This is a genomic window from Quadrisphaera sp. GCM10027208, assembly GCF_042658805.1.
Classification (GTDB): domain Bacteria; phylum Actinomycetota; class Actinomycetes; order Actinomycetales; family SCSIO-59966; genus SCSIO-59966.
This window is the reverse complement of the sequence record NZ_JBHSRC010000002.1, coordinates 283,600-395,573: the sequence shown is the minus strand read 5'-3', so window position 1 is coordinate 395,573 and position 111,974 is coordinate 283,600. Positions and strand designations below refer to the sequence as shown.

Annotated in this window: 113 protein-coding genes, 1 tRNA gene and 2 pseudogenes (2 of these 116 only partly in view); 46 read left to right on the top strand and 70 right to left on the bottom strand. The window is 73.2% G+C overall.

Going from position 1 to position 111,974, the window contains the following annotated elements; genetic code table 11:
* Positions 1–211: the 5' portion of a ferritin-like fold-containing protein gene (locus ACFP6A_RS04950; RefSeq protein ID WP_379602173.1), read on the bottom strand. The gene continues 536 nt to the left of window position 1, outside the view; 211 of the gene's 747 nt are visible here — the first part of the coding sequence; its start codon is at positions 209–211; its stop codon lies beyond the left edge, outside the window.
* A 257-nt stretch (positions 212–468) separates the two neighbouring features.
* On the opposite strand from ACFP6A_RS04950, the gene ACFP6A_RS04945 reads away from it, so the two are divergent.
* Entirely contained in the window at positions 469–2,136 is a 1,668-nt protein-coding gene (locus ACFP6A_RS04945) for a DEAD/DEAH box helicase (protein ID WP_379602171.1), read from the top strand.
* Positions 2,137–2,161: 25 nt separating this feature from the next.
* Here ACFP6A_RS04945 and ACFP6A_RS04940 read toward each other — a convergent pair whose 3' ends face one another.
* Entirely contained in the window at positions 2,162–2,956 is a 795-nt protein-coding gene (locus ACFP6A_RS04940) for a ParA family protein (protein ID WP_379602170.1), read from the bottom strand.
* A 104-nt stretch (positions 2,957–3,060) separates the two neighbouring features.
* Here ACFP6A_RS04940 and ACFP6A_RS04935 point away from each other — a divergent pair, with 104 nt between their 5' ends.
* Together ACFP6A_RS04935 and ACFP6A_RS04930 are read left to right on the top strand one after the other, a co-directional pair.
* A complete protein-coding gene (locus ACFP6A_RS04935) occupies positions 3,061–3,432 on the top strand; it encodes an ATP-binding protein (protein WP_379601998.1) in 372 nt (123 codons plus the stop codon).
* Positions 3,433–3,519: 87 nt separating this feature from the next.
* A complete protein-coding gene (locus ACFP6A_RS04930; protein ID WP_379601996.1) occupies positions 3,520–4,374 on the top strand; it encodes an oxygenase MpaB family protein in 855 nt (284 codons plus the stop codon).
* Here the strand turns inward: ACFP6A_RS04930 and ACFP6A_RS04925 are convergent.
* Together ACFP6A_RS04925 and ACFP6A_RS04920 are read right to left on the bottom strand one after the other, a co-directional pair.
* The gene (locus tag ACFP6A_RS04925; protein ID WP_379601995.1) at positions 4,298–5,155 is read right to left on the bottom strand and encodes a PHP domain-containing protein; all 858 of its coding nucleotides are present in this window, start codon (positions 5,153–5,155) and stop codon (positions 4,298–4,300) included. The two genes, ACFP6A_RS04930 and ACFP6A_RS04925, sit on opposite strands and share 77 nt — an antisense overlap.
* 45 nt (positions 5,156–5,200) lie before the next feature.
* Complete coding sequence (locus tag ACFP6A_RS04920) at positions 5,201–5,848, bottom strand: DUF6758 family protein (protein WP_379601994.1); 648 nt, start codon at positions 5,846–5,848, stop codon at positions 5,201–5,203.
* 113 nt (positions 5,849–5,961) lie between these two features.
* On the opposite strand from ACFP6A_RS04920, the gene ACFP6A_RS04915 reads away from it, so the two are divergent.
* The gene (locus tag ACFP6A_RS04915) at positions 5,962–6,384 is read left to right on the top strand and encodes an NUDIX hydrolase (protein ID WP_379601992.1); all 423 of its coding nucleotides are present in this window, start codon (positions 5,962–5,964) and stop codon (positions 6,382–6,384) included.
* Between the two features lie 13 nt (positions 6,385–6,397).
* Here the strand turns inward: ACFP6A_RS04915 and ACFP6A_RS04910 are convergent, their stop codons facing one another.
* Positions 6,398–6,904, bottom strand: a complete 507-nt coding sequence (locus tag ACFP6A_RS04910) for a MaoC family dehydratase (protein WP_379601990.1) — start codon at positions 6,902–6,904, stop codon at positions 6,398–6,400.
* Between the two features lie 99 nt (positions 6,905–7,003).
* Here ACFP6A_RS04910 and ACFP6A_RS04905 point away from each other — a divergent pair, with 99 nt between their 5' ends.
* From ACFP6A_RS04905 to ACFP6A_RS04895, 3 genes are read left to right on the top strand one after another with little or no spacing between them, the layout of a single operon-like run.
* Positions 7,004–7,234, top strand: coding sequence for an AbrB/MazE/SpoVT family DNA-binding domain-containing protein (locus ACFP6A_RS04905; protein ID WP_379601988.1), 231 nt, complete (start codon positions 7,004–7,006; stop codon positions 7,232–7,234).
* Positions 7,231–7,638, top strand: a complete 408-nt coding sequence (locus tag ACFP6A_RS04900; protein WP_379601986.1) for a PIN domain-containing protein — start codon at positions 7,231–7,233, stop codon at positions 7,636–7,638. Before ACFP6A_RS04905 ends, ACFP6A_RS04900 begins: the two co-directional genes overlap by 4 nt.
* Positions 7,638–9,200 (top strand): aminopeptidase P family protein, encoded by a 1,563-nt coding sequence (locus ACFP6A_RS04895; protein WP_379601985.1) that lies wholly within the window; start codon positions 7,638–7,640, stop codon positions 9,198–9,200. The genes ACFP6A_RS04900 and ACFP6A_RS04895 overlap by 1 nt, the downstream gene beginning before the upstream one ends.
* Before the next feature lie 14 nt (positions 9,201–9,214).
* On the opposite strand, the gene ACFP6A_RS04890 is transcribed toward ACFP6A_RS04895, so the two are convergent.
* The 5 genes from ACFP6A_RS04890 to ACFP6A_RS04870 form a co-directional block, all read right to left on the bottom strand.
* The gene (locus ACFP6A_RS04890) at positions 9,215–10,180 is read right to left on the bottom strand and encodes a serine/threonine dehydratase (RefSeq protein ID WP_379601983.1); all 966 of its coding nucleotides are present in this window, start codon (positions 10,178–10,180) and stop codon (positions 9,215–9,217) included.
* Complete coding sequence (locus ACFP6A_RS04885; RefSeq protein WP_379601981.1) at positions 10,177–10,698, bottom strand: general stress protein; 522 nt, start codon at positions 10,696–10,698, stop codon at positions 10,177–10,179. Before ACFP6A_RS04885 ends, ACFP6A_RS04890 begins: the two co-directional genes overlap by 4 nt.
* A 7-nt stretch (positions 10,699–10,705) precedes the next feature.
* Positions 10,706–11,905 (bottom strand): acyl-CoA dehydrogenase family protein, encoded by a 1,200-nt coding sequence (locus ACFP6A_RS04880; protein ID WP_379601979.1) that lies wholly within the window; start codon positions 11,903–11,905, stop codon positions 10,706–10,708.
* A 127-nt stretch (positions 11,906–12,032) separates the two neighbouring features.
* Positions 12,033–12,611 carry a Dps family protein gene (locus ACFP6A_RS04875; RefSeq protein ID WP_379601978.1) on the bottom strand — a complete coding sequence of 193 codons (579 nt, stop codon included), beginning with the start codon at positions 12,609–12,611 and terminating at the stop codon, positions 12,033–12,035.
* 69 nt (positions 12,612–12,680) lie between these two features.
* Entirely contained in the window at positions 12,681–13,655 is a 975-nt protein-coding gene (locus ACFP6A_RS04870; protein ID WP_379601977.1) for an HpcH/HpaI aldolase/citrate lyase family protein, read from the bottom strand.
* A 73-nt stretch (positions 13,656–13,728) separates the two neighbouring features.
* Between ACFP6A_RS04870 and ACFP6A_RS04865 the strand changes: the two genes are divergently transcribed.
* Complete coding sequence (locus ACFP6A_RS04865) at positions 13,729–14,232, top strand: hypothetical protein (protein ID WP_379601976.1); 504 nt, start codon at positions 13,729–13,731, stop codon at positions 14,230–14,232.
* On the opposite strand, the gene ACFP6A_RS04860 is transcribed toward ACFP6A_RS04865, so the two are convergent.
* A complete protein-coding gene (locus ACFP6A_RS04860; protein ID WP_379601975.1) occupies positions 14,183–15,133 on the bottom strand; it encodes a PhzF family phenazine biosynthesis protein in 951 nt (316 codons plus the stop codon). The genes ACFP6A_RS04865 and ACFP6A_RS04860 overlap by 50 nt on opposite strands.
* Positions 15,134–15,169: 36 nt before the next feature.
* On the opposite strand from ACFP6A_RS04860, the gene ACFP6A_RS04855 reads away from it, so the two are divergent.
* From ACFP6A_RS04855 to ACFP6A_RS04840, 4 genes are all read left to right on the top strand, one after another.
* The gene (locus ACFP6A_RS04855; protein ID WP_379601973.1) at positions 15,170–16,504 is read left to right on the top strand and encodes a magnesium transporter MgtE N-terminal domain-containing protein; all 1,335 of its coding nucleotides are present in this window, start codon (positions 15,170–15,172) and stop codon (positions 16,502–16,504) included.
* Positions 16,497–17,069 carry a DUF1003 domain-containing protein gene (locus ACFP6A_RS04850; RefSeq protein WP_379601972.1) on the top strand — a complete coding sequence of 191 codons (573 nt, stop codon included), beginning with the start codon at positions 16,497–16,499 and terminating at the stop codon, positions 17,067–17,069. The genes ACFP6A_RS04855 and ACFP6A_RS04850 overlap by 8 nt, the downstream gene beginning before the upstream one ends.
* Positions 17,066–18,928, top strand: coding sequence for an ATPase, T2SS/T4P/T4SS family (locus ACFP6A_RS04845; protein ID WP_379601971.1), 1,863 nt, complete (start codon positions 17,066–17,068; stop codon positions 18,926–18,928). The genes ACFP6A_RS04850 and ACFP6A_RS04845 overlap by 4 nt, the downstream gene beginning before the upstream one ends.
* 86 nt (positions 18,929–19,014) lie before the next feature.
* Positions 19,015–20,148, top strand: coding sequence for an Mrp/NBP35 family ATP-binding protein (locus ACFP6A_RS04840; RefSeq protein ID WP_379601970.1), 1,134 nt, complete (start codon positions 19,015–19,017; stop codon positions 20,146–20,148).
* A gap of 88 nt (positions 20,149–20,236) precedes the next feature.
* On the opposite strand, the gene ACFP6A_RS04835 is transcribed toward ACFP6A_RS04840, so the two are convergent.
* The 4 genes from ACFP6A_RS04835 to sigE are packed head-to-tail and all read right to left on the bottom strand — an operon-like array spanning position 20,237 to position 23,475.
* Positions 20,237–20,635 (bottom strand): twin-arginine translocase TatA/TatE family subunit, encoded by a 399-nt coding sequence (locus ACFP6A_RS04835; RefSeq protein WP_379601968.1) that lies wholly within the window; start codon positions 20,633–20,635, stop codon positions 20,237–20,239.
* 23 nt (positions 20,636–20,658) lie between these two features.
* Positions 20,659–21,888, bottom strand: coding sequence for a S1C family serine protease (locus ACFP6A_RS04830; protein WP_379601967.1), 1,230 nt, complete (start codon positions 21,886–21,888; stop codon positions 20,659–20,661).
* Between the two features lie 46 nt (positions 21,889–21,934).
* On the bottom strand, positions 21,935–22,900 hold the full coding sequence (locus ACFP6A_RS04825) for a zf-HC2 domain-containing protein (protein ID WP_379601966.1): 966 nt from the start codon (positions 22,898–22,900) through the stop codon (positions 21,935–21,937).
* A complete protein-coding gene (gene sigE / locus ACFP6A_RS04820) occupies positions 22,897–23,475 on the bottom strand; it encodes an RNA polymerase sigma factor SigE (protein ID WP_379602169.1) in 579 nt (192 codons plus the stop codon). The genes ACFP6A_RS04825 and sigE overlap by 4 nt, the downstream gene beginning before the upstream one ends.
* A gap of 127 nt (positions 23,476–23,602) precedes the next feature.
* On the opposite strand from sigE, the gene ACFP6A_RS04815 reads away from it, so the two are divergent.
* Positions 23,603–24,241: an O-methyltransferase gene (locus ACFP6A_RS04815; protein ID WP_379602168.1), complete on the top strand. Its 639-nt coding sequence runs from the start codon at positions 23,603–23,605 to the stop codon at positions 24,239–24,241.
* Here the strand turns inward: ACFP6A_RS04815 and ACFP6A_RS04810 are convergent.
* Both ACFP6A_RS04810 and ACFP6A_RS04805 read right to left on the bottom strand, forming a co-directional pair.
* Positions 24,228–25,748: a leucyl aminopeptidase gene (locus ACFP6A_RS04810; protein WP_379601965.1), complete on the bottom strand. Its 1,521-nt coding sequence runs from the start codon at positions 25,746–25,748 to the stop codon at positions 24,228–24,230. The two genes, ACFP6A_RS04815 and ACFP6A_RS04810, sit on opposite strands and share 14 nt — an antisense overlap.
* 14 nt (positions 25,749–25,762) lie before the next feature.
* A complete protein-coding gene (locus ACFP6A_RS04805; RefSeq protein ID WP_379601963.1) occupies positions 25,763–25,930 on the bottom strand; it encodes a DUF3117 domain-containing protein in 168 nt (55 codons plus the stop codon).
* A 156-nt stretch (positions 25,931–26,086) separates the two neighbouring features.
* Between ACFP6A_RS04805 and ACFP6A_RS04800 the strand changes: the two genes are divergently transcribed.
* On the top strand, positions 26,087–26,893 hold the full coding sequence (locus tag ACFP6A_RS04800; protein WP_379601961.1) for an enoyl-CoA hydratase/isomerase family protein: 807 nt from the start codon (positions 26,087–26,089) through the stop codon (positions 26,891–26,893).
* On the opposite strand, the gene ACFP6A_RS04795 is transcribed toward ACFP6A_RS04800, so the two are convergent.
* The 5 genes from ACFP6A_RS04795 to dapE are packed head-to-tail and all read right to left on the bottom strand — an operon-like array spanning position 26,859 to position 30,298.
* Positions 26,859–27,449 (bottom strand): DNA-3-methyladenine glycosylase I, encoded by a 591-nt coding sequence (locus ACFP6A_RS04795; RefSeq protein WP_379601960.1) that lies wholly within the window; start codon positions 27,447–27,449, stop codon positions 26,859–26,861. The two genes, ACFP6A_RS04800 and ACFP6A_RS04795, sit on opposite strands and share 35 nt — an antisense overlap.
* A gap of 4 nt (positions 27,450–27,453) precedes the next feature.
* On the bottom strand, positions 27,454–27,951 hold the full coding sequence (locus ACFP6A_RS04790) for an SRPBCC family protein (RefSeq protein ID WP_379601958.1): 498 nt from the start codon (positions 27,949–27,951) through the stop codon (positions 27,454–27,456).
* Between the two features lie 3 nt (positions 27,952–27,954).
* Entirely contained in the window at positions 27,955–28,275 is a 321-nt protein-coding gene (locus tag ACFP6A_RS04785; RefSeq protein WP_379601956.1) for a DivIVA domain-containing protein, read from the bottom strand.
* Between the two features lie 18 nt (positions 28,276–28,293).
* The gene (locus ACFP6A_RS04780) at positions 28,294–29,151 is read right to left on the bottom strand and encodes a TIGR00730 family Rossman fold protein (protein ID WP_379601954.1); all 858 of its coding nucleotides are present in this window, start codon (positions 29,149–29,151) and stop codon (positions 28,294–28,296) included.
* A 10-nt stretch (positions 29,152–29,161) separates the two neighbouring features.
* Positions 29,162–30,298 carry a succinyl-diaminopimelate desuccinylase gene (gene dapE / locus ACFP6A_RS04775; protein ID WP_379601952.1) on the bottom strand — a complete coding sequence of 379 codons (1,137 nt, stop codon included), beginning with the start codon at positions 30,296–30,298 and terminating at the stop codon, positions 29,162–29,164.
* 36 nt (positions 30,299–30,334) lie between these two features.
* Between dapE and dapD the strand changes: the two genes are divergently transcribed.
* Positions 30,335–31,285, top strand: a complete 951-nt coding sequence (gene dapD / locus ACFP6A_RS04770) for a 2,3,4,5-tetrahydropyridine-2,6-dicarboxylate N-succinyltransferase (protein WP_379601951.1) — start codon at positions 30,335–30,337, stop codon at positions 31,283–31,285.
* A 195-nt stretch (positions 31,286–31,480) separates the two neighbouring features.
* On the opposite strand, the gene ACFP6A_RS04765 is transcribed toward dapD, so the two are convergent.
* The 3 genes from ACFP6A_RS04765 to fdxA form a co-directional block, all read right to left on the bottom strand.
* Positions 31,481–32,767, bottom strand: coding sequence for a citrate synthase (locus tag ACFP6A_RS04765; protein ID WP_379601950.1), 1,287 nt, complete (start codon positions 32,765–32,767; stop codon positions 31,481–31,483).
* Between the two features lie 114 nt (positions 32,768–32,881).
* The gene (gene dapC, locus ACFP6A_RS04760; protein ID WP_379602166.1) at positions 32,882–33,991 is read right to left on the bottom strand and encodes a succinyldiaminopimelate transaminase; all 1,110 of its coding nucleotides are present in this window, start codon (positions 33,989–33,991) and stop codon (positions 32,882–32,884) included.
* A gap of 2 nt (positions 33,992–33,993) precedes the next feature.
* Positions 33,994–34,320 (bottom strand): ferredoxin, encoded by a 327-nt coding sequence (fdxA, locus tag ACFP6A_RS04755; protein WP_379601949.1) that lies wholly within the window; start codon positions 34,318–34,320, stop codon positions 33,994–33,996.
* 238 nt (positions 34,321–34,558) lie between these two features.
* Here fdxA and ACFP6A_RS04750 point away from each other — a divergent pair, with 238 nt between their 5' ends.
* Positions 34,559–35,965, top strand: a complete 1,407-nt coding sequence (locus tag ACFP6A_RS04750; RefSeq protein ID WP_379601948.1) for a short-chain fatty acid transporter — start codon at positions 34,559–34,561, stop codon at positions 35,963–35,965.
* 48 nt (positions 35,966–36,013) lie between these two features.
* On the opposite strand, the gene ACFP6A_RS04745 is transcribed toward ACFP6A_RS04750, so the two are convergent.
* The 18 genes from ACFP6A_RS04745 to ACFP6A_RS04660 form a co-directional block, all read right to left on the bottom strand.
* Positions 36,014–37,726, bottom strand: coding sequence for a VanW family protein (locus ACFP6A_RS04745; RefSeq protein ID WP_379601946.1), 1,713 nt, complete (start codon positions 37,724–37,726; stop codon positions 36,014–36,016).
* Between the two features lie 44 nt (positions 37,727–37,770).
* A complete protein-coding gene (locus ACFP6A_RS04740; protein WP_379601945.1) occupies positions 37,771–38,295 on the bottom strand; it encodes a flavin reductase family protein in 525 nt (174 codons plus the stop codon).
* Positions 38,296–38,318: 23 nt separating this feature from the next.
* Positions 38,319–40,310 carry an AAA family ATPase gene (locus ACFP6A_RS04735; protein ID WP_379601944.1) on the bottom strand — a complete coding sequence of 664 codons (1,992 nt, stop codon included), beginning with the start codon at positions 40,308–40,310 and terminating at the stop codon, positions 38,319–38,321.
* 79 nt (positions 40,311–40,389) lie between these two features.
* The gene (mshB, locus tag ACFP6A_RS04730) at positions 40,390–41,343 is read right to left on the bottom strand and encodes an N-acetyl-1-D-myo-inositol-2-amino-2-deoxy-alpha-D-glucopyranoside deacetylase (protein ID WP_379601942.1); all 954 of its coding nucleotides are present in this window, start codon (positions 41,341–41,343) and stop codon (positions 40,390–40,392) included.
* A 16-nt stretch (positions 41,344–41,359) separates the two neighbouring features.
* Entirely contained in the window at positions 41,360–43,240 is a 1,881-nt protein-coding gene (typA, locus tag ACFP6A_RS04725) for a translational GTPase TypA (protein WP_379601941.1), read from the bottom strand.
* 67 nt (positions 43,241–43,307) lie between these two features.
* Positions 43,308–44,951, bottom strand: coding sequence for a BCCT family transporter (locus ACFP6A_RS04720; protein WP_379601940.1), 1,644 nt, complete (start codon positions 44,949–44,951; stop codon positions 43,308–43,310).
* A 91-nt stretch (positions 44,952–45,042) separates the two neighbouring features.
* Positions 45,043–45,486 carry a (deoxy)nucleoside triphosphate pyrophosphohydrolase gene (locus ACFP6A_RS04715; protein ID WP_379601939.1) on the bottom strand — a complete coding sequence of 148 codons (444 nt, stop codon included), beginning with the start codon at positions 45,484–45,486 and terminating at the stop codon, positions 45,043–45,045.
* Positions 45,487–45,508: 22 nt separating this feature from the next.
* Positions 45,509–46,567: an ABC transporter ATP-binding protein gene (locus ACFP6A_RS04710; protein ID WP_379601938.1), complete on the bottom strand. Its 1,059-nt coding sequence runs from the start codon at positions 46,565–46,567 to the stop codon at positions 45,509–45,511.
* Positions 46,564–47,667 carry an ABC transporter ATP-binding protein gene (locus tag ACFP6A_RS04705; RefSeq protein WP_379601937.1) on the bottom strand — a complete coding sequence of 368 codons (1,104 nt, stop codon included), beginning with the start codon at positions 47,665–47,667 and terminating at the stop codon, positions 46,564–46,566. Before ACFP6A_RS04705 ends, ACFP6A_RS04710 begins: the two co-directional genes overlap by 4 nt.
* Positions 47,667–48,689 carry an ABC transporter permease gene (locus ACFP6A_RS04700; protein ID WP_379601935.1) on the bottom strand — a complete coding sequence of 341 codons (1,023 nt, stop codon included), beginning with the start codon at positions 48,687–48,689 and terminating at the stop codon, positions 47,667–47,669. Before ACFP6A_RS04700 ends, ACFP6A_RS04705 begins: the two co-directional genes overlap by 1 nt.
* A 64-nt stretch (positions 48,690–48,753) precedes the next feature.
* On the bottom strand, positions 48,754–50,289 hold the full coding sequence (locus ACFP6A_RS04695; RefSeq protein ID WP_379601933.1) for an ABC transporter permease: 1,536 nt from the start codon (positions 50,287–50,289) through the stop codon (positions 48,754–48,756).
* 201 nt (positions 50,290–50,490) lie between these two features.
* A complete protein-coding gene (locus ACFP6A_RS04690; RefSeq protein ID WP_379601932.1) occupies positions 50,491–52,263 on the bottom strand; it encodes an ABC transporter family substrate-binding protein in 1,773 nt (590 codons plus the stop codon).
* 325 nt (positions 52,264–52,588) lie between these two features.
* Positions 52,589–53,824 (bottom strand): alkaline phosphatase PhoX, encoded by a 1,236-nt coding sequence (locus tag ACFP6A_RS04685; RefSeq protein WP_379601930.1) that lies wholly within the window; start codon positions 53,822–53,824, stop codon positions 52,589–52,591.
* Positions 53,825–54,027: 203 nt separating this feature from the next.
* Entirely contained in the window at positions 54,028–54,231 is a 204-nt protein-coding gene (locus ACFP6A_RS04680) for a hypothetical protein (RefSeq protein WP_379601928.1), read from the bottom strand.
* A 108-nt stretch (positions 54,232–54,339) separates the two neighbouring features.
* A complete protein-coding gene (locus ACFP6A_RS04675) occupies positions 54,340–54,582 on the bottom strand; it encodes an addiction module protein (RefSeq protein WP_379601927.1) in 243 nt (80 codons plus the stop codon).
* Between the two features lie 132 nt (positions 54,583–54,714).
* The gene (locus ACFP6A_RS04670) at positions 54,715–54,837 is read right to left on the bottom strand and encodes a hypothetical protein (RefSeq protein ID WP_379601926.1); all 123 of its coding nucleotides are present in this window, start codon (positions 54,835–54,837) and stop codon (positions 54,715–54,717) included.
* Between the two features lie 256 nt (positions 54,838–55,093).
* Positions 55,094–56,173, bottom strand: coding sequence for a redox-regulated ATPase YchF (gene ychF, locus ACFP6A_RS04665; protein WP_379601924.1), 1,080 nt, complete (start codon positions 56,171–56,173; stop codon positions 55,094–55,096).
* Positions 56,174–56,203: 30 nt separating this feature from the next.
* On the bottom strand, positions 56,204–57,205 hold the full coding sequence (locus ACFP6A_RS04660; protein WP_379601923.1) for a 4-hydroxy-3-methylbut-2-enyl diphosphate reductase: 1,002 nt from the start codon (positions 57,203–57,205) through the stop codon (positions 56,204–56,206).
* Between ACFP6A_RS04660 and xseA the strand changes: the two genes are divergently transcribed.
* Both xseA and ACFP6A_RS04650 read left to right on the top strand, forming a co-directional pair.
* Positions 57,198–58,469: an exodeoxyribonuclease VII large subunit gene (gene xseA, locus ACFP6A_RS04655; protein ID WP_379601922.1), complete on the top strand. Its 1,272-nt coding sequence runs from the start codon at positions 57,198–57,200 to the stop codon at positions 58,467–58,469. The genes ACFP6A_RS04660 and xseA overlap by 8 nt on opposite strands.
* Before the next feature lie 10 nt (positions 58,470–58,479).
* On the top strand, positions 58,480–58,767 hold the full coding sequence (locus ACFP6A_RS04650) for an exodeoxyribonuclease VII small subunit (protein WP_379601920.1): 288 nt from the start codon (positions 58,480–58,482) through the stop codon (positions 58,765–58,767).
* Between the two features lie 4 nt (positions 58,768–58,771).
* On the opposite strand, the gene ACFP6A_RS04645 is transcribed toward ACFP6A_RS04650, so the two are convergent.
* Positions 58,772–59,344, bottom strand: coding sequence for a DUF4245 domain-containing protein (locus ACFP6A_RS04645; protein WP_379601918.1), 573 nt, complete (start codon positions 59,342–59,344; stop codon positions 58,772–58,774).
* A gap of 115 nt (positions 59,345–59,459) precedes the next feature.
* Between ACFP6A_RS04645 and glpX the strand changes: the two genes are divergently transcribed.
* Positions 59,460–60,491 carry a class II fructose-bisphosphatase gene (gene glpX / locus ACFP6A_RS04640; RefSeq protein ID WP_379601917.1) on the top strand — a complete coding sequence of 344 codons (1,032 nt, stop codon included), beginning with the start codon at positions 59,460–59,462 and terminating at the stop codon, positions 60,489–60,491.
* A 1-nt stretch (position 60,492) separates the two neighbouring features.
* Positions 60,493–61,401: a carbohydrate kinase gene (locus ACFP6A_RS04635; RefSeq protein ID WP_379601915.1), complete on the top strand. Its 909-nt coding sequence runs from the start codon at positions 60,493–60,495 to the stop codon at positions 61,399–61,401.
* Positions 61,402–61,430: 29 nt separating this feature from the next.
* On the opposite strand, the gene ACFP6A_RS04630 is transcribed toward ACFP6A_RS04635, so the two are convergent.
* The 4 genes from ACFP6A_RS04630 to ACFP6A_RS04615 are packed head-to-tail and all read right to left on the bottom strand — an operon-like array spanning position 61,431 to position 65,875.
* Complete coding sequence (locus ACFP6A_RS04630; RefSeq protein WP_379601914.1) at positions 61,431–62,720, bottom strand: ABC transporter ATP-binding protein; 1,290 nt, start codon at positions 62,718–62,720, stop codon at positions 61,431–61,433.
* Positions 62,721–62,765: 45 nt separating this feature from the next.
* Entirely contained in the window at positions 62,766–63,614 is an 849-nt protein-coding gene (locus ACFP6A_RS04625; RefSeq protein ID WP_379601912.1) for a carbohydrate ABC transporter permease, read from the bottom strand.
* Positions 63,615–64,574: a carbohydrate ABC transporter permease gene (locus ACFP6A_RS04620; protein ID WP_379601910.1), complete on the bottom strand. Its 960-nt coding sequence runs from the start codon at positions 64,572–64,574 to the stop codon at positions 63,615–63,617.
* Positions 64,571–65,875: an extracellular solute-binding protein gene (locus tag ACFP6A_RS04615; protein ID WP_379601909.1), complete on the bottom strand. Its 1,305-nt coding sequence runs from the start codon at positions 65,873–65,875 to the stop codon at positions 64,571–64,573. The genes ACFP6A_RS04620 and ACFP6A_RS04615 overlap by 4 nt, the downstream gene beginning before the upstream one ends.
* Positions 65,876–65,985: 110 nt before the next feature.
* Between ACFP6A_RS04615 and ACFP6A_RS04610 the strand changes: the two genes are divergently transcribed.
* The 3 genes from ACFP6A_RS04610 to ACFP6A_RS04600 are packed head-to-tail and all read left to right on the top strand — an operon-like array spanning position 65,986 to position 69,366.
* Positions 65,986–68,043, top strand: a complete 2,058-nt coding sequence (locus ACFP6A_RS04610; protein ID WP_379601907.1) for an alpha-amylase family protein — start codon at positions 65,986–65,988, stop codon at positions 68,041–68,043.
* Positions 68,043–68,660, top strand: coding sequence for a carbonic anhydrase (locus ACFP6A_RS04605; protein ID WP_379602164.1), 618 nt, complete (start codon positions 68,043–68,045; stop codon positions 68,658–68,660). The genes ACFP6A_RS04610 and ACFP6A_RS04605 overlap by 1 nt, the downstream gene beginning before the upstream one ends.
* Positions 68,644–69,366 (top strand): hypothetical protein, encoded by a 723-nt coding sequence (locus ACFP6A_RS04600; protein WP_379601905.1) that lies wholly within the window; start codon positions 68,644–68,646, stop codon positions 69,364–69,366. Before ACFP6A_RS04605 ends, ACFP6A_RS04600 begins: the two co-directional genes overlap by 17 nt.
* Here the strand turns inward: ACFP6A_RS04600 and ACFP6A_RS04595 are convergent.
* Positions 69,321–69,770: a methyltransferase family protein gene (locus ACFP6A_RS04595; protein ID WP_379601904.1), complete on the bottom strand. Its 450-nt coding sequence runs from the start codon at positions 69,768–69,770 to the stop codon at positions 69,321–69,323. The two genes, ACFP6A_RS04600 and ACFP6A_RS04595, sit on opposite strands and share 46 nt — an antisense overlap.
* Before the next feature lie 46 nt (positions 69,771–69,816).
* Here ACFP6A_RS04595 and ACFP6A_RS04590 point away from each other — a divergent pair, with 46 nt between their 5' ends.
* On the top strand, positions 69,817–71,235 hold the full coding sequence (locus ACFP6A_RS04590; RefSeq protein WP_379601903.1) for a class II fumarate hydratase: 1,419 nt from the start codon (positions 69,817–69,819) through the stop codon (positions 71,233–71,235).
* 15 nt (positions 71,236–71,250) lie between these two features.
* Here the strand turns inward: ACFP6A_RS04590 and ACFP6A_RS04585 are convergent, their stop codons facing one another.
* On the bottom strand, positions 71,251–72,486 hold the full coding sequence (locus ACFP6A_RS04585; RefSeq protein WP_379602163.1) for a PhoH family protein: 1,236 nt from the start codon (positions 72,484–72,486) through the stop codon (positions 71,251–71,253).
* Between the two features lie 293 nt (positions 72,487–72,779).
* On the opposite strand from ACFP6A_RS04585, the gene pta reads away from it, so the two are divergent.
* Together pta and ACFP6A_RS04575 are read left to right on the top strand one after the other, a co-directional pair.
* Positions 72,780–74,861, top strand: coding sequence for a phosphate acetyltransferase (pta, locus tag ACFP6A_RS04580; protein ID WP_379601902.1), 2,082 nt, complete (start codon positions 72,780–72,782; stop codon positions 74,859–74,861).
* A complete protein-coding gene (locus ACFP6A_RS04575; RefSeq protein WP_379601901.1) occupies positions 74,858–76,063 on the top strand; it encodes an acetate/propionate family kinase in 1,206 nt (401 codons plus the stop codon). The genes pta and ACFP6A_RS04575 overlap by 4 nt, the downstream gene beginning before the upstream one ends.
* A 395-nt stretch (positions 76,064–76,458) precedes the next feature.
* On the opposite strand, the gene ACFP6A_RS04570 is transcribed toward ACFP6A_RS04575, so the two are convergent.
* Positions 76,459–77,220, bottom strand: a complete 762-nt coding sequence (locus ACFP6A_RS04570; RefSeq protein WP_379601900.1) for an isoprenyl transferase — start codon at positions 77,218–77,220, stop codon at positions 76,459–76,461.
* 128 nt (positions 77,221–77,348) lie between these two features.
* On the opposite strand from ACFP6A_RS04570, the gene ACFP6A_RS04565 reads away from it, so the two are divergent.
* Positions 77,349–78,038, top strand: coding sequence for a hemolysin III family protein (locus ACFP6A_RS04565; RefSeq protein WP_379601898.1), 690 nt, complete (start codon positions 77,349–77,351; stop codon positions 78,036–78,038).
* A 66-nt stretch (positions 78,039–78,104) separates the two neighbouring features.
* Here ACFP6A_RS04565 and ACFP6A_RS04560 read toward each other — a convergent pair whose 3' ends face one another.
* The 5 genes from ACFP6A_RS04560 to mca are packed head-to-tail and all read right to left on the bottom strand — an operon-like array spanning position 78,105 to position 82,415.
* Positions 78,105–78,572, bottom strand: coding sequence for a universal stress protein (locus tag ACFP6A_RS04560; RefSeq protein ID WP_379601897.1), 468 nt, complete (start codon positions 78,570–78,572; stop codon positions 78,105–78,107).
* A gap of 29 nt (positions 78,573–78,601) precedes the next feature.
* A complete protein-coding gene (locus tag ACFP6A_RS04555) occupies positions 78,602–80,686 on the bottom strand; it encodes a thioredoxin domain-containing protein (RefSeq protein WP_379601895.1) in 2,085 nt (694 codons plus the stop codon).
* 44 nt (positions 80,687–80,730) lie between these two features.
* Complete coding sequence (locus ACFP6A_RS04550) at positions 80,731–81,177, bottom strand: rhodanese-like domain-containing protein (protein ID WP_379601894.1); 447 nt, start codon at positions 81,175–81,177, stop codon at positions 80,731–80,733.
* 15 nt (positions 81,178–81,192) lie between these two features.
* On the bottom strand, positions 81,193–81,558 hold the full coding sequence (locus ACFP6A_RS04545; protein ID WP_379602185.1) for a hypothetical protein: 366 nt from the start codon (positions 81,556–81,558) through the stop codon (positions 81,193–81,195).
* Positions 81,555–82,415, bottom strand: coding sequence for a mycothiol conjugate amidase Mca (mca, locus tag ACFP6A_RS04540; protein ID WP_379602162.1), 861 nt, complete (start codon positions 82,413–82,415; stop codon positions 81,555–81,557). The genes ACFP6A_RS04545 and mca overlap by 4 nt, the downstream gene beginning before the upstream one ends.
* A gap of 132 nt (positions 82,416–82,547) precedes the next feature.
* Here mca and ACFP6A_RS04535 point away from each other — a divergent pair, with 132 nt between their 5' ends.
* Both ACFP6A_RS04535 and greA read left to right on the top strand, forming a co-directional pair.
* A complete protein-coding gene (locus ACFP6A_RS04535) occupies positions 82,548–82,940 on the top strand; it encodes a DUF4307 domain-containing protein (protein ID WP_379601892.1) in 393 nt (130 codons plus the stop codon).
* 180 nt (positions 82,941–83,120) lie between these two features.
* Positions 83,121–83,642 (top strand): transcription elongation factor GreA, encoded by a 522-nt coding sequence (gene greA / locus ACFP6A_RS04530; protein ID WP_379601890.1) that lies wholly within the window; start codon positions 83,121–83,123, stop codon positions 83,640–83,642.
* A 6-nt stretch (positions 83,643–83,648) separates the two neighbouring features.
* Here the strand turns inward: greA and ilvA are convergent, their stop codons facing one another.
* The 7 genes from ilvA to ACFP6A_RS04495 all read right to left on the bottom strand — a co-directional run bounded on the left by ilvA (position 83,649) and on the right by ACFP6A_RS04495 (position 90,818).
* Positions 83,649–84,869: a threonine ammonia-lyase gene (gene ilvA, locus ACFP6A_RS04525; RefSeq protein WP_379601888.1), complete on the bottom strand. Its 1,221-nt coding sequence runs from the start codon at positions 84,867–84,869 to the stop codon at positions 83,649–83,651.
* 6 nt (positions 84,870–84,875) lie between these two features.
* Positions 84,876–86,186 carry an AI-2E family transporter gene (locus ACFP6A_RS04520; protein ID WP_379601886.1) on the bottom strand — a complete coding sequence of 437 codons (1,311 nt, stop codon included), beginning with the start codon at positions 86,184–86,186 and terminating at the stop codon, positions 84,876–84,878.
* Positions 86,183–87,559 (bottom strand): glutamate mutase L, encoded by a 1,377-nt coding sequence (locus ACFP6A_RS04515; protein WP_379602160.1) that lies wholly within the window; start codon positions 87,557–87,559, stop codon positions 86,183–86,185. The genes ACFP6A_RS04520 and ACFP6A_RS04515 overlap by 4 nt, the downstream gene beginning before the upstream one ends.
* Before the next feature lie 81 nt (positions 87,560–87,640).
* The gene (locus ACFP6A_RS04510) at positions 87,641–88,900 is read right to left on the bottom strand and encodes a Dyp-type peroxidase (RefSeq protein ID WP_379601884.1); all 1,260 of its coding nucleotides are present in this window, start codon (positions 88,898–88,900) and stop codon (positions 87,641–87,643) included.
* Positions 88,900–89,511, bottom strand: coding sequence for a copper chaperone PCu(A)C (locus tag ACFP6A_RS04505; protein WP_379601882.1), 612 nt, complete (start codon positions 89,509–89,511; stop codon positions 88,900–88,902). The genes ACFP6A_RS04510 and ACFP6A_RS04505 overlap by 1 nt, the downstream gene beginning before the upstream one ends.
* Positions 89,511–90,122, bottom strand: coding sequence for a copper resistance protein CopC (locus tag ACFP6A_RS04500; protein WP_379601880.1), 612 nt, complete (start codon positions 90,120–90,122; stop codon positions 89,511–89,513). The genes ACFP6A_RS04505 and ACFP6A_RS04500 overlap by 1 nt, the downstream gene beginning before the upstream one ends.
* Before the next feature lie 30 nt (positions 90,123–90,152).
* Positions 90,153–90,818: a hypothetical protein gene (locus tag ACFP6A_RS04495; protein WP_379601878.1), complete on the bottom strand. Its 666-nt coding sequence runs from the start codon at positions 90,816–90,818 to the stop codon at positions 90,153–90,155.
* A 203-nt stretch (positions 90,819–91,021) separates the two neighbouring features.
* Between ACFP6A_RS04495 and msrA the strand changes: the two genes are divergently transcribed.
* From msrA to ACFP6A_RS04465, 6 genes are all read left to right on the top strand, one after another.
* Positions 91,022–91,654, top strand: a complete 633-nt coding sequence (gene msrA, locus ACFP6A_RS04490; protein WP_379601876.1) for a peptide-methionine (S)-S-oxide reductase MsrA — start codon at positions 91,022–91,024, stop codon at positions 91,652–91,654.
* Positions 91,655–91,715: 61 nt separating this feature from the next.
* Positions 91,716–92,036, top strand: a complete 321-nt coding sequence (locus ACFP6A_RS04485; protein ID WP_379601875.1) for a hypothetical protein — start codon at positions 91,716–91,718, stop codon at positions 92,034–92,036.
* A 22-nt stretch (positions 92,037–92,058) separates the two neighbouring features.
* Positions 92,059–93,324: a JmjC domain-containing protein gene (locus ACFP6A_RS04480; RefSeq protein WP_379601873.1), complete on the top strand. Its 1,266-nt coding sequence runs from the start codon at positions 92,059–92,061 to the stop codon at positions 93,322–93,324.
* A complete protein-coding gene (locus ACFP6A_RS04475; RefSeq protein ID WP_379601872.1) occupies positions 93,321–94,880 on the top strand; it encodes a sucrase ferredoxin in 1,560 nt (519 codons plus the stop codon). Before ACFP6A_RS04480 ends, ACFP6A_RS04475 begins: the two co-directional genes overlap by 4 nt.
* A gap of 186 nt (positions 94,881–95,066) precedes the next feature.
* Entirely contained in the window at positions 95,067–96,038 is a 972-nt protein-coding gene (locus tag ACFP6A_RS04470; protein WP_379601870.1) for an SGNH/GDSL hydrolase family protein, read from the top strand.
* A 48-nt stretch (positions 96,039–96,086) separates the two neighbouring features.
* Positions 96,087–97,310, top strand: coding sequence for an acetyl-CoA C-acetyltransferase (locus ACFP6A_RS04465; protein ID WP_379601868.1), 1,224 nt, complete (start codon positions 96,087–96,089; stop codon positions 97,308–97,310).
* A gap of 28 nt (positions 97,311–97,338) precedes the next feature.
* Here ACFP6A_RS04465 and ACFP6A_RS04460 read toward each other — a convergent pair whose 3' ends face one another.
* Both ACFP6A_RS04460 and ACFP6A_RS04455 read right to left on the bottom strand, forming a co-directional pair.
* On the bottom strand, positions 97,339–97,665 hold the full coding sequence (locus tag ACFP6A_RS04460) for a hypothetical protein (protein ID WP_379601866.1): 327 nt from the start codon (positions 97,663–97,665) through the stop codon (positions 97,339–97,341).
* Between the two features lie 14 nt (positions 97,666–97,679).
* Entirely contained in the window at positions 97,680–98,510 is an 831-nt protein-coding gene (locus ACFP6A_RS04455; protein ID WP_379601864.1) for a Bax inhibitor-1/YccA family protein, read from the bottom strand.
* A 103-nt stretch (positions 98,511–98,613) separates the two neighbouring features.
* Between ACFP6A_RS04455 and ACFP6A_RS04450 the strand changes: the two genes are divergently transcribed.
* The 5 genes and pseudogenes from ACFP6A_RS04450 to ACFP6A_RS04430 all read left to right on the top strand — a co-directional run bounded on the left by ACFP6A_RS04450 (position 98,614) and on the right by ACFP6A_RS04430 (position 100,347).
* On the top strand, positions 98,614–99,042 hold the full coding sequence (locus ACFP6A_RS04450) for a VOC family protein (protein ID WP_379601862.1): 429 nt from the start codon (positions 98,614–98,616) through the stop codon (positions 99,040–99,042).
* A 65-nt stretch (positions 99,043–99,107) separates the two neighbouring features.
* Entirely contained in the window at positions 99,108–99,494 is a 387-nt protein-coding gene (locus tag ACFP6A_RS04445; protein WP_379601860.1) for a cupin domain-containing protein, read from the top strand.
* A 10-nt stretch (positions 99,495–99,504) separates the two neighbouring features.
* A pseudogene (locus ACFP6A_RS04440) lies at positions 99,505–99,760 on the top strand (cupin domain-containing protein); the annotation flags it as partial.
* Positions 99,750–100,085, top strand: a pseudogene (locus ACFP6A_RS04435) (GNAT family N-acetyltransferase); the annotation flags it as partial. The pseudogenes ACFP6A_RS04440 and ACFP6A_RS04435, both read left to right, overlap by 11 nt.
* A gap of 145 nt (positions 100,086–100,230) precedes the next feature.
* Positions 100,231–100,347: a DUF1697 domain-containing protein gene (locus ACFP6A_RS04430; protein ID WP_379601858.1), complete on the top strand. Its 117-nt coding sequence runs from the start codon at positions 100,231–100,233 to the stop codon at positions 100,345–100,347.
* A 62-nt stretch (positions 100,348–100,409) separates the two neighbouring features.
* Here the strand turns inward: ACFP6A_RS04430 and ACFP6A_RS04425 are convergent, their stop codons facing one another.
* Positions 100,410–100,961 (bottom strand): hypothetical protein, encoded by a 552-nt coding sequence (locus ACFP6A_RS04425; protein ID WP_379601857.1) that lies wholly within the window; start codon positions 100,959–100,961, stop codon positions 100,410–100,412.
* A gap of 35 nt (positions 100,962–100,996) precedes the next feature.
* On the bottom strand, positions 100,997–102,130 hold the full coding sequence (locus ACFP6A_RS04420; RefSeq protein WP_379601856.1) for a S8 family serine peptidase: 1,134 nt from the start codon (positions 102,128–102,130) through the stop codon (positions 100,997–100,999).
* 205 nt (positions 102,131–102,335) lie between these two features.
* On the opposite strand from ACFP6A_RS04420, the gene ACFP6A_RS04415 reads away from it, so the two are divergent.
* From ACFP6A_RS04415 to ACFP6A_RS04395, 5 genes are all read left to right on the top strand, one after another.
* A complete protein-coding gene (locus ACFP6A_RS04415) occupies positions 102,336–103,022 on the top strand; it encodes a response regulator transcription factor (protein WP_379601855.1) in 687 nt (228 codons plus the stop codon).
* Between the two features lie 52 nt (positions 103,023–103,074).
* Positions 103,075–104,376: a sensor histidine kinase gene (locus tag ACFP6A_RS04410; RefSeq protein WP_379601853.1), complete on the top strand. Its 1,302-nt coding sequence runs from the start codon at positions 103,075–103,077 to the stop codon at positions 104,374–104,376.
* 163 nt (positions 104,377–104,539) lie between these two features.
* A complete protein-coding gene (locus ACFP6A_RS04405) occupies positions 104,540–107,269 on the top strand; it encodes an MMPL family transporter (protein ID WP_379601851.1) in 2,730 nt (909 codons plus the stop codon).
* An 11-nt stretch (positions 107,270–107,280) separates the two neighbouring features.
* Positions 107,281–109,122 carry a YhgE/Pip domain-containing protein gene (locus ACFP6A_RS04400; protein ID WP_379601850.1) on the top strand — a complete coding sequence of 614 codons (1,842 nt, stop codon included), beginning with the start codon at positions 107,281–107,283 and terminating at the stop codon, positions 109,120–109,122.
* Positions 109,123–109,330: 208 nt separating this feature from the next.
* Positions 109,331–109,876 (top strand): DUF1697 domain-containing protein, encoded by a 546-nt coding sequence (locus ACFP6A_RS04395; protein WP_379601848.1) that lies wholly within the window; start codon positions 109,331–109,333, stop codon positions 109,874–109,876.
* Positions 109,877–109,943: 67 nt separating this feature from the next.
* Here ACFP6A_RS04395 and ACFP6A_RS04390 read toward each other — a convergent pair.
* The 3 genes from ACFP6A_RS04390 to ACFP6A_RS04380 all read right to left on the bottom strand — a co-directional run bounded on the left by ACFP6A_RS04390 (position 109,944) and on the right by ACFP6A_RS04380 (position 111,836).
* Positions 109,944–110,016: transfer RNA gene (locus ACFP6A_RS04390), tRNA-Leu, on the bottom strand.
* Positions 110,017–110,031: 15 nt separating this feature from the next.
* Positions 110,032–110,874 carry a uracil-DNA glycosylase gene (locus ACFP6A_RS04385; protein WP_379601846.1) on the bottom strand — a complete coding sequence of 281 codons (843 nt, stop codon included), beginning with the start codon at positions 110,872–110,874 and terminating at the stop codon, positions 110,032–110,034.
* 17 nt (positions 110,875–110,891) lie between these two features.
* Positions 110,892–111,836, bottom strand: a complete 945-nt coding sequence (locus tag ACFP6A_RS04380; protein WP_379601845.1) for an exopolyphosphatase — start codon at positions 111,834–111,836, stop codon at positions 110,892–110,894.
* Positions 111,837–111,881: 45 nt separating this feature from the next.
* Between ACFP6A_RS04380 and ACFP6A_RS04375 the strand changes: the two genes are divergently transcribed.
* Positions 111,882–111,974, top strand: the 5' portion of a protein-coding gene (locus ACFP6A_RS04375; RefSeq protein ID WP_379601843.1) for a phytoene desaturase family protein. Its footprint extends 1,380 nt past the window's final position; the window shows 93 of its 1,473 coding nt (coding positions 1–93); it begins with the start codon at positions 111,882–111,884; the stop codon falls past the right edge of the window.

The following is a 111,974-nucleotide window of genomic DNA, read 5'->3' as shown; positions in this document are numbered from 1 at the left end:
CCATCCGGCCGAGCTTGACCTTGTCCAGCAGCGTCGGGGCGAGCTCGGCGTCCTCGGCCATCCGCGTGAAGGCGGTGATCTCACCGTAGGCGAGGGCGCCGAGCAGGTCGACGACGGCGGTCGTGTAGTCCGGCCGTTCGGTGTCGGGCTCGACGTCGCCGGGGTGACTCGTCGCGTCCTGCGGGTGGCTGGTCGCGGGCACGGCGGGCAGCCTAGTGGGACCCGGCCGCGGCGGGACGGTGCGGCGGATGTGCCCTCCGGCGCGCGAGCGGCTACCCTGGGCGGGTACCTCGGTTGACCGGTCGCACGCCACGATCGGCTGCCGACCCACCGCGGAGAGGCCCGCCGGCCGTTCGCCGCCCCACGTTCTCCGGGACCATTCCCACGAGACGGCGCCCGGCGCGAGGCCCCCGCCCCGAGATGTGAGGTCCTCCCCTGTCCGTCGACGAGATCACACCAGAGAACGACATCCAGACCGCCGAGACGGTCGAGCCCACCCGTACCGAGCTGGCCGAGCGCAGCTTCGCCGACTACGGCGTCCAGGCCGAGATCGTCGAGGCGCTCGCCGAGGTCGGCATCACCTACCCCTTCCCGATCCAGGCGATGACGCTGCCGGTGGCGCTGCAGGGCCACGACATCATCGGCCAGGCCAAGACCGGGACCGGCAAGACGCTCGGCTTCGGCATCCCCCTGCTGCAGCGGGTGGCCGGACCCGGCGAGCCGGGCTGGGACGACCTCGAGGCGCCCGGCAAGCCGCAGGCCCTCGTCGTCGTGCCCACCCGCGAGCTCGCCGTCCAGGTGGCCGGAGACCTGCAGGTCGCGAGCCGGCGCCGGGCTGCGCGGGTGCTCACCGTGTACGGCGGGCGCGCCTACGAGCCGCAGGTCGAGGCGCTGCAGCGCGGCGTCGAGATCGTCGTCGGCACCCCTGGGCGCCTGCTCGACCTGGCTCAGCAGGGTCACCTCGAGCTGCGGTACGCCCGCGCCGTCGTCCTGGACGAGGCCGACGAGATGCTCGACCTCGGGTTCCTCCCGGACGTCGAGCGGCTGCTCTCCCTGACCCCGGCCGGCCGGCACACCATGCTCTTCTCGGCGACGATGCCCGGCCCGGTCGTGGCCCTGGCCCGCCGGTACATGACCCAGCCCACCCACATCAGGGCCACCGACCCCGAGGACACCGGCGCCACCGTCGCCGCGGTCACCCAGGTCGTCTACCGGGCGCACGCGATGGACAAGATCGAGGTGCTGGCCCGGCTGCTGCAGGCGGAGGGCCGCGGCCTGACGATCGTGTTCGCCCGGACCAAGCGCACCGCCGCCAACGTCGCCGAGCAGCTCGCCGAGCGCGGCTTCGCCGCCGGGTCGCTGCACGGTGACCTCGGTCAGGGAGCCCGTGAGCAGGCCCTGCGAGCCTTCCGGAACGGGAAGATCGACGTCCTGGTGGCGACCGACGTCGCCGCCCGTGGTATCGACGTGGACGACGTCACCCACGTCGTGAACTACCAGTGCCCCGAGGACGAGAAGATGTACCTGCACCGGATCGGGCGCACCGCCCGCGCGGGGAACACCGGGACCGCGGTGACCTTCGTGGACTGGGACGACCTGCACCGCTGGGCGATGATCGACCGGACGCTCGACCTCGGGATCCCGGAGCCGGTCGAGACGTACTCGACCTCGCCGCACCTGTACGCCGAGCTCAACATCCCCGAGGGGACGACCGGGCGGCTGCCCCGGTCCGCCCGGACCCGCCCGGGCCTGGACGCCGAACAGCTCGAGGACCTCGGGGAGACCGGGCAGCGACGCCCGGGCGGCCGGTCCGGGGACAGGGCCGGACGGTCCGGGGACGGCGACCGGTCCCGTGGCCGCGGGGGTGCCCGCGCGGGCGAACGCTCCAGCCGGCACGGCGGTGACGGCGAGGAGGCCGGGGACCGCCCGCGTCGCAGCCGCAGCCGCACCCGCACCCGCACCCGCAGTGGTGAGCCCGTGGGCACGTCAGCCGGGGAGCCGCAGGGCTCGGCCCGAGCCGAGGGCGGGTCGGAGCCGTCGGCGGCCGGTGCGTCGACCGGACGCGACGGCGCACCGCGCCGGCGTCGCCGTCGCCGTGGTGGCCGCGGCGCGGGTGGGCAGCAGTCCGAGGGCTGACCGAGCTGGTCCGCCGCCGTACGGGCTAGCGGCGCGCCTGCTCGGCCGCGGCCGCCGGGTCGTGCGGCTGGAGCCCCCACGCCTGGACGAGCCCTGCGGCCACCGCCCGGTAGGCCTCGGCTCCCTTCGAGCCCCTCGACGTCCGCAGGATCGAACGGCCGACCGCGGGGGCCTCGGCGAACCGCACCGACTTGGGGATCGGTGGGCTCAGCACCGGCAGCCCGTAGCGCTCCTGGACGTCAGCCAGCACGGCCCGCGCGTGGACGGTCCGGCCGTCGAACATCGTCGGCAGCAGACCGCGGACGACGAGGTCGCGGTTGAGGATGCGCTGGACGTCGGCGACGGTGTCGAGCAGCTGTCCCACGCCGCGGTGGCTGAGCATCTCGGCCTGCAACGGCACGAGCAGCTCGTCGGCGGCGGTCAGCGCGTTCAGGGTCAGCACCCCCAGCGAGGGCGAGCAGTCCAGCAGGACGACGTCGTACCGTCCCGCGACCGGCTCCAGGACGGTACGCAGCACGTACTCCCGACCCGGGCGGGGCAGCAGCACGGCCTCGGTGCCGGCCAGGTCGATGGCCGCGGGCAGCACGTCGACGCCGTCGTCGGCCTCCAGCAGCGCCTCGGCCGCGGTCGCGGCACCGGTGAGCACCTCGTGCACGGACACCTCGACGGCGTCCGGGTCGATGCCGAGGGAGAACGTCAGACAGGCCTGCGGGTCGAGGTCGACGAGCAGCGGACGCAGGCCCAGCTCCGCGAACGCCGCGCCCAGGGAGGCGACGGTCGTCGTCTTGGCCACGCCGCCCTTCTGGTTGGCCACCGCCATCGTCAGGGTCACGGGCCTGCCTCTCTCGTCGACGCGGGTGCCGGCGGCACGCCGGTGCCCGGGCCATTCTCGCCTGGGGCCGCCGATGCGGAACAATCCCGGTCGTGGAGCTGATCGCCGAGCTGGGCACAGGCCCCCGTGAGGTCGGGCGCGCTCGGCGCATCCTGGCCAGGGCGCTCTCCACCTGGGGTATCGACGGCGAGCCCGCCGAGGTGGCGGTGCTCCTGACCAGCGAGCTGGTGACGAACGCGATCCGGCACGGCAGCGGCCCGATCCGGGTGCGCGCCGGGGTGGACGACCGGCGTCTGCGGGTCGAGGTCGACGACGACGCCGGCGGCACCCTGTCACCCCGCCGCGCCGCGCCCACCGACGTCGACGGCCGCGGGCTGCACCTCGTGGAGACCCTCTCCGACCGGTGGGGGTACCGGACGGCGGACGGCGGCAAACGGGTCTGGTTCGAGCTGCCGGCGGGCTGAGCGCACGGGCTCCGGGACGCCGCCCGCCGACCGCCCCGGCCGGCGCGCCGACCTGCGATCTTCGTCGATCCCCGTCACCGTAGGGGCATGACCGATGCCGGGCTGTTCTCGCCGGCGAGCGTGACGTGGCGCGTGCACGCCGATCCGCTCGTCGGCCTGGCCGGCCTGCGCGCCCTGCTGCTGCGAGCGCTGCACCCGGTCGCCGACGACGCCACCGCCCAGCGCGACTACCTGACCCGTGCCCGGTTGCGGGACGACCCGTGGGGCCGGTTGCGGGACCTCACCGACGCCGTCACGATCACCACGTTCGGCAGCGCGGCGGAGGCGTTGACCGTGGCGGCCCGGGCCCGGGCCGTCATCGGGACGCTGACCGGGTCCCGCAGCGTGGGCGGACGCTGGCAGGGGGACGACGAGGACCTGCTGCTGTGGGAGCACGTCTGCCGGGTCGACTCGTTCCTCACCGTGGTGCGCCGCGGCGGGCTGCGGCTCACCGACCAGGAGGCCGACGACTACGTCGCCGAGCAGGTCCGGGCGGCGTCGCTGTGCGGGCTGGAGCCGGACGTCGTCCCCTCGACCGTGGCGGCGCTCACCGAGCACCTGAACCGCACGCGCGCCGAGCTGGCGGTCGGCCCGGCGAGCCGCCGCCTGGCCCAGGAGGTGGTGTCCCCCGCCGAGGACCTCACCGAGCTGCCGGTCTGGGCGGGGGTGTCCGGACTGGCGTTCGCGGCGCTTCCCGACTGGGCGCGGCGGATGTACGCCCTGGCGGAGCTGCCCGGCGCCGCGGGGCTGGTCGGGACCGGGGTGGACACGGCGCTGCGGATGGTGCGCACGACGCTGACCGGCCCCCGGTCGTGGCGGGTCGAGCCTAGGGCTGGCCTGGACGCACCGGCGCCGAGCCCGTCGCCTGCTCGAGGATCCGCAGGTACTCCTCCTCGGCGGTGAGGTTCTCCCCGATCCGGTTCGGCTTGCCGTCCCCGTGGTAGTCGCTGGACCCGGTGACGATGAGGTTCCACCGGCGCGCCAGGGCCCGAAGGTGCTCCCGCTGCTCGGGGTCGTGGTCCCGGTGGTCGACCTCCAACCCGGCCAGTCCGGCGTCCACCATGGCCTCGACGACGTCATCCCCGACGGTGCGCCCGCGCCGGCTGGCCAGCGGGTGGGCGAAGACCGGCACGCCGCCGGCCTCGCGGACCAGACGCACCGCCGTGACCGGGTCGGGCGCGTAGTGCGGCACGTAGTACCGGGACCGCTCGGTGAGCACGTCACGGAAAACGGTGTCCCGGTCCGGGAAGTAGCCGAGGTCGACCAGCGCGTCGGCCAGGTGGGGGCGCCCGACGGTCGTCCCTGCGCGGGTGTGGTCGAGGACGGCCTGCCAGGTCAGGCGCGGGTAGTCGGCGGCCACGAGCTCGACCATGCGCTCGGCGCGGTGCAGGCGCGACTCCCGGGCGCGTTCGGTCTCGGTCAGCAGCCCCGGCGCGGCAGGGTCCTGCAGGTAGCTCAGCAGGTGGACGCTCACCCCGTGGTAGGAGCACGAGACCTCGGTTCCCGGCACCAGGACGATCCCGTACCGACGGGCGGCGTCGGCCGCCTCGGCCCACCCGGCGGTGGTGTCGTGGTCGGTGAGCGCGACGACGTCCAGACCGGCCTCGACGGCGCTGCGGACCACCTCGGCGGGCGGCTGGGTGCCGTCGGAGGCGGTGGAGTGCGTGTGGAGGTCGATGCGCACCAGCGGAGCCTACGGCCGGGCCCCTCGACCCAGGACGGGCACCGGTCAGGTCAGCCGCGGGCACGCGGCCCCGGTGGGCGGGAACAGCGCCGGCCCGCCCTCGCGGACGTCGACGAGCTCGAGCGGTTCGAGCAGCAGCGCGGACGCCGACGCCGGCCACACCAGCACCCACAGCCACACACCACGGGACTCACCGACGAACGCGACCCGGTCGCCGGCGCCGTCCACGTGCCACAACGGGGTGTGCTGGCCGTGGGCGTGGACCTTGACGTCCGGACGGCCGGTCACCACCGTCTCGCCGGGGTCGACGTCGCCCAGCCCGGCCAGCGACGCGCCGAGACCGACGCCGGGACCCTCGGCGACGAGGAGGACGTCGGCGGGATGCTCACCGGGCACGGCCGGGTTGGGCGTGGGGTTGGGACCCGACACAGCCACGACGGTGGCGACCGGCCCCTGCCGCGCCGCTCCGGCCTCGCCCACGCCGCTGAGCAGCCAGCCGTGCGGCAGGGGCCACGGCACCCAGACCGGGACGGTGGACCGGCGGGCGACGTCGGCCAGCCACGCGGCGGACGGCGGGTGCGGCGGCTGGAACGGTGGGACCTGGCCGTGAGCGGGGCAGGTCCAGCCGCTGGCCCGCAGCCCCGGCGGGCGCACCGGCTCCGCGCACCGGGGGCAGCAGGGTTCGTTCCGCACGCAGGTCACGGTCCCGTCCCGGGTTCCCCGGGTCAAGGGACCCCGGTGCCCTCACCTCCCCGGCCGCCGACCCGGCCAGACGCCTACCCTGCAGCCCGCCTACCCTGCCAGACGTGAACGAGGTGGCGCCCGGCGCCGAGATCCCCTGCGTCGGCGCGGTCGTGCACGACGAGACGGGTCGGCTGCTGCTCGTCCGGCGGCGGAACCCGCCGGGCGCCGGGCTGTGGTCCGTGCCCGGTGGACGGGTGGAGGCCGGCGAGGACGACGTCCGGGCCGTCGCCCGGGAGGTGGCCGAGGAGACGGGGTTACGGGTCCAAGTGGGGCCGTTGCTGGGCGCCGTCCGCCGGGACGCCCCGACCGGCGGCGTGTACGTGATCCGCGACTACCTGTGCACCGTGGACGGCGCCACGGACCCGCGGCCCGCGGACGACGCCACGGACGCCCGGTGGGTGGACGCCGCGGCCCTCGAGACCCTGACCGTGGTCGAGGGCCTCCGGCAGGCGCTGACGGCGTGGGACGCGCTGCCTCGGGTCTGAGCGCGCTGCCGGACTACCCACCGGCCGGCTCGGGGCGGGCCGGCTGCTCCCCGCCCCGGGCGTCGAGGTAGTTCTGCTTGGGCACCATCACCTTGCGGCGGAAGACGCAGACCAGCGTCCCGTCCTGGTTGTAGCCCCGGGTCTCGACCGAGACGATGCCGCGGTCGTCCTTGCTCGTCGACTCCCGCTTGTCGAGCACCTCGGTCTGCCCGTAGATCGTGTCGCCGTGGAACGTCGGGGCGACGTGCTTGAGCGACTCCACCTCGAGGTTGGCGATCGCCTTGCCGGAGACGTCCGGCACGGACATCCCGAGCAGCAGCGAGTACACGTAGTTGCCCACGACGACGTTCCGGCGGAACTGCGTCGTGTGCTCCGCGTAGTTCGCGTCCAGGTGCAGCGGGTGGTGGTTCATCGTCAGCAGGCAGAACAGGTGGTCGTCGTACTCCGTCACCGTCTTACCGGGCCAGTGCTTGTAGACCGCACCCACCTCGAACTCCTCGAACGTGCGACCGAACTGCATGGCTGCTCCTCCTCGCGAGTGGTCCGACCGCGGCACATCGTGCCGGAGGGACCGCGCCAGCGGTGGGTGTCCTCAGTCACGAGAGTTATACTGCGAAGTATGACTCACCGGGTCGGGACCAAGGGGCAGGTGGTGATCCCGAAGGCCCTGCGCGACCAGCTCGGCATCCAGCCGGGCGACGAAGTCAGCTTCTCGCGTCACGGTGACCATGTCGCGGTCTACCGGGCAGTCCACCGCCCGCACCTTCGTGGCAGGTTCCGTGGCTCCGACCTGACTGCGCAGCTGGAGGCGGACCGCGCCGCCGACCGCGTCCGCGAGTCGGCTCCGTGAGCGTCAGCGTCGTCCTCGACTCGTGGGCGGTGCTGCGGTTCCTCGAGGACGCCCCACCAGCCGCCGACGCCGTTGCCCAGCTCCTGGAGGAGCAACGGCCGGTGATGAGCTGGATCAACCTGGGCGAGGTCCACTACGTCGTGCTCCGCGCCCACGGCGAAGACGCAGCGGCCGAGGCGACGCGTGACCTCCGTGCGCTCGTCACCTGCGTCCTGCCCGACGAGCGCACAGTCCTCGAAGCCGCCCGCATCAAGGCCGGGCACCCCCTGGCGTACGCCGACGCGTTCGCGGCCGCCACTGCTGTCCTCCACGACGCCGCGCTGTGGACCGGCGACCCGGAGCTTCTCGTCCCCGGCTCGTCGTGGCGGTGGAGGGACCTCAGAGCGCAGCCGGGTGCGCGATGATGGCCGGTATGACACGTGAGCCGGGCACGCCGGAGACCGCAGACACGCCGGAGACCTCGGAGACACCGCCGGAGCAGCCGCTGAGCGACCGGGGATCCAACCGCAGCCAGCGACCCACCTCCGAGGCGTTCAAGCGCTTCATCGCCGCCGACTGGGCCCCCCGACCGGACGCGCTGCCCCCGCGGAGCGAGGCCGCCCCCTACGCCGCCGCCCGGCGCGAACGCATCTCGGCCGCCTTCCCCGGCGACCGCCTCGTCGTCCCGGCCGGCCCGCTGAAGGTCCGCAGCAACGACACCGACTACCGCTTCCGCCCGCACTCGGCGTTCGCGCACCTCACCGGCCTGGGCACCGACCGGGAGCCGGACGCCGTCCTCGTGCTCGACCCGACCGACGGCGGCCACGAGGCGGTGCTCTACTTCCGGCCGCGCGCGGACCGCGACACCGAGGAGTTCTACGCCGACTCCCGCTACGGCGAGCTGTGGGTAGGGGCCCGCCCCAGCCTGGCCGAGGTCGAGGCCGAGCTCGGCCTGCGCTGCCGGCACGTCGAGGAGCTGCCCGACGCCCTGCGCAAGGACGTCGGCCCGGGCGGTGTGCGGGTGCGCGTCGTCCCGGACGCCGACCCGGCGGTGGAGCGCGAGGTGACCGCCGTCCGGCAGGGCAGCGGGCTCACCGCGGAGGAGTACGCCGACCTCGACGCCGCCCTCGCCGAGGCGCTGTCCGAGTCGCGCCTGGTCAAGGACGACTGGGAGGTGGCCCAGCTGCGGCTCGCGGTCGAGGCCAGCGCCCGGGGCTTCGCCGACATCGTCCGGGCCCTGCCCGAGGCCGTCGGGCACCCCAGGGGCGAGCGGGTGGTGGAGACCGCGTTCGAGTCCCGGGCGCGGAGGGAGGGCAACGGCGTCGGCTACGACACCATCGCGGCCGCCGGGGAGCACGCCTGCACCCTGCACTGGATCCGCAACGACGGCCCGGTGCGCCCCGGCGAGCTGGTGCTCGTCGACGCCGGCGTCGAGGTGGACTCCCTCTACACCGCCGACGTCACCCGCACCCTGCCGGTGGACGGACGGTTCACCGACGCCCAGCGCCGCGTGTACTCGGCCGTCCTCGAGGCGGCGGACGCCGCGTTCGCCGTCGCCCGGCCGGGGTCCCGGTTCCGTGACCTGCACGGCGCGGCGATGCGGGTGATCGCCGAGCGGCTGGCGGAGTGGGGACTGCTGCCGGTCAGCGCCGAGGAGTCCCTCGACCCCGAGCGCGGCGGGTACCACCGGCGGTGGATGGTGCACGGCACCTCCCACCACCTCGGCATCGACGTGCACGACTGCGCCCAGGCACGCCGGGAGATGTACCTGGACGCCGAGCTGCGCCCGGGCATGGTGTTCACCATCGAACCGGGCCTGTACTTCAAGGCCGACGACCTCGCCGTCCCCGAGGAGCTACGCGGCATCGGCGTCCGGATCGAGGACGACGTGCTGGTCACCGAGGACGGGGGCGAGAACCTCAGCGGGATGCTCCCCCGCCGCCCGGAGGAGGTCGAGGCCTGGATGGCGTCGCTGCGCGCCCGGTAGCCGGCGCTCGCCGGTCAGGCCAGGTCGACGGGGTCGCTGTTCGCGCCGCACAGCACGACGGCGACCCGTTCCGCCGGCTGGGGCCGGTAGGCCCCCGACAGCAGGGCCGCGGCGGCCACCGCCGCGCCGGGCTCGACGGCGAGGCGCAGCCGCTGCCACAGCAGGTGTCGTGCGGCGAGCACCGCGTCCGGGTCCACGAGCACCGAGCCCGCGCCGGCCTCGGTGAGCGCGGCGAAGCCCAGCGCGCCCAGCCGGGTCGCACCGAGGGAGTCGGCCGCGACCCCGCCGACCTCGACGTCCACCGGCACCCCGGCGGCACGGGCCCGGTGCCACGTCGGGCAGCCCACGGGCTCGACCCCCACGACGCGCGCCGTCCCCCGCAGCGCGGCGGCGACCCCTCCGGCCAGCCCACCGCCCCCGACCGCGACGAGCACCGTGTCGACGTCCGGGGCGTCCTCGGCGAGCTCCAGGCCGACGGTGCCCTGGCCGGCGACCACTGCGGGTTCGTCGTAGGCGTGGACGGCGAGCGCCCCGGTCTGCAGCACGCGCTCCCGGGCCGCGGCGAGGGCCTCGGCGTACCGGGTCCCGACGAGCCGGACGTCGGCCCCGAGGGCACGCAGCCCGGCGACCTTGGCGCCCGGCGCCGTCTCGGGGACGAAGACCGTCGCCGGGGCACCGAGCCGGGCGGCCGCCCAGGCCACCGCCAGGCCGTGGTTGCCGCCGCTGGCGGCGACCACACCGGCAGCGGGCAGGTCACCCGCGGTCAGCAGCGCGTTGAGCGCGCCGCGGGCCTTGAACGAGCCGGTGTGCTGCAGCATCTCGAGCTTCAGCGCGACCGGCGCGGCACCCGGTGCACCTCCGAGCGCCGCCGGCTCGACACGGAGCACCGGGGTGCGGCGCACGGTGCGGCCGATCCGGGCGCGGGCGGCCTCGACGTCGGCGCGGGTGGTGAGGCCGGTTCGGGTACCGCCGGTCGTCACGGTGTGTCGTGCGTGCCTGCCGGGCGGCCCTGTGCGAGGTCGGCGAGCATCTGGCGGGCCCGTCCGGCCTCCTCCTCGGCGCACAGCACCGAGTACCGGCCGGCGACGATCTGACTGGTCGAGGTGAAGTCCCGCCGGCCGCCGGTGAAGGAGTAGGAGATGACCCCGAAGAGCATCCCGAAGCCGGCGCCGATGAGCAGCGCGGGCAGGACGGTCTCGAACAGTGTGGTCCCCGGGCTGAACAGCGACAGCAGGAGACCGACGAACAGGCCGAACCACGCGCCCGACGCCGCGCCGGCAAGGGCGACGCGGGGGTAGCTGAGCCGGCCGGTGACCCGCTCGACCATCTTGAGGTCGACACCGACGATGGTGACGAGCTGGACCGGGAACTGGTGGTCCGACAGGTAGTCGACCGCCTTCTGGGCCTCGAGGTACGTCGGGTAGTCCGCGATCTCGACCCCCTTCGGCGGGGTCGGGACGGCGAGCGGTGAGCGGCCCATCGGGTTCACGTTCGACATGCGGGCATCATCCCCTACTCGGGTAGGCCTCGAGCAACCGTCGGCCGATGATCATCCGCTGGATGTCCGCGGTGCCCTCGCCGATGAGCAGCATCGGCGCCTCGCGGTAGAGCCGCTCGATCTCGTACTCCTTGGAGTAGCCGTAGCCGCCGTGGATGCGGAAGGAGTCCTCGACGACCTGGGCGCAGTACTCGCTGGCGAGGTACTTGGCCATCCCGGCCTCGAGGTCGTTGCGGTCACCGGCGTCCTTGGTCCGCGCCGCCATCACCATCATCTGGTGCGCGGCCTCGACCTTGGTGGCCATCTCCGCGAGCCGGAACAGCACCGCCTGGTGGTCGGCGATCTTCTTGCCGAAGGTCTCCCGCTGCTGGGCGTAGGCGACGCCGAGCTCGAAGGCACGCATCGCCACCCCGCAGCCCCGGGCGGCGACGTTGACCCGGCCGACCTCGACACCGTCCATCATCTGGTAGAAGCCACGCCCCGGCTGCCCGCCGAGGATCTGGTCGTCGGTGCTCCGGTGGCCGTCGAGCACGAGCTCGGTGGTGTCGACGCCCTTGTAGCCCATCTTGTCGATCTTCCCCGGCACGACGATGCCCTGGGCCGTCTCGCCGAACCCGGGCTCCTTGTCCACCAGGAACGTCGACATGTTGCGGTACACCGACTCCGCGCCGGTGTCCGTGCGGACGAGGACGGCGACGAGGTTGGCCGACGCACCGTTGGTCAGCCACATCTTCTGGCCGGTCAGCGTCCAGGCGCCGTCCTCGCCGCGGACGGCCTTGGAGCGGATGCCGGAGACGTCGGAGCCGCAGCCGGGCTCGCTCATCGAGAACGCGCCACGCACCTCGCCGGTCGCCATCCGCGGCAGGTAGCGCCGCTTCTGCTCCTCGGTGCCGTGCTGGAGCAGCATGTACGCGACGATGAAGTGGGTGTTGACGATGCCGCTGATGCTCATCCACCCGCGGGCGAGCTCCTCCACGCACAGCGCGTAGGTGAGCAGCGACTCGCCGAGGCCGCCGTACTCCTCGGGGATCGTCAGGCCGAAGATCCCCATCTCCTTCATCGCCTCGACGATCTCCGTCGGGTACTCGTCCCGGTGCTCGAGCTCGGTGGCGACGGGCAGGACCTGCTCGTCGACGAACTGCCGGACCAGGCCCAGCAGCTCCTGCTGGTCCTCGGTCAGTCCCTCGGTGTGCTGCAGACGGCCCATGCGTCCTCCGGAGTGTCGCCGACGGTCACCGCGGAGTATTGCGGCCCGGCCGGCGAACGGCGAGCCCCGGACGACGTGAGGCGGGCCACCCGCACGCCGCACGGGACCTGCCGCACCGGTTCGTCGCTTACGCGGTCCGCCGGGTGGACGCCTTCTTCGCCGCCGCGCCCTCGGTGCTCGCGCCCTGCGTGGACAGCTCGCCACCGGAGTTCTCCAGGTGGGCCCGGATGAACCAGTGGAACATCTCGAGCTGGCCGACCTGACCGACGAGCATGTCCTCGGTGACGGGGTCGATCTCACCGACGGTCTCGATCGCCTCGCGGTGGGCGCCGATCACCCCGGTGTAGACGACGTCGAGGGCGCCCAGGTGCTCGATCGCGCTGGCCCGGCCGATGCTGTAGTCGTCCCAGCTGCGCTGGGCGACGAGCGCACCGGGGGTGCCGACCGGGGAGGCCCCGAGGGTGGCGATCCGCTCGGCGACCGCGTCGACCATGGCACGGACGGCGTCGACCTGCGGGTCGAGCATCTCGTGGACGCCGATGAACTGCGGACCGGTGACGTTCCAGTGCACGTGCTTGAGCGTCATGGCCAGGTCCTGCAGGGCGTTGAGCCGGTCCTGCAGGACCTCGGCGACGCGGCCTCCGTCGTCGGTGGACAGGCCCGGGACGGTGTACGCGGGGACGGCGGCGCTCTTCTTCGTAGCCATACCCGGCACCGTATGCCGGGGCGAGGCACCGTGCACGTCGGACGCGACGTGACGCTCGCCTCGACGTGCTCAGTCCTGCGGCGGCGTCCAGCGGTCGCTGCGCTGCATCCCTGCGGCCCGGCCCTTGCCGGCGATGACGAGCGCCATCTTCCGCGACGCCTCGTCGATCATCTCGTCGCCGAGCATCGCCGCCCCGCGCTTGCCGCCGGCCTCGGAGGTGTACCACTCGTAGGCGTCGAGGATGTTCTCGGCGTGGTCGTAGTCCTCCTGGCGCGGGCTGAACACCTCGTTCGCGGCGTCGATCTGACCGGGGTGCAGCACCCACTTGCCGTCCAGGCCCAGCGCCGCCGACCGCCTCGCCACCCGGGTGAACCCCTCGACGTCCCGGATCTGCAGGTACGGGCCGTCAATGGCCTGCTGGTCGTTGGCCCGGGCGGCCATGAGGATCCGCATGAGGATGTAGTGGTAGGCGTCCCCGACGTCGTAACCGGGCGGCTGCTCCCCGACCACGAGGGACTTCATGTTGATGCTCGCCATGAAGTCCGCCGGCCCGAAGATGATGGTCTCCACCCGCGGGCTCGCCGCGGCGATCGCGTCCACCGCGATGAGGCCGCGGGCGTTCTCGATCTGCGCCTCGATCCCGATCCGGCCGACCTCGAGCCCCTCGCTCTTCTCGATCTGGGTGAGCAGCAGGTCCAGCGCGACGACCTGGTCGGCGCTCTGCACCTTCGGGAGCATGATGCAGTCGAGGTCGGCGCCGGCCCCGCTCACCACCTCGACGACGTCGGTGTACGTCCACTGCGTCGTCCAGTCGTTGACCCGGACCGTGCGCACCTTCTCGCCCCATCCCCCCTCGGTGAGGGCGGCGACGATGTTCCGGCGGGCCTCCGGCTTCGCCAGCGGGGCGACGGCGTCCTCGATGTCGAGGAACACCTGGTCGGCGGGCAGCCCCTTCGCCTTCGTGATCATCTTCGTGCTCGACCCGGGCACGGCGAGGTTGGAGCGGCGGGGGCGCAGCGTGCGGGCGGCGTCGGAGATCGGCATGGTGCCGGACGTTACCGACGAGACCCGGCGGTGTCACCGTGACCTTGCTCGCCAGGTCTGGCACGCTCGCCGGGTGAGCGAGAGGGCGACGGACCCGCTGGTCGCCGAGGCCTGCCGCCGCAGCCCGCTGGTCTGGGTCCGCGCCGCCGGGCAGCCGGCCCGGCCGGTGTGGTCCGTGTGGCACGAGGGTGCGGTCGCCGTGGTGGTGGGCGGCGAGGAGCAGCCGGACCCGGTCCCGGACGACGTCCGCGAGGTCGAGGTCGTCGTCCGGAGCAAGGCGACCGGCTCCCGGCTGCTGACGTTCCCGGCCCGGGTGGAGGTGCTCGACCCGGGCGACCCGGTGTGGGCGGCGACGGTGGAGGCGCTGCGCGCCGAGCGGCTCAACGCCGCCGACCCCGAGACCCTGCCGCAGCGGTGGGCGACCGGCTCCCGGGTGCTGCGCCTCGTCCCGGCCGGTCCACCGACCGAGCAGCCAGGCGGCTACGACGACGCCTCCGGCGCGTCCCCTCCGGTCCCGACCCCGGCGGTCACCGTCCGGCGGAGTCCGTTCCACCTCGGCGGACGCCGCCGCCGCTGACGTCCGCAGGGACCGGGCCGCCAGGTGCCGGCGGCGGCACGACGATCCGCCCGGAGGAGACCGGGACGACGTCCCCGGCGACCCGGGCCGCGACCGCCCGCCCGCCGGCGGCGTCCACCTCGACGTGCAGGTGGGACGGCCGGCCCATCTCCACCCCCTGCAGCACGGTGAACCGGCTGGTGCCCTCGGCGGGCAGCAGCCCCGAGGCGACGGCGAAGACGCCCAGGCCCAGCGCCGCCGAGCCGGTCGCGGGGTCCTCGGCGACACCGAGGTCGGGGGCGAACATGCGGGCGCGCACCGGGTGCCCCTCGTTCCAGTCGAACAGCAGCACGCTCCCGACGCCGCGCAGGGCCCGCACGTCGGCCTCCGCCCGCGCGAGCGCGTCCCCGCGCACGCCCAGGTAGCAGAAGTCGATACCGGTGCCTGCCGTCCGCGGAGCCGGGCCGGCCAGGTCGGCGACGGCCAGGCCCACGGCCTCGAGCACCGCCTGGGCGTCGACCTCAGGGCCCAGTGACGGCGTCCCGCCGGTCAGCAGGACACGGCCGCCGTCGGCCGCCACCTCCAGCGGCAGGTCCCCGGCGCCGCAGGCCTGCACGACCCGCCCGGCGGGAACGTGCCCGCGCCGGGCCATCAGCCACGCCGTGCCGACCGACGGGTGCCCGGCGAAGGGGAGCTCGGTGCGCGGAGTGAAGATCCGCAGCCGGTAGTCCACGCCGCGCTCCCGCTCCGCCGCGGTCGGTGCCAGCGGGAACGCGGTCTCGGACAGCGCGAACTCCACGGCTATCGCCTGCAGCTGCGCGGTGTCCAGCGCCTCGGCGCCGAGCACGACCGCGAGCGGGTTGCCGCGGAAGGGTTCGCTGGTGAACACGTCGACGACCTCGAAGGCCAGGGTGTCGCTCACAGGGCGACTCTAGAGCCGGCCGATAACCTGCCCCGTGTGAGCGGTGCGCCGGCGAGGGTGTTCGTGGCGCGCCTGGCCGGCTTGCGCGTCCTGGACCCCCTCGGGGACGAGGTCGGCCGGGTGCGCGACGCCGTCGTGCTGTTCCGGCCAGGGCGCCGTCGGCCACGCGCGGTCGGGCTCGTCGTCGAGGTCCCCGGCCGGCGGCGGGTGTTCCTGCCGATGACCCGGGTCACGTCGATGGACGCCGGCCAGGTGATCAGCACGGGCCTGGTCAACATGCGCCGGTTCGAGCAGCGGCCGACGGAGACCCTCGTCATCCACGAGATGCTCGAGCGGACCGTCCGGATCGTCGAGACCGGCGAGGAGGCCACGGTCGAGGACGTCGCGATCGAGCAGCTGCGGACCCGTGACTGGGAGCTGTCCAAGGTCTTCGTCCGCAAGGGCACCCACCGCGGGCTGCGCCGCCGCGGGGAGACCCTGCTGCTCGACTACGAGGAGGTCACCGGCCTGGCCGGCCACCAGCTCGAGCAGGGCGCGACCATGCTGGCCGCCTCCCTGGAGGAGATGAAGGCGGCCGACATCGCCGACCTGCTGCACGACCTGTCCGACAAGCGGCGCCTGGAGCTGGCCGCGGCCCTGGACGACGAGCGGCTGGCCGACGTCCTGGAGGAGCTGCCCGAGGACGACCAGGTGGAGATCCTCTCCGCCCTGCGCCGGGAGCGTGCCGCCGACGTCCTGGAGGCGATGCAACCGGACGACGCGGCGGACCTCCTCGGCGAGCTGCCCGCCGACCAGCAGGAGCAGCTGCTGCTGCTGATGGAGCCGGACGAGGCCCGGGACGTGCGCCGCCTGCTCGCCTACGGCGAGAACACCGCCGGCGGCCTGATGACCACCGAGCCGGTCATCCTCGGCCCGGAGGCCACCGTCGCGGAGGCGCTGGCGCACGTCCGGCGCTCCGAGCTCTCACCCGCGCTGGCCGCCGCGGTGTTCGTCTGCCGCCCCCCGCTGGAGACCCCCACCGGTCGGCTGCTCGGCGTCGTCCACATCCAGCGGATGCTGCGGGAGCCGCCGCACCAGCCGATCGGGGCCATCCTGGACCCGGACGTCGAACCGATCGGCGTCGACGCCCCGCTCGGACTGGTCACCCGCCGCCTGGCCACCTACAACCTCGTGTCGTTGCCGGTCACCGACGACGACGGCCGGCTCCTCGGCGTCGTCACCGTGGACGACGTCCTCGACCACATCCTGCCCGAGGACTGGCGTGAGCAGGACGAGCTGCACGCCGAGGCCGAGGAGCAGACCGGGCCACCGGAGCAAGCACCGCAACAGGCGCCGGAGCAGGCACCGCAGCAGGAGGGCTCCGGTGGCTGAGGAGCGCGAGCGCGACCAGCGGGAGCGGCACCGCCGCGGCCACCGCCGCCGCGGCGAGGGGCTGGACACCCCGCGCGAGGCCCGCCGTCGCCTGGTGCGCCGCCCGAGAGTGGACCCCGAGGCGTTCGGGCGCTGGTCGGAGCGGATCGCCCGGTTCATGGGGACGCCACGCTTCCTCGTCTACATGACGGCGTTCGTCGGGGTGTGGCTGGCCTACAACACGTTCGCCCCGCCGGAGCTGCAGTTCGACCCGCGGGCGCTGAACTACACCCTCCTGACCCTCATCCTGTCCCTGCAGGCCTCCTACGCCGCCCCGCTGATCCTGCTCGCGCAGAACCGGCAGGACGACCGGGACCGGGTCGCCTTCGAGCAGGACCGGCAGCGGGCGGAACGCAACCTCGCCGACACCGAGTACCTGGCGCGCGAGGTCGCCGCGCTGCGGATCGCGATGCGGGAGGTGGCCACCCGCGACTTCCTGCGCTCGGAGCTGCGCAACCTCCTCGAGGAGCTCGAGGAGCACCACCGCTACACCTCGGGGCCCGACGTGCCGAAGTCGCAGGAGTGAGCGAGCCCACCGTCCGCAAGCGTCTCGGTGACGTGCTGGTCGAGGCCGGTCTGCTGACCGTCGAGGAGCTGCACACCGTTCTCAACGTGCAGCGGGAGCGGCCCGGGCCGCGCAAGCGGCTCGGCGAGCTGCTCGTCGAGCTCGGCTACGCCGACGAGCGAATGATCAGCCTTGCCCTCGCGGCGCACCTCGGGCTGGGCACGATCGACCTGGGCCGGACACCGCCCGCCCCCGACGTCGTCCGGCTGCTCCCCCGGCAGGTGGCCGAGCGCAGCTCGGCGGTCGTCGTCGACCGGGACGGGGACTCCCTCGTCGTGGCGATGTCCGACCCCACCGACGTGATGGCCCTGGACGACGTCCGGCTGCACACCGGGGTCGCGGACGTCACCGTCGTCGTCGCGGGGCAGTCGCAGATCCGCGACCACCTGACCCGGGCGTGGGCGCTGGGCCAGGACGACCCTGGTGTCACCGCGATCCTCGGCGACGCGGTCGACGACGACCCCGACGACCCGGGGGCCGGACCGGACGACGACGCCCCGATCGTCCAGCTCGTCAACCGGGTGCTCTCCGACGCCGTCCGGCTGGGAGCCTCGGACATCCACGTGGAGACCCAGCGCGAGGCGCTGCGGGTGCGCTTCCGGGTCGACGGGCTGCTGCGTGACGTGATGACCACGAGCCGACGGGTGGCACCCTCGGTGATCAGCCGGCTCAAGATCATGTCCGGCCTCGACATCGCCGAGCGCCGGGTGCCCCAGGACGGGCGCACCCGGATCGTCGTCGACGGCACCCCCGTGGACTGCCGCGTCTCGAGCCTGCCCGGGCTGCACGGCGAGAAGGTCGTCATCCGGCTGCTGACCCGCGGTGACCAGGTGACCCCGCTCGCCGAGGTCGGCTTCGAGCCCGGCCAGCTCGCGGTGTTCCGCTCGGCGCTGTCCGTCCCCCAGGGGCTCGTGCTGATCACCGGGCCGACCGGCTCGGGCAAGACCAACACGCTGTACTCGGCGATCGCCGAGATCCTCACCCCGGAGAAGAACATCGTCACCCTCGAGGACCCGGTCGAGGTGCAGCTGCCCGGGATCACCCAGGTGCAGGTGAACACCCGGACCGGGATGACGTTCCAGGCCGGGCTGCGCTCGGTGCTGCGCCAGGACCCGGACATCGTGCTCGTCGGCGAGGTCCGCGACGCCGAGACCGCCGAGCTCGCCCTGCGCGCCTCGCTGACCGGGCACCTCGTGCTCACCACCCTGCACACGAACTCGGCGGTCGCCGCGCTCACCCGGCTCGTCGACATGGGCGTCGAGCCGTTCCTCGTCGCGTCCTCGCTGACCGCGTCGCTGGCCCAGCGGCTCGTCCGCCGGCCGTGCCCGACCTGCGCCGAGAGCTACGTGCCGGACGAGGCGACCCTGGCCCTGCTCGGGCTGCGCCTCGACGACGTCCTGGACGCGACGCCGCTGCGCGGCACCGGCTGCCCGGAGTGCGGCGGCACCGGCTACCGCGGTCGCACCGCGGTGTTCGAGGTGCTCGAGGTCGACGCCGGTATGCGCAGCGTGCTGCTGAAGAACCCGTCGGAGGACGCGGTGGGCGCGCAGGCCCGCGCTGCCGGGATGATGACGCTGCGGGCCGCGGCGATCGAGAAGGCGCGGCGCGGGGAGACCACCTTCGAGGAGGCCGTCCGGGTCACCCACAGCGACGCGAGCGGGGGCCGGCACTGCCCGGCGTGCGAGCGCCCGGTCGCCCACGACATGCTGGTCTGCCCGTGGTGCACGACGACGCTGGACCGGGGCCACTGCGGCTCCTGCAACCGCGCCCTGGAACCGGACTGGCGGGTCTGCCCCTGGTGCCGGACCGCCGTCCCCTGAACAGCCGTCCTGACCAGCCTCCTGCTGGACCGCCGCCTGCTGGACCGCGGTCTCGTGCGCCTCCGCCAGGACCTACCCTGGGGGACATGCCCTCCCCGACGATGGACGCCGTCCGCGAGGCCCTGGCCCGCGTCGACGACCCGGAGATCCGCCGGCCGATCACCGAGCTCGACATGGTGAAGTCGGTGGACATCGCGCAGGACGGCTCGGTCGACGTGGCCGTCTACCTCACGGTGGCGGGCTGCCCGATGCGGGACACGATCACCCGGGACGTGACCCGGGCGGTGAGCGAGGTGCCCGGCGTCACCGCGGTGCGGGTGGAACTCGACGTCATGGACGACGACCAGCGTGAGGCGCTGCGCACGAAGCTGCGCGGCGGGCAGGTGGCGCGGGAGATCCCGTTCGCGCGCCCCGGCTCGCTGACCCGTGTCTACGCGATCGCCTCCGGCAAGGGCGGCGTCGGCAAGTCCTCGGTGACCGTCAACCTCGCCGCAGCGATGGCCGCCGACGGGCTGCGGGTCGGCGTGGTGGACGCCGACGTCTACGGCTTCTCCGTGCCCCGGATGCTGGGCGTGCAGCAGGCACCGACCCAGGTCGACGACATGATCCTGCCGCCGGTCGCGCACGGCGTGAAGGTCATCTCGATCGGCATGTTCGTGCCCGGCAACCAGCCGGTGGTCTGGCGCGGCCCGATGCTGCACCGTGCCCTCGAGCAGTTCCTCTCCGACGTGTTCTTCGGGGACCTCGACGTGCTGCTACTCGACCTGCCGCCGGGAACCGGCGACATCGCCCTGAGCACGTCCCAGCTGCTGCCCGGGGCGGAGGTGCTCGTCGTCACCACCCCGCAGACGGCCGCGGCGGAGGTGGCCGAGCGCGCCGGGTCGATCGCCGTGCAGACCCACCAGCACGTCGTCGGGGTCGTGGAGAACATGTCCTGGCTCGAGCTGCCCGACGGCAGCCGGATGGACGTGTTCGGGTCCGGCGGCGGCGCAGAGGTCGCCGCCCGGCTGACCCGGTCGATCGGCGCGGAGGTCCCGCTGCTCGGGCATGTCCCGGTGGACGTCGCACTGCGCGAGGGCGGCGACTCCGGCACGCCGGTCGTCCTCGGGCACCCGGACTCCCCGGCAGCGGTCGCGCTGCGCGGGGTCGCCCGCCAGCTCTCCCAGCGCGCCCGCGGGCTCGCCGGTCGCAAACTCGGCCTGTCCCCCGTCGCCCACTAGCCCCGACCTCCCACCAGACGCGATCTCTGGAGGGTTTCCGGGGTCTCGAAGCGGGCTGAGACCCCGGAAGGCCTCCAGAGATCGGGGGTCAGGTGGCCTCGTCGTCGAAGGGTGGCGGCGCCCCGGGGACCGCGGGACGTCGTCCGGAGGTGTAGCGACGTCCTGAGGACGTCGACCGGGTAGCGGGTCCCGAGGACGTGGACCGGGTGGAGGCCGCGCCGGGGTCGTCGTCCCACGCCTCGCTCAGCGCGTCCTTGACGATCCGCCGCGGGTCGTACTGGCGGGGGTCGAGCTTGCGCCAGTCCACCTCGTCGAACTCCGGGCCGAGCTCCTCGCGGACCTGCTCACGGGCATCGAGCGCCATCCGTCGCAACCGGCGCACGAACGAGCCGAGCTGGGCGGCGTAGTCCGGCAGCCGCTCCGGGCCGACGACGAGCAGCACGACGACGAGCAGGACGAGAAACTCGCCGCCGTTGATGCCGAGCACCTCAGCAGCGTATCCGGCGCGGCTCAGTCACTCTCGGCCTCCTCGAGCTCGAGGGTGACGTCACGGTCCTGCCCGTCCCGCCGAACGGTCAGGGTGACCGAGTCGCCGGGGCGCTGCGCCCGGATCGCGACGATGAGCTCGTCGGGGTCGGTGACCGGGCGACCCTCGAACGCGACGATGAGGTCTCCGGGCCGGATACCGGCCCGGTCCGCCGGCCCACCCGGTGTGATGACCGGGCGGTCGTCCGGGGTCTCCTCGACAACCTTGACCCCCTCGCCGCGGTAGCTGCTGTCGAGCAGCACCCCGATCACCGGGTACGTGGCCCGTCCGGTGTCGATGATCTCCTGCGCGGTCCGGGCCGCCTGGGTGCTCGGGATGGCGAAACCGAGGCCGATGTTCCCGGCGCCCTGCAGACCGCTGCCCGGGGCGCGGGCGATCGCGGAGTTGACGCCGATCACCCGGCCCTGCAGGTCGACGAGTGGGCCACCGGAGTTGCCCGGGTTGATCGCCGCGTCGGTCTGGATCGCGTTGATGAACGCGCTCTCGTCGCCGTTGCCGGCCGACACCGGCCGGTTGAGCGCGCTGACGATCCCGGTGGTCACCGTGCTCTCCAGCCCGAGCGGGGCGCCCACTGCGACGACGGGGTCGCCGACGACCACCGCGTCGGAGTCGGCGAGCTCGAGGGCCGGCAGGCCGGTGCGGTCCACGCGCAGCACGGCGAGGTCGTACCCGGTGGTGCGGCCGACGACCTCGGCCTCGGCCTGGGACCCGTCGGAGAACACGACGACGATGTCGCCGCTGTCGACCCCGTTCGCCACGACGTGGTTGTTCGTCAGGACGTACCCGTCCGCACCGATGACGAAGCCGGAGCCGCTGCCCTGACCGCCGGGGAACGTCACCTCGATCGACACCACGCTCGGCAGCACCCGGGCGGCGACCCCGGCGACCGAGTCCGCGGGCCGGTCGACGTCGGCGGGCTCGGCGAGCTCGAGCCGAGGCGCCGACCCAGTGGTCCGGTCGTGCAGCCACGCCCCGGCGTACCCGGCCGCGAGCGAGGTGAGCAGGACGGCGGTGAGGGCGAGCAGCGCGGGCACGACGCGCCGCCGGGGTGGCCGGTGCGCCGGGACGGAGCCTGCCTGCCCCGCCGGGTCGGTGTCGGGGAAGTCGGGGCCGTCGTGGCCGACGAGGGGACCGTCCTGGGGTCGGTCCCACCAGGACGGCGTGCTCCCGCCGGGGGGTGACTGCTCGCCCATGCCTGCTCCTTCGCCGCGTCCGTGGGCCACAGTGTGCCGGGCGGCCTCAGGAGCCGCTCAGCAGGGCGCCGACGACGTCGGCGCCCTGGCCGACCCGGTCCCACAGGCCCGGCTCGTCCGCCGGGCGGTGCGGCAGGACCTCGACGAGCCGGTCGAGCACCTCGGGCGGGGCGTCGGCGACGACGGTGACGACGACGTCCCCGCTCTGCCACACCCCGTGCCAGGGCACGTGGTGCCCTCCGCCGGAACGAGCCGCCGCGGCGAGCACCTCGTCGAGGACGGCCACCCGCGCCGCGGCGTCGGCGGGGCCGATCCGGCCCCGCTCCTCGATCACCGACACCGTGGCGCGCCCGTCGGAGTACGTGAGCTGAAGCACCGGGCTGCCGTCGACGAGCAGGCTGCGGGCCTGGACGAGGTGGAGCCGGTCGTCCAGGCGCGGCGGGCACGGCCACCCCTCGGCCCGAAGCGCGTCCAGATCCTCGGCGCCCAGAATCTCGGCGTCCAGCTCCTCGGCGGGCATGCTCCCGGCGGACGTGCTCCCGGCGGGCAGGCTCGCGGCGGGCACGCTCGCGGCGGGCACGCTCCGGCCAGGCATGTCGGCCAGGACGGCGACCGGCTCGGGGGCGGTTCCCGCCACCGAGCCGAGCACGGTCAGCGCGACGAGACCGAGAACGGCGGCGGACAGCGCGCCGGCCCCGGCCAGGGCCAGCGAGCGGCGACGCGGGTCGCGGCGCGGCCACGGGACGGGCGCTGGGACAGGGGTCCCGGGCACCCGGTCGGCACGCGGCGGCAGCGGACCGGTAGGACCGCCGAGGCGAACGAGCCGGTCGACGAGCCCGTCCGGCGGGGCGGGGGCGGCCGCGGTGGCCAGCCGGTTGCGCACGGCACGCTCGGCGGCCACCTCGGCCCGGCAGTCCGGGCAGCCGGCGAGGTGCGCGACGGCCCGCTCGGCGGCGTCCGGGGACAGCCGGCCGTCGACGAGGTCGGTGACCCGGTCGCCGAGGTGGCTCACCGGGACCTCACCTCTGCCTCACGGTGGGCGAGCAGCGCGCGCAGCTGGGCCCGGCCGCGGTGGATCCGCGAGCGGACGGTGCCCAGCTTGATCCCGAGGGCGGCGCCGACCTCCTCGTAGGACAGCCCCTCGACGTCGCACAGCACGACGGCGGCGCGGAAGTCCGGGGGCAGCTGGTTCAACGCGTCCTGGACGTCGTGGTCGAGGTGAGCGTGCTCGAACGCGCGCTCCGGCCCGACGTCCGTGCCCGGCAACCGGTCGGCGGCGTCGTCGGCGAGCGGGTCGAAACGGATCCGCTGCCGGCGCCGGACCGTGTCGAGGAACAGGTTCACGGTGATCCGGTGCAGCCAGCCCTCGAAGGTACCGGGCGTGTAGCTCGACAGGGACCGGAAGACCCGGACGAAGACCTCCTGGGTGAGGTCCTCGGCGTCGTGCCGGTCGCCGGTGAGTCGGTAGGCCAGTCGGTAGACCCGGGCGGAGTGCTCGCGGACCACCTGCTCCCAGGTGGGCGGCACCCACGGCTCGTCGGCCACCTCGGCCCTCCTCGTCGTCGTCGGCCCGGTCAGCCCGGTCAGCCCGGTCGGTCCGGTCGGTCCGGTCGGCTTGTCGCCTCCTGCAACGCCGCGGTGCGCCCGGTGGTTCCCGCGGCCGAGCGACCGCCCCGCCAACTAGGGTGTCACCACCACGACGAGGAGGTGCGTCATCAGCGCAGCCAAGCCCGCCAGCTGGGCCTACGCCGAGCAGTTCGTCCCCGAGGACGAGGTGACCGAACGCGCCCGCGCCCGCGCCGAGGAGCTCGGGTGCGTCCCCGTGGGGGCCGGGGTGGGCGCCGCCCTGCGCGTGCTGGCCGCTGCCTGCGCCGCCCGCTCCGTCGTCGAGGTGGGCACCGGCACCGGGGTCTCCGGGCTGTACCTGCTGCGCGGTATGCCGGCGGACGGCGTGCTGACCACGATCGACGTCGAGCCCGAGCACCACCGGGCCGCCCGCGAGACGTTCACCGAGGCGGGGATCCGGTCGAACCGCACCCGGCTGATCACCGGCCGGGCGCTGGACGTGCTGCCGCGGCTCACCGACCACGCCTACGACCTCGTGCTTCTGGACGCCGACAAGCAGGACCTGGACGCCTACCTCGAGCAGGCGCTGCGGCTGCTGCGCCCCGGTGGGGTGCTCACCGTGGACAACGCCCTGTGGCACGACAAGGTCGCCGACCCGGCGCAACGGGACGAGACGACGACGGCGATCCGCGAGCTGGGCAAGCGGGTCCGCGACGACGAGCGACTCGTGCCGGCGATGCTCCCGAGCGGCGACGGCCTGCTCGTCGCCGTGGTCAGCGCCGGCTGAGGTCCTCGAGCCACCTCAGCAGCAGGCGGGCGCCGTAGCCGCTGGCGCCCTTCGTCACCTCGTGCTCGTCCTTGTCGGCGCGGGCCGGCCCGGCGATGTCGAGGTGCACCCAGCGCCGGCCGCCGACGAACTCACGCAGGAACAGTGCCGCGGTCACCGAGCCGCCCCCGACCTTGGGGTCCGACGGCACGTGCCGCAGGTCCGCCACGGTCGAGTCCAGCGCCGGCCGGTAGTCCTCGACGAGCGGCATCCGCCAGACCAGCTCACCGGTGGCCTCGGCGGCGGCCTGCAGCGCGCCGGCGAGGTCGTCGTCGGCGGTGTAGAGAGCCGCGTGCCGCCGTCCCAGGCCCAGGGAGGCCGCCCCGGTCAGCGTGGCGACGTCGACGAGGACGTCGGGGGCGAGCCGGGCATCGGCGAAGGCCAGGGCGTCGGCGAGCACCATCCGGCCCTCGGCGTCGGTGTTCGCGACCTCCACGGTCCTGCCGCCCCAGACCCGGACGACGTCGCCGGGGCGGTAGGAGGACCCGGACACGGCGTTCTCGGCGAGCGCCAGCAAGGCGGTCAGGCGCACCGGCAGCCGGCGGCGCGCCGCGGCGACGACCGCTGCCAGGACCACGGCGGAGCCGGCCATGTCGGTCTTCATCGGCACCATCGCCTCACGCGGCTTGATCGACAGACCGCCGGAGTCGAAGGTGATGCCCTTGCCGACGAGGACGACGTGCTCGGCGCGCCGGGCTCGGGGGCTCCAGCTCACACGCACCAGCCGTGGCGGGGAGGCGGACCCGCCGCCGACGGCGACGAGGCCACCGAACCCCTCGGCAGCCAGCCGCCGCTCGTCCAGCACCTCGACCTCCAGGCCGGGGACGGTGGCGGCGACCTCAGCGGCCCGGTCGGCCACCCACTGCGGCGTCTTCGTCGAGGACGGCGTGTTGGCCAGGTCGCGGACCAGCCAGGTCGCCTCGGCGGCGGTGCGGACGGCGTCCAGCACGTCGTCGTCCGCGGGCGCCCCGAGCAGGACCACGTGCCGCACCGGGGCCTCGGGGCCGCTGGTGACACCGGTGCGCGGGGGCCGGTAGGACGCGAGCAGCAGGCCCTCCGCGAACGCCCGGACGACGTCGGGCGCCGCACCGGCGACCACGGAGGTCGCCAGCCGGCCGCGGCCCCGCACCGCGCGGGCCAGGGCGGCACCGGCGCGGCGCAGGTGCACCGTCCCGCCGTCACCGGTCCCGACGAGCAGCAGCCGCTGCGGCAGGCCGCTGCCGGCGGGCACGGGCACACCGGCGACCTGGCCGGGGTTACCGGTGACCCCGAAGGAGTCGACGAGCCCGCCCAGGTCGAGCCCGGCGGCCGCGAGCACCTCGGCGGTGCCCGGTCCCGCGGACGGCGACTCGCCGTCCCGGCGGACCGGGACGGCGAGGACGTCGACACCCGTCAGGTCGGCCGCCGGCGGGGACACCTCGGCCGTGGTGGACAGCTGCGGCAGCTCATCGGCTGCGGCGGTCGGCACCTCCTCGGCGGCCGTCAGCCGACGACCGAGCTGATGGCCTCGCCCAGGTCGCTGGCCTCGTCCGGCGTCATCTCGACGACGAGCCGGCCACCGCCCTCGAGCGGCATCCGCAGCACGATGCCGCGACCTTCCTTGGTCACCTCGAGCGGGCCGTCACCGGTCCTCGGCTTCATCGCGGCCATGGGCCGATCCCCTTCCTGTCAGCGGCGTCCCTGCCACCGTCCGGGCGTGCGCCCACGGCACCGCGGGACGTGATCGTCGGCCATTATCGCCGGTCGGCGAGCGGTCGGGAAACCGGAGCGCGTGCGGTCGGGCAGGACTCGGGCAGGATGAGGCCCATGAGTGACGTCGGATACGACCTGACCGACGGTGTCGGGACCATCACCCTGACCCGCCCGGAGGCGATGAACGCCCTCGACACCGCCACCAAGGTGGCGCTGCGCGACGCGGTCCGCGAGGCCGCAGAGGACGACGCGGTGCGCTGCGTGCTGCTGACCGGCACCGGCCGCGCCTTCTGCGTCGGCCAGGACCTGCGGGAGCACGCCGAGATGCTGCGTGCCGGCGACCCGGCGCTGTGGCGCACCGTGACCGAGCACTACTCGCCGATCGCGCTGACGCTGGCCACGATGGACAAGCCCGTCGTCGCCGGCGTCAACGGTGTGGCAGCCGGTGCCGGTGCCGCCATCGCGATGGCCGCCGACCTGCGGATCGTCGCCGAGTCCGCCGGGTTCAACCTGGCCTTCGCCGGGATCGCGCTGTCCTGTGACACCGGGTCGTCGTGGTGGCTGCCCCGTCTCGTCGGGATGACCCGGGCCCGGGACCTGCTGCTGCGCCCCCGGACGGTGCGGGGCCCGGAGGCGCTGGAGATCGGGCTGGCCACCGAGGTCGTCCCGGACGACGAGCTGGCCGACCGGGCCCGCGAGGTCGCCACCCGGCTGGCGGCCGGCCCGACCGCCGCCTACGGAGCGATCCGGCGGGCGCTGGCGTTCTCCGCCACCCACGACCTCGAGGCGTCCCTGGCCCACGAGGCCGAGCACATGGCGGCCACCGGGGCCACCGCCGACCACCGCGAGGCCGTCGAGGCGTTCCTCGCCAAGCGGGAGCCGGTGTTCACCGGAACGCGCAACCGGCCAGGTGGTCGTTGACGACTCCACAGGCCTGCATCGCCGCGTAGACGGTCGTCGGCCCGACGAGGACGAAACCGTGCCGGCGCAGCTCCGCGGCCAGCGCGGTGGACTCCGCCGTGCGGGCCGGCACGTCCACGAGCCGGGACGGTGGCTGCCGGACGTCGTCCGCGTAGGACCACACGAGCGCGTCCAGCCCGCCGTCGACGGCGTCCCGCAGCGCGAGGACCGCGCGGGCGTTGCGGACGGCGGCGTCCACCTTGGCCCGGTTGCGCACGATGCCGGCGTCGGCGAGCAGGCGGGCCCGGTCCGCGTCACCGTAGTGGGCGACCCGCTCGGGGTCGAAGCCCTCGAAGGCCGCGCGGAAGGCCTCCCGCTTGCGCAGGATCGTCAGCCAGGACAACCCGGACTGGAACGCCTCGAGGGTGAGCCGCTCGTACAGCGCCCGCTCGCCGCGGACCGGCCGCCCCCACTCGGTGTCGTGGTAGGTGCGGTAGTCCTCGGCCGGCCCCGCCCACCTGCACCGGGGCAGCCCGTCCGCGGGCACGACGAGGTCGTCGGTGCGCTGCTCGGCCACGGGGTCAGGAACCGTCTCCCCGGGAGCTGACGTGCTCCTGGACGGCGTCCTGGGCCAGTCGGCGCAGCAGCGCGCCGAAGACGGCCCGGGAGGCGAGCCGGACGGCGGGCGCTGCCCAGCCGGTCCACGCGGCCGGCGCGATCTCGACGTCCTCGGTCCACACCATCCGGCAGCGCCGTGGTCCGAGCGGCAGGACGTCGAGGGCGGCCCAGCCGAGGACGACGCGGCCGCGCTTCTCCACGACGCAGCGGCCCGGGAGCCCGGGCTGGTCGGTGTCGGCGTCGGCCGGGGGCCGCCACAGCACGACCTCCATGGGGTCGTCGACGGTCCAGGGCCCGAGCCGGGTCCGGCCGGTGAACCGGGTCCCGGTCCCGCCGGCGTCATGGGTCACGACGACGTGCGTGAACGGCACAGAGGCGCCGTGGCGCGGCCAGTCGGTGGCGACCTGCCAGACCCTTCCAGCCGGGGCGGGGACGTCTCGGCGCAGGACGACGGTGGCCACGGCTCAGCCCTGCTCGCTCGGCGGGCTGGCCGCGCGCAGGGCGGCGAGCTGCTCCTCGCAGCGGGCGTGCTCGACGTCCCGGCGGACCAGCTCGTCGCGCAGCCGCTCGAGGACGGCGTCGACCTCGTCCATCCGGTAGCCGCGCAGGGCCGGGGTGAAGGTGACCTCGTCGAGGTCCGCGGCACTCAGCGGGCCCTCGGGCAACGGCTCCCGGTACGGCCGGCTGGTCACCGGCTCCTCCAGCCCACCGCGGATGCGTCCGGCGGCCAGCGCGGCGACGACGCCGACGAGCACGACGGCGAGCAGCAGCAGAGCGAGGCTCACCGGGGGATCGTGCCACGGTCAGCTGTGCGCCGAGTCGCCGGCATCCTGCTCGAGGCGGCGCAGCGCGCGCAGCTCGGCCTCCCGCTGCTCGCGGGCCCGGGTTCGCTCGACGTGAGCCGAGCGGATGATCTCGACGGCCTCCTCGACGTCGTCCGTGAGAGTGACGAGGTCGAGGTCGGCCTCGGCGACGGCGCCGTAGCCGTGCACGGTCTCGCGCAGCCAGTGGAGGAGCCCCTGCCAGTACCCGGTCCCGAGGAGCACGATGGGGAACTGGGTGACCTTCTGGGTCTGCACGAGGGTCAGGGCCTCGAACAGCTCGTCGAAGGTGCCGAACCCCCCAGGCAGGACGACGAACCCCTCGGCGTACTTGACGAACATCGTCTTGCGGGCGAAGAAGTAGCGGAAGTTGACACCGATGTCGACCCAGTCGTTCATCCTCTGCTCGAACGGCAGCTCGATGCCCAGGCCGACGGACACACCGCCGACCTCGCAGGCGCCGCGGTTGGCGGCCTCCATCGCCCCGGGGCCACCGCCGGTGACGACGGCGTAGCCGGCGCGGGCGAGCTCAGCGCCGACCCGCACGCCGAGCTCGTAGTGCGGGTGGTCGCGAGGGGTCCGGGCGGACCCGAAAACGCTGACCGCCGGTCCGAGCTCGGCCAGCGCGCTGAACCCCTCGACGAACTCGCTCTGGATCCGCATCACCCGCCACGGGTCGGTGTGCAGCCAGTCGGAACGGCCGCGGCTGTCGAGCAGCCGCTGGTCCGTCGTGCTGCGGGGCACCTGGCCGCGCCGCAGGGTGACCGGACCCATCGGGTAGCCGGGCTTCTCCTCGTCGGGCCGGGGTGCCTCGGCGGGGCGGGGTGTCTCGGCGGCCATACCGGTCACGCTAGACGTCGCCGGCCAACCACGCGCGCAGGGCGTCGCGGGCGGCGACGATCTGGTCGGCCGGGCAGCGTTCGTCGTCTCGGTGGGCCAGCAAAGGGTCACCGGGGCCGAAGTTCACCGCCGGGACGCCCATCGCCGAGAACCGGGCGACGTCGGTCCAACCTTGCTTGGGCTGAGGCTCGCGCCCGATGGCGGCGACGAAGGCGGCCGCAGCCGGGTGGTCCAGGCCGGGTCGGGCCCCGGGGCTGCAGTCGGTGACGGTGACCTCGAACCCCTCGAAGAGGACGCGGAGGTGGTCCTCCGCCTCCTGCGGCGTCCGGCTCGGGGCGAACCGGTAGTTGACGGTGACGACGCACTCGTCCGGGACGACGTTGCCGGCCACACCGCCGCGGATGCCGACCGCGCCGAGGCTCTCCCGGTAGCGCAGGCCGTCGACGTCGACCTCCCGCGCCTGGTAGGCCCGGAGCCGCTCCAGGACGGCGGCCGCGCGGTGCACGGCGTTGTCCCCCATCCAGGCTCGGGCTGAGTGGGCGGCGACACCGGTGACCCGAACCTCGACCCGGATGGTGCCGTTGCAGCCGCCCTCGACGGTGCCGTCCGTCGGCTCGCAGAGCACGGCGAAGTCCCCGGCGAGCCAGTCGGGGTGGTCGCGGGCGAGCCGGCCGAGGCCGTTGCGCTCCGCCTCCACCTCCTCGCAGTCGTAGAACACCCAGGTGACGTCGCGCACCGGGTCGGTGACGTCCGCCGCGACCGCGAGCTGGACGGCGACGCCACCCTTCATGTCGACCGTTCCGCGACCGTGGACGACGAGCCCGTCCCCGGCGCCGGTGGTCCACGTGGGCAGGTTGCGCCGGCCGTCGAGGGTGGCGACCGGGACGGTGTCGAGGTGGCCGGCGACGACGACCCGCTCCGGGCGGCCGAGGGAGGTGCGGGCGACGACGGCGTTCCCGTCGCGGAGCACCTCGAGGTGGCTCAGTGCGCGCAGAGCCCGTTCCACGGCGTCGGCGAGCGTGGCCTCGTGCCCGCTCACCGACTCGATGTCGCACAGCGAGCGGGTGAGGTCCACGACGTCCCCGTGCAGGTCGAGGTCGTGGTGCAGGTCGAGGTCGGCGCGCGGCGGCGCGGGCTGGCCCGTCATGCTCGCGACCCTAGTCCGGCCCTACGCTTGCCGCCCATGAGCCGCACTGCCTGGGGACACGGCCTGGCGACGACGACCGACGACGGCACGGTGCTCGACACCTGGTACCCCTCCCCCGCGCTCGGCGAGCCGGAGGCGGCCGGCCCGTTCGAGGTCCCGGCCGACCTGGCGGCGCTCGAGGGCCACGACCCGCACCGGCGGGTGCGGAGCACCGTCGTACGCACCGTGATCGACCTGGACGCTGCACCCTCCGACGCGAGCGACGCCTACCTGCGGCTGCACCTGCTGTCCGCCCGGCTGGTCCGCCCGCACGGGCTCAACCTCGACGGCATCTTCGGCGTCCTGGCGAACGTCGTGTGGACCAGCCACGGCCCCTGTGCGCCGACGGACTTCGAGGCGACCAGGCTGCGCCTGACGGCGGCCACCAGGACCCGGGTGCAGGTCCACGGAGTCGACAAGTTCCCGCGGATGACGGACTACGTCGTGCCCTCCGGCGTCCGGATCGCCGACGCCGACCGGGTCCGCCTCGGCGCTCATCTCGCCGAAGGCACCACCGTCATGCACGAGGGTTTCGTGAACTTCAACGCCGGCACGCTCGGGACGTCGATGGTCGAGGGCCGGATCTCCGCGGGCGTCGTCGTCGGGGACGGCACGGACGTCGGCGGCGGCGCCTCCATCATGGGCACCCTGTCCGGCGGCGGCACGGAGGTGATCTCCGTGGGGGCTCGGTGCCTGCTCGGCGCGAACAGCGGCATCGGCATCTCCCTCGGTGACGACTGCGTCGTCGAGGCGGGGTGCTACGTCACCGCAGGCTCGAAGGTGCTCCTGCACGACGGCACCGGGGGTCAGCCGCGGACCGTCCGGGCTGCCGACCTGTCCGGCTCCTCCGGGCTGCAGCTGTGGCGCAACTCCCTGACCGGCGCCCTCGAGGCGCGCCCCCGCGCCGGCCGGCGGGTGGAGCTGAACCCGGCCCTGCACGCCAACTGAGGGAGACGGCACCCCGCCAAGGCACCCCTCCCCACCACAGAATGCTGGATTCAGCACCACATCGTCGGCGTGTCGCGCCAACAACCCAGCATTCTGCACGTGGGGGGTGGGCGCCCAAGGATGGCGGGATTGCATGATCACGGAGGGGGCGGGTGGTGGGGTTGGGCAAGACTCGGCGCGAAGGCCTGGCAGGGCTCAGCGCTGGGACATCGGCACGTAGTCGCGCTCGGTCTCCCCGACGTAGACCTGCCGCGGACGGCCGATCTTCGTCTGCTTGTCGCTGATCATCTCGCGCCACTGCGCGATCCAGCCGGGCAGCCGGCCCAGGGCGAACAGCACGGTGAACATCGGCGTCGGGAAGCCCATCGCCTTGTAGATGAGCCCGGTGTAGAAGTCGACGTTCGGGTAGAGCTTGCGCTCGATGAAGTACTCGTCGTGGAGCGCGATCTCCTCGAGCCGCATCGCGATGTCGAGCAGCTCGTCGTTGCCGCCGAGGTTGCGCAGGACCTCGTCCGCCGTCTTCTTGATGATCGCCGCGCGCGGGTCGTAGTTCTTGTAGACCCGGTGCCCGAAGCCCATGAGCCGGACGCCCTGCTCCTTGTTCTTCACCTTCGTCATGAAGGTGTCGACGTCGTCGTCGGAGTCCCGGATGTTCTGCAGCATCTCGAGCACCGCCTGGTTGGCCCCCCCGTGCAGCGGGCCGAACAGGGCGTTGATGCCGGCGGAGACCGACGCGAACAGGTTGGCCTGGCTGGACCCGACGAGCCGGACGGTCGACGTGGAGCAGTTCTGCTCGTGGTCGGCGTGCAGGACGAACAGCAGGTCGAGGGCCCTGGCCATCGTCTCGTCGACCTCGTACTCCTCCGCAGGCAGGCCGAAGGTCATCCGCAGGAAGTTCTCCACCAGGCCCAGGGAGTTGTCCGGGTAGAGGAACGGCTGGCCGACGCTCTTCTTGTACGCGTACGCGGCGATCGTCGGCAGCTTCGCGAGCAGCCGCACGGTGCTGATCTCGACGTGCTCGGGGTCGAACGGGTTGAGCGAGTCCTGGTAGAAGGTCGACAGCGCGCTGACCGCCGAGGAGAGCACCGGCATCGGGTGCGCGTCCCGCGGGAAGCCGGCGAAGAACGCCTTGAGGTCCTCGTGCAGCATCGTGTGCCGGCGGATCCGGTCCTCGAAGTCCTCGAGCTCGCTGCCCGTCGGCAGGTGGCCGTAGATGAGCAGGTAGCTCACCTCGGTGAACGTCGACCTCTCCGCGAGCTGCTCGATCGGGTAGCCGCGGTAGCGCAGCACGCCGGCGTCCCCGTCGATGTAGGTGATCGCCGACGCGCACGACGCGGTGTTGACGAAGCCCGGGTCCAGGGTCACCAGGCCGGTCTGCTTGAGCAGCGACGACACGTCGATGCCGTCGTTGCCCTCGGTGGCGGGGACGGTGGGGAGCTCAAGCTCACCGCCGGGGTGCTGCAGCTTCACGGCGTCGGACATCGGGCGGTCTCCTCGCGGGTGGCTCGGTAGCGGTTCCGGTGCGCGACGTCGTGGTCGGACGTCGTCGGCCTGCTCCGACGCTACCCGCCGGCTTCAGCACCCCGCCAACCGGGGTCAAGGGCCGGTCAAGCGCTCCGCGGCCGCCGCGACCCGCTCGTCGGGAGCGGTCAGCGCGACCCGGACGTGCCGGGCGCCGCCCGGACCGTAGAAGGTCCCCGGCGCGACGAGCACGCCCCGCTCGGCCAGCCAGCCGACGGACGCCCAGGCGTCCTCGTCCCGGGTGGCCCACAGGTAGAGGCCCGCCTCGGAGTCCTCCACCCGGAACCCGGCCCGCTCCAGGGCCGGCAGCAGCAGCGCCCGCCGGGCCCGGTAGCGCTCCTTCTGACGCCGCACGGACGCGTCGTCGCCGAGCGCGGCGACCATCGCGGCCTGCACCGGCGAGGGCACGATCATCCCGGCGTGCCGGCGGATCTCGAGCAGCCGCCGGACGATCGCCGGGTCACCGGCGACGAAGCCGGCCCGGTAGCCGGCCAGGTTCGACTGCTTGGACAGCGAGTACACGACGAGCAGGCCCTCGACCGACCCACCGGTGACCCGGGGGTCGAGCAGGCTCGGCACCACCTCACGGTCGTACGGCGGGGTCCACCCCAGCTCGGCGTAGCACTCGTCGCTGGCGACCACGACGCCGCGGGCGCGGGCCCACTCGACGACCTTGGCGAGGTGCTCGACGCCGAGCACGCGGCCGGTCGGGTTGGACGGGGTGTTGAGCCACATCAGCTGGACCCGTCGGGGTCCGATGCGGGCGGTGCCGTCAGCGGGCAGCGGGGTGGCGCCGGCGAGCCGGGCGCCCACGTCGTAGGTCGGGTAGGCCACCTCCGGGTGGACGACGACGTCTCCGGGGCCCAGGCCGAGGAGAGTGGGCAGCCACGCGACGAGCTCCTTGGAGCCGATCGTCGGCAGCACGCCGTCCGGGTCCAGCGCCGGCACCCGGCGCCGTCGGGTGAACCAGTCGCTCACCGCCTCCCGCAGCTGCGGCGTCCCCCAGGTCTGCGGGTAGCCGGGGGCGTCCGCGGCCTCCCGGAGGGCGTCGCGGACGACGTCCGGGGTGGGGTCGACGGGCGTGCCCACCGACAGGTCGACGACGCCGTCCGGGTGCGCGCTCGCCGTCCGCCCGTACGGGACGAGGGCGTCCCACGGGAAGTCCGGGAGGGGGCGCGGCCCGATGGTCAGGCGCCCTGAGCCTGCGGCGGCAGGGCCGCGATGATCGGGTGGTCCTTGGGGATGACACCGAGCTTGGCAGCACCACCGGGCGAGCCGAGGTCGTCGAAGAACTCCACGTTGGCCTTGTAGTACTCCGCCCACTGCTCGGGGACGTCGTCCTCGTAGTAGATCGCCTCGACCGGGCACACCGGCTCGCACGCCCCGCAGTCGACGCACTCGTCGGGGTGGATGTACAGCGAGCGCTCACCCTCGTAGATGCAGTCGACCGGGCACTCCTCGACGCAGGCTCGGTCCTTGACGTCGACGCACGGCTGGGCGATCACGTAGGTCACGGCAGTCCTCCTCGCGGGCCTGGCGGCCGCTCCGGTGCTCAGCACCCCGGCTGTCCGGCCGGGGAACCCGTCCAGTATCCCCGACGGGGCCGCTCCCGTCGTGCCCCGGGGGGCGGTGTCGTCGGTCGTCGCCCGCCGGACGGCGAGACGCGACGCCGCCGGACGGCTCCGGCCTTCCGCTACCGGCCGGTAGCAATCATGCTCCCTGTCGTTTCCGCCGGAACCGGGAGGACTTGTCATGCTTCGGACGTTGTCGCGGCCTCTGGTGGCCGGTGTGGAGCGCTGGTTGCCGAGCGCGCTGGTGTTCGCGGTGGTCCTCACCGGCGTCGTCGCCGTGCTCGCCCTCGCTCTCACCGACGCAGCCCCGGTCGAGGTCCTGCGGGGGTGGGGCGACGGCCTGACCGGGCTCCTTGCCTTCATGACCCAGATGGCGCTGATCCTGCTGCTCGGCTACACGCTGGCGAACACCCGCCAGGTGGGCCGGCTCCTGGTCCGGGCCGGGTCGCTGCCCCGCACCCCGGTCCAGGCGTACGCAGGGGTCACCCTGGCAGCGGCCCTGGGCTCCCTGATCTCCTGGGGTCTCGGACTGGTGGTCGGCGCGCTGCTGGCCAAGGAGGTGGCCCGCCAGGGCCGGACCCGCGGGATGCGGTTGCACTTCCCGCTGCTGGTGGCCTGCGGGTACGCCGGCTACGTGGTCTGGCACATGGGCTACTCCGGCTCGGGGCCGCTGGCGGCCGCCACCCCGGGCTCGTTCGTCGAGGAGCAGATCGGCCGGACCATCCCGGTGACCGAGACGATCTTCGCGCCGTGGAACCTCCTCGCGATCGTGGTCACCGTGGTGGTCGTGGTGGCCGCGATGGCGTCGCTGCGCCCGCGGGCCGAGGACGCCGTCGTCGAGCTGCCGGCCGCACCCGACGACCGGGCCGCGACTGAACAGGTCGGGTCCCGGGCCGGGTCCCCGGCCGCGTCGACCCGGTCGGCCGCCGGGGCGACGGGGCAGGACCCCGCGCCGCTGACCCCCGCGGACCGGGTGGACCGCTCCCGGGTGATCACGACGGCGGCCGGCCTGGCCCTGGCTGCCTACCTCGTCGTGTACTTCGCCCAGGAGGGCTTCGCGCTGACCCTGGACATCGTCAACTGGACCTTCCTGGCCGCGATCCTGCTGCTGGTGCGCTCACCGGTGGAGCTGGGCGCGCTCGTGGCGGACGCGGCCCGCAACGTCGGGGACATCCTCCTGCAGTTCCCGCTGTACGCCGGGATCCTCGGGATCATGACGACGAGCGGGCTGATCACCGTGTTCAGCGACTTCTTCGTCGACCTGGCCTCTCCGACCACGCTGGGGCTGTGGGCGTTCCTGTCCGGGGGGCTGGTCAACATGTTCATCCCCAGCGGCGGCGGGCAGTTCGCCGTCCAGGCGCCGGTCTTCCTGCAGGCGGCCGAGCAGCTCGGCGTGGCACCCGAGGTGGTGGTGATGGGCATCGCCTACGGGGACCAGTGGACGAACATGATCCAGCCGTTCTGGGCCCTTCCCGTCCTGGCCATCGCCGGGCTCGGGATCCGGGACATCCTCGGCTACACGACGATCGCCCTGCTCGTCACCGGGGTGGTGTTCACCGGCACGATGCTGCTCGTCGGGGCGGGCTGACGCGCTCCACCAGGGGCCCTGCGCCAGGTCCGCCGGGGCCGGGTCGGGTCACTCCGACGGGACCGGCTCGCAGACGACCTCGTCCTGCGGGACGTACCGGGTCCGGAACTCCTCGGTGCGCTGCACGACGCCGTCCTTGACGAGCTCCCGGGTGACGGTGACGTCGAACCCGGGCGCCGGGGACTGGGGCACGCAGTCCTCGTCGGTGACGACGACGCGCTCCGGCTCGGTGACGTTGCGCCGCTCGGACTTCGTCGCCCGCACCTCGTCCCACACCTTGGTCCCCCAGAACCGGGTGTGCACCCGCCCGTCGGCGACCCAGGCCTCGATGAGCACCCCGGTCGGGGTGTTGTTGCGGAACTTCAGGTCGATGTTGGGCCAGTTGACCGTCGCCTCGCGGCCCTCGGGGTAGCGGGAAATGTAGAACGAGTGCGTCTTGTGCTCGACGTCCTCGAGCCCGGCGAAGAACATCCCGTTGAACAGGGTCGTCGCGACCTGCGACACCCCACCACCGGTCGCCTCGGCGAGCCGGCCGTTGATGATGACCCCGGCCTCGTTGTAGCCCTTGGCGGCGGTGCGCTGGCCCAGGGTGCCGTTGAGGCTGAACGTCTCCCCTGGCAGCAGCAGGGTGCCGTTGACCGTGGCGGTCGCGATCCGCAGGTTCTCGGTGCGGTCGGCGTCGGGTGGGTGCGGCGTGGAGAACTCGGAGATCACCTCGGTGACACCGAGCGCCTCGGCCTCGGCAGTGGTGATCTCGGGCTCGGCGGGCACGAGCTCGACGGTCGCGGTGCGCTCCGGCGTCGGCAAAGCGGCGAGTGCGGCCTCGGCCAGAGCCGCCGGGTCCAGCGTCGTACCGGGAACGGCCGGGACGACGACGGGGGCGCCGTCCTCGATCCGGACGGTCGCGTCCTGGGGCGGGGTGACGAGGTCGCCGTCGGCCCCGAGCACCGCGGCGGCCAGCACCTCGCCGTCCACCCGCGGCTCCAGCCGCCCGTCGACGGGCACCATGCTCAGTGCCGGGGTGACCGCGCTGGGTTCCAGCCGCACCGACCGGTCCCCTGCTCGGACGGTCAGCGGGCCGGCCGTGGCGGGTACGGCGAAGGAGCTCATCGCCTCGGCGACGGCGTCAGAGTCCACCCGCGGGTCGGTGACCTCAGCCGGCAGCTCGAGCGGCCGGGGACCGTCGAGCCAGGAGGTGGCCAGGACGTCGGCCGCGGCGTCGCGGTCCAGCACCCGGCCCTGCTGGGCCTGGGTCGCCTCGGCGACGCCGTCGGCGAAGGTCACCGCACCCTCGACGACCTCGGCGTCCACCTCGGCGGCGAGCGCGTCGACGCTCGCCTGCAGGGCGGTCTCGTCGACGACGGTCTGCGGCTCGACGCTGCTGTCACCGGCCACGTGCCGCCACATCTGCCGGGGGTCGAGGGTGAAGCCGACGAGCCGGTCGACGGTGCCCTCCAGGTCGGCCTGCAGCCCGGCGCGGGCCGGGTCGACGGCGGTCTCCGCGGTGCCGACACGGACCGGGACCGGTGCGGTGAGCTCGTCCTGCAGCCGGGTGGTGAGCCGCTCGACGGCGTCGTCCCGGGACATGTGCCCGATCTGGACGCCGGCGACCTCCACCCCGGCCGGGACCCGCCCGGACAACGCCCAGGCGGCCGCTCCGTAGGAGACCGCGAGCACGACGAGCACCCCGAGCAGCACCCAGGGCCAGGACCGCGGCCGCCTCCCGGCGGCAGGCACGGTTCTGCTCTCGTCGGTGATCACACGGGCAATGGTAAAGGGACGGTCATCCGGCCGTCCGCGCGGCGTCACCGAAGGGCGCGGTAGGAGCTGCGGTGGTACACGAGCGGCCCGTGCCCGTCGGCGGCCAGACCGACGTCGAGCACCTCACCCACGACGATGACGTGGTCCCCGGCGGTGTGCGCGGCCGTGGTGCGGCACTCCAGCGTGGCCAGGGACGTGTCGACGAGGGCGACTCCGGTGGCCCGTCCGCGGTGGTGCGGGACGGGGTCGAGCTGCCCGACCAGCGGCCGGCCCGGGGTGGCCAGCCACTCCGCGGTGCCCCGACCCCGCTCGTCGAGCACGCTGACGCCCCACACCCCCGAGTCCAGGACGGCGTCGAGGAAGCGGGAGTCCTGCTCGACGCAGACGAGGACGAGCAGCGGGTCCAGCGACACCGAGGTGAAGGCGTTCGCCGTCATCGCGTGGTCCTGGGCGCCGGCGAAGGTGGACACGACGCACACCCCGGTGACGAAACGGCCGACGGCCCGGCGGAACTCCGCGACGTCGACGTCGCTCGGCCCCGGGCTGGGGGCAGCGGTCGAGTCAGCCACCCGGTCAGCGTACGCGCGGGCGCTCAGCCGGCCGCCGGACGTCCCTGCGGCTCCCGCAGGTCGATGACCTCCGGCACCGGGACGCCGTCCGGGCCGCCAGCCGTGGCCGCGGCAGCGCCGGCAGTGTCGTCGGCGTCCCGCAGCACGTCGGTGATCTCGTGCCCGATGAGCTCGTGCCGCTCCACCAGCGCGTCGCGCAGGGCCGCGACGAGGTGGCGGTTCTGCTCGAGCAGGTCGCGCACGTGCTGCTTCTGGTCGCGCAGCAGCTCCTCGACCATCCGGCGGCCGCCGGCGTCGCCGAGCACCCGGGCCACGAGGTTGGCCCCGGACAGGCCGCTGGTCTCGATGGCGGCGAAGGACACCAGCGTGTCGCTCATGCCGGCTGCGCCGACCATCTGGGCGGCGACGTTCGTGGCGTAGTGCAGGTCACCGCTGGGACCGGTGGACACGTCCCCGAAGAACAGCTCCTCGGCGACCTGTCCGCCGAAGGCGATCCGGATCAGGGCGAGCAGCTCGCTGCGTGAACGCGTGTAGACGTCCTCGGTGTCCCCGTGGGCGAGCAGGCCCAGCGCACCGGCCCGCTTGACGATGGTGAGGATCTCCAGGCGGCGGTGCGGGGCCAGCAGGTGCGCCACGGTGGCGTGCCCGGCCTCGTGCGTGGCGATCAGCCGGGTCTCGTGCTCGGTGTAGCCGACGGGCTGCCCGAGCCCGACCTCGACGACGAGCCGGGCGTGCTCGATGTCGGTCCAGCTCATCGTCACGGACCCCCGGCGGACGGCGTTGACGAGCGCCTCGTCGAGGAGGTGCTCGATCATCACCGGGCTGTACCCCTGGGTCACCCCGGCGAGGGCGTCGCGCCGCTCGTCGGTGTCGAGCTCGGCCTCGTGCGCCTTGCGGCTGAGGAAGTGGTCGACGATCTCCCGGCGGCCCCGCTTGTCGGGCAGGTCGAAGGTGAGCCGGCGGTCGAACCGCCCGGGCCGCAGCAGCGCGGGGTCGAGGCTGTCGGCCCGGTTCGTCGCGGCGATGATCATGACGTCGACCGGCTCGGTCCGGGGCCGGCGGACCTGGCGAGCGGCCGGGAGCAGGAGGTTGACCGCGTCGGTGGCCCGGGCCCGGACCTTCTGCCACCCGGTCGGCTCGTCGAAGGACTGCATCTGGACGAGCAGCTCGTTGACGACTCCGCCGACGCCCTCGCTGACGGCCCGGTGGACCAGGGTGCCGGCGGGCAGGCTGCCGACAGGCACGGTCCCGGCGGGCAGGCCGAGCGAGGGCAGCCCCTCCAGGCCACCGCAGCCCGGCGTCACCCACTGCCTGACCGCGGGGCTGAGCCCGGCGGGGGCGGGCACGGCGCTCATCCCCCCGCGGACGGTGGCGATGGCGTCGATCTCCTCGATGAACCCGATGGCGCCGCCCTCGCTGCGGGCCGCCTTGCGCAACGCCTTGAAGTACGACCGGATCTTGCGGGCGGTGGCGCCGTAGTACATGGACTGGAAGGAGGTGCCGGACACGAACAGGAACGGCACCCCGGCCTCGGCAGCCATCGCCTTGGCCATGTGCGTCTTGCCGGTGCCGGGCGGTCCCTCGAACAGCAGGCCCCGCCGCGGCGTGCCGCCCATGTCGCGGCGGAAGGTGCGCCCGGCGAGGAAGAGGTCGAGCGAGCGCTGGACGTCCTCCTTGACCGGGGCGAGCCCCTTGACGTCGTCCATCCGGACGTCGATCTGCTCGGGCCGGTAGGTGACGTGCGGTGAGCGACCGGCGACGACCGTGGTGCTGAGCAGGACGACGATGAGGACGACGAAGAACAGCCCCGCCATGAGGTACAGCGGGTCGACCGCCGGCAGCCGCGGGGCCCCGACCGGGTCGCCGGTCAGCAGCCGCCACCACAACCAGACGGCCAGGGGGGACAGCAGGACGGCGATCCGCAGCAGGCGGCGCTGCCGGTTGCGCTCCCGGACGCGGCCGACGTCGGCGCTGTCACGCAGCGGCAGGGGCGGGGCAGCAGCGTCGACGGGCACGACCAGCCTCCAGGCCAGCTCGGACGGGTGTGAGGCCAACTCAGACGGATGTGCCAGGCATACCCCCTGCGCCGCGCGGTCACACGCCGGCGTCGCCCGTCCGGCCTAAGCCGGTCACTGACGGTGGCGGCACCTCGGTCCCGGCGAACAGGTCGCTCTCCCGGCCGTCCGGCCGAGCCGGGTCGGGTGCCGCGACACCCCGGACGAGGCGGAACCACTCGGTGCCGGTGAGCGGGCGGCCGACCCCGTTGCTCAGCGCGAAGAAGCCGTCCGCCAGGGCGACCTGGGTGGCGTGGGCCCGCAGCGCCTGGGTCTTGGCGGGCAGGTGGTCGTCGGCGACGACGATGGTCGTCACCTCGGCGTCCGGGACGACGACCGACGGCAGCGGCCCGTCCGGGTCCGGGGCGGTGAACGGGTTGACCGGCCGAGTCCGGCGCAGCGTCCCGCGGACGACGGACTCGGGCTCGACCACCTCGTACACCTTGGCGACCTGCCACGGCGCCCCACCGTCCCCGGGTGCGGCGGCCAGGTCCACGGCCCGCACGGTGACCCGGTGGGCCTGGACGTGGTCAGGGTGGCCGTACCCGCCGTCCGGCTCGTAGCCGACCACGACCTGCGGGCGGACCCGCCGCAGGACCCGCGCCAGGTGCCGGGCCGCCGCGTCGACGTCCGCGCGGGCGAAGGCCTCCGGTCCGGTGTCTGGGGCGGCGACCGCCTGCCCGCCGGCCCCCCACGCCATCCCGCTGTCCTGGTACCGGACGCCGGCGTCGGCGCCGAGGAACAGGTGCTCGGTGACACCGAGCGCCCGTACCGCCTCGGCCAGCTCGCCGGTGCGGTGCGCGGCCAGCGCCGGGCCGTCACCCTCGAGGGCGGCCAGCGCGGGCGGGATGACCTCGCCCCGTTCGCCGCGGGTGCACGTGACCAGGGTGACTTGGGCGCCCTCGGCGGCGTACCGGGCGATGGTCGCCCCCGTCGAGATCGACTCGTCGTCCGGGTGGGCGTGCACGAGCAGCAGGCGACGGGTGCCGGTCACCGGTACCCCACGCAGGTCATCCCCGCCGGGCCCGCGCCCGGGCCTTGTCGCGCTGGGTGGCGTCCAGGACCACCTTGCGGACCCGGATCGCGTCCGCGGTCACCTCGACGCACTCGTCCTCACGGCAGAACTCCAGCGACTGCTCGAGGGACAGCACCCGCGGCGGCACGAGCCGCTCCAGCTCGTCGGCGTTGGACCGCACGTTCGTGAGCTTCTTCTCCTTGGTGACGTTGACGTCCATGTCGTCGGCACGGGAGTTCTCCCCGACGACCATGCCCTCGTACACCTCGGTGCCGGGGCCGACGAACAGGCTGCCCCGCTCCTGCAGGTTGAGGATCGCGTAGGACGTGGCGAACCCGGCACGGTCGGCCACGAGGGAGCCGCTGCGGCGGGTGCGCAGCTCGCCGGACCACGGCTCGTAGCCCTCGAAGACGTGGTGGGCGATGCCGGTGCCGCGGGTCTCGGTGAGGAACTCGGTGCGGAACCCGATGAGGCCGCGGGACGGCACCCGGAACTCCATCCGGACCCAGCCGGTCCCGTGGTTCACCATGTGCTCCATCCGACCCTTGCGGCCGGCGAGCAGCTGGGTGACGGCGCCGAGGTACTCCTCGGGACAGTCGACGGTGAGGTGCTCGACGGGCTCGTGCACCCGGCCGTCGATCTCGCGGGTGACGACCTCCGGCTTGCCCACGGTGAGCTCGAAGCCCTCCCGGCGCATGGTCTCGACGAGGATCGCCAGTGCGAGCTCGCCGCGGCCCTGCACCTCCCAGGTGTCGGGTCGCTCGGTGGGCAGGACCCGCAGCGAGACGTTGCCGACGAGCTCGCGGTCCAGGCGGTCCTTGACGAGCCGCGCAGTGACCTTGGCGCCCTTGGTCCGCCCCGCGAGCGGAGAGGTGTTCGTGCCGATGGTCATCGAGATCGCCGGCTCGTCGACGGTGATGAGCGGCAGCGGCACCGGGTGCTCGGGGTCGGCGAGCGTCTCCCCGATGGTGATCTCCGGGATGCCGGCGAGCGCGATGATGTCGCCGGGTCCGGCGCTGTCGGCGGGGACCCGGTCCAGCGCCTCGGTGAGCATGAGCTCGGTGACCTTCACCCGCTCGACGGACCCGTCCCGGCGGCACCAGGCGACCTGCTGACCCTTGTGGATCCTGCCGGCGTGCACCCGGCACAGGGCGAGCCGGCCGAGGAACGGCGAGGCATCGAGGTTCGTCACGTGTGCCTGCAGGGGGGCGTCCTCCTCGTACTCGAACGCCGGCACCGTCTCCAGGATGGTGCGGAACAGCGGCTCCAGGTCCTCGCTGTCGGGCAGCTCGCCGTCCGCGGGACGCTCGAGACTGGCACGGCCGGCCTTGGCGGAGGCGTACACGACGGGGAACTCCAGGGCCTGGTCGTCGCCCTCGTCCATGAGGTCGAGGAACAGCTCGTAGACCTCGTCGACCACCTCGGCGATGCGGGCGTCCGGCCGGTCGACCTTGTTGATGACGACGATGACGGGCAGGTGCGCGAGGAGAGCCTTGCGCAGGACGAACCGGGTCTGCGGCAGCGGCCCCTCGCTGGCGTCGACGAGCAGGGCGATGGCGTCGACCATCGACAGGCCGCGCTCGACCTCACCACCGAAGTCGGCGTGACCGGGGGTGTCGATGATGTTGATCGTGACGCCGTCCGGGGCTCCCGCGGCAGCCGCCGCCGGTCCGCGGTACCGGACGGCGGTGTTCTTGGCGAGGATGGTGATCCCCTTCTCCCGCTCCAGGTCCCCGGAGTCCATCGCCCGCTCCTGGACGTGCTGGTGCTCGCCGAAGGCGCCGGACTGCCAGAGCATGGCGTCGACGAGGGTGGTCTTGCCGTGGTCGACGTGGGCGACGATGGCGACGTTGCGCAGATCGGTGCGGAGCGGCATGCGGGAGGACTCGTTCCGGTCGGGAAGGGGTGCTCACGCAGGCTAACGGGTGCGCACCGCCAGCACGCTAACGACGGTCCGCGGGGGCGCCGTCGCTGAGCCGGGTGGTGACGTGCTGGGTGACCGTCTCCAGGTGCAGCGCCTGCTCCCGACGCAGCCGGGCGTGGTGCTCCCGGTGGAAGGCGCGCACGGTGGCCACCGCCATCGCGACCATGACGAGGCTGAACGGCAGCGCGGTGATCACCGCCGCGGTCTGCAGCGCCCCCAGCCCACCGGCTCCGACGACGAGCAGGGCGGCCGCGACCGCTCCCTCGAGCACCGCCCACATCACCCGGCTCCACGTCGGCGGGTCGATGTCACCGCCGGAGGCGAGCATGTCGACGACGAGCGAGCCGGAGTCCGAGGAGGTGACGAAGAACGTCACGATGAGCAGGATCACCAGGCCCATGACGACGGACCCGCCCGGCAGGCCGTCGAGCAGCGTGAACAGCGAGGACTCGGTACCGACCGAGCCGTCCTCGCCGACGAGTCCGCCGCCGCCGAACAGCTCCCGGTACAGGGCGCTGCCGCCGAGGACGGAGAACCACAGGAAGGTGATGAGCGTCGGGACGAGCAGGACGCCGGCGACGAACTCACGGACGGTGCGCCCGCGGGAGATCCGGGCGATGAACACCCCGACGAAGGGTGCCCAGGAGATCCACCAGCCCCAGTAGAACGTCGTCCAGGCTGCCTGCCAGACCTCGCCCTCCTCACCGCGGTAGGCGCTGACGTCGAAGGTCAGCCGCAGCACGTTGGTGAGGTAGTCCCCGAAGTTCTGCACGAACTCTCGCAGCAGGAACAACGTCGGCCCGGCGAGCAGGACGAACAGCAGGACGACCCCGGCCAGGCCCATGTTGACGTTCGAGAGCCACTTGATCCCGCGACCGACGCCACTGACCACGGAGGCCACCGCGACCGCCGTGATGACGACGATGAGCAGCGACTGCAGCCCGACGGACCCGGAACCGCCCTCGACCAGGCCGGTGAAGTCGAGCCCGGCGGCGATCTGGGCGACGCCGAAGCCCAGCGAGGTGGCCACCCCGAAGAGCGTGCCGACGATCGCGGTGATGTCGATGAGGTCACCGAGCCAGCCCTTGACCCGGTCGCCGAGCAGCGGCTCGAGCGCCCAGCGGATGGACACCGGGCGGCCGCGGCGGTGCACCGCGTAGGCGATGGCCAGCCCGGCGACGACGTAGATGGCCCACGCGTGGACGCCCCAGTGCACGTACGTCTGGGTCATCGCCTGGCGGGCGGCGGCGACCTCCCCGCCCTCGAACCCCGGCCGGGGCGAGGCGTAGTGGTTGAGCGGCTCGGCGACGCCCCAGAACACCAGGCCGATGCCCATCCCGGCGGAGAACAGCATCGCGAACCAGGAGCGGACGCCGAACTCGGGCGCCTCGTCGTCGCGGCCGAGCCGGATGTCGCCGTACCGGCTGAAGCCCATCCACAGCGAGAACGCGACGAAGGCGGCGATGAGCAGGACGTAGTACCAGCCCAGGGTGTCGATGATGCCGCCCTGCACGGCGCCGATCCCGGCACTGGCGGCCTCGGGAGCGACGACCGCGAACAGGACGAACGCGCCGATGACGGCGAGGGAGGGGTAGAAGACGCGGGGGGCCAGCGAGGGGCCTCGACGGCGGGACCCCGGGGGGGTGGCCGTGGCGGACGCCATCAGGGGACCTCCTGGGTCGCGGGGATCGGTGGTCGCCGGTCGTCGACCCTGCCGCACCTCGTCGACGGTGGCAAACGGGCGACGTCCGCCCTCAGCGGCGGAGGGTGAGCCGGCACACGGTGCGGACGACGGGGACGTCGGCGGGCAGCCAGCGGACGGCGTCCACCGCGTCCGCCAGGTCGAGCCACAGCAACCGGTCGTGGTCCTGGAGGGTGGCCGGCTCGCCGTCGAGCACCTGCGCCGTCCAGACCCGCAGCAGCGCCGACGGAGGCAGCGCCCAGTCCCCGCCGTCCGGAGGCGCCACCTGCTGGCCCAGGCGGACGGTGACACCGAGCTCCTCGCGCAGCTCGCGGTGCAGGGCCTGGTCCGGGTCCTCCCCGGGGTCCACCTTGCCCCCCGGCAGCTCCCAGCCGCCGGCCAGCCGGGGTGGGGCGGTGCGCCGGGCGGCGAGCAACCGGGTCGGCCGGGTGAGGTCGTCGAGGATCGCGGCGCCGACGACGAGCACCCCGGCCCGCAGCGGCGGGTCGGTGATCACCACGCCACTGTAGGCGGGGCGCTCACACGACGTTCGAGTCCACCTCCGCGAAGTGGCAGGCCACCCGCTGCTCGCCGCCGCGCTGGATCAGCGCCGGTTCCTGCGTCGCGCAGATGTCCTGCGCCTTCCAGCACCGGGTGCGGAACCGGCAGCCGGACGGCGGGTTCAGCGGGCTGGGCACGTCGCCGGTGAGGATCACCCGCTCGCGGCGGCGCTCCTCCTGCGGGTCGGCGGTCGGCGCCGCCGACAGCAGCGCCTGGGTGTACGGGTGCATCGGCCGTTCGTAGATGTCGTCCCGGTCACCGACCTCGACGATCTTGCCCAGGTACATGACCGCGACCCGGTCGGAGATGTGCCGCACGACCGACAGGTCGTGGGCGATGAACATGTAGGCGAGGCCGAGCTGGTCCTGCAGGTCCTCCAGCAGGTTCACCACGCCCGCCTGGACGGAGACGTCGAGGGCGGAGACCGGCTCGTCGAGGACGAGCATCCGCGGCTCGAGGGCCAGCGCCCGGGCGATGCCGATGCGCTGGCGCTGGCCGCCGGAGAACTCGTGCGGGTAGCGGTTGCCGTGCTCGGGGTTGAGGCCGACGAGCTCGAGGAGCTCGGCCACCCTGGCCTTGCCCTGCTTGTCGTTGTCCCACCGGCCGTGGATGCGCAGCGGCTCGCCGACGATGTCGTTGACCGGCATCTTCGGGTTGAGCGAGGCGTACGGGTCCTGGAAGACGATCTGCAGCTCCTTGCGGACCGCCCGCATCTCCTTCGCGCCGAGGCCGACGAGCTCGGTGCCGTTGTAGCGCACGGACCCCGAGGTGGGTGTGTGCAGCTGGAGCACCGCCCGGCCGGTGGTCGACTTGCCGCAGCCGGACTCGCCGACGACGCCGAGGGTCTCCCCGGCGTCCACGTGGAAGGTCACGCCGGAGACGGCCTGCACCCAGCCGACGGTGCGCCGCAGCAGGCCGCCGCCCTTGACCGGGAAGTTCATCACCAGGTCCCGGACGTCGAGCAGGTGGTCCCGGTCGGGGTCGGCGCCGGCCGCCTGCGGGGAGGTGCCCGTGGTCTCCTGGACCGGAGTGCTCATCGCTTCGCCTCGCTCTCGGTGCGGAAGAAGGCGGTCGGGTCCTCGGCCTCGGCCATCTGGTCCCAGTGGTGGCAGGCGGCCGCGTGGTCGTGGTCGTCGGTCGGCGCCAGCGGTGGCTCGACCTCGCGGCAGATGTCGGTCGCCAGCGGGCAGCGCGGCTGGAAGGGGCAGCCGGACGGCAGGTTGATCAGCGACGGTGGGGCGCCCTTGATCGGGCGCAGCCGTTCGCTGTCGCCCTCCAGGGAGGGGATGGAGCCGAGCAGCCCGCCGGTGTACGGCATCCGCGGCCGGTAGAAGATGTCGTCCGTGCTGCCGAGCTCGACCGAGCGGCCGGCGTACATGACGAGCACCCGGTGGGCCATCCCGGCGACGACGCCGAGGTCGTGGGTGATGAGCACGATGGCCGCGTTGACGGCGTCCTTGACCTCGATGAGCTTCTCGAGGATCTGCGCCTGCACGGTGACGTCGAGCGCGGTCGTCGGCTCGTCAGCGATGATCACGTCAGGGTTGTTGATCACCGCCATCGCGATCATCGCGCGCTGGCGCATGCCGCCGGAGAACTCGTGCGGGTAGTTGCGCAGCCGCTGCTTCGGCTGCGGGATCCCGACGAGGTCGAGCATCTCCTCGGCGCGGCGCAGGGCGGCCTTCTTCGACACCACCTCGTGCGAGCGCACCGCCTCAGCGAGCTGGTCACCGACGCTGTAGACGGGGTTGAGCGCCGTCATGGGGTCCTGGAAGATCATCGCGATCTTCCGGCCCCGCAGGGCCCGCTGCTGCTTGGGCGACATCTGCAGGACGTCGTCCCCGCGGAACAGGATGCGGCCGGTGATCTGCGCGGACTTCGGCAGCAGGCCCATGACCGCCATCGAGGACACGGACTTGCCGGAGCCGGACTCGCCGACGATGCCGAGCACCTCCCGCTCGCGCAGCGAGTAGGAGACGCCGCGGACGGCCTTGACGACGCCGTCCTCGGTGGGGAACGACACCGACAGGTCCTCGACCCGCAGCAGCTCGTTCTCCGTGGGCGGGCGGATCGCCGAGGAGGTGCGGGACAGGTGGGCCACGCCGCTGCCCAGGGGGGTCTCGTAGGAGTCGGTCATCAGGCACGCACCCTGGTCTGTCGAGGATCGAAGGCGTCCCGCAGGCCGTCGCCGATGAAGTTCACCGACAGGGCGATGAGGACGATGAACACGCCGGGCCACCAGAACAGCCAGGGCCGGGTGGTGAACGCAGTCTGGTACTCGCTGATGAGCAGGCCGAGGGAGGTGTCGGGGGGCCGGACGCCGAAGCCGAGGTAGCTCAGCGCGGTCTCCAGCAGGATCGCCGAGGCGACGGTCAGCGTGGCGTTGACGATGATCACCCCGAGGGTGTTGGGCATGATGTGCCGGAAGATGATCCGCCTGCTGCTCGCTCCCATGGCGCGGGCGGCCTCGACGAACTCCTTCTCCCGCAGGGACAGGAACTCCCCGCGGACGAGGCGGGCGAGCGACGTCCAGACGATGAGTCCCAGCACGGTGGCGAAGACGTACAGCCCCAGCTCGCCGAACCGGCGCCCGAGGACCGCGGCGATGACCAGCGTCGGGATCGTGATCATGACGTCGGTGAACCGCATGAGCAGCGACTCGACCCAGCCCCGGAAGAACCCGGCGACCGCTCCGATGACGGAGCCGACGATGGTGGCGACGATGCCGACGACGATGGCCACCGTGATCGAGCGCTGCGCTCCCCGCATCGTCAGGGCGAAGTAGTCCTTGCCGACGTTGTCCTGCCCGAAGGGGTACTCCCCGATCGACACGCCGTCACCGTCGAGCCAGGGGACGAGGTCGAGGGTCGGCCGTCCGCCGTCCACGACCGGCGCGGTGCTGATGTAGTCCTTGTCCCACCAGCCGGGGATGCCGGCGAAGCCGATGGAGGTGTACGCGAGCAGCAGGACGAAGGCCAGCATGACCATGCCGACGAGGGCGCCACGGTGGCGGAGGAACCGCCGTCGCACGAGCTCGCCCTGGGAGCGGGCTTTGATCTGCAGACCGCTCGCGTCGTCGCGGGAGGTCCGCCGCGCGGCGCCGTCCTCGACGGTGACCGCCCGCTCGTCGGGGACGTTCTGTCCCGGTTCTTGTGCCATCAGGGGGTTTCCCTCTGTCGTCGGACCGGGTCTGGTGACCCGGTCAACCGGCTCGGACTAGGGCTCAGCTGAGCCGGATCCTCGGGTCGAGGAAGGCGTAGGTGATGTCGGCGATGAGGTTGAACACGACGACCGCGGTGCCGACGACGAGGAAGAAGCCCATCACCGGCGCCGGGTCCACGGCGTTGAGGCCGGTGAGGAACATGTTGCCCATTCCCCGCCAGCCGAACACGGTCTCGGTGATCACCGCGCCACCGAGCACGCTCGCGAAGTCGAAGGCCATCAACGTCGTCACCGGGATGAGGGCGTTGCGGAAGGCGTGCCGCATCACCACGGTGCGCTCGGTGAGCCCCTTGGAGCGCGCCGTCCGGACGTAGTCCTGGTTCATCACCTCCAGCATGCTGGCCCGGGTGTACCGCGTGTAGGTGGCGAACGAGATGAGGATCAGCGCCAGGCTGGGCAGGACGATGTGCGTCGCCGAGTCCAGGAACGTCTCCCAGAACGTGCCCTCGAAGTTGGGGGTGTTGGACCCGATGGTGGCGATCGGACGGCCACCGAGGCGGGCGGCGTAGTCCGGGAAGACGCGCAGCAGGTGGTCGACGAACCCGAGGACGCCCACGACGAACGCGACGAGGACCGAGGTCCGCACGGCCTGGTCGCGGTCCAGCCCGCCGAGCAACCAGCCGACGCCACCGGCCAGGGCCAGGTTCACCACCATGACGCCGAGCAGCAGCGGCCACGTCGGGTCCTCGAGCATGGGCAGGGTGACCAGGTAGACGACGAAAGCGACTCCGCCGGCCGCCAGGCCGGCGTACAGCACCGACCGGCGCTGGAGCCCGGCGGCGAGAGCGGTGAGCCCCACCGCCACCGCGACGGACAGCACGAGCATGACCGGGACGCCGAGCGACGGCTGGGCGAACCAGCGGACCGCGGACAGGTACGCCAGCAGGGCTCCGGTCGCGACGGCGGCGACGCCGAAGACGGTGATCCGGCGTCGCCACTGCCGGCCGCCGAGCAGGGCGGTCCAGAACAGGCCGCTCAGCACCGAGAGACCCACCAACCAGGACGGGGCGATCACCGGGTCACCGAGCCAGGTGTTGAGCTCGATGGCGCCGTACTCCTTGAGCAGGATCGCCACCCAGAAGATGGGCAGGGAGAAGAAGAGGAACGACACCAGGGTGATCGAGTAGTCGAACGCGGTGTACTGGCGCAGCGCGGAGACGATGCCGATGGTGACGCCGGTGATGATCGCCAGCAGGGTGGCGGCCACGACGAGCTGGAGCGTGGCGCTGAGCGCCTGGCCGAGCAGGGCCTCGACGTCCTGGCCCTGGATGTTGGTGCCGAGGGTCCCGTCGGCGAACGGCACGAGGTAGCCCAGCACCCCGACGAGCCAGGTCAGGTACCGCTGCGGGATCGGCTGGTCGAGGTTGAGCACCTCGGCGCGGGCAGCCATCCGGGCCTCGCGGTCGGCGACGTTCTGGATGCCGTACAGGTCCTCGAACGGGTCGCCGGACAGGGAGACCAGCGTGTACATGATGAACGTCGCCACGAGGAGCACGAAGAAGGAGACGATCAGCCTCCGCACGATGAAGACGACCACGCGTTCCTCCTGGTCGTGACGCCCGGGAGCGGGCGACGCAGGTCCGGCCCGGGGTGACGGGCGCTGCCAAGGGTGCGGCCCGCCGGTGGGCGGGCGCTGCGGACAGAGCGTACGAGGTGACTCAGACCGTAGGACAGGGGGCCGGGAGACTGGGCTCCCGGCCCCCTGTCACTGGTCGGTGACGACCGTACTACGGCTGCGTCAGCCGGCGGTGGTGTCCCACTCGTGCATGTTCCAGGTGACCTGGGTCTGCGACGGCTGGAACTTCACGCCCGAGACGTCGCTGGAGTGCGCCACGACACCCGGGAAGGCGAACAGCGGGATCGTCGCCAGGTCCTCCCACAGGATCGTCTCGATCTGCTTGATCAGCTCCAGCTGGGCGTCGGGGTCCGGGGTCGTGTTGAGCTCGGCGATGAGCGCGTCGACCTCGGGGTTGGAGTACTTGCCGTTGTTGTTGCCGCCACCGGTCTCGAAGGTGGAGGAGGAGCCGGTGACCAGCGGCGAGCCCGCCCACGCGAACAGGGCCACGTCGAAGTTACCCGCTGCCAGGCCGTTGCCGAAGAAGTCCTCCTGGCCGGCGTCCTGGATGTCGAAGCCCGCCTCGTTGCACGAGGAGCGGATGAGGTCGACCGCGTTGGTACGACGCTGGTTCGGCGTCTGGTAGCCGATCCGGACCGTCGTGCCGGTGAGGTCGTTCTCCTCGAGGATGGTGCGGGCCTCCTCGACGTTCGCCTCGTCGTAGCCGCCCGGGTACGAGGAGCTCACGACGTCCTCGTAGTTCGGGCCGAACGGGAACTCGTACCGCGAGTTCATCACCACGGCGTTGGCGTTCACCGGCTTGATCAGGTTGTCGACGATCAGCTGGCGCGGGACGCACAGGGCGAACGCGCGACGCAGGTTCTCGTCGGCCATCGCGCCGGCGAAGTTCGGGTCGAGGTGCTCGTAGGTGTACTCGTCACCCTGGATGATCGTCACCTGGTCGCCAAGGCCCTCGAGCTGGGAGACCACGTCCGGGTTCGGCTGCGGCTCGGCCACCTGGATCTCACCGTTGGCGAGCGCCTGGGCCTGGCCCTCCTGCGGGATGAAGCGGATGACGATGTTCTTGACCTTGGCCGGGGTGCCCCACCAGTTCTCGTTGGCGGTGAGGGTCAGCGACTGGCCGGCCTGCCACGAGTCCAGCATGTAGGGGCCCGCGGACGGGGTGATGGCCGGGTCGATCTCGCCCGGGTTGAACACCCAGCCGGTGTTGTAGAACTCAGCAGCGGCGGCCAGAGCCTCCTGGTCGTCGTTCTGGATGGCGTCGATGAGGTCGATGCCACCGGCCTGCTCCTCCACGACGTGCGCGGGCAGGAAGCTGCCGTAGTTCCCCTGCCAGTCGGCGAACGGCTCGTCGTAGACGACCTCGATCTCCTTGTCGCCGTCGGCGCACTGCGGCTTCTGCTGGATGTCGTAGCCGGTGGTGCCGGCGGTGGAGAACAGCAGGCCCTCCTCGCCGGTGTCCGGGTCGGTCTCACCGGTCGTGTAGGTGCCGGAGTTGGCGGCCCAGACGAGCAGGAAGTCGTCGCAGTCGATCGGCTCGCCGTCGGACCAGACGGCCTCGTCGGCGAAGGTGTAGCGGACCGTCATCGGGTCCTCGGAGACGAGCTCGTAGGTGCCGAACTCGGTGTCCGGGGTGACGGAGCCGTCCTCACCGAAGAACCAGAAGCCCCGCAGGACCTGGTTGAGGACGACGGTGTTCTTGACCGCGTTCTCCTCGGCGGTGTTGTTGTTGTAGGAGCCGAACTCCTGCTCGTGCGCCACGGTGATCGTGGCGTCCTTCGTCTCGCCGCTGGCACCGGTGTCGCCGTCGGTGGCGGTCTCGGTGGCCTCGGTGTCGGTGCCGGTGTCGCCGTCGTCGGTGGCGCAGGCGGAGAGCGCCAGCGAGCCGCCGACCAGCAGCGCCAGGAACTTGGCGCCCTTGCGCGATGTGCTCAAGGTGTGGGTCCTCCCTCGTGAAGTCGCACGTGACCGGCCCGGGGATCTCCTCGGTACGGTCGAGGGCGCGCGTTCGAGCGCCGTCGTGCTGTGGGACGGGCCTAAACGAACACCATCCGGACGCATGCGGCAAGGACCCGCGAGGGGGTGTTACCGAGATGAGACCGACCCGAGACGTGTCCGCGAGTCGAGACGGCGCAGCTGACCGCTGCGGCTCGCACCCCACGTCATGCCCGCACGACGTGGCCGCGGCGGCCCTCACCCCACGCCATGCCCGCACGACGGGGGGTGAAGGGCCGCCGCGGCGGGCCTTCGAGTCGCTCGATCAGCGGCAGGTGATCGCCCAGGTGCCGTCGGCCTCGGGCTTGGCGGGGTGCTGGACGTTGACGTAGAGCGTCCGCGGGTCCTTGCCGAAGTAGATCCCGGTGCCCTCGGCTCCCGGGTCCTTCAGCGAGGCGAACAGCTCGACGTCGTCGGCGACGCCGCTCGTGCTCTTGTCGTGCTTGCTCGCCACCCAGATGTCGCTGGGGACGTTGTCCTCGACGATGAACAGCTGACCGTTAGTGCTGCTGGCCAGGTTGTCCGGGCCGTTGAAGCCGGTGGTCGCCGTCGCGCGGTCCTCGACCGGCACGTTCACTCCGGCTCCCACGAACGTAGTGAGCACCTCGGTCTTGAGGTCGATCGCGACGACCCGGTCCTCGGTGGTGTTGGCGACGTAGAGCGTGTTGCCGATGAGCTCGACGTCCTCCGGACGACCGAAGCCGGTGGCGTTGACGTCGTCGGCAGCCTGCTCGGCGTCCACCACGGCGGTCGCCATGTCCAGCGGCACCCACTCGTACGGTCCGACGCGGTCGGCCAGGACCGCCGTCTCCTCGGCGTACTCCTGCTCGTCCTCGGCCAGGTCGGTCAGCCGGAGGGCGTAGAGCTGGCCGTCGGACAAGTCGCCGCGGGTGGTCGGCACGAAGCGGTAGATCGAACCGCCGTTGAGCTCGTCGATGACGTACACGCTGCCCTGCTCGTCGACGCCGATGCCCTCGTGGCGCATGATGCCGACCTCAGGGCGCTCCTCGACGCGGAGGACCTGCGAGGGGTCCTTGGGGTCGAGGAACGCCTCGAACAGCCGGCCACCGGCCGTCTCCTCGGCGAACAGCAGGGTGCCCCAGGGGGTCCACCGCAGCCCGTCCAGCCGGCGGTAGCCCTCGTCCTGGACGAGGACCTTGGCCTCGCCGGTCCGCAGGTCCACCACCGACAGCGAGCCGTTGCTGCCGACCTCGTGCGTGCGGTACAGGTAGCGCCCGGCGTACTTGCCGGTCTCGTTGAGGGTGTTCATGTCGGTGAGGTCGTCGACCCCTGGATAGATGTCCAGAACGGTCTCGTCGGCGACCAGCCGCTGGGTGCAGGTGTCCGGGACGACGAACGGTTCGGTCCATTCGGCGGTCTGGTCGGCGTAGGCGGAGCCTGAGATCGGTTCGACGTCGAACGGGCCGTTGGCGGCGGCCGGAGCGGCCATGCCGAGCAGTGCGACGCCGGCGGCGCCGGCGGCGAGGGCGGGCTTGAACACGGTTCCTCCACGGAGGTCGAGCGGTGGATGAGCAGGACGGTCCGGACGCTAGGAGGCCGTGGTGAACCGCTGGACAACCACGCGTGGCGACTGCGCTGGCTCCGGTCGACGAATCGGCAGCACCACCACGTCGAGCCCGCCGCGGCCTTGCCCGACCACCTCACCGGGCAGTCACAAGAGGATCGCTGCGATGCATCGGTGCATCAGGGGGTGGTTCGATCTCGCCAGTAGCCGGGTCGCCGTTTGACGTGAGCCACGGCCACGATTGTCAGCACGTCGTGATCAACGATGTACACGACCCGGTAGGGAAAGCCGGTCACGCCCTTCGACCGCACCACCGGCTCACGCCGCCAACCAGGCCACGTCGCCCACGCCGCGGGGTCATCCGCGGCGACGTCGATGAGCACGGACCGCTCCCGCAAAGCGGCCACCTACGCCAGCCTCACGGGCGTCGTACCACTCGACATCAGCCATGAACTCGGCCCGGGCTTCCGGGTGGAAGCTGAAGGCGAGGGTCATGCGTCGTGCGCGACCGGACGTGCCGCAATGTCGGCGAACACCTGCTCACCGGGAATGGCCGCGACCTTGGCGCTCACGATGTCGTCCACGCGAGACGAGAGTTCGTTCGTCCACGCCTCCTCGATCGAGTCGTCATCGACGACCTCGACCGACTCGAGTAGCCGGAGGGCAACGTCCTTGCGCACCGAGGGAGGCAGGGCAAGGCCCGCCTCGTAGAACTCCGATGCGCTCAGCGGCATGCCCTCAAACTACTCCAGCCGTGACGCTGGCGCAGGAACCAGACCGCGCAGACGATCCGCGGGCACAGTGTGGTGGCGGCGTGCCTCCACGGAGGCCGAGCACTGTCGCCTGCTGACACCGGGCGAGCGGAGTCAGCGCCACGGCAGCTCCCAGATCACGGGGACCGCCGGGCCGCTGCGCACGTTGTCCAGGAACCCGGAGGGGACGGCGAACTCCCCAGGCGTGAGGATCGCCGGGTGCACGGGACGGTGCACAGCGGCCTCGACCCGGGTGCACGCCTCGTAGACCGCGCTCAGCTCATCGCCGGGAGCAACAATGTGGACAGCAGGCGTGCCTGACCGTCCGACCGGGAGATCGGAGCGAGGAGCGGCGCCTCAGTTCTCATATAGCCGAGATGATCCTCCACTAAATAGATGGTCAACGGCCATTCCGGCTCAGCACCAGAAGATGAGGTCGCCGCTGGTTCCGATGTGGTCGCGGAGCACCTGGACAGCTGCGCAACGCGCCGGCTCAGACGTTGAAGCGGAACTCCACGACGTCCCCGTCGGCCATGACGTAGTCCTTGCCCTCGATGCGCACCTTGCCCCGGGCCCGGGCCTCGGCCATCGACCCGGCCTCGACGAGGTCCTCGTAGGAGACCACCTCGGCCTTGATGAACCCCCGCTGGAAGTCGGTGTGGATCACCCCGGCCGCCTGGGGCGCCGTCCAGCCTCTCCGGATGGTCCAGGCGCGGGCCTCCTTGGGGCCGGCGGTGAGGTACGTCTGCAGGCCGAGGGTGGCGAACCCGACCCGGGCCAGCTGGTCCAGCCCTGACTCCTCCTGGCCCGTGCTGGCGAGCAGCTCGGCGGCCTCCTGCGGCTCCAACTCGGTGAGCTCTGCCTCCAGCTTCGCGTCGAGGAAGATCGCCTCGGCCGGTGCGACGAGCGCCTGCAGCCGCTCGCGCAGCGCCTGGTCGGCCAGGCCCTCCTGGTCGACGTTGAAGACGTAGATGAACGGCTTCGTCGTCAGCAGGGACAGCTCGCGCAGCGGCTCGAGGTCGAGCTCGGCGGACGCGGCGGCGAGGGTCCGGCCCTCCTCGAGCACGCGCTGGGCGGCGAGCGCGGCGTCGAGCACCGCCCGGTCGGTCCGCTTGCCCTTGACCTCCTTCTCCAGTCGCGGCAGCGCCTTCTCCAGGGTCTGCAGGTCGGCGAGGACGAGCTCGGTGTTGATCGTCTCGATGTCCGACCGGGGGTCGACGCGGCCCTCGACGTGGACGACGTCCGGGTCCTCGAACGCCCGGATCACCTGGCAGACGGCGTCGGCCTCGCGGATGTTCGCCAGGAACTTGTTGCCGAGCCCCTCCCCCTCGCTCGCGCCGCGGACGATGCCGGCGATGTCGACGAACGACACCGTCGCCGGCATGACGCGGGCGCTGCCGAAGATCTCGGCGAGCCGGTCGAGCCGGGGGTCGGGCAGCGGGACGACGCCGACGTTCGGCTCGATCGTCGCGAAGGGGTAGTTCGCGGCGAGCACCGAGTTCCGGGTGAGCGCGTTGAACAGGGTGGACTTGCCGACGTTAGGCAGGCCGACGATGCCGATGGTGAGAGCCACGGGACGCAGAGCCTACGTGCCCGCGGGCGGCTACCGGCCCGCGGTCCGGGCCGGCCGCAGCTCGCGCGGCAGCGAGAACAGCAGGTCCTCCTCGGCGGTGCGCACCTCGTGGACGTCGCCGAAGCCGCGGGCGGCGAGCCAGTCCAGGACGTCGCGGACGAGGATCTCCGGCACCGACGCCCCGGAGGTCACCCCGACGGTGCTGACCCCCTCCAGCCAGGCGTCCTGGAGCTCCGCGGCCCGGTCCACCCGCCGGGCGGCTCGTGCCCCGTGGTCGAGGGCGACCTCGACCAGACGCACCGAGTTCGAGGAGTTCGCCGAGCCGACGACGATGACGAGGTCGGCCTCGGGCGCGATCTTCTTGACGGCGACCTGGCGGTTCTGGGTCGCGTAGCAGATGTCGTCGCTCGGGGGGTCCTGCAGCGCCGGGAACCGCTCGCGCAACCGCCGCACGGTCTCCATCGTCTCGTCGACGCTCAACGTCGTCTGGGACAGCCACACAACCCGCTCGGGGTCGCGGACCGTGACCTTGTCGACGTCGTCCGGGCCGTCGACGAGCTGGACGTGCTCGGGCGCCTCCCCCGCGGTGCCCTCCACCTCCTCGTGCCCCTGGTGGCCGATGAGCAGGATGTCGACGTCGTCCCGGGCGAACCGGACCGCCTCCCGGTGCACCTTCGTCACCAACGGGCAGGTGGCGTCGATCGTGCGCAGCCCGCGCGCCTCGGCCTGCGCGTGGACGGCCGGAGACACGCCGTGCGCGGAGAAGATCACCAGAGCCCCCTCGGGCACCTGGTCGGTCTCCTCGACGAACACCGCCCCGCGTTCGCTGAGCGTCTGCACGACGTACTTGTTGTGGACGATCTCCTTGCGGACGTACACCGGGGCGCCGTGCAGCTCCAGGGCCTTCTCGACCGCGACGACGGCGCGGTCCACGCCGGCGCAGTAGCCGCGGGGGGCCGCGAGCAGCACCCGTCGCGTGGTTCCGTCGGTCGAGGCAGTCACCCACCCATCGTAGGTTGACCCGGTGAGCACCGCTCCCCGCCCCGACGCGCCCCGCCGGGTCCCCGCCACCGCCGCCCAGACCTCGGCGGAGCACCCGTGGCCGGTCCGGCTGCTGACGGCGAAGATGACCGAGTACGTCAACCGGATGCCGCCGGTGTGGGTCGAGGGGCAGGTCGTGCAGCTGACCCGGCGTCCCGGTGCGAGCACCTGCTACCTGACCCTGCGGGACACCGACGTCGACATGTCCCTGCCGGTGACCGCGGGCACCCGGCTGCTCGACGCCCTACCGGTGCAGCTGGAGCCCGGCGCCCGGGTCGTGGTGCGGGCCAAGCCGGAGTTCTGGCCGAAGCGGGGAGTGCTGCAGCTGACCGCCGGGGAGATCCGCCCGGTCGGGGTCGGTGAGCTGCTCGCCCGCATCGAGTACCTCAAGCGGGTGCTGGCCGCCGAAGGTCTCCTCGACCCCGCCCGCCGCCGGCCGCTGCCGTTCCTGCCCCGGGTCGTCGGGCTGGTCTGCGGCCGCGCCAGCGCCGCCGAGCGGGACGTGGTGGTCACGGCCAGGCGCCGCTGGCCGGGGGTGCGGTTCGAGGTCCGCCAGGTCGTCGTCCAGGGCCCGGACGCCGTGCCGCAGGTGACCGCGGCGCTCGCCGAGCTCGACGCGCTGCCCGAGGTCGACGTCATCGTGCTCGCCCGGGGCGGCGGCTCCCTGGAGGACCTGCTGCCGTTCAGCAACGAGACCCTGGTCCGGGCGGTGGCCGCTTGCCGCACCCCCGTGGTCAGCGCGATCGGCCACGAGGTGGACTCCCCGCTGGTCGACCTCGTCGCCGACGTGCGCGCCTCCACCCCCACGGACGCCGGCCGCCGGGTGGTCCCCGCGGTCGCCGAGGAGCTGGCCGGGCTGGCGCACACCCGCGACCGGCTGCGCCGGGCCGTGCGCCACCGGCTGGACGTCGAGGGCGACCGGCTCACCGCGCTGCGCAGCCGCCCGGCCCTCGCCGACCCCTACCGGGGGATCACCGAGCGCGCCGAGCAGATCCGAGCAGGGCGGGAGCGGGCCCGCCGGGCGCTGTCGGTCCGGCTCGACCGGGCCGGCGACGAGGTGCGGCACCTGTCGGGGGCTGTGCGGACGCTGTCGCCGGCATCGACGCTGCAGCGCGGCTACGCGGTGGTGCAGCGCGCCGACGGGCACGTCGTCCGCTCCCCGGCCGAGGTCTCCCCCGGCGACCGGCTGCGGGTCCGGCTGGCAGAGGGCGAGATCGGCGCGCAGGTCACCGAGCCGGCCGGAGAGACGTCCTAGGGTGGTCGCCGTGAGCGAACGCACCGGCACCGGGGACGCCGCGGACGACGTCGCCGACCTCGGCTACGAGCAGGCCCGCGACGAGCTGGTCGAGGTGGTTCGTCGCCTGGAGGCCGGCGGCGGCACGCTCGAGGAGTCCCTGGCGCTGTGGGAGCGCGGCGAGGCGCTGGCGGCCCGGTGCGAGCAGTGGCTGGACGGTGCCCGGCGGCGGCTCGACGCGGCCATCGCCGCTGGGGACGCGGACGACACTGTGGAGGACGACACCGTGGCCGGTGACGGCGCCCCGCGAGAGGACTGACCGCTCAGCCGACCAGTCCGGCGAGCAGGACCAGCTCGTCCATCGTCGCGGTCCCGGTGACCACCGTCGTGCGCGGCCCGTCGTCCAGCACGAGGCTGCGCCGGCGGCCGTCCTCGGACAGCCGCTCGCTCCACGTCCGACCTGTGACCACCTGGGTGCCGACCTCGGTACCGCGGGCGGTCGTCGCCTCCAGCCACTGGGGCGTCGCCGCGTCGGTGACCTCCAGGCCCGCGTACTCCCCGGAGCCGGTGACGTAGCCGACGTGGAACGTCGGCACCTCGGCGGGGCCACGCTCCCGGTAGCGGGCGTCGTTGGGCCGCCAGTCCTCGGGCACCGCGGGGACCGCGACGTCGAGGCCGGCGGTCCGGGCGACCTCGACCGCGCCCGCGACGTCCACCGGCTGGCGCAGCGGCTCGGCCGGCCGGGGCAGCAGCAGGACGAGCGCCGCCACGGCGACGCCGACGACGGCCAGGGACCGGAGCATGTCGGCGACGGTCTGCCGGCCCCGCCGCGGCGGGGCCGCCGTACCCGTCGTGGGCTGGCCCGTCGTGGCCTGACCCGTCGGCGACTCGTTCACCCCGGCATGGTGCCACCGCCGCCGATAGCATCGCCACGGACCCGACACCGAGCCGTCCTGGTACCGAGCCGACCTGGTACCGAGCCGACCTGATACCGAGCCGAGGAGTCAGCGCATGCCCGAGACCGTCGTCCCCGCCGAGCCGGCCGTCGACCCGCGGGTGCCGGACCGCAACCTCGGCCTGGAGCTCGTCCGGGTGACCGAGGCGGCCGCGATGACGGCCGGCCGCTGGGTCGGGCGCGGTGACAAGAACGGCGCGGACGGCGCGGCGGTCGAGGCGATGCGGGCCCTCATCGCCACCGTCGAGATGCGGGGCACGGTGGTCATCGGCGAGGGCGAGAAGGACGACGCCCCGATGCTGTTCAACGGCGAGCAGGTCGGCGACGGCACCGGGCCGGAGTGCGACGTCGCGGTCGACCCGATCGACGGGACCCGGCTCGCCGCGATGGGGATGAACAACGCGCTGTCGGTCCTGGCGGTCTCCGAACGCGGCTCGATGTTCGACCCGAGCGCGGTCTTCTACATGGAGAAGCTCGCCACCGGACCGGAGGGCGCCGAGGTCGTCGACATCCGCCTGCCGGTAGGGGAGAACATCCGCCGGCTCGCCAAGGCCAAGGGCGGCAGCGCGGACGACGTGACGGTCGTCATGCTCGACCGGCCCCGCCACGAGCAGCTCGCCCGCGAGGTCCGGGACGCCGGCGCCCGGATCGAGTTCATCACCGACGGGGACGTGGCGGGGGCGATCATGGCCGCCCGGGAGGGGACCGGCGTCGACCTCATGCTGGGGATCGGCGGCACGCCCGAGGGGATCATCGCCGCGTGCGCCCTCAAGTGCATGGGCGGGGTGATCCAGGGCCGGCTCTGGCCGCGGGACGACGCCGAGCGGCGCAAGGCCCTGGACGCCGGCCACGACCTCGACCGGGTCCTGCTCACCGACGACCTCGTCCGCGGCGACAACTGCTACTTCGTCGGCACCGGCATCACCGACGGCAACCTGCTCAAGGGCGTGCGCTACCGGCGCGGCACGATCACCACCCAGTCGATCGTCATGCGCTCCAAGTCCGGGACGATCCGGCTCGTCGAGGCCGAGCACCAGGTGCGCAAGCTGGCGGCCTTCTCCTCGGTGGACTTCGGCGGGTGGCGCTGAGGTGGGCGACGCCCTCGTGGTCGGGGAGGCGCTCGTCGACGTCGTCACCCGGCCCGACGGGACGCTCACCGAGCACCCCGGCGGCAGTCCCGCGAACGTCGCCCTCGGCCTGGCCCGGCTCGGCCGCCCCACGCACCTGCTGACCCGGCTCGGGGACGACGACCGGGGCCGGCTGGTCCGCGAGCACCTGACCCGCTCCGGGGTCCATGTGGTCGAGGGCTCCGTCACGGCCGCGCCGACGTCGGTCGCCCGGGCGGTCCTGGACGCCGACGGCGTGGCGACGTACACCTTCGACCTGCAGTGGTCGCTGCCGCGCGTCCCGTTGCCGCCGGACCCGCTCGTCGTGCACACCGGGTCGCTGGCCGCGGTGCTCCAGCCGGGTGCCGCCACCGTGGAGCGGATCGTGCTGGGAGCCCGGCACCACGCCACGGTCAGCTACGACCCGAACCTGCGCCCGGACCTCATGGGCGCGCCGGTCGCCGTCCGACCCCAGGTCGAGGCCATGGTCGCAGCCTCGGACGTCGTCAAGCTCAGCGAGGAGGACGCCCTCTGGCTGGCGCCCGGGACCCGACCGGAGCACCTCGTCGAGCAGTGGCTCGGCACGGGGCCGGCGCTCGTCGTGCTCACCCGCGGCGCCGCGGGCGCGACCGCGGTCTGCCGGGACGGCGTGGTGGACGTGCCGAGCCCGGCGGTCGAGGTGGCGGACACCGTCGGCGCCGGGGACTCGTTCACCGCCGGGCTGCTCGACGCGCTGTGGACGGCGGGACTGCTCGGCGGGGACCGGCGGGAGGACCTGACGGCGATCGGCTGCCAGCGGCTGCGCGAGGCCGTCGAGCACGCCGCGAGGGTGGCCGCCGTGACGGTGTCCCGTCCCGGCGCGGACCCGCCGCGCCGGGAAGAGGTCGCCTGACGGGACCGGCCGGGCAACCGCACCCGCCCTCAGGCGCTCTGCCGCTCGCCGCCCCCGTTCTTCTCCTCGGCCCGCCGCTCGGCCTCCCGTGCCCGCTCCAGCGCCTCCGTGCGGGCCCGTTCGTTCTCCTCGTTGATCCGAGCCGCCTCCTGCTCGTCCCGGGTCAGGTTCTCGCCGGTCTCCGGGTCGAACAGGTGCATCCGGCGAGCGTCGAACCACAGGCGGGCGCGCTCGCCCTCGCGGACCCGGCTCATCCCGTCGAGGGAGACGACGAGCTGGGTGCGCATCCCCTCGCCGTCGAGCTCACGGTCGAGCTCCTCGAGCTTGTCCTGCACCTGCGGGTCCGGCTCGAACGGCAGGTAGGCGTACAGCGAGTCCCCGAGCCACTCGGTGACGTCGACGTCCGCCTCGAACACGACCCCCCGGCTCTGCTTGTTCTCGTCCAGGACGCTGGCGTCCTCGAAGTGCTCGGGACGGACCCCGACGATGACGAGGTCGCGTCCACCGACGCGCTCGGCGACGTCCGGAGCGAGCTCGACGTCGACGAACGGCAGGTGCAGGGTGCGGCCCTCCACCCGCCCGGGCATGAAGTTCATCGGCGGTGACCCGATGAACCCGGCGACGAAGAGGTTCACCGGCTGCTCGTACAGCTCCCGCGGGCTGGCGACCTGCTGCAGGACCCCGGCTCGCAGCACGGCCACCCGGTCGCCGAGCGTCATCGCCTCGGTCTGGTCGTGGGTGACGTAGACGGTCGTCGTCCCCAGCCGGCGCTGCATCCGGGCGATCTCGGTGCGCATCTGCCCACGCAGCTTGGCGTCGAGGTTCGACAGCGGCTCGTCGAACAGGAACGCGTCGGCGTCCCGCACGATGGCCCGGCCCATCGCGACCCGCTGGCGCTGGCCGCCGGAGAGGTTGGCCGGCTTGCGGTCGAGGTGCTCGTTGAGCTCGAGCAGGTCGGCGGCGCGCTGCACCTTGGCCCGGATCTCCTCCTCGCTGTGCTTGCCCCTGGCCAGTCGGAGCGGGAAGGCGATGTTCTCGAAGACGGTCAGGTGCGGGTACAGCGCGTAGTTCTGGAACACCATCGACAGGTTCCGCTCGCGCGGCGCCTTCTCGTTGACGCGCTTGCCGTCGATGAGCAGCTCGCCGTCGCTGATGTCCTCCAGACCGACGATCATCCGCAGCAGGGTGGACTTGCCGCAGCCGGACGGGCCGACGAGGATCATGAACTCGCCGTCGGCGATGTCGAGGTTGACGTCCTTCACGGCCTTGAAGCCGTCGCCGTAGACCTTCTCGATGTGCTTGAGCTCGATCGCTGCCATGGTCCGCTACTCCTTGTCCGAGGGTGTCGCCCGGGGCGTCGGGCGTCAGCCCTTGACCGCACCGTTGGTCAGGCCGGCGACGATGCGCCGCTGGAAGATGAGGACGAGCACGACCACGGGGATCGTGACGATCACCGCCGCGGCCGAGATCGCGCCGGTCGGTTCCTCGAACTGGGACGCCCCGGTGAACAGCGCCAGCGCGGCGGGCACCGGCCGGGAGGCCTCGGTCGAGGTGAGCGAGATGCCGTAGACGAAGTCGTTCCAGGCGATGAAGAACGCGATGATCGCGGTGGTGAACACCCCGGGCGCCGCGAGCGGGACGATGACCTTGCGGAAGGCCTGCCACGAGGTCGCGCCGTCGACCTGGGCCGCCTGCTCCATCTCCCAGGGGATCTCCCGGAAGAACGCCGACAGCGTCCAGATCGAGATCGGCAGGGTCAGCGACATGTACGGGATGATCAGACCCGGCCAGGTGTCGTAGAGCCCGATCGTCCGCCACACGTTGAACAGCGGGGTCACGATGGAGATCACCGGGAAGATGGCGACCGCCAGGGCGGTGGTGAGGATCACCTTCTTGCCGGGGAAGTCGAGCCGCGCGATCGCGTACGCCGCGAACATCGCCAGGACCACCGCGATGAGCGTGGCGATGAGCGAGATCCCGATCGAGTTCCGCAGCGCCGGCAGGAAGAGGTCGGACGCCGACCCGCTGAGGATGAGCTCGTAGTTCTCCGTCGTCGGGTCGGGCGGCAGGAACGTCTGCGAGGACAGGTCCGCGCCGCGCTTGAGGCTCAGCGAGACGATCCAGGCGACGGGGACGAGCGCGTAGGCGACGATCAGCAGACCGACCACCCACCACAGGACCTTCTCCCTCGTGGAGTAGTTCTGCGAGTCCATCTACTTCTCCCCCCTCGCCTGGGACAGGTCCACCTTGAAGATCTTGATGAAGCCCAGCGCGATGGCCACCACCGAGAGGAACAGCAGCACCGAGTACGCCGAGCCCAGCCCGATCTCCAGCCGGGAGATGGTCTGCCGGTACGCGCCGAACGAGAGCGTCTCGGTGCCGGCCGCACCGCCGGTCATGATGAAGACGTTGTCGAAGATGCGGAACGCGTCCAGGGTGCGGAACAGCAGGGCGACCATGATGGCTGCCTTCATGTTCGGGATCGTCACCTTCCACATCCGCTGCCACCACGTCGCGCCGTCGACCTTGGCCGCCTCCTGCAGGTCCTCCGGGACCTGGGCCAGGCCGGAGAGGATGAGCAGAGAGATGAACGGCGTGGTCTTCCAGATCTCCGACATCATGATCACCGAGACCGCGGTGGGGAAGCTGGCGAACCAGTCGGTGCCCTCCAGGCCGAAGGTCGGGTTGACGAAGCCGCTGGTGATGTCGAACGCGAAGAACCACGCGAACGCGGAGACCACGGTGATGATCGCGTAGGGGATGAGGATGGCGGTGCGCAGCACCGGCCGGATCGTGCTCAGCGCCTTCATCATGACCAGCGCGAGCGCGAAACCGAGCACCAGCTCGACGAGCACGGTCACCACCGTGATGAGCACGGTCACCCCGAACGCGTTCCACCACACCGGGTCAGTGAGGATGACCGCGTAGTTGTTGAGGCCGACGAACCGCCGGGACTCCGGGTCGGTGAGCCGGTAGGCGAACAGCGAGTCGTACATCGCCTGCAGGATCGGGTAGGCGGTGACGGCGAGCATGACGACGAACGCCGGGCCGGCGAGCATCCAGCCCAGCCGGCGCTCGCCGCGAGCGCGGTCGGAGCGCAGCCTGCGCACCGTCCGGTCGGCCTGCTCGCTCTCGGCCTCGCCGTGCGGCGGCTGCTTGGCCAGTGTGCTCACAGCAGCGCCTCCCCTCTCAGGACGTCGGTGATGAGCTCCTCGGAGCGCTCCGGGGTGGTCTGCGGATCCACTGACGACGGCGGCTGCCACGTGCGCTGGATCCCGACGGAGATCTCGTTGTAGTACGGCGTCTGCGGCCGCGGGGCGGCGTTCTCCAGCGACTCCCGGATGGTCTCGGCCATCGGGTACTGCTCGACGACCTCGGGGTCGTCGTAGACGGAGGCCTTGGCGGGCGGGTTGCCGTCGGACAGGAAGTACTGCTTCTGGTGCTCCGCCTGGACGATGCAGCGACCTGCCTCGAACGCCAGGTCGACGTTCTCACTCAGCGCGCTCACCCCGATGTTGATGCCGCCGTAGGGGGGACGCGACTCCTCTCCCTCCACCGCGCGCGGGTACACCGCCCAGCCGTAGTCCTCGAACTCGGAGCGCTCCAGGTTGCCGGCCTCCACGTACCCGGCCGCCCGCTGGTAGACGAACGGCCAGTTCACCATGAACCCGGCGTCCTCGCTCTCGAACATCGAGGCGTTGATGTCCTCGTTCGCGGTGGCGAGCTGCGGGCCGCCGACACCGGAGTCGGCGATGTCCTCGATGATCTCGGCGGCTCGGCGTCCGGCCTCCGAGGCGATCCCCAGCTCGTACTCGGTGGCCTCGGCCTCGGGGTTCTCCAGGATCTGCCCGCCGGCCGACTCGATGAGGGCGTTGACCCACACCGTCATCGACTCCGCCCGGGTGCCCTGGACGGCGACCGTCGTCCCGGTCTGCTCCGCGGCGTCGACGACCTGCTCCCAGGTGACCGGCTGCTCCATGTCGAGCCCGGCCTCCTCGGCGACGGACTGGCGGTACCACAGCAGCTGCGTGTTCGCCCAGAACGGCAGGGTGACGAGCTCGTCCTTCCAGGTGGCGCCGGCCAGGGCGCCCTCGACGACGTCCTCGGTCACCTCCTCGGCGACGTCCGGGGGGACGTCGGCGAGGTAGCCGGCGGCGGCGAACTCCGGGATGAACGGCGGGTCCAGGCTCATCAGGTCGACGGAGGTGTCGTTGCCGGCCAGGCGCCGGACGAGCTGCTCGCGCTGACCGGGGGCGTCCCGCGGCAGCCGCTGCAGGTCGATCTGGTACGCCCCGCCGGACTCCTCGGTGCACTGCTCGGCGATCCGCTCCTGCCCGCCGGCGTCCGGGTTGACGTACCAGGTGAGCGTCGGGGGACCACCCGCCTCACCACCGCACGCCGTGAGGGTGAGCAGGGCACCGACGGCGACCGCGGCCGCCCCCGCCCCGCTGCGTCCCGAAGGTCGTCGTGCCACGAGTCCCCTCCTCGCCAGCCGTCGGCCACCCGGCGTCGTCGCCGGTGTGTCCCCCGGTCCTACCGCCCGCGACGTCCGTGCGCCACCCGGACGCCGGTACCGTCCCACCGGTGAACGACCCGAGCCCCCCGCTGGAGCGGGCGCTGGTGGCGCTGCGCGACAGCGCATCGGACCTGCCGGAGCACGTCGTCGAGCAGCTCGTCGACCGCTGGCACAGGTGGGGCCCGGACGTCCTCGACGGCCTCGCCGACGTCTACCCGGACGCCGAGGAGCTCACCGCGCGGGTAGCCGCCCGGGTCGGGGCCGCCGCGGCCGCCCGACGGCCGGCGCTGCGTCACCGGGACGCCCAGCGGCTGCTGCGCCCTGACTGGTTCCAGCAGCCGGACGTCGTCGGCTACGTCGCCTACGCCGACCGGTTCGCCGGCACCCTGCGCGGGGTCGCGGACCGGATCGGCTACCTGCGCGAGCTCGGGGTCGGCTACCTGCACCTCATGCCGCTGCTGGCGACGCGCACGGACGTCGACCCGTCCGCCGAGGGCGGTGACGACGGCGGCTACGCGGTCGCCGACTACCGGCGGGTCCGTCCGCACCTGGGGACGGTGCAGGACCTGGCCGACCTCGCGGACCGGCTGCACGAGGCCGGCATCTCGCTGACGGTCGACCTCGTCCTCAACCATGTCGCCCGCGAGCACGAGTGGGCGGTCGGCGCCCGCGCAGGCGACGAACGGCTCAGCCGGTTCTTCCACGTGTTCGCCGACCGGACGACGCCGGCCGCCTACGAGCGGACCCTGCCGGAGGTGTTCCCCGACTTCGCCCCCGGCTCCTTCACCCACGACCCTGATCTCCTCGGCGGCCGCGGCGGCTGGGTGTGGACGACGTTCAACTCCTTCCAGTGGGACCTCAACTGGGCCAACCCCGAGGTGCTGCTGGAGATGCTGGGAGTCGTGCTGGACCTGGCGAACCTCGGCGTCGACGTCCTGCGCCTGGACGCGGTCGCCTTCATCTGGAAGCGGATGGGCACCGACTGCCAGGGGCAGCCGGAGGTCCACGCGATCGTCCAGGCGCTACGGGCGGCGACCCGGGTGGCGGCCCCGAGCGTCGTGTTCAAGGCCGAGGCGATCGTGGCGCCGGACCGGCTCACCGCCTACCTGGGCACCGGTCGGCGCGCCGGCCGGGTGAGCGACCTCGCCTACCACAACTCGTTCATGGTGCAGCTGTGGTCGGCCCTCGCCACGGGGCGGGCCGACCTGGCCCGGCAGTCGTTGACGGGACGGCCGCCCAAGCCGGTCGGGACCGCGTGGGCCACCTACGTCCGGTGCCACGACGACATCGGCTGGGCGGTGGACGACGCGGACGCCGCCGCGGTGGGACTGTCCGGCTGGGCGCACCGGTCGTTCCTGTCCGCGTTCTACTCCGGCCGGTACCCCGGATCCTTCGCCCGCGGGCTGGTCTTCCAGCACAACCCGGCCACCGGTGACGCACGGATCAGCGGGTCCGCGGCCGCCCTCGCCGGGCTGGCGGCGGCGCTCGAGCACGACAGCGCCGAGGAGGTCGACCTGGCCCTCGGCCGGCTGTTCCTGCTGCACGCCGCGGTCTACGGCTTCGGCGGCGTCCCGCTGCTCTACAGCGGTGACGAGCTCGCGCACCTCGGCGACCCGCACTGGGCGGCCGAGCCCGGCCACGCGGCGGACAACCGGTGGGTGCACCGGCCGCGGATGGACTGGGCGCTCGCCGAGCAGCGGCACGACCCCGCCACGGTCCCGGGCCGGGTGTTCGCCGGGCTGCGGCACCTCGCCGCGGTCCGCGCCGGTCTGCCGTCGCTGCACGCGGCCGTCGAGTCGGTACCGCTGGACGTCGGCAACGACGCCGTGCTGGCCCTGCTGCGACGGCACGCCGCCGGGACCCTCGTCCAGCTCTACAACGTCAGCTCCGCCTGGCAGCGGGTGCCCGCCGGACGGGTCCGCGCCGCCGGGCTCCAGCGGCTGTGGGAGCACGTCTCGGGGTTCGCCCCGCACACCGAGCCGGGCGCCTCCGGCGACGAGCTGGCCGTGCCGCCGTACGCGGCGTGGTGGCTCGGTGAGCGTGACGAGGAACGCCCCCCGGGCGGCCGCGCCGCGGGCCGCCGAGGGGTGGCCGGCGCTCGAGTACGGCAGGATGCGGTGCCGTGATCGCGCCCCGGACACCCACCGAGGCCTGGCGGGCCCTCGAGGAGGGCAACGCCAGGTTCGTCCACGGCGAACCGGCCCACCCCCGGCAGGACGCGTCGCGACGGGCCGAACTCGTCGACGGCCAGCGGCCCTGGGCGCTCGTGCTGGGCTGCTCGGACTCCCGCGTCGCCGCCGAGACCGTCTTCGACCAGGGCCTGGGTGACCTGTTCGTCGTCCGCACGGCCGGGCACGTGCTCGACAGCGGCGTCCTGGGGTCCGTCGAGTTCGGCGTCGACGTACTCGGCATCCCGCTCGTCGTCGTCCTCGGCCACGACGGTTGCGGCGCGGTGGCGGCGACCGTCGAGGCGGTCGAGTCCGGTGTCCTGCCCGGTGGCTACGTCCGGGACGTCGTCGAACGCGTGCTGCCGTCGGTGCTGACCGGCCGGCGCGGCGGCGCCACCGACCTGCACGGCCTGGTCGCCGAGCACGTCCGGCACACCGCCCGGCTCCTCGCGGAGCGGTCCGTGGTGCTCTCCGACGCCCTGGAGGCGAGGCGCTGCGCGGTCATCGGCCTCACCTACGCCCTGGCCGACGGACGGACCCGGCTCGTCGACGGCGTCGGTGACCTCACCGACTGACCAGCCGGCCGCGCCGGTGGAGCTGGCCCGCGCCGACGGCGTCCTCGGCGAGCTCGTCCTGCGCCGTCGCCGGATCGACGGGCGGGCCGCCGTCGAGCTGGTGAGCAACGGCGTCCTGCTGATGGACTCGGCGGACACCTCCACCGAGCGGCGCCTCGCCGCCGAGGTGCTCGCCCGGGTCGACGCGCCGGCCCCGCACCTGCTCGTCGGCGGGCTGGGGCTGGGGTACACCGTCGCCGCCGCCCTCGCCGATCCCCGACCGGTGCGGGTCACCGTCGTGGAGGTCGAGCCGGACGTCGTGCGCTGGGTGGGCGCCGGACTCGTCCCCGACCACCCGGACCTGCTCGCCCACCCGCGTGTCGACGTCCTCGTCGGTGACGTCGCCGACGTGCTCGGCCAGGTGCCTCCCGGGTCCCTGGACGCCGTCCTGCTGGACGTCGACAACGGCCCGCACTTCCTCGTGCACCCGGGCAACGCGCGGGTCTACGGCAGCGGGGTGCTCGACGTGGCCCGGGCGGCGCTGCGCCCGGGCGGGCTGCTCGCCGTGTGGTCGGGCCACGAGGCACCCGACCTGGCCGAGCGGCTGGTGCGCGTCTGCGGGCGCTGCGACGTCGAACGGCTCACGGTGCGACGGTCCGGGCGCGAACTGGAGTACCTGCTCTACCTCGGCGGGACGCCGAGAAGCCGCGGCACGCGGCGCCGGTAGGCCTCGTACTCGGCGCCGAAGCGCTCCAGCAGCGCCTGCTCCTCCTTGCCGGACTTGACGTGCAGCACGACCGCGAGCGACGTCCAGGCGGCCAGCGGCCGCACCCGGCGTCGCAGCACGGCGACCCCGAGCCCGCCGACGAGCAGGCCGGCGTAGATCGGGTTGCGGCTCACCGCGTACGGGCCGCTGGTGAGCAGCCGGCCCTGCCTCGGCGGGGCGATCCACGGGGAGAGCTGGCGGCCCTGGGCGCGGGCGCCGGCCTCGGCGAGCTCGCCACCGGCGGCGGTCAGCACGCCTGCCCCGGCGGCGGCCGCGGCGGGCAGCCGCCAGCGCGGCCGGCCCGGCCAGGCGAGCACGGCCAGCGCGGTGAACTGGCTGGCGACGAGGGGGTACCGGGAATCCACGGACCCCACCCTGGCACGCCGCAACGGCACCGGCCACGATGAGCACATGACGAACGAGGCGACGCCCGAGGCGCAGGAGTACCGGATCGAGCACGACACGATGGGCGAGGTGCGGGTGCCGGCATCGGCGCTGTACCGGGCGCAGACCCAGCGGGCGGTGGAGAACTTCCCCATCAGCGGCAGCCGGCTGGAGCGTGGGCTCATCGAGGCACTGGCCCGGGTGAAGAAGGCGGCCGCACGAGCCAACGCCGAGCTCGGCGTCCTGGAGCCGGACCTGGCCGACGCCGTGGCGCAGGCCGCTGACGAGGTGGCCCGGGGCCTGCACGACGAGCACTTCCCCGTCGACGTGTTCCAGACCGGCTCCGGGACGTCGTCGAACATGAACGCCAACGAGGTCATCGCCACCCTGGCGAGCCGGCGGCTAGGCCGGGACGTCCACCCCAACGACCACGTGAACGCCTCGCAGTCGAGCAACGACACCTTCCCGACGTCGGTGCACGTGGCGGCCACGGCGGGCGTCGTCCGCGACCTCGTCCCGGCCCTGGAGCACCTCGCGAGCACGCTGCGCGCCAAGGCCGACGAGCTCATGGACGTGGTCAAGTCCGGGCGCACCCACCTCATGGACGCCACCCCGGTCACGCTGGGCCAGGAGCTCGGCGGCTACGCCGCCGCGGTCGAGCACGGCATCGAGCGACTGCACGCGGCGCTGCCGCGGGTCGCCGAGGTGCCGCTCGGCGGGACCGCGGTCGGCACCGGCATCAACACCCCTGCCGGCTTCCCCCAGCGGGTGATCGAGCTGCTGGCGCAGGAGACCGGCCTGCCGATCACCGAGGCCCGTGACCACTTCGAGGCCCAGGGCGCCCGGGACGGGCTGGTCGAGCTGTCCGGCGTCCTGCGGGTCATCGCCGTGAGCCTCACCAAGGTGTGCAACGACCTGCGCTGGATGGGCTCGGGGCCGAACACCGGGCTCGCCGAGCTGCGCATCCCGGACCTGCAGCCCGGCTCGTCGATCATGCCCGGGAAGGTGAACCCGGTTGTCCCCGAGGCGGTGCTCATGGTGTGCGCCCAGGTCGTCGGCAACGACGCCACCGTGGCCTGGGCCGGCGCCTCCGGGTCCTTCGAGCTCAACGTCATGATCCCGGTGATGGCGCGCAACGTGCTGGAGTCGGTACGGCTGCTGGCCAACGCCTCCCGCGTGCTCGCCGACCGCACCGTCGCCGGCCTGGAGGCGGACGTCGAGCGCTGCCGCCGCTACGCCGAGGCGTCGCCGTCCGTGGTCACCCCCCTGAACCGGATCATCGGCTACGAGGCCGCCGCCAAGATCGCCAAGCACGCGGTGACCGCCGGGACGACGATCCGCGAGGCCGTGGCCGACCTCGGCTTCGTCGAGCGGGGCGAGATCACCGCAGAGCAGCTGGACGCCGCGCTCGACGTCCTGGCGATGACGCGGCCACCGCAGTCCTGAGCCACGGCCTACTCGCTACAGCGTGATCTGCTCCAGCATCTCCGTGACGAGGGCGGCGACGGGGGACCGCTCGCTGCGGGTGAGTGTGACGTGCGCGAACAGCGGGTGCCCCTTGAGCGCCTCGATGACCGCGGCGACGCCGTCGTGCCGGCCGACACGGAGGTTGTCTCGCTGCGCGACGTCGTGGGTGAGGACAACCCTGCTGTTCTGCCCGATCCGGCTCAGCACGGTGAGCAGCACGTTGCGCTCGAGGGACTGCGCCTCGTCGACGATGACGAACGCGTCGTGCAGGCTGCGGCCGCGGATGTGGGTGAGCGGCAGCACCTCGAGCATCCCCCGGTCGAGCACCTCCTCGATCACCTCGCGGCCGACGAGGGCGTCGAGGGTGTCGAACACGGCCTGCCCCCACGGGTTCATCTTCTCGGCCTCGGAGCCCGGGAGGTAGCCGAGGTCCTGACCGCCCACCGCGTACAGCGGGCGGAAGACGACGACCTTGCGGTGCTGGCGGCGCTCGAGCACGGACTCCAGGCCGGCGCACAGCGCGAGCGCGGACTTGCCGGTGCCCGCGCGGCCGCCGAGCGAGACGATCCCCACCTCGGGGTCCAGGAGCAGGTCGATGGCGATGCGCTGCTCGGCGCTGCGTCCGTGCACCCCGAGGACCCCCCGGTCACCGCGCACGAGACGGACCTGCTTGTCGGGGCCCACCCGTCCCAGGGCCGAACCACGTGGTGAGAGCAGCACGAGGCCGGTGTGGCAGGGCAGGTCACGGGCCTCGTGGAGGTCCAGGCGCTCGTGCTCGTACAGGTCGGCCATCTGCTCGGCGGTGACGTCGAGCTCCGCCGTACCCGTCCACCCGGAGTCGACCGCGAGCTCGGCGCGGTACTCCTCCGCCGCCAGGCCGACCGCGGCCGCCTTGACCCGCATCGGCAGGTCCTTGGACACCACGGTGACGTCGTGTCCCTCGGTCGCGAGGTTCTTCGCGACCGCGAGGATGCGACTGTCGTTGTCCCCGAGGCGGAAGCCGGCCGGCAGCCCGTTCGGGTCGGTGTGGTTGAGCTCGACCCGCACGGTGCCTCCGTCGTCCCCGACCGGCAGGGGCGCGTCGAGACGACCGTGCTGCACCCGCAGGTCGTCGAGCAGCCGCAGGGCCTCGCGGGCGAAGTAACCGAGTTCGCTGTGGTGGCGCTTGCCCTCCAGCTCGGTGATCACCACGACCGGCAGCACGACCTCGTGCTCGGCGAAGCGCAGCATCGCGCGGGGGTCGGACAGCAGGACGGAGGTGTCCAGGACGTACGTGCGGCGCTCAGGACGGCGGGTCGTGGCCACTGCAGCTCCCTGTCCGGCGCGGACGCGCCGGGTCACTCGCGGTCGGGGTCCGGTCGGCCCGCCGTCAGGGACGGCGGCCGGGTCCGGCCCGCCTCCCGGAGCACAGATCGCTCCATCGATGGGCCTCCCGCTCGGGCGGCACCGGACCGCCCGACCTCACCGACGCTAGCCGTGGTCCGGACCGGTGTGGTGCGCAACACGCCGATAGCGTGTCCGCCGTGGCCAGCAGCCTGTACCTCGCCGCCTCGGAGGCCGAGAGCGGCAAGTCCGCGGTGGCCCTCGGCCTGTTCGACCTCATCACCCGGCGGGTCGGCCGGGCCGCCGTCTTCCGGCCGGTGGTCCGTGGCGGGGACGTCCCCGACCCGGTGGTCACGCTGCTGCGCGACCGGTACCGGCTCGACGTGCCCTACGAGGACTGCGTCGGGATCACCTACGACGACGTGCACGCCGACCCCGAGCGTGCCGTCGCCGACGTCCTGGCCCGCTACCGGGAGCTGGAGAAGCACAGCGACGCGGTCCTCGTCGTCGGCACGGACTTCACCGACGTCGGCGCGCCGACCGAGCTGGCGTTCAACGCCCGCCTCGCCGCCAACCTCGGCTCTCCGGTGCTGGCCGTCGTCCCCGGTGGCGGCCGCCCCGCCGAGGACGTCCACGCCGCCGCGGAGCTGACCTGCTGGACGCTGCGCTCGGAGCACGCGTCCGTCGTCGGCGTCGTCGTCAACCGGGTCGAGCCCCGGGACCTCGACGCCGTCCGGGCGGTCTTCGCCGACGGCGAGCTGAACGGTGCGCCGGTGTGGGTCCTGCCCGCGGAGCCGTTGCTCAGCGCCCCCACCGTGGGCCAGGTCGCCGCCGCCTGTGACGCCGAGCTGCTCTTCGGAGACGAGGACCTGCTGCACCGGGAGGCCCGGGGCTTCGTCGTCGCCGCGATGACGCTGCCCCGGGTGCTCGACTACCTCACCGAGGAGTCCGTCGTCATCACCCCGGGCGACCGGGAGGAGGTGCTCGTCGGGCTGCTCATGGCCGACCGTGCCGACACCTTCCCGAGCCTCAGCGGCGTCCTGCTGACCGGCGGGATCCCGCTGGACGACCCGATCCGCCGCCTCGTGGAGGGCGTCGGGTCCCCGTTGCCGGTGCTGTCCACCGCGGGGAACACCTTCGTGACCGCCCAGCGCGCCTCCGCCGTCCGGGGCGCCATCACCTCGGGCAGCGACCGGAAGGTGCAGACGGCGCTGGCCCTCGTCGAACGGCACATGGACGGGGAGGGGCTGCTCGACCGGGTCGACGTCCTGCGCAGCGACGTCGTCACCCCACTGATGTTCTCCCACGACCTGATGGAACGGGCCCGCTCGGACCGCCGGCTCATCGTGCTGCCCGAGGGGGACGACGACCGGGTGCTCCGGGCAGCGGACACGGTCCTGCGCCGCGGGATCGCCGACCTCGTCGTCCTCGGCGACCCCTCGGACGTCGCGGCGCGGGCGGCCCGGCTCGGTCTGGACCTGTCGGCGGCCCGGGTACAGGACCCGCAGGACCCGGTGCTGCGGGAGAGGCTGGCGCAGGAGTACGCCCGGCTGCGCGCCCACAAGGGCCTCACCCTGGAGGCTGCTCGGGACATCGTCGTGGACGTGTCCTACTGCGGCACGCTGATGGTCCACCTGGGGATGGCCGACGGGATGGTCTCGGGCGCCTCGCACACCACCGCGCACACGGTCCGGCCGGCGTTCGAGGTGATCGGCACCGCGCCGGGGGTCTCCGTCGTCTCCAGCGTGTTCTTCATGCTGCTGGCGGACCGGGTGCTCGTGTACGGGGACTGCGCCATCGTCCCGGACCCGACCGCCGAGCAGCTCGCCGACATCGCCGTCTCCTCGGCGCGCACCGCCCGCCAGTTCGGCGTCGAGCCACGGGTGGCGATGCTGTCGTACTCCACCGGGACGTCCGGCTCCGGGGCGGACGTCGAGAAGGTCCGGGAAGCGACCCGGCTGGCCCGGGAGCGCAGTCCTGGCCTGGACGTCGAGGGGCCCATCCAGTACGACGCGGCGGTGGACGCCGGTGTCGCCCGCACGAAGCTCCCGGACAGCACCGTCGCCGGCCGGGCCACCGTGTTCGTCTTCCCGGACCTCAACACCGGCAACAACACGTACAAGGCCGTGCAGCGCAGCGCCGGCGCGGTCGCCGTCGGTCCGGTGCTGCAGGGACTGCGCAAGCCGGTGAACGACCTGTCCCGGGGCGCCACGGTGCAGGACATCGTCGCCACCATCGCCATCACCGCCGTCCAGGCGCAGTCCGTGGGAGTGGACCGGTGAGTGGCCGGGTACTCGTGCTCAACACCGGGTCGTCGTCGGTGAAGTACTCCCTGCTCGACCCCGGCTCCGGCCACGTCGACGCCTCCGGGCTGGCCGAGCGGATCGGCGTCGGCGGCGGGCGGCTCACCCACCGGGGGCCGGACGGCGAGACGGTCACCGACCTGGACCTGCCGGATCACGAGGCGGCGCTGTCCGCCGTCCTGGAGGCCTTCGCCACCCACGGTCCCCGCCTCGCCGAGGCCGGACTGGTCGCCGTGGGCCACCGCGTCGTCCACGGCGGGAACCGGTTCTCCGCCCCGGCGAGGGTGGACGCCGAGCTCGTCGACGTCGTCCGCTCGCTCGTGCCGCTCGCGCCCCTGCACAACCCGGCGAACGTCGAGGGCCTCGAGGTCGCGCTGCGGATGCTGCCCGACGTGCCGCAGGTCGCCGTGTTCGACACCGCCTTCCACCAGAGCCTGCCGCCCGCGGCGTACACCTACGCGGTACCGCGGGAGTGGCAGCGCGACCACGGGGTCCGCCGGTACGGGTTCCACGGCACGTCGCACGCCTACGTCTCGCGGGAGGCCGCGCGCCTGCTCGACCGGCCGCCCGAGGACGTCGAGCTCATCGTGCTGCACCTCGGCAACGGGGCCAGCGCGTGCGCGGTGCGCGGTGGCCGCAGCGTGGAGACGTCGATGGGGCTGACCCCGCTCGAGGGCCTGGTCATGGGTACCCGCTCCGGGGACGTCGACCCGGCCCTGGCGGCGCACCTGCAGCGGGTGGCCGGCCTCGGCATCGACGAGGTCGACGCGGCCCTCAACCGCCGCAGCGGACTGCTGGCGCTGGCCGGGGCGAGCGACCTGCGCGAGGTGCACCGGCTGGCGGCCTCGGGTGACGTCGAGCAGGCCCGCGCCGCCGAGCTGGCCCTCGACGTGTACTGCCACCGGATCCGCAAGTACGTCGGCGCCTACTACGCCGTCCTCGGCCGGCTGGACGCCGTCGTGCTCACCGGCGGGGTCGGGGAGAACGACCAGGTGGTCCGGGAGCGCTCACTGCGGGGTCTCGAGGGGCTCGGCATCGAGCTCGACCAGGACGCGAACGCCCGGCCCGACAAGGGTGCCCGGCGGATCTCCACCGCGTCCTCGCCGGTCGCGGTGCTCGTCGTCCCGACGAACGAGGAGCTCGAGATCGCCCGCCAGACCCTCTCCCTCCTCACTTCGTGATCATGCAATCCCGCCACCCCCTCACCACGCGCACCCCGCCCGTGATCATGCAATCCCGCCACCCCCTCCCCCGCCCCCATTCGTGATCATGCAATCCCGCCACCCCCTCACCACGCGCACCCCGCCCGTGATCATGCAATCCCGCCACCCCCTCACGAGGGCGGCGACGGGGTCACAGGAGAGGGCGGGGTCTCACGCGTCCGGCACAGAATGCTGGGTTCGACGCCACTTTCACGGCGTGTCGCGCCACCAACCCAGCATTCTGCGAGCGCAAAAGGTCTCGCGCGGGGTGGCGGGATTGCATGATCACGAGTTGGGGCGGGGTAGGGGGTGGCGGGATTGCATGATCACGGCAAGGTGTGCGGGGTGGCGGGATTGCATGATCACGAGGGGGGTCAGGAGCCGAATCGGCGGTCCCGGTGGGCGTAGGCGCGCAGCGCCCGCAGGAAGTCGACCCGGCGGAAGTCGGGCCACAGCGCCTCGCAGAAGTACAGCTCGGTGTGCGCGCTCTGCCAGAGCAGGAACCCCGACAGCCGCTGCTCGCCGGAGGTCCGGATGACGAGGTCGGGGTCCGGCTGACCCTTGGTGTAGAGGTGCTCGGCGATGTGCTCGACGTCGAGCAGGCCGGCGAGCTCCTCGATCGTGGTGCCGCGGCTGGCGTGCTCGTGCAGCAGCGCTCGCACCGCGTCGGCGATCTCCCGGCGGCCGCCGTAGCCGACGGCGACGTTGACGTGCAGACCCTGGACGTCGCGGGTGGCCTCGGCGACCTCCTTGAGCCGACGGGCGGTCGCCTCCGGCAGCAGGTCCAGGGCCCCGACCGGGTGCACCCGCCAGCGGGCCGCCGCCCCGAGCCGACCGACGACCCCCTCGATCACCTCGAGCAACGCGGCAAGCTCCTCCGCGGGGCGGTTGAGGTTGTCGGTGGAGAGCATCCACAGCGTCACGACCTCGACCCCGGCCTCCTCACACCACTCGAGGAACTCCAGCACCTTCTCCGCACCGGCCTCGTGGCCGCTGCGGGTGTCGGCGCCGGAGGCGCGGGCCCAGCGCCGGTTGCCGTCGAGGATGACTCCGACGTGGCGCGGCACCCGGTCCGCAGGCAGTGAACGAGCGAGCCGGCGCTCGTACAGTCGGTACAGCGGGTGGGGTCGCGCCATGACCGTCCCGACCTCCTGCTCGCCGTGCTCGCGCGTGACACCCTCAACCTACTGCGCCGCACGCGACGCCCCTCGCGCGCTACACCTACGGGCTCGTAGGTTACTGGTCCGTAGGTTAGAGTCGGAGCATGGACCACCAGCACCGCTCCCCCGGCGAGGTCGCCCACGCCGTCGCCGACTCGGTGAAGCCGCGCCTGCGCGGCTGGTTGCACCTCGGCACGTTCCCGGTGGCCGTGGTCGTGGCGATCGTGCTCGTGGCGCTCGCCCCGGACACCCGCACCCGGGTCGCCGTCGGGATCTTCGGCACCACCGCGGCGCTGCTGTTCGGCGTCAGCGCGCTCTACCACCGTGGCACGTGGTCGCCGCGCACCAACGCGCTGCTCAAGCGGCTGGACCACTCCAACATCTTCCTGATCATCGCCGGGACGTACACGCCGTTCGCCGTGCTGCTGCTGCCAGAGGGCTCCGGCCGGGTGCTGCTGTGGATGATCTGGGGGACGGCGGTCGCCGGGGTGCTGTTCCGGGTGCTGTGGGTCGGTGCCCCACGCTGGCTCTACGTGCCGGTGTACATCGCCATGGGATGGGTGGCGGTGGCCTTCGTACCGGACTTCCTGCGCGGCGGCGGGCCGGTCGTGCTGGCTCTCGTCGTCCTGGGCGGGCTGCTCTACACCGTCGGCGGCGTCGTCTACGGCATCAAGCGGCCCAACCCGAGCCCGCGCTGGTTCGGCTTCCACGAGGTGTTCCACGCCCTCACCGTGGCGGCGTTCCTCGCCCACGTGGCCGGGGTGTCGCTCGCGGTGCTCGCCGAGCCCGGCTGAGGCGCCCGGGGCGCCCGGGGCGCTCGGTGTCGCCCGGCTCGAGCAGCAGCGAGGCCACCGCTTCGCTCATCCCCCGGCGGCCCGGACGACGACGACGGTGCACGGGGCGTGCCGGCTGACCTGCTCGGCCACCGACCCCAGCCGCAGCCCGGCGAACCCCCCGCCGCCGCGCTCACCGACGACGAGAAGGTCTGCGTCGGCCGCCGCGGCCATCAGGGCCTGCGCCGACGGCCCGTGGACGACGTGCTGGTGCACCTCGACACCGGTGGTGTCGACGGCCGCGACGGCCTCGGCGAGGTGCCGCTCGGTGGCCCGCTGGCACTCCTCCATCGACGGGACGGTGCCGTAGGGGACACCCGTGTCCCGGATCGCGGTCGCGAGCACCCAGGCCCGGACGACGTGCAGCGGGCAGTGCCGCAGCCGGGCCTCCTCGATCGCCCACCTCAGGGCGTCGTCGGCGGCGGGCGACCCGTCGTGCCCGACGACGATGCCGCGGATCGGGGGGCTGAACTGCGGCGGCTCCCAGGGACTCATGGGGTCACCCTGGCACGTCGGGGCGTCGCTCAGCCACGGACCTCGGTCCCGACGGCGCGGGCGAGCTCGACCGGGTCGGTGGTGGGCGCGTCGCAGACGAAGCCGCGGCAGACGTAGGCGGCCGGTCGGCCCGCGACGAGGCCGCGGTAGCGCAGCAGCGGCAGTCGGTCTCCGCCGTCCGCGTCGCCGCCGTCCGGCTCCCCCCGGGCGACGACGAGCCCGGGGGCGGTGCCGGCGAGCGCGGTGCGGTGCAGCGCGTCGGTCGCCGGGTCGCCGGACGGGCCGACGACGGCGACCTCGCGCGGACCGTCGAGGAGCGCCTGCGCGACCGCGAGACCCCAGCCCGCGAACCGCGGGGCCTGACCGGCGAGGGCCGTCACGACGGCGAGGGCAGCCTCGGCGGAGCGCCGGTAGCGGTCCTCCCCGGTCAGCGCGGCGGCGGTGAGCAGCGCGCCGGCGGCGGCGGTCCAGCCGGACGGAGCGGCGTTGTCGGTGGGGTCGGAGGGCCTGCCCACGGCGGCGACGGCGGCGTCGGTGCCCGCCACGGAGGTGTCGTGGAACCCGCCGGCGCCGTCCGGGAACTCGGCGAGGACGACGTCCAGCAGGCCGACGGCGGCCTGGGCCCAGGAGGTCCTCCCGGTCGCCGCGGACAGCGCGAACAGGCCCTCGGCCAGGTCGCCGTAGTCCTCGAGCACCCCGGGGGCAGCGCCCGGCGTGCCGTCCCGGGAGGCGCGCACGAGGTGGCCGTCGTCGGTGCGGTGCACGGCCACCAGCAGGTCGCCGATCCGCTCGGCGGCGGCGACGAGGTCGGGTCGGTCGCACAGCGCGCCGGTCTCTGCCAGAGCCGCGACCGCCAGCCCGTTCCAGGCGGTGACCACCTTGTCGTCCCGGGCGGGCTGGGGTCGCTGCCGGCGCGCCTGGCGGAGCTGCTCGCGGACTCGCCGCCAGCGGGCGGCCTCGGGGTCGTGGTCCGGCGCGTCGGCGACGTCGCGGAGCATCCGCAGCGTCGACGCGCCGTGCTCGAAGGTGCCGCCGTCGGTCACCCCGAGCAGCTCGGCCGCCCACGCGGCGTCCGGCTCGCCGAGCACCTCCGTCAGCTGCTGCGGGGTCCACACGTACGTGGCCCCCTCGACGCCGTGACCGTCGACGACCGTGTCGGCGTCCAGGCTGGAGGCGAGCCCGCCGTGCGGCGTGCCGAGCGCGGCGAGCATCCAGTCGCAGGTCTCCTCGGCCACCCGGCGCCCGGTTCGCTCGCCGGTCAGCCGCCACCAGTGCAGGTAGACCCGGGCGAGCTGGGCGTTGTCGTAGAGCATCTTCTCGAAGTGCGGCACCACCCAGCCGGGGTCCACGGCGTAGCGGGCGAACCCACCCTCGAGCTGGTCGTACGTGCCGGAGCGGGCCATCGCCCGCAGGGTGCGTCCGGCGATCGCGGCGGCGTCGGCAGCGGTCGGGGCGTCGGTGGCGGCGTGCCGGAGCAGGAACTCCAGGACGGCGGACGGCGGGAACTTGGGTGCCCCGCCGAACCCCCCGTGGGTGCGGTCCTCCTGGGCGCCGAGCTGGCGGACCGCTCGCTCGAGGTCCTGCGCGGTGGGCGGGGCGGACCCCTCCGGCGTGCTCCGCCGGGACAGGGTCACAGCGATCCGGTCGGCCGCGGCGTCCATCTGGTCGCGCCTGTCCCGCCAGGCCTCGGCCACCGCCGTCAGCACCTGCCGGAAGGACGGCATCCCGTGCCGGGGCTCCGGCGGGTAGTACGTGCCGGCGTAGAAGGGGCGGCCCTCGGGGGTGAGGAACACCGTCATCGGCCAACCGCCCTGCCCGGTCAGGGCCTGGGTGGCGGCCATGTAGACGGCGTCGACGTCGGGCCGCTCCTCGCGGTCGACCTTGACGTTGACGAACGAGGTGTTCATCTGGGCCGCGGTCTCGTGGTCCTCGAAGGACTCGTGCGCCATGACGTGGCACCAGTGGCAGGCGGCGTACCCGACGCTCAGCAGGATCGGCACGTCGCGGCGGCGGGCCTCGGCGAAGGCCTCCTCACCCCACTGCCACCAGTCCACCGGGTTGTCGGCGTGCTGCAGGAGGTACGGGCTGATGGATCGTGCGAGCCGATTCGTCACCCGCTCACGCTAGCCCGCCCCCACGACACAGCCGAGGACGACGGTCAGGCCGTGGGGGCTCCGGCGGCCACCAGGGCGTCGAACGCACCGGCGTCGGCGACGTCGGTGAAGCCCATCTCGCGCAGGATGGACGCGGCGGCGGCGGACCGGTTGCCGGTGCGGCAGTACAGGACGTAGCCGCCCTGCGGGTCGAGCTCGGCCACCTGCGCGGAGAAGTCCGGGGACTGCACGTCGATGTTGCGGGCGCCCTCGACGTGGCCGGCGGCGAACTCCTCCGGCGTGCGGACGTCGATCACCAGCGGCTCGCCGGAGGCGATGAGCTCGACCGCGGTCGGCGCGTCGACGACCCGGACGCCGCCGGCGTCCGCGGACGCCACCGCAGCCGGGCCGGCCGGCGCCTGGGGGTCCGCGGCCTCACCGCAGGAGGCGGTGGCCAGGACGGCGGCGAGGGCGACGGCGGCCAGGGCGGCCGGACGGGAAGACGGCTTCATACCCCCCAGGGTATCTCAGGACGGCGGGGCTGCCGGGGGACGACCCGGCTCGCCAGGGTCGTCGCCAGGGTCGTCGCTGGAGCCGGCGCCCGGGTTCCCGTCACCGTCGTCCGGTCTTCCGTCGAGACCTGCCCGCTGATCTGTCTGCTCCTGCGCAGCACGCTCGGCGGCGGCGTCCCGCTCCTCGCGGTACTTCATCCGACGCAGCCGCCGCGACATGTTGATGAACAGCAGCACCGCGGCGATGACCACCGCGAAGGTGGCGAGGAACCCGATCAGCCCCGGGCTGATCGAGTTCGGGTCAAGGCCCTCGCCGTCGGTGCCGGCGGCGAGCAACGACGACGCCGGGACGACGGCCAGTGCCGCCGGGAGCGCGCTCACCGACCCGCCGCCGACGTGTCACGGATCCCGGCGAACAGGTCGTCCTCGGGCTCCTTCGTCGGCACCAGCGAACGGGCCAGCTCGTAGTCCTCCGTCGGCCACACCCGCGCAGCCAGCTCGTGGTCGATGGCGAAGAAGCTGCCGTTCGGGTCCACCTGGGTGGCGTGCGCCAGCAGCGCCCGGTCCCGCACCGGGAAGTACTCGGCGCACGGCACCCGCGTGGTGATCCGACGCTCCTCGCGGTCCTCCCAGCGCGCGAGCCAGTCGGCGAACGGCGACTCGCGTCCCTCGTGCAGCAACGCCTCGTGGTAGGCCTGCATCCGGGCCCTGTGGAAGGTCTGGTTGTAGTACAGCTTGAGCGGCTGCCACGGCGGCTCCTCGCCCGGGTAGCGCTCCGGGTCCCCGGCGGCCTCGAACGCCTCGACCGACACCTTGTGGCACATGATGTGGTCGGGGTGCGGGTAGCCACCGTTCTCGTCGTACGTCGTCATCACGTGCGGACGGAACCGACGCACCAGGCGGACGAGCGGCTCGGCGGCGACGTGCAGCGGCTGCAGCGCGAAGCACCCCTCGGGCAGCGGCGGCGGCGGGTCGCCCTGCGGCAGCCCCGAGTCGACGAACCCCAGCCACTCGTGCCGGACGCCGAGGATCCGCACCGCCTCGGCCATCTCCCGCCGACGCACCTCAGGCATGTCCCGCAGGATCGCCGGGTCGTCGGCCAGCGCGGGGTTGAGGATGTCGCCGCGCTCCCCACCCGTGCAGGTGACGACCATGACCTCGACGCCCTCGGCGACGTAACGGGCCATCGTCGCCGCTCCCTTGCTCGACTCGTCGTCCGGGTGCGCGTGCACAGCCATCAGCCGCAGCGGCTCGTCGCCCACGTGGCCTCCTCGTCGTCGGTCCGGTCGGTGCCGACGTCCGGGTCTGAGGGACAATCGGCGGGAACCATCATTCACGCCCGTCCCCGCGCCGACGCCACCGGGAGCACGATGTCACACCCACCGACCCGTCCGGCCGACCGCTACGGCGACCGCACCGGTCGCCGTCCCGGCGCGGTCGTCGCCCTGCTCGTGCTCGGCGCGGTGTTCGTCGGCTGGGTCCTCTGGGCCGGCGTCGGCGCCGCGGACCGGGACGTCCGGTGGAGCGACGTCGGCTACCGGATCGTGGACGCCACCACCGTCGAGGTGACGTTCTCGGTGGTCAAGGACCCGGAGGCGACCGCGGAGTGCACCCTGGAGGCGCTCGACCAGCGCTTCGCCGTCGTCGGGCTGGCCACCGTCGAGGTCGGGCCGGCCGAGGAGCAAGGGGTCCGCAGCACAGGCGTCGTTCGCACCTCCGAGCCGGCGGTGACGGGCGTCGTCGACAGCTGCCGGATCGTGTGACCGTCCGCCGTCACCAGCGGTACACGCGGACCGACTGTTATCCTGTTCTCTTCCCGCACCACCGGGGCCTCCGCAGCAGAGCCGAGGCCCTGAGCGACGGCGTGCCGCCGACACCGTTCGGACGACGACCCAGGGCCCGGCCCGGGACGGCACTACGTACCACGAGGAGACCACACCACCGTGACCGAGACCACGCACACCCAAACCACGCACACCCAGACCACGCGCACCCAGACCTGGCTGACCCAGGAGGCCTACGACCGCCTCAAGGCCGAGCTCGACCACCTGACCGGGGAGGGCCGGACCGAGATCGCCAAGCGGATCGAGGCCGCCCGCCAGGAGGGGGACCTGCGCGAGAACGGCGGGTACCACGCCGCGAAGGAGGAGCAGGGCAAGCAGGAGGCCCGGATCCGCCAGCTGGAGGACCTGCTGCGGCACGCCAAGGTGGGTGAGCCGCCCGCGGACGACGGCGTCGTCGAGCCGGGCATGGTGGTCGAGGCGAGGGTCGGGCAGACGACGATGAAGTTCCTGCTCGGCAGCCGGGAGAGCGCCGGGCACACCGAGCTCGACGTCTACAGCGAGAAGTCGCCGCTGGGTGTCGCCATCAACGGACGCAAGGCGGGCGAGACCGTCACCTACGTCGCCCCCAACGGCAAGGAGATGGACGTCGAGATCCTCTCGGCGACGCCGTTCTCCGGCTGATCCCGCTCAGGCGGAGGTGACCGGGTACCCCTCGGACCGCAACCGGTCGAGCACGGCATCGCAGTGCTCCGGACCCCGGGTCTCGAGCTGCAGCCCGATCTCGACCTCGTCGACGGACAGCGCGGCACCGGTGCGCACGTGCTCGACCTCGAGCACGTTGGCGTCGGCGTCGGCGAGGACGGCGAGCAGGCCGGCCAGCGAGCCGGGGCGGTCGGCGACCCGCACCCGCAGTGACAGGTAGCGCCCGGCTGAGGCCATCCCGTGCCGGATGACGCGCAGCAGCAGCAGCGGGTCGATGTTGCCACCGGACAGGACGACGACGACGGGCGGCTCGAACGCCCCGGGCTCGGCCATCAGCGCCGCGACGCCGACCGCCCCTGCGGGCTCGACCACCAGCTTGGCGCGCTCGAGCAGGTGCAGCAGGGCCTGGGAGATGGCCTCCTCCCCCACCGTCCGGATGTCGTCGACGAGCTCGCGGACCACCGCGAACGGCACGTCACCGGGGCGGCCGACCGCGATCCCGTCGGCCATCGTGGACATCCGCTCCAGCGGCACGGGGTGCCCGGCCGCCAGGGACGCCGGCCAGGCTGCCGCCTGACCGGCCTGGACGCCGACGACCCGGACGTCGGGTCGGAGGGCCCGGACCGCGGTGGCGATCCCGGCGAGCAGCCCGCCGCCGCCGGTGCAGACCACGACGGTCCGCACGTCCGGGCACTCCTCGAGGATCTCCAGGCCGACGGTGCCCTGGCCGGCGACGATGTCGACGTGGTCGAAGGGGTGGATGAGGACCGCCCCGGTCGCCTCCGCGTGCTCGCGGGCGCTGACCAGCGCCTCGTCGACGGTGCTGCCCTGCAGGACGACGTGGGCGCCGTACCCCTCGGTGGCCCGGATCTTCGGCAGCGCGGCGCCGACTGGCATGTACACGGTGGCACGCAGCCCCAGCAGCCGGGCGGCGAGCGCCACCCCCTGGGCGTGGTTGCCGGCACTGGCGGCGACGACGCCGCGGGCCTTCTCCTGCTCGCTCAGCCGGGCGATCCGGGTGTACGCGCCACGGATCTTGAAGGACCCGGCACGCTGCAGGTTCTCGCACTTGAGGTGCACCGGTCCGCCGACGAGCTCGGCGAGCGCCCGGGAGTACTCCAGCGGGGTCGGGCGCACCACCCCGGTCAGCAGCTCACGGGCCGCCTCGACGTCGGGGAGAGTGACCGGCAGCGTCGTCGGGGGCACGGGGCGTCATCCTCCCAGACGCTGGTCGCGGACGGTCGCGCCCTCCGCGTCGGCGTCTGAGTCCGAGTCCGAGTCGGCGTCCGAGTCCGCGCCGGTGTCCGAGTCCGAGTCGGCGTCCGAGTCCGCGCCGGTGTCCGAGTCAGCGTCCGTGCCGTCCGGGGTGACGGTCGGCGGCGGGAGCGGCCCCCCGTGGTCCGGCAGCTCGTCGAGCCGCTCGTGCTCGGGTTCCTCCCGCCCGCTGAGATAGAGGCCCACCGTGTTGACCACGGCCAGCAGCGGGACGGCGAACAGTCCGCCGACGATCCCGCCGGCGAGAATGCCGGTGGTCACGGCCAGCGCGACCGCGAGCGGGTGCAGGGCGACGGCCCGGCCGAGCAGCACGGGCTGCAGGACGTTGCTCTCCAGCTGCTGCACGCCGACGACGACCGCGAGCATGATCAGGGCCACGACGAACCCCTCCGTCACCAGTGCCACGAGCACGGCCACGGCGCCGGAGAAGATCGCACCGATGATCGGGACGAAGGCGGTGAGGAACACCAGGACGGCGATGGGGACGGCGAGCGAGGGGCCCAGCAGGATGACGGCTCCCAGGCCGATCCCGACGGCGTCGACGGTGGCGACGAGGATCGTCGCCCGGATGTAGGCGGTGAGCGTGACCCACGCGCGACGGCCGGCCCCGTCGATCCGCTCCCGGACGTCGCGAGGAGCCAGTCCGACCAGCCAGGCCCAGATCCGGCGTCCGTCGCCGAGGAAGAACAGGGTCGCGAACAGGGCGAGGAACAACCCGGTGACGACGTTGCTGAGGGTCACGGTCGCGGTCAGGGCACCGCTGACGATCGCGTCGCTGTTCGCCGAGAGCTGCTGGCGGGCCTGCTCGACGTACCCGTTGACCTGGGCCTCGTCCAGGCCCAGGGGACCGGTGACGAGCCACGTCTGCACCTGCTCGAACCCGCTGATGGCCTGGTCGCGCAGGTCGGCAAAGCTGCTCGCTATCCGCTGCCCGACGAGAGTGAACATCGCCACCACCGCGGCGACCGCGGTGACGATGGTGAGGCCGGCCGCCAGCAGCGACGGCATGCCCGTGCGGCGGAAGGTCCGTTGCAGCGGGGCCAGCAGAGCGGTGAGCAGCAGCGCGATGACCACCGCGACGGAGACGACGCTGACCTGGGCGGCGAGAAAGCCGACGCAGACGATGCCGACGGCGATGACGAGCAGCCGCCACGTCCAGTCCGACACCAGCCGGACGCCGTACGGGACGCGCACGTCGCGGTCCAGCGGCCGTGGGGCGGGTCGGGTCAGCCGGCTGCGCTGGATCATGGGGTCAGTGTGTCGCGCCCGGTGACGATCCGGTGGGCAAGGCGCGCGGCCGCCTGCGGGTGGTCACCGGCGAGCAGGCCGACTGCGAACAGCAGGTACCGTCCGTCGACGGCGACCGCCGGCGACTCCGGGACCCGCCAGCCGCCGGCGTGGTCGGTCGTCGCGGGCCGCAGCACCTGGCGGCGCACCGCCACCCCGCCGTGGCGCAGGACGCCGCCCGAGCCGACGACGGCCCGGACTCGTCGCAGGTCCCGCCCGGCGCTCCCCGGACCGGCCGCCCGGGCGTGCCGGCGCAGCGCGACGGTGACCGCCAGCTCGGCGAGCCGGGCGTCCTCGGCGGTCTCCTCGGCGGTGACGGGCACCATCGCGACGTCCTCGGCGCGGCGCTGCGCGGCGTCGTGCAGGCGGGCCGCCTCGCCCGCCCCGACGAGCCGCTCGGCGACGGCGGCCTCCACGACACCCGGCGCCCCCCACCGCATGCCGAGGTCCCCCTCGACGGTGCGAGCCCGCCACAGCGGGGCGACCACCTCCTTGCGCAGGGCTGCGTCCTCTCCCTCGGGGGTGAGCACGGAGTACACGTCGGTGGTGGCGCCGCCGACGTCGACGACGAGCACGTCGCCGAGGCCGGGCACACCCTGGTCCGGCGCGCCGTCGGCGAGCACCTCGACCCCCGCCAGGACGACGTCCGGCGTCGGGCCGCGGACCAGCCGGGCGAACGTGGGCCCGCGGGACAGGCCCTTGCCGCCGATGACGTGCTGGAGGAACGCGTCGCGGATCGCGGCCCGGGCGCCGGCCGGCTCGAGCACCCCGATCCGGGGCAGCACGTTGGCGGCAGGCACGACGCGGCGTCCGGTGGCGCGCAGCAGCTCCTGCGCGCGGGGGGTGGCGTCGGCGTTGCCGGCGAGGACGACCGGGACGCCGATCCTGGCCCGGGCGAGCCGCTCGGCGTTGTGCAGCAGGACCTCGGCGTTGCCGCCGTCGGTGCCGCCGACGAGCAGCACGAGGTCCGGGGCGGCGGCGCGCAGGGCCCGCACGTCGGCCGGCGCGAGCGGCCCGGCGTGCACGTGCACGACCCGCGCCCCGGCGGACAGCCCGACACGGTGCCCGGCCTCGGCGGTGACGGCCCGCTCGTAGCCGACGACGGCGAGGCGCAGCCCCCCGCCGGCCGAGGAGCAGGCCAGCACGTGCTCGGCGGCCAGCGGCGTCCCGGCCCGGCCGGCGAGGTCCTCGACCACCCGGTGCAGACCGTCGAGGACGTCGCCGGGCACCGTCGTCGGCACCGACGCGGTGGCGAGCACGGCGCCGGTCCGGGTGTCGACGGCGACCCCCTTGGTGAACGTGGAGCCGACGTCCACGCAGGCGACGACGGGCACGCCAGCACGTGACGCACGCTGCCGGCGTGCCGCCGAGGCCGGGGTCAGGTTCGTCACCGGGCCAACGGTAGGCAGGTGGTCTCAGCCCTCCAGCAGCCGCTGGGCGAGGTGCTCCCCCTGCCGGGCGCCCGGCGGGACGAGGAACACCGCCGATCCGATGGGCGTCGTCCACTCGTTGAGCAGGTCGAGCTCGTCGAGCCGGCGCTGGATCGGGACGAACTGGCGGACGACGTCGGCCTGGTAGGTGACGAAGACCAGGCCGCTGTTGCTCAGCTCTCCCGGCGCCGGCGGGTCGTCGTAGCTGTACGAGCGGCGCAGGAACCGCTCGTCCGGGTTCTCCGAGCGGGCCCGGCGCAGGTGCGCGAACGTCTCGATGACGGGGAACCCGAGGGCGGTGCGCGCCTCGAGGTCCGGCTCGTCGTGCTCGCGGGTGCCGGTCAGCGGGGCGCCGGTGTCCAGCCGGCGGCCGATCACCTGCTCGCGGGCCGGCCGGTCCAGCTGGTCCCAGGTGTCCAGGTGCATCGCGATCCGTCGGACGACGACGGACGTGCCGCCGCGCAGCCACGCCGGGGCCTCGTCGCCGTGCCAGACCAGCCGGTCGTCGGGCCCCCCGGGGACGAGGTTGCGGGTGCCGTCGAGCTGACCCATGAGGTTGCGGTGGGTGGTGCCCGCCGGCTGGGTGCCGGCAGCGTGCCGAAAGCCCTTCTGCAGCCAGCGGACCCGGGCGAAGGTCCTGGCCTGGCGCAGCAGCTCGCGGACGGCGTGCGCGACCGTCGTCGGGTCGTCGGCGGCGACCTGCAGCAGCAGGTCCCCGCCGGTCCACCGCTCCTGCAGCCGGTCGACCCCGAAGGCCGGCAGGGGCGCGAGCCAGGACGGGCGACGGTGCTCCAGGCCCGCGGCGGTGAAGACCCCGGGACCCAGGCCGACGGTGACGGTGAGCGAGGCGGGGACGGCGGCGAGCTCCGGCTCGGTGTCGGTGAGACCGGGGCGGCCCGCCGTGAGCCGGGCCGCGTCGTCGGTCCAGATCCGCAGCAGGCGGACGAGCGCGTCGCGGTCCACGCCGTCGAGCAGGTCGAGGGCGACGAACGTCGCGAACGCCTGCGGCGGCGTGGCGACCCCGGCCTGCCGCTCGCCGTGGAACGGCACGACGGCCCGCCCGACGGCGTCCGGCGCCGGGGGAACCGGGTCCGGGGCAGGTGGACCGGCGACGGCCTCACGGGCACCGAGGGCCACGACGGCCCCGCCGACCGCTGCGGCCCCGGTGCGCAGCAGGCTGCGCCGGCTCGGACCGGCGCCTGGACCGGTGTCCTCCGAGTGCCTTGCGCGTGGCTCGGCCGGCATCAGGAGTCACCTTCCACGTAGGACTCCTCCGCACCGCTGAAGGTGCGCGCGGTGACGGTGACGTCGACGGTGCTGCCGTCGGCAGCCTCCAGGGTGACGACGACGTCGTCTCCGGGCAGCAGCGGCGCGGTGAGGTCCATGAGCATGAGGTGGTCCCCGCCGGGGGCGAGCACGTACTGACCGCCAGCGGGGACGACGACGCCGTCCTCCTTCTCGGTCATCACCATCTGGCCGCCGTCGGCCGACACCATCTCGTGCAGCTCGGCGCGGGCGGCGACGTCACTGTGAGCCGCGACGACGTGGACGTCGGCGTCCGAGGCGTTGACGAGCGTGCCGAAGACGCCGGTCATGCCCTCGTCGGCCGCCTTCGCCCACCCGTCGGTGAGGGTCAGCGCCGAGGCGGTCCCGGTCGCAGCGGTGGTGGTCGCCGTCGAGGCCGCCGGTGACGGCGTGGCGCCGTCCGCCGTGCCGCAGGCGGTGAGCAGGAGCAGGGCGCCGGCGGCGAGGGCCCGGCCGGTGGCGCGGGTCCGGCCGGCGGCGAGGGCCCGGCCGGTGGCGCGGGCGGTGGGGGTGGTCGAGGTGCGGGTGGTCGAGGTGCGGGTGGGTCGCATCAGGGGTTCTCCCGAGTGGTGGGCCGCCGGCGTCGACGGTGCACGGCGAGCAGGGCGAGCAGGGTGGTGGCGGTCGCGGCGAGCAGGACCACGCCCGCGGCGACGAGCGCGGCGGGGACGGTGGCGGGAGCCGCGGCCGCGGTGGTCGGCTCAGTCGGGCCGGCCGACGGGGACGCGGCGTCCTGCGTCTCGGCCGGCGTGGCCGTCTCGCCGGCAGTGACGGCGCCGACGGTGAAGGTGATCAGACCGGAGACCGGGTGGCCGTCGGCGGAGACGACCCGCCAGGCGACGGTGTACTCGCCGTCCGGCAGGTCGTCGGGCAGGTCGGCCTCGGCGACGCGGCCGTCGAGGTCCGGCTCGGCCTCGAGCAGGACGGTGTCGCCGCGGCGCAGCAGGACCGCCGGCGCTGTCGGTAGCACCTGGTCGCTGAAGGTCAGCCGGACGACGTCGGGCGGGTGGTTCAGCGCGGCCCCGTCGGCCGGCTCGGCGTCGACGAGGTAGTCGTGGGCGTGCCCGGGTGCGGCCGTGGGCACCGTGAGCAGCGCCGTCCCGAGGACGACGAGCAGCACGGTGGCCAGGACGACACCGACGGGCCGCAGGCGCGTGGGCATACGGCTCTCAGGGGGTCGGGGGCGGGCAGGTCAGCTGAAGGTCGGGCGGACCGTCAGCCGCACCGGCGGCCCTCGACGCGACGCCGCGTCCAGCAGCACCGGCCGCGGGGCCACGCGCAGGGCGGCCTCGGGCCGCGGCAGCCGCGGGAAGACCGGCAGGGGGACCGCGCGGACCACCCGGACGGCGGGCAGCAGCCAGCCCCACAGCGACCACAGGGCCCGCTCCCCGTGCAGCAGCAGCACGGCGGTCAGGGCGGTCGCAGCGACGTGGGCGGCGAGCATCACCGTCCCACCGGCGAGCAGGGCGTCCCCGGCGTGGGCGTGGCCGCCGGCGGTGGCGCACAGCCCGGTGGCCACGGAGGCGGCGTCGCCGACCCCCTGGACGGAGTGGCCGGCGTGCCCGGACACCGCGGCCGGGACGCCGGCCGCGCACGCCGGTGCCGGGGACAGTGCCAGGAGCGTGTGCAGGCCGGCCTGCCCCAGGCCCAGCAGGGCGACGATCCGGGCGCCGGACAGCCGCCGCCCGGCGAGCACGGTGGCCGCGAGCAGGACCGCGACGCCACCGGCTCCGAGCAGCAGCGGCGACGGGGCGGCTCCGCCGGCCAGGACGTGGCCGCCGGCGGCGAGGGCGACGACCACCAGGGCGACGGCGAGCGCGCGCACGAGGCGCAGCGCACCGGCCGCCGGCGAGGTCACGCAGCCAGGGTAGGACGCGCAGCCAGGGTAGGACGCTCTGGCCCCGGGAACGCCGCGACCCCGCTCGCGGTTGACTGCCCCAGGGACCGCCGCGGTCACGCCGCGGCACACGCCTTGCCGCCGTGGGGCAACCGCGGCGTTCGTCGCCGCCCGTGAGGAGAGTGCGCACCATGTACCTGTTCGGCAGCCGCACGAGGTCCGAGATGGTTCCTCCGCAGGAGGCCCTCCCCGGCCGCTCGACCCGGCCGTTCACCGTGCCCGACCGGCACGCCGTGCTCGGCACCCCGCTGGAGGGCCCGTGGCCGGAGGGCACCGAGGTGATCTCCTTGGCGATGGGCTGCTTCTGGGGCGCCGAGCGGGTGTTCTGGCAGCTGCCCGGCGTGGTCACGACCGCGGTCGGGTACCAGGGCGGGTACACCGAGAACCCCACCTACGAGGAGGTGTGCACCGGCCGGACCGGGCACGCCGAGACGGTGCTCGTCGCGTACGACCCGGGCGCGGTGTCCACCGAGACCGTGCTGCGCACGTTCTGGGAGTCCCACGACCCGACGCAGGGGTACCGGCAGGGCAACGACGTCGGGACGCAGTACCGCTCGGCGGTGTACTGGACGACCGCCGAGCAGGAGCAGGTCGCCCGGGCGACCCGGGACGCCTACGCCGCCCGGCTGGCCGCGGCCGGCTACGGCGACGTGACCACCGAGCTGCGACCCGCCGCCGACGCCGGGCCGTTCTGGTACGCCGAGGAGTACCACCAGCAGTACCTGCACAAGGTCCCGAACGGGTACTGCGGTCTGGGCGGCACCGGGGTGAGCTGCCCGGTCGGGCTGGCCACCTGAGGTCCGGTGACCTAGGTTCTCCGGTGAACGGTACGGACAACCCCCAGCACAGGAGAATGACGTGAGCCAGCACGCCGACATCCCCGACCCGCAGACCTCCGACCGGCCGCTCGCCGACGACGACATGACGACGGTCGGCGCCTCGAACCCACGCGCCGAGCGGGACGCCGACGCGGTCGACGCGGACGCCGACACCGTCGACGCGGACACCATCGACGCCACGGACGGCACGGACTCCGACTCGACCGACGCCGACGCAGACTCCACGGACGCCGACGCCGACTCGACCGACGCGGACGGCACGGACGCCGACGCCGACAGCACCGACGCCGACGCGGACTCCACGGACGCTGACGCGGACACCACCGACTCCCGCGCCTGAGCCGGCGTCCTAGGGTCGCCTCGTGACCCCACCGGACCCGCTGTCACCGCTGTCCTCCGCCGCCGCACCGACCCGTACCCTGGCCCGCTGCGTCGGGGACGTCGCCGCGTTCGCCACCCACGTGTGGGGCCGCCGCTCGCAGGTGCACCCGTCGGACGTGCCCGCGGACGACCTGCTCTCGCTCGACGACGTGGACGCGCTCGTGACGTCCTCGGCGCTTCGGGTGCCGACGTTCCGGCTGGTTAAGGACGGCCGTCCGCTGCCGGTGGCGTCGTACACGACCGACGGCACGATCGGCGGCCGGCGCTACGACGGCGTCGCGGCACCCGCGAAGGTGCTGGCCGCGATGGACGACGGCGCCACGCTGGTGCTGCAGGGGGCCCACCGGTACCACCCGCCGCTGGCGCGCCTGGCCCGTGACCTGGAGGTGGCCCTGGGCCACCGCTGCCAGGTCAACGCCTACGTCACGCCGCCGGGCGCCCGGGGGCTCGAGGTGCACGCCGACCCGCACGACGTCCTCGTGCTGCAGGCGTTCGGAACGAAGACCTGGGAGGTGCACCCCACCCCCTGGCAGTCCCGTCACGAGCCGGACGCCGGCGTCGTCGAGCAGGTCCTCGTCCCCGGGGACGTGCAGTACCTACCGGCCGGGACGCCGCACGCCGCCCGCTCCCAGGACGTGCTGAGCGGACACGTCACCGTCGGGGTCCTCACCACCTCCTGGGCGGACGTCGTCCAGGACGTGGTGCGAGCGGTCCTCGACGACCCCACGCTCGATGACGGCACGCTGACCGACGGCACGGGTCTCACCGGGCCGCTGCCCGTGGGCTGGCACGAGGAACCCGACCGAGCCGCGGACGCCCTCGCCGAGCGCCTGCACCGGGTCGCCGACGCCCTGCGCGACCACCCTGCCGGTCCGGTGCTGCAGCAGCGGGCCGAGACGTTCCTGCGACACCGCCCGGCTCTGCTGGCCGGGGCTCTCGTGGACCGGACCCGGCTCCCCGGCCTGGACGACGCGACGGTCCTGGAGCGCCGCACCGGCGCGGTGCTGCGGGTGGTGCCGGGTCCGGACGCCGACCGGCTCCGGCTGCTGCTGGGGGACCGGGCGCTGGACGTCCCGGCCCGCCTGGCCCCGGCCGTCGAGGTCGTCGCCCGGCGCGACCGGTTGAGCCCGGCCGACCTGGCCGGCGTCCTGGACGCCGAGAGCCGGCTCGTGCTGTGCCGGCGGCTGGTTCGCGAGGGGCTGCTGCGGGTCGCCGACCCGGCGGCCGGCCCCGGGGCGGGTCGGTGACGGGGCGGGCGTACTGCGCCGCGACGAGCCGGGAGGTCGCCGAGCCCCTCGCCGGGACGGCGAGCACGGTCCGCGCGTTCCTGCTCCTGGAGCACGGTGGCCCGTGGGGACGGAGCGTGCTGCAGCACGCCACGTTCCCCGACGGGGTCCGCGAGGGGATGCGGGAGCTGTGTGCCCGGCACGGCGTCCGCGGCATGCTCATGCGCCGTCCCGGCAGCGGCCCCGGCGTACCGGACCGCCCCCGGGTGCTGCTGTCCGTCACCCGCCCGGACGGCGGCGTCGCGGCCGAGCGGCGCCTCGACGACGTGAGGGACGTCGCCGCTCTACCGCTGGCCTCGCTGCTCGCCGAGCTGCGCGCCGGGCGGGTGCCCGCCGGGTGGACCGGCGTCGAGGACTTTCTCGGCACCTGCACGCACGGCCGCCACGACGCCTGCTGCGCCGAGTACGGCCGCCCGGTCGCGCGCGCCCTGCACGACCTGGCCGGGGACGCGGCGTGGGAGGTGTCCCACGTCGGCGGCGACCGGTTCGCCGGCAACGTGCTCGCCCTGCCCGAGGGCCTGTACTACGGCCACGTCACCCCGGCCGACGCCGCCGACCTCGTCGCCGCCCGTCGCAGCGGACAGCTGCTCACCCGGCTGCTGCGCGGTCGCTCGTCGTTGCCGTTCGCCGCCCAGGCGGCCGAGATCGCCCTGCGCCGCCACCTCGGCCTGGAGCAGGCGGACGCCGTCCACGTGCTCGAGGTGGAACGGTCAGAGCACACCGTGCGCTCCGGGCACGCAGTCCCCTCGGTGCAGCGCACGACGACCACGTGGTCGGTACGCGCCGCGGCGGCACCGGCCACCTGGCGGGTCGTCGTCGAGACCGCCCACCCGGGGCCGCCGCGGCCGCTGACCTGCACCGGTGAGGCGTCCCTGCCCCCGGTGCACACGGTCGTCGAGCTGGCCGCCACGGACGCACCCGGACGCGGGATGGAGGGGTGGGACGCCGCCTACGCCGCGCGGGCGGCGGCCGGCCGGCCGGTGGGGGACCTCGACCCGCTGCTCGTCGGCCTGCTCGCCGACCTGCCGCCCGGGCGGGCGCTCGACGTGGCCGCGGGCACGGGGCCGGCGTCGCGCTGGCTGGCGGCCCACGGCTGGCAGGTCACCGCCGTGGACTTCTCCGCCGAGGCGGTTGCGCTCGCCCGCCGGGCGGACGCGGAGGCCGGGGTGGACGTCGACTGGGTGGTGGCCGACGCCCGGGTCTGGCAGCCGCCGCCCGGCTCACCGGGCTTCGACCTGGTCCTCGTCGTCCGGGCCGCCCTGCCGGACGTCGTGGCCCAGGCCGGCGCCTGGCTGGCCCCCGGCGGCCGGCTGGTCGTCGTCGGGCACTCCCGGGCGAACCTCGCCATAGCCGACGCCCCTGGCCCCCGGGACCCTCGACTGCTGCACGACCCGGACTCGCTGCGCCGGCTCACCGGGGACCTCCAGGTCGAACTCTGCGAGGAGGTGGACCGCCGCCCCGAGGGCGGCCGCGGCGTGGACGTCGTCCTGGTGGCCCGCAGGCTCACGGCCCCGTGAGCCGGGTCGGGCACACCCGAGCGAGCGGTCGGTGCCCCCCGCGACGCGGACGGTTGTGGCCCGGACCGGAGGGAACATCGGAGGGCACGGCTGCGTCGATGACAGTGGGCTCTACGGTGAGGTCGGCAAGGATCACGCGCCGCGCGGGAGGGGAGACGGGTGACACGGGCGCAGCGAGCACGCCGGGTGGCCACCGCCGCCGCCCTGGGCGGAGGCGGCCTGACGTTCGTCGGTGCCCTCGGGCTGGCCGTGATCGCGGCCGAGGCACGACTGGCCCGTCGCTGGATCGGCACCCCGTTCGGGTTGTCCGCTCCGGACGCCGACGGCGTCTACGGGTTCGGCGCCGGTGAGCCGATCGATCTCGCGGTCCTGGGTGACTCCAGCGCCGACGGTCTGGGCGTCGAGCGGCCCGAGCAGACCCCGGGCGCACTCATCGCCGGCGGGCTGGCCGCGGTCTCCGGCCGCCGGGTCCGGCTGACGAACGAGGCCGTCGTCGGGGCCGAGTCGACCGACCTCGACGACCAGGTCAGTCGGCTGCTGTCCCGGGTGCCGGCCCCGGACGTGGCGGTCGTCCTCGTCGGCGGCAACGACGTCACCCACCGGGTCCAGGTGCCGGTGGCGGTCTCGGCCCTGGCGGACGCCGTCCGCCGGCTGCGGACGACGGGGTGCGAGGTCGTCGTCGGCACCTGCCCGGACCTCGGCACGATCGAGCCGATCCCGCAGCCGCTGCGCGCGCTGGCGCGGCGGTGGAGCCGCGAGCTCGCCGCGGCGCAAACGGTCGCCGTCGTCGAGGCCGGCGGCCGGACCGTCTCCCTCGGCGACATCCTCGGCCCGGAGTTCTCCACCTCGCCCCGGGAGCTGTTCAGCGCCGACCGGTTCCACCCCTCCGCCGCCGGGTACGCGCGCGCGGCTGCCGCCCTGCTGCCGAGCGTCTGCGCCGCCGCGGGGTACTGGCCGGACGGCGGTGCCGAGCGGGCACCGGACCTGCGCCGCGGCGAGGGCATCGCACCCGTCGCCGACGCGGCCGTCGCGGCGGTGGAGCAGCCGGGCACCGAGGTCTCGGGCGCCGAGGTGGGCGGCAGCGACCGCGGTCCGCTCGGCCGCTGGGCGACCCTGCTGCGGCGCCGACGCCTGCCCGCTGCCGCTACCCACAGGTAGCATCTCCGGGAAGACCCGCACGCGCCCTGGGCGCACGAGGAGGACACCATGGCCGAGGCCGTCATCGTCAGCACTGCCCGCAGCCCGATCGGCCGAGCGTTCAAGGGCTCGCTCAAAGACATCCGCCCCGACGACCTGGCTGCCACCATCGTCTCCGCCGCCCTGGAGAAGGTGCCGGGCCTGGACCCCAAGGACGTCGACGACCTGTACCTGGGCTGCGCCGAGCCGTGGGCCGAGCACGGCAACAACCTCGCCCGCGTGGTTGCCGTGCTCGCCGGCTACGACCACCTGCCCGGGGTCACGGTGAACCGGTTCTGCGCCTCCAGCGTGCAGACCACCCGGATGGCCTTCCACGCGATCAAGGCCGGCGAGGGGGAGGTGTTCGTCTCCGGCGGCGTCGAGATGGTGTCGCGCTACCAGAACTTCGCCGGAGCAGGCCAGACCCCGCAGGACTGGGTGAACCCGCGCTTCGCCGAGGCCCAGGCGCGGACGGCCCGGATGGCCGAGTCGAACGAGACCTGGCACGACCCCCGGGAGGACGGCGCCCTGCCCGACATCTACATCGCGATGGGGCAGACCGCCGAGAACGTCGCCACCCTGCGCGGGGTCAGTCGCCAGCGGCAGGACGAGTGGGCGGTGGAGAGCCAGAACCGGGCCGAGAAGGCCATCGCGGACGGGTTCTACGCCCGCGAGATCACCCCGGTGACGACGCCGGACGGCACCGTCGTCGACGCGGACGACTCCCCCCGCGCCGGAGTCACGCTCGACGGGGTACAGGCGCTCAAGCCGGTGTTCCGGGAGAACGGGACGGTGACGGCCGGCAACTGCACCCCCCTCAACGACGGGGCCGCCGCCCTGGTGGTCATGAGCGACACCAAGGCCCGCGACCTCGGCCTCACCCCGCTCGCCCGGGTGGTGTCCACCGGGGTCTCGGCACTCTCCCCAGAGATCATGGGCCTGGGCCCGGTGGACGCGTCGCGTCAGGCGCTCGCCCGGGCCGGGATGAGCATCGACGACATCGACCTCGTGGAGATCAACGAGGCGTTCGCGGCGCAGGTGCTGCCCAGCGCCGACGACCTCGGCATCGACCTCGATCGGCTGAACGTGCACGGCGGGGCCATCGCCCTGGGCCACCCCTTCGGGATGACCGGGGCCCGGATCACCGCGACGCTGCTCAACGGCCTGCAGAGCCGCGACAAGCAGCTCGGCCTGGAGACGATGTGCGTCGGCGGGGGCCAGGGGATGGCCATCATCTACGAGCGGCTCAGCTGAGCCCGCCGCCGGCGACGTAGTGGCCGGGTCACAAACCCCTGCGTAGTGCGACGAGGCGGTCGTGGAGCTGCTCCACGACCGCCTCGTCGTCGCCTGCGGCGGCTAGGAGGTCACCGGCCAGGACGACGAGCTGGTCGCCGAGGGCGTGCTCCCCGAGAACGGGCACGACCCGCCGGGGACGTCGCTCACAGGCGGCGGCGGTGTCGGCGGCCCACTGCAGGACCGGGCGGACCCGGTCCGCCGGGCTCACGCCGTCCGGACCCGGCCGCCGGCACCGCGACGGGCCGAGCGCGGCCAGGCGGGTGGTGACCCGCCACAGCTCACGCTCGGCCCGCTCGACGGTGTCGCTGCCCATGACCGGGCCTGCGGTCAGTCGTCCCCGCGCAGGATGGCGAGGATCCGCAGGAACTCGATGTACAGCCAGACCAGGGTCACGGTCAGGCCGAAGGCGGCGGTCCACGCGTACCGGGCCGGGATGCCGGAGCGGACTCCGCGGTCGATGAAGTCGAAGTCGAGGGTCAGGGACAGAGCCGCGAGCACGGCGCCGACGGCACCGACGAGGAGGCCCCACGGGCCGAACCCGCGCATGTTGAGGTCGGTGAACAGCACCAGCACGAGGTTGACCAGGACGAACACGGCGTAGCCGCCGACTGCGAACAGCATGATCCGCTGGAACTTCGGCGTGACCCGGATCCGGCCGCTCTTGTAGAGGGCGAGCATGACGCCGAACGTGCCGAGCGTGGCCAGCACCGCCTGGAAGACGATGCCGTTCCACTGCGTCTCGAAGGCCCGGCTGATCCCGCCGAGGAAGAGGCCCTCGAGGGCCGCGTACCCCAGGATGAGCGCCGGCGACGGCTCCTTCTTGAAGGCGTTGACCAGGCCGAGGACGAGGCCGCCGACGAGCCCGACCATCAGCAGGCCCGGGGCCACGAAGTAGCCCACCGCGGCGCCGACGAGCAGCACCGCGAACACGCTTGCCGTGCGGATGACGACGTCGTCGTAGGTCATCCGCCCGGTCTCGAGCGGGCCCGCCGGCGGCTGGGCGTACATCTCCTCGAGCCGCTGGGCCGAGGCGGCGTCGGTCGTCGCGGTGCCGGCGGCTCCCGCCTGCGCCTGCTGTGCGGGCCGGGTGTCGAAGGTGGCGTACCCGTCGCGGGTGAACTCCGGCATCCGGCTGAACACCGGGTTGTTGCTCTGCATCTGTGTCCTCCGTCGAGGGCTCGGGTGGGCCCCCGCGCGGGAGCCCGCACCTACCGTAATGCGTGCCCGCCCCCGAAAGTTCCCCACCGTGCCGGAGGTTCCCGTGCCCGTCCCCGCCCGCGTCTCCCTCGTCACCCTCGGTGTCGCGGACGTCGAGGCGTCCACCCGCTTCTACACGTCGCTGGGCTGGACGCCGTCCGCGGCCTCGGTCCCCGGCGTGGTGACGTTCTTCGCCACGGCCGGCGGCCGGCTCGCGCTCTTCGGCCGCGACGACCTCGCCGCGGACTCCGGCACATCACCCGTGGCGCCCGGCGCGGTGTCGCTGGCGGTCAACTGCGACTCCGCCGCGGACGTCGACGAGGTGGCCCGCGAGTGGGCCACCGCCGGCGGGCGCGTCCTGCGGCCACCGGCCGACGCCCGCGAGTTCGAGGGCCGTTCCGCCTACCTGGCGGACCCGGACGGCCACCTGTGGGAGGTGGCGTGGAACCCGGCCTTCCCGATCGGGGCGGACGGTGTCCCAGTGCTGCCCTGACCGTTGCCGCGCAGTCGTCACCGGACGTCCCGGTGCCGGTTGACACACAGCTCTACGCTCGTGCCATGCGCAGCCCGGGCGGCCGTCCTGTCTCATTCGAGCCGGCCTCGATCCCGTGGGAGCCCGCCGCGCAGGACGGCACACGAGTGGCCACACTCGTGGGAACGCGCGCCTCGGGCGTGCAGTTCACCTACGCCTTCGCTATCCCGCCGCTCGTCTTCGACAAGCCGCACTCGCACTGCGCCGACGCGCACGTGTTCGTTGCCAGTGGCGAGTTGATGCTCGGCTACGGCGAGTCGTTCGAGTGGTCCCAGCTCAGGCGCTACCCCGTCGGGTCGTTCCTGTGGGTCCCTGCCGGCGCCGTGCACTTCGACGGGGCCGAGACGGAGACGGTCATCTTCGGGACTGCGACCGGGCCATGGAGCACGGACTACGCAGACGGCTACGGCTAGGAGGCGACAGGTGACAGACGGTGTTCGCAACGTGCCACGACGCTCTGTCGGCGGTCGTGGAGCCCTGGCAGCCGTACCGCCTGACCAGCGTGAACGACTACGACGTCAAGGTGGTCAAGGTGCAGGGCGAGTTCGTCTGGCACACCCATCCCGACACCGATGAGTTCTTCATGGTCGTCAGCGGGCAGCTGACGATCCAGCTGCGTGATCGCGATGTCGTCCTGAACCCGAACGACGTGTTCGTCGTCCCGCGGGGTGCCGAGCACGGCTGACTACCTGCGGCTGCGCCGACGTACTGGCCTGACCCCACGCACTGTCGAGCAGGCCAGTCGCGCCCTGCCCGGCAGCTGGGCCGCCTGCCACGTCGTTCACCTCCAGGACGGCGCAACCGTGGGGATGGGACGAGTCATCGGCGACGGCGGGTGGTACTTCCACGTCGTCGACATGGCCGTGCTGCCTGCCCACCAGCGCCGCGGCATCGGCGACTGGGTTCTCACCTGGCTGCTCGACCAGGTGCGCCACGGAGCCCCGCCAGATGCTGACGTATCGCTCATGGCAGACCCGCCGGGGCGACACCTCTATGCGCGCCACGGCTTCACGGAGAACCGGGACGTGTCCATCGGTATGGCGATGTGGCTCGGGCGCGACAATGCTCCAGCGCAGCACGAAGCAGGACAAGCGTCGACTCAGCTCAGTGACGCATGCCCCCTGACGTCGGGGGGCAGGAGGGTGCGGAATGACGGTCATGGTCGCGCTGCTGCGCGGAGTCAACGTGGGCGGCTCTGGCCGGGTGGCGATGGCGGATGCGGGAGATGCCGCGACCGCATGCGGCTACACCGGCGTCGCAACCTAAACGTTCAAAGCGGCAACATCGTGTTCCGGGCGGTGGATCAGAGTCCGGCGACAGAGCAGAGCTCAACAACCTTGGGCTCCCACCATCCCCGTAGGGATATCGCCGTGCAGGATAAGAGCTCCGTCCTGCACCGACGCGTCGTGCAGCTCGAGACAGCTGCTCTCGACCGGGACACGGTCGAGAGCGAGTCCCCTCTCGATGAGCTGCGGAGACAAGAAGATCCCGCCCGCGTTCACCTCCACGACCTCCACCGTCAGCTCTCCGGCAGCAACCTCGGGAACGAGCGCCACGTCCAGGGGCACGTCCCCGATGGGTGTGGAGCGAGAGATCGAGACGTGAATGCGGTCGTCAATCCACACATCGTCGACCCGGTCCTGCATGGCGGCGGAGAGCACGTCCTCGCCGAGCCTGAGGGACACGCCGAGCGAACCGGTCAGGAGTCCCCATGCCGCAGATCCGGATGGTGACATGTGCGCACCTGCCGGTACCGACTGGTTGAGCCGGGGTTGTATCGCTGCGCGGGTGATTCCTTCAGCCGCGACCAGTGCGGCGATCAAGGCACTCGCCGCGATCCCTCCGACGATCCAGCGTCGCGCGGAGCGTGTGAGCGCCATGGTGGTTCTCCCAGGATGCCGATGAGGAGTGGTGGTCACCGGCGGCGGGCCGCGTAGACGGCGGCGAGGACCGTGACGAGTGCGAGCAGGCCGATGGCGAGCAGGGTCATGGTGGTTGTCGACAGCCCTCGGTTGTCAGGGTTCTCCTCACTGTTGACCTGGGGTGCCAGCGAACCGTCCGCCAGGCCGGGCGACGGCGTGGAGGAGGGGTCTGTGGGTACGGGAACGGTCGGCGCCGCAGAGCTGTCCGTCGGCAGCGGTGACGGCGTGGACGCAGCGTCTGCCCAAGCCGGCACGGCGGCCACCGCTGCGGCCGCATCGAGGACTCCGGCGCCCGTGCGGGGGTCGCCGTTCGGTTCCGCGGTCGCCCGCAGGAGCTCGGCAGCCGTTGCCGGTGGGGCTCCGGTCTGGAGCAGGACCGCGGCGGCGGCGCTGACGAATGGCGCCGCCATCGACGTCCCGCTGAGCGCGGCAGCACCACTGGTTCCGCCGGGAAAGACGGTGGACGGGTCCACCGGTGCGGTGGAGAGCACCTCGACGCCGGGCGCGGCGATCGCTCGGGGGTCCCCGACGTTCGTGAACTCGGCGGGTTCGCCCGCATCGTCGACGGCGACCACCACGATCGCGGGAACGCTCGCGCGGAAGATCTGCTCGAACTGGCTGTCATTGCCCGCCGCGACGACCACGACCGCCCGGTCGGAGACCTTCCGGATCGCGGCAGCGACCGGACCGCTCTTGCGGATGCGATCCAGCCGTCCCGAGTCGCCGAAGGACAGGTTGATCACTGTCGCACCGTGGTCGGCCGCCCACTCGATGCCGGCCGCGATATCGGCGAGGCTCCCGTAGCCGTCCGCGTCGAGAACCCGCACCGGCATGATCGTCGCGCCGGGTGCGAGGCCACTTCCGCCGGCACCGGAGAACCCTGTCACGACGCCCGCCACGTGAGTGCCGTGCCCGTGCGGGTCGTCGGGCCGGTCGTCGGAGTCCACGACGTCCCACCCTGGTGCCAGGCGGCCCGCGAAGGCGGGGTGATCGAGGTCGACACCAGTGTCCACGACCGCGACCACGACGCCCGACCCGTCCTGTTCTGCTGACAAGCCGTCGAACCCGGTGAGAGACCGCTGCGCCTCAACCACGGCACCAGCAGGCGCACAGACTCCGACGAGCATGGTCGCCACCATGAGCGACGCCAGTACCACGGCGGCAGCAACACGTTGACCGCCACGTCGCGCCGTCATGTCTGCGCGCTCCTCTCCACCGGCACACGCCAATGCTGCCGCCAGGACATCAGGGGAACGTCATCGAGCGGTTCGAGCAGCGTGAAGAATGAGCACGCCGGCCTCCAGGCTGATACCCGTGTGCTGTCATGAGGCCATGCCGGACACCCAGGGCCTCGTTCTCGTGGCGGAGGACGACCCCTCCATCGCCGAGCTGGAGCGGGCGTACCTGAGCCGCGCGGGATTCGGCGTCCACGTCGAGCGCGACGGGGGCGCGGCGTGGGAGGCGATCCAGAGGCTCCGTCCTGTCCTGCTCGTCCTCGACGTGGCCTTGCCGTCGATCGACGGCGTGGAGCTGTGTCGTCGGCTGCGCGGAGCGTCGGACTGGACGCCGGTGATCTTCGTGACTGCGCGGGGCGAGGAGATCGACCGACTGATCGGTCTTGAGCTCGGCGCCGACGACTACCTCGCCAAACCCTTCTCGCCCCGCGAGCTGGTGGCACGTGTCAAGGCAGTGCTGCGGCGTACGGCGATGACGCCGCGGGGGCACGAGGCCCCCGTCCTCGAGGTCGGTGCTGTCAGGCTGGACCCCACGCGTCGACTCGTGCTCGCAAAGGGCGAACCGCTGGAGCTGACAGCGAAGGAGTTCGACCTGCTCCACGCGCTGATGGAACACCCCGGGCGGGTCTTTACTCGCAGCCAGCTGCTCTCCGCGGTGTGGGGTCAGGTGGAGTACGCGTCCAGCCGCACGGTCGACGTACATGTCGCTCAGCTCCGCGCCAAGCTTGGCGATGCATCCCCATTGCGTACGGTCCGGGGCGTGGGTTATGCCGCAGACAGCTGAGGGCAGGCCGAGATCGCACACCCAGTCCCTCGCTGGGCGCATCACCGCCCTCGTGATCAGTGTCACGGCGCTCGTCGGCCTCGTCGCTGCCCTGCTCACGCTGCAGCTACTGCGTAGCACCATCCAAGATCAGACACGGTCCGAGCTGCGAGACCAGCTGCAGATCGTCGCCTCAGCCGGGGGCTCCGACGAGGCCGTTCGGGCAGCGGTCGCCTGGGCCGAGCACACCGGTGCCATGTGGGCGACCGTCTCGGCAGACGGAGTCCTTCAGGGGACGGCACGGGAGGTCCTGGACCAAGAGCTGGTTGCCACTCTCCGTACGCAGGGAGAGGTCTCTGATCTTCAGATTCGCCCATCTGAACCGGTCCTGCTGGAGGGCGTGATGATCGGCGCCACTGGGCTCGTGCTTGCGCGCACCGATCAGGTTCTGCCGGATGCCAGCCGCGAGCTGATCCGTCGCGTGCTCGCAGTTCTCTTCCTCGGGATTCTCGCCGCGGTGGCCGGAGGAGCCGTCCTCGCCCGGCGGATCGCTCGCCCACTCGTCGACACAGCGGCCATGGCCGCACTGATGGCAGAGGGTCAGCGCGGAGTCACAGTGCCCGACTCGGAGATCCGGGAGGTCCACGAGGTCGCGCTGGCACTGCGAGCACTGGATGAGGCTCTCCGAACCAGCGAAGGCAGGCAACGTGAGTTTCTGCTCTCGATCTCCCACGAGATGCGAACTCCGTTGACGGCGATCCGCGGTTACGGCGAAGCGCTGGCGGATCAGGTCATCTCGTCCGACCGGGCGGGGGCAGTGATTCAGTCGGAAGCAGTTCGTCTGGGCAGGTTCGTCGATGACCTTCTGGAACTGGCCCGGTTGGAGGCCGACGACTTCACCCTCAACGAGAGCGTGGTGGACCTTGTCGACGTCGCGGCAGATGCGCACGGCGCCTGGCAAGGTCACGCACGTCAGTTGGATGTCGCCCTGACGCTGGACCTGCGCGACCCGTACGCCCTTGTCGAGACGGATGCCCAACGCGCCCGTCAGCTCGTGGACGGTCTGGTTGAGAACGCGCTTCGCGTATCGCCGCCGCACGCGTCGGTGCGCATCGAGGTCTCGAGCCGGCCACCGACGATCGCGGTGATCGACAATGGTCCCGGACTAACCGAGGACGACCTGGCCCATGCGTTCGAACGCGGCGTGCTGAGAGCCCGGTACGCCAGCGCCCGTCCGGTCGGAACCGGGCTGGGGCTCAGTATCGCGGCACGGCTCGCTGGTCGGCTGGGCGCCACGCTGCGCGCCAGCTCACCGCAGCAGGGAGGCACTGCGTTCACCGTCTCCTGGGTCTCGCCAGCGGACGTCGTCAGCTAGACAGCACCTTCGCAGCGTTCTTTCGGCGTCGTCCGGACCAGCCGTCTGTTACGCCCGCGTCAGGTGGAGGTTCGGGCTTCGTGATTTACCCCCGGGGATGGCCACGCACAGCCTCCGCCTGCGTTTGGATCAGGGTGACCGTCGCGCTGGCTAAAGGAGAACCGTGTCCAGTCTGCTGTACCGGCTCGGACGCTTCTGCGCCCGGCGAGCCCGCTGGGTGATCGCTGTCTGGCTTGCGGCACTCGTGGCCATCGGTGCAGGCGCCATCTTCTGGGGCGGCACCCTCGAGGACGACTTCAGCATCCCCGGCTCTCCCTCGCAGCAGGGCCTGGACACCTTGGAGGCTCGGTTCCCCCAGGCCAGTGGCGCGAGCGCACAACTGGTGTACGGCGCGCCCGAGGGAGAACGGATCACCGCCGCCCCGTACCGGGGCGCTGTCGAGCGGGCACTCGAAGCCGTACGGGACGTCGAGCTGGTCAGCGACGTGGACGATCCCTTCGACCGGGAGTCAGCGATCTCGCCGGACGGCGCGTACGCGCTCGTCACGGTGCAGTTCGACGTGCCCTTCGGCGACCTCCCGACCGACGTGTTGTCCGATGTCGAGACCGCCGCGCAGGCCGATGGTGGTGTCTCCGTCCACTTCGGCGGACAGGCGTACTCGTCTCGGGGCGTGAGCCTGAGCCCGACAGAAGCCGTGGGCATCGTCATCGCATTCTTCGTTCTGTTCGTGACGTTCGGTTCGGCGCTGGCCGCGGGCATCCCCTTGGTGATGACACTCGTCGGCGTCGGCGTGTCGTTCGCAGGGATCCTGCTCGTGGCCGCGGCTACGCCCGTCTCGACAGCGACGCCGAGCCTCGCGCTCATGATCGGGCTCGCGGTCGGCATCGACTACGGGCTGTTCATCATCTCCCGCCACCGCTCCGAGCTGGCTGCCGGGGCACCGGTCCACGAAGCGATAGGGCGCTCGTTAGCCACTGCCGGTTCTGCAGTGTCGTTCGCCGGGGCGACGGTCATCATCGCTCTGGCCGGACTGAGCGTCGCCGGTATCCCCTTCCTGAGCATCATGGGGCTCGCCGCGGCACTCACTGTCGCCCTCGCAATGCTGTCGACACTGACACTCCTCCCGTCCTTGCTCACGGCGTTCGGCGAGCACCTGAGGCCGAAAGAGAGACGCACCCGGCGCCGCCAGACCAGGGTGGGGACGCTGTGGGTCGGCGTCACGAAGCGGCACCCCGTCGCGACCGTCTTCGCGTCGTCCGCGGTTCTGCTCGTTCTGCTCGTCCCCGCCGCAAGCCTGCGGCTCGCGCTCAATGACAACGGAGATGCGGACCCCGGTAGCGCGGCCCGAGAGACCTACGATCTCATCGCCCAGGAGTTCGGGCCGGGATACAACGCACCTCTTGTCGTGACGGCCGACATCATCACATCGACCGACCCGATCGGCGTCGTCGATGCGATCGAGGCTGACCTCGCGCGCGTCGACGGGGTGGCCGCCATTACACGCGCCACGCCGAACCCAGGTGTCGACCTTGCGCTCTTCCGGGTCATTCCCGAGCACGCCCAGGGCGACGAGGCCACCATCGACCTCGTCCACGAGCTTCGCGCGCTCGCACCACAGATAGAGGAGGAGCACCGTGTGACGGACGTGACCGTCACCGGGATCACGGCAGTGTCCATCGACACGTCCGAGCGGCTCACGTCCGCTCTCCTGCCCTTCGCCGTCATCGTCGCCGGCTTGTCGTTCCTCCTGTCGCTGCTGGTGTTTCGTTCGGTCGCGATCCCGTTGAAGGCCACCCTGGGCTTCGTCCTGTCGGCGTCAGCCGCCTTCGGCGCCGTCAGCGCCATCTACAGCTGGGGATGGTTGACCGAGTTCCTCAACGTGCAAGCGACCGGGCCGGTGATCAGCTTCTTCCCGATCATGACGATCTCCGTCCTGTTCGGTCTGTCCATGGACTACGAGGTGTTCCTCGTCGCCCGGATTCGGGAAGAGTACGTCCGAAACGGCGACGCCGAGCGTGCGATCGACATGGGCTACCAGCAGAGCCAGACGGTCGTGAACGCGGCGGGCCTCATCATGGTGGCGGTCTTCGTCGCCTTTATTCCCCACGGCTCGGCCACGATAAAGCCGATCGCGATCGGACTGGCGGTCGGGGTCTTCGTCGACGCCTTCATTGTTCGGATGACCCTGGCACGCGCCATCCTCTACCTCCTCGGGGACAGAGCATGGTGGCTTCCTCGCTGGCTGGACCAGAGGTTGCCGCACCTGGACGTCGAAGGAGCAGCCGTCGAAGCCAACGTCCACGTCCAGGAGCGGTCGGCCGTTGAAGGCGACAGGGCCATCCGGTCCGAGTCACCGCCCCTCGACGTCCGACCGGGCGAGCGGGCCTGGTACTTCGAGCCGGACGATGCAGTTCGCCGTGAGTTCATGGCGGCCGTAGCCGGATGGACGGAATCCCCCCGTGAGCTCACCGTCCTTGGCCAGGCCATGCCGTTCGGTCGGTCCGCCGTCCGGGGTGCTGTGGCACTGTCGACCTCGCAACCGTTCAGCGATCTGGTTCCGCCCGACGTCGACGCGGTCGGCGTCGCACAGCGGTACCTGCTGGCGCGAGGGCTGCGTCGACGTCCTTCTGCCGAGCTGCTGCGGATGATCGCTGACGGCGGTCTCCCGCGGGAGCGGGCTCAGTGGACGCTGCTGGAGAAGCGGATGTTCGACGTCGTGCTCGCGGGAGCCGCTGGCGTTCAGCTTCTCCTGGTCGACGACCTGGACGTGTGCTTGGTGCCTGCGGAGTCTGCCGCACTCGCGGACGCAGCTGTGCGCAGCGGGGCGCGCACGGTGCTGTTGGCTGCTCGCGAGCCACTGCCGGTCACAACGGAGAGGGCCGTCGCACGATGAAACGCTGCCTAGTGACCGTGCTGGCAAGCACGGGCCTGATCGTGCTCATGGCAGGCCTCGCCATCGACCGCATGTCGTCACGGGCGGATGCGGTTGAAGCAGTGCCGGTGGCGCTCATCAACCGCGATGAACCTGTGACGCCCCAAGACGGAGAGCAGGAACAGACCGTCGCGGCAGGCAGGATCCTGGCGGAGGAGATCGTCACCGGCGCCGAGACACCGCTGGCGTGGACTGTCATTGACGCCGACGCCGCCAGCCTCGTCGAGACGGACTACTTCGCGATCGTGACGATCCCGGAAGACTTTTCTGCCATCATCTCCGGACTCCAGGACGGCGACGCCAAGCGAGCGACCATCACCTTGGAGGCCGACGACCCCACGAGCCCGCTCGCAGCCCAGATCGTCGGGGAGGTTACCGAGGCGTCGACCGCCGCGTTCAACGACGACGTCACCTCCACCTACCTGGAGACTGTGTACGAGTCGTACGACAGCATCAGCGCCGCGGTCGGCGACGCTACGGACGGCGCCACGGCGCTCGCCGACTCGGCCCGACAGCTTGCCGACGGGACCGACGAGCTCGTTTCCGCCACCAGCGGTCTGGCGGCTGGTGCACAGAGTGCGGCGGCGACCAGTCAGTCGCTGAGCACTGGCGCGACCGATGTTGCCGGGGGGGCGGCGGACGTCGCCGGTGCTGCCGGCGAGCTGTCCACCTCACTACGTGACGCCGCGGCGGCTGCGACAGAGACGCTGGTGCCGCTCGCCTCCACGACGACTGCACGGTCGGCGGCGGCTGCCGCGACGCTGACGGAGCTGGCCCAGAGCTGCCCTGCGACAGCGGGTAGCTCGTACTGTGCTGCCGTCGCGGCCGCCGCACAGGAAGGCGCCGCGGCGGCCCAGTCCGCTGCGGCGACCGAGTCGACCGCTTCCGGTCTCTCCTCCGGTCTGACAGCGGCTTCAGCGGCGACGACACAGGTGGCGACCGGTGCGGCGGAGGTGTCGAGCGGTGCTCGGAGCCTGGCACAGGGTTCCGAAGAGCTAGCCGCTGCGCTAGGCGACCTGGCCAGCGGGGCGGACAGCGTCGCCAGGTCGACCGACGGCGTGTCGTCCGGTGCCCACGGGGTCGCCGACGGCGCCGCATCCCTCACGGACGGCCTGCACCAGCTTGAAGATTCCGTACCCACCTACGAGGAGACCACGCACGTCGATCTCGCCGATGCCGTGGCGTCACCCGCAACCGTTTCGCTGACTGGAGTGTCCGCCGGCGGCCCAGAGCTGTTCGCCGCTGTTGCTATCGCACTGGCGCTGTGGGTCGGAGGTGCCGCCATGTTTGCGCGCCGGCCGGCTGTGCCGCCCTGGACACTCGCCGCCGGAGGACGCCCGGTGCGAGCAGTTGCCATCGGGCTGGCGCCCCGGCTCGCGCTCGCGTCTTTGGGCGCGCTAGCGCTTTGGGTCCTGCTGCTCGTGCTGGGCGTCGCTGGCCCGAGCCCCGGCCTACTGCTGATCTTGATTCTCCTTGGGGCAGCTTGCCTCACCACCGTCCTGCATGCCCTCTTCGCCGCTGCGGGCAGGGCCGGCCTTCTCGTCGCCGGGGTTCTCGGGGTGATTCAGCTCGCCGCCACCGGGCTGTTCGCGCCGATCGAGATGGCCGGTCCTACGTGGCAGACGGTTTCCGAGCTAACGCCACTCTCCCGCCTGGCGCAGCTAGCCCGGGACGTGATGCTGGACAACCCGATCGAGCCGCTGAGCTCAGCAGCCGTGCTCGCACTCTGGACCGTCCTCGCGATCGCCGTCTCCATAACGGCCACACGAGCACGGGGAACACGTTTCGCCGTCGAACGACGGCATAGGGACTGAGAAGGAGCCTCATGGCCGCCGCCGGGCAGGACGGCACACGAGCGGCCACACTCGTGGGGAGCGCGCGCCTCCGGCGCGCAGTCCACCTACGCCTTCGCCACCCCGCCGCTTCAGTCGAACCCCTCTGGTCGTGATCATGCAGTCCCGCCACCCTGCCACGAGTGCACACGGTCCTCGCTACGGACATCGTGAGCCAGGGTGGTGCGGCATGACGGTCATGGTGGGGCTACTACGGGGAGTGAACGTGGGCGGCTCGGGGCGGGTGGCGATGGCCGACCTGCGCGCTGCAACGCTCGCATGTGGCTACACCGACATCGCGACCTACGGTCAAAGCGGCAACATCGTGTTCCGGGCGGTGGACCAGAGTCCGGCGACAGCCGCTGACGCACTGCGGTCCGCGATTGCAGGAACGACGACGGTCCGCCCGGACGTCGTGCGCACACCCACTGATCTGCACGCCGTCATCAGCGCTAGCCCGTTCACCGGTCCTGGCGTCGACCCTTTGCAGCTGCGGGTGCTCTTCCTGCCGGATCACGTGCCGGGCTCGCTCGGCGGGATCGACCTGTCTCGGTTCGCGCCCGAGCAGGCCGCGGCCATCGGCCGCGAAGTGCATCTGTACCTGCCGGGGGGCACCGGGCGCAGCAGGCTCGCCGCCGCCGTCCACAAGCACACCATGGCCGCCGGAACGCAACGAAACTGGCGCACCGTGACTGCTGTTGCGGCGCTCGCCGACCATGTCAACGGTGCCACGTAGAGGTCGACCCGTCGAGGGCAAGCCGCCCGTCGTCGCGGTCACCACCCGACATGCGCTACGCCGCGTGTGCCCCCGGCGGGAGTCGAACCCGCACTGCAGCGCTTTTAAGGCGCCTGCCTCTGCCGTTGGGCTACGGGGGCGAGGTGCCGCCGAGGCTAGCGAGCCGGCCCGGCGTACTCGCGGGCGCGCAGCAGCACCGCGTCCAGCATCGGCTCAGTGAGCCGACCGGTGAAGGTGTTCTGCTGGCTGACGTGGTAGCTGCCGAGCAGCGGGACGTCGCCGTGCGGGCCGCCGAGGACGGCCTCGGCACCGTGGCCGAACCGGGGCCGGGGCCGGGGCACCGCCCAGCCGAGCCGGCGGACGACCGTGAGAGTCGCCTCCCAGCCGAACGCGCCGAGGGCGACGAGCACCCGGGGCCGGACCAGCCGCAGCTCGTGCTCCAGCCACGGGGAGCAGGTGTCGCGCTCGGAGGGCAGCGGCGTGTTCGCCGGTGGGGCGCAGCGCACCGCGGCGGCGATCCGGGCACCGGTGAGCCGCAGTCCGTCGGCGGCGTGGACGCTGGTCGGCTGGTTGGCGAAGCCGGTGCGGTGCAGGGCGGCGACGATCCAGTCCCCCGACCGGTCACCGGTGAACACCCGGCCGGTGCGGTTGCCGCCGTGAGCGGCCGGAGCCAGGCCGACGACGAGCACGGCAGCGCGCGGGTCGCCGAACCCGGTGACCGGCCGGCCCCAGTACGGCTCGGTGGCGAACGCGCGGCGCTTGGTCGCGGCGACGTCCTCCCGCCAGGCGACGAGCCGGGGGCAGGCCCGGCACACCGACATCCGGGCTGTCAGGACCTCGAGGTCGCGGCTGTCCGCGGCCAGCCGGGCGACGTCGTCCGCGTCGTTCGCACACGGCGTGCCCGGACCGGCGCGGTCCCCCGGCCATCCCGTCCCGGGCGGCACCGGGGAGGGGAACGGCCGGCCCGTCGCGGGGTGCGGCAGCGGCTCGGTCGGCACCCGCCGCAGGGTAGGGCTCAGGAGCCGGCGCGCGCCGCGCTGAGCGCGATCCCGTCGAGGATGTCGTGCTCGCTGGTGACGACCTCGGTGATGCCGGCCGCGTCGGCGACCCGACGGACCACGAGCCCCCACACGAGCGCCCCGGCCCCGATGACGTCGACGCGCCCCGGGTGCATGTACGGCAGCGCCGCCCGCTTGTCCCGCGGCATGGCCAGCAGGTCCTCACAGGCGGTCAGGACCTCCGCGACCGGCAGCACGCTGCGATGGATCCGCTCGGGCCGGTACGCGTCCAGCCGAAGGGCGTGCGCGGTCACCGTGGTGACGGTGCCGGCGAGCCCGACGAGGGTCCGCGCCCGCGCCAGCGGGACCCGCTCGGCGACGAGGTCGAGGGCGGCCTCGACGTCCCGGGTGGCGGCGGCGACCTGGTCCGGCGTCGGCGGGTCGGCCTGCAGGTGCCGCTCGAACATCCGGACGCAGCCGACGTCCACGGACCTGGCCGCGTCCACGGCGTCTGTGCCGAGCACGAGCTCGGTGGACCCGCCGCCGATGTCGACGACGAGGAACGGCGCCTCGTGCGCCGCGGCCAGGCCGGCCGTCGCGCCGGTGAACGACAGCTGGGCCTCCTCGTCGCCGGGGACGACCTCCGGCTCGACACCGAGCACCTCACGCACCCCGGCGACGAACTCGGCCGCGTTCTGCGCGTCCCGGCTGGCGGACGTGGCGACGAACCGGACCCGCTCGGCGCCGAGCCGGCGGATGACGTCGGCGTACCGGGCGGTGGCCTCCAGCGTCCTGGCCATCGCCGCGGGCGCGATCCGGCCGGTGCGGTCGACCCCTTCACCGAGCCGGACCACCTCCATCCGCCGGTCCAGGTCGACCAGACGGCCGGTCGTGGGGTCCACGTCGGCGACGAGCAGGCGGATGGAGTTCGTGCCGCAGTCCACGGCTGCCACGCGGGTCACCCGGTCATCGTGCCGCACGGCCCGCGCGCCGATACGGTCCAGGGCATGGCGGCCTCCACCGACGTCGTCGTCGTCGGCTCCGGCCCGAACGGCCTCGCGGCGGCCGTGGTGCTCGCCGCCGCCGGGCTCGAGGTCGAG

What these genes read in the sequence shown, in the direction of transcription:
- ACFP6A_RS04940 (WP_379602170.1), bottom strand. Translation starts at nt 2,956, where the DNA reads ATGGCGGTGGCCAACCAGAAGGGCGGCGTGGCCAAGACGACGACCGTC.
- ACFP6A_RS04930 (WP_379601996.1), top strand. Translation starts at nt 3,520, where the DNA reads ATGACCGATGCCGGGCTGTTCTCGCCGGCGAGCGTGACGTGGCGCGTG.
- ACFP6A_RS04910 (WP_379601990.1), bottom strand. Translation starts at nt 6,904, where the DNA reads ATGCAGTTCGGTCGCACGTTCGAGGAGTTCGAGGTGGGTGCGGTCTAC.
- ACFP6A_RS04905 (WP_379601988.1), top strand. Translation starts at nt 7,004, where the DNA reads ATGACTCACCGGGTCGGGACCAAGGGGCAGGTGGTGATCCCGAAGGCC.
- ACFP6A_RS04895 (WP_379601985.1), top strand. Translation starts at nt 7,638, where the DNA reads ATGGCCGGTATGACACGTGAGCCGGGCACGCCGGAGACCGCAGACACG.
- ACFP6A_RS04885 (WP_379601981.1), bottom strand. Translation starts at nt 10,698, where the DNA reads ATGTCGAACGTGAACCCGATGGGCCGCTCACCGCTCGCCGTCCCGACC.
- ACFP6A_RS04880 (WP_379601979.1), bottom strand. Translation starts at nt 11,905, where the DNA reads ATGGGCCGTCTGCAGCACACCGAGGGACTGACCGAGGACCAGCAGGAG.
- ACFP6A_RS04875 (WP_379601978.1), bottom strand. Translation starts at nt 12,611, where the DNA reads ATGGCTACGAAGAAGAGCGCCGCCGTCCCCGCGTACACCGTCCCGGGC.
- ACFP6A_RS04870 (WP_379601977.1), bottom strand. Translation starts at nt 13,655, where the DNA reads ATGCCGATCTCCGACGCCGCCCGCACGCTGCGCCCCCGCCGCTCCAAC.
- ACFP6A_RS04840 (WP_379601970.1), top strand. Translation starts at nt 19,015, where the DNA reads ATGCCCTCCCCGACGATGGACGCCGTCCGCGAGGCCCTGGCCCGCGTC.
- ACFP6A_RS04830 (WP_379601967.1), bottom strand. Translation starts at nt 21,888, where the DNA reads ATGGGCGAGCAGTCACCCCCCGGCGGGAGCACGCCGTCCTGGTGGGAC.
- ACFP6A_RS04805 (WP_379601963.1), bottom strand. Translation starts at nt 25,930, where the DNA reads ATGGCCGCGATGAAGCCGAGGACCGGTGACGGCCCGCTCGAGGTGACC.
- ACFP6A_RS04800 (WP_379601961.1), top strand. Translation starts at nt 26,087, where the DNA reads ATGAGTGACGTCGGATACGACCTGACCGACGGTGTCGGGACCATCACC.
- ACFP6A_RS04780 (WP_379601954.1), bottom strand. Translation starts at nt 29,151, where the DNA reads ATGGCCGCCGAGACACCCCGCCCCGCCGAGGCACCCCGGCCCGACGAG.
- dapE (WP_379601952.1), bottom strand. Translation starts at nt 30,298, where the DNA reads ATGACGGGCCAGCCCGCGCCGCCGCGCGCCGACCTCGACCTGCACCAC.
- dapD (WP_379601951.1), top strand. Translation starts at nt 30,335, where the DNA reads ATGAGCCGCACTGCCTGGGGACACGGCCTGGCGACGACGACCGACGAC.
- ACFP6A_RS04765 (WP_379601950.1), bottom strand. Translation starts at nt 32,767, where the DNA reads ATGTCCGACGCCGTGAAGCTGCAGCACCCCGGCGGTGAGCTTGAGCTC.
- ACFP6A_RS04750 (WP_379601948.1), top strand. Translation starts at nt 34,559, where the DNA reads ATGCTTCGGACGTTGTCGCGGCCTCTGGTGGCCGGTGTGGAGCGCTGG.
- typA (WP_379601941.1), bottom strand. Translation starts at nt 43,240, where the DNA reads ATGCCGCTCCGCACCGATCTGCGCAACGTCGCCATCGTCGCCCACGTC.
- ACFP6A_RS04720 (WP_379601940.1), bottom strand. Translation starts at nt 44,951, where the DNA reads ATGGCGTCCGCCACGGCCACCCCCCCGGGGTCCCGCCGTCGAGGCCCC.
- ACFP6A_RS04710 (WP_379601938.1), bottom strand. Translation starts at nt 46,567, where the DNA reads ATGAGCACTCCGGTCCAGGAGACCACGGGCACCTCCCCGCAGGCGGCC.
- ACFP6A_RS04705 (WP_379601937.1), bottom strand. Translation starts at nt 47,667, where the DNA reads ATGACCGACTCCTACGAGACCCCCCTGGGCAGCGGCGTGGCCCACCTG.
- ACFP6A_RS04700 (WP_379601935.1), bottom strand. Translation starts at nt 48,689, where the DNA reads ATGGCACAAGAACCGGGACAGAACGTCCCCGACGAGCGGGCGGTCACC.
- ACFP6A_RS04675 (WP_379601927.1), bottom strand. Translation starts at nt 54,582, where the DNA reads ATGCCGCTGAGCGCATCGGAGTTCTACGAGGCGGGCCTTGCCCTGCCT.
- glpX (WP_379601917.1), top strand. Translation starts at nt 59,460, where the DNA reads ATGCCCGAGACCGTCGTCCCCGCCGAGCCGGCCGTCGACCCGCGGGTG.
- ACFP6A_RS04630 (WP_379601914.1), bottom strand. Translation starts at nt 62,720, where the DNA reads ATGGCAGCGATCGAGCTCAAGCACATCGAGAAGGTCTACGGCGACGGC.
- ACFP6A_RS04625 (WP_379601912.1), bottom strand. Translation starts at nt 63,614, where the DNA reads ATGGACTCGCAGAACTACTCCACGAGGGAGAAGGTCCTGTGGTGGGTG.
- ACFP6A_RS04590 (WP_379601903.1), top strand. Translation starts at nt 69,817, where the DNA reads ATGACGAACGAGGCGACGCCCGAGGCGCAGGAGTACCGGATCGAGCAC.
- ACFP6A_RS04585 (WP_379602163.1), bottom strand. Translation starts at nt 72,486, where the DNA reads ATGCTGCGCTTCGCCGAGCACGAGGTCGTGCTGCCGGTCGTGGTGATC.
- ACFP6A_RS04570 (WP_379601900.1), bottom strand. Translation starts at nt 77,220, where the DNA reads ATGGCGCGACCCCACCCGCTGTACCGACTGTACGAGCGCCGGCTCGCT.
- ACFP6A_RS04565 (WP_379601898.1), top strand. Translation starts at nt 77,349, where the DNA reads ATGGACCACCAGCACCGCTCCCCCGGCGAGGTCGCCCACGCCGTCGCC.
- ACFP6A_RS04560 (WP_379601897.1), bottom strand. Translation starts at nt 78,572, where the DNA reads ATGAGTCCCTGGGAGCCGCCGCAGTTCAGCCCCCCGATCCGCGGCATC.
- ACFP6A_RS04550 (WP_379601894.1), bottom strand. Translation starts at nt 81,177, where the DNA reads ATGAAGCCGTCTTCCCGTCCGGCCGCCCTGGCCGCCGTCGCCCTCGCC.
- mca (WP_379602162.1), bottom strand. Translation starts at nt 82,415, where the DNA reads ATGGCTGTGCACGCGCACCCGGACGACGAGTCGAGCAAGGGAGCGGCG.
- ACFP6A_RS04535 (WP_379601892.1), top strand. Translation starts at nt 82,548, where the DNA reads ATGTCACACCCACCGACCCGTCCGGCCGACCGCTACGGCGACCGCACC.
- ACFP6A_RS04520 (WP_379601886.1), bottom strand. Translation starts at nt 86,186, where the DNA reads ATGATCCAGCGCAGCCGGCTGACCCGACCCGCCCCACGGCCGCTGGAC.
- ACFP6A_RS04510 (WP_379601884.1), bottom strand. Translation starts at nt 88,900, where the DNA reads ATGCCGGCCGAGCCACGCGCAAGGCACTCGGAGGACACCGGTCCAGGC.
- ACFP6A_RS04505 (WP_379601882.1), bottom strand. Translation starts at nt 89,511, where the DNA reads ATGCGACCCACCCGCACCTCGACCACCCGCACCTCGACCACCCCCACC.
- ACFP6A_RS04500 (WP_379601880.1), bottom strand. Translation starts at nt 90,122, where the DNA reads ATGCCCACGCGCCTGCGGCCCGTCGGTGTCGTCCTGGCCACCGTGCTG.
- msrA (WP_379601876.1), top strand. Translation starts at nt 91,022, where the DNA reads ATGGTTCCTCCGCAGGAGGCCCTCCCCGGCCGCTCGACCCGGCCGTTC.
- ACFP6A_RS04465 (WP_379601868.1), top strand. Translation starts at nt 96,087, where the DNA reads ATGGCCGAGGCCGTCATCGTCAGCACTGCCCGCAGCCCGATCGGCCGA.
- ACFP6A_RS04460 (WP_379601866.1), bottom strand. Translation starts at nt 97,665, where the DNA reads ATGGGCAGCGACACCGTCGAGCGGGCCGAGCGTGAGCTGTGGCGGGTC.
- ACFP6A_RS04455 (WP_379601864.1), bottom strand. Translation starts at nt 98,510, where the DNA reads ATGCAGAGCAACAACCCGGTGTTCAGCCGGATGCCGGAGTTCACCCGC.
- ACFP6A_RS04445 (WP_379601860.1), top strand. Translation starts at nt 99,108, where the DNA reads ATGCGCAGCCCGGGCGGCCGTCCTGTCTCATTCGAGCCGGCCTCGATC.
- ACFP6A_RS04430 (WP_379601858.1), top strand. Translation starts at nt 100,231, where the DNA reads ATGACGGTCATGGTCGCGCTGCTGCGCGGAGTCAACGTGGGCGGCTCT.
- ACFP6A_RS04425 (WP_379601857.1), bottom strand. Translation starts at nt 100,961, where the DNA reads ATGGCGCTCACACGCTCCGCGCGACGCTGGATCGTCGGAGGGATCGCG.
- ACFP6A_RS04420 (WP_379601856.1), bottom strand. Translation starts at nt 102,130, where the DNA reads ATGCTCGTCGGAGTCTGTGCGCCTGCTGGTGCCGTGGTTGAGGCGCAG.
- ACFP6A_RS04415 (WP_379601855.1), top strand. Translation starts at nt 102,336, where the DNA reads ATGCCGGACACCCAGGGCCTCGTTCTCGTGGCGGAGGACGACCCCTCC.
- ACFP6A_RS04395 (WP_379601848.1), top strand. Translation starts at nt 109,331, where the DNA reads ATGACGGTCATGGTGGGGCTACTACGGGGAGTGAACGTGGGCGGCTCG.